This is a genomic window from Pseudomonas sp. URIL14HWK12:I6, assembly GCF_000514195.1.
Lineage (GTDB): Bacteria > Pseudomonadota > Gammaproteobacteria > Pseudomonadales > Pseudomonadaceae > Aquipseudomonas > Aquipseudomonas putida_A.
Window position 1 is genome coordinate 1 of the sequence record NZ_AZVL01000012.1, and the last position, 113175, is coordinate 113175.

106 protein-coding genes and 2 tRNA genes (1 of these 108 only partly in view) are annotated in these 113175 nt (G+C 60.7%); 44 read left to right on the plus strand and 64 right to left on the minus strand.

The genetic code is table 11. From position 1 onward, the window contains the following. Position 1 precedes the first annotated feature (1 nt). The 5 genes from H043_RS0116675 to rluD all read right to left on the minus strand — a co-directional run bounded on the left by H043_RS0116675 (position 2) and on the right by rluD (position 4836). Positions 2–78, minus strand: a tRNA-Pro gene (locus H043_RS0116675). Between the two features lie 9 nt (positions 79–87). Continuing rightward, positions 88–163: transfer RNA gene (locus tag H043_RS0116680), tRNA-Asn, on the minus strand. 296 nt (positions 164–459) lie between these two features. Then, positions 460–3024 (minus strand): ATP-dependent chaperone ClpB, encoded by a 2565-nt coding sequence (gene clpB, locus H043_RS0116685; protein ID WP_027612807.1) that lies wholly within the window; start codon positions 3022–3024, stop codon positions 460–462. Positions 3025–3154: 130 nt separating this feature from the next. Continuing rightward, positions 3155–3877 (minus strand): peptidoglycan editing factor PgeF, encoded by a 723-nt coding sequence (pgeF, locus tag H043_RS0116690; RefSeq protein WP_027612808.1) that lies wholly within the window; start codon positions 3875–3877, stop codon positions 3155–3157. Then, on the minus strand, positions 3874–4836 hold the full coding sequence (rluD, locus tag H043_RS0116695; RefSeq protein ID WP_007963852.1) for a 23S rRNA pseudouridine(1911/1915/1917) synthase RluD: 963 nt from the start codon (positions 4834–4836) through the stop codon (positions 3874–3876). The genes pgeF and rluD overlap by 4 nt, the downstream gene beginning before the upstream one ends. Before the next feature lie 150 nt (positions 4837–4986). Between rluD and H043_RS0116700 the strand changes: the two genes are divergently transcribed. The 4 genes from H043_RS0116700 to H043_RS0116715 all read left to right on the plus strand — a co-directional run bounded on the left by H043_RS0116700 (position 4987) and on the right by H043_RS0116715 (position 9292). Beyond that, on the plus strand, positions 4987–6009 hold the full coding sequence (locus tag H043_RS0116700) for an outer membrane protein assembly factor BamD (protein ID WP_027612809.1): 1023 nt from the start codon (positions 4987–4989) through the stop codon (positions 6007–6009). A gap of 127 nt (positions 6010–6136) precedes the next feature. Then, complete coding sequence (locus H043_RS0116705; protein WP_027612810.1) at positions 6137–6370, plus strand: PP0621 family protein; 234 nt, start codon at positions 6137–6139, stop codon at positions 6368–6370. Then, complete coding sequence (locus tag H043_RS0116710) at positions 6360–7949, plus strand: PAS domain-containing sensor histidine kinase (protein WP_027612811.1); 1590 nt, start codon at positions 6360–6362, stop codon at positions 7947–7949. Before H043_RS0116705 ends, H043_RS0116710 begins: the two co-directional genes overlap by 11 nt. Then, the gene (locus tag H043_RS0116715; protein WP_027612812.1) at positions 7946–9292 is read left to right on the plus strand and encodes a sigma-54 dependent transcriptional regulator; all 1347 of its coding nucleotides are present in this window, start codon (positions 7946–7948) and stop codon (positions 9290–9292) included. The genes H043_RS0116710 and H043_RS0116715 overlap by 4 nt, the downstream gene beginning before the upstream one ends. Before the next feature lie 114 nt (positions 9293–9406). Here the strand turns inward: H043_RS0116715 and thiO are convergent, their stop codons facing one another. From thiO to H043_RS0116750, 7 genes are read right to left on the minus strand one after another with little or no spacing between them, the layout of a single operon-like run. Beyond that, positions 9407–10507, minus strand: a complete 1101-nt coding sequence (thiO, locus tag H043_RS0116720; protein WP_027612813.1) for a glycine oxidase ThiO — start codon at positions 10505–10507, stop codon at positions 9407–9409. 58 nt (positions 10508–10565) lie between these two features. Beyond that, positions 10566–10967 carry a type IV pilin protein gene (locus tag H043_RS0116725; RefSeq protein WP_027612814.1) on the minus strand — a complete coding sequence of 134 codons (402 nt, stop codon included), beginning with the start codon at positions 10965–10967 and terminating at the stop codon, positions 10566–10568. A 15-nt stretch (positions 10968–10982) separates the two neighbouring features. After that, positions 10983–14066: a pilus assembly protein gene (locus tag H043_RS0116730; protein ID WP_027612815.1), complete on the minus strand. Its 3084-nt coding sequence runs from the start codon at positions 14064–14066 to the stop codon at positions 10983–10985. Beyond that, a complete protein-coding gene (locus tag H043_RS0116735; protein WP_027612816.1) occupies positions 14053–14532 on the minus strand; it encodes a PilX N-terminal domain-containing pilus assembly protein in 480 nt (159 codons plus the stop codon). The genes H043_RS0116730 and H043_RS0116735 overlap by 14 nt, the downstream gene beginning before the upstream one ends. A gap of 11 nt (positions 14533–14543) precedes the next feature. Continuing rightward, the gene (locus tag H043_RS0116740) at positions 14544–15257 is read right to left on the minus strand and encodes a PilW family protein (RefSeq protein WP_027612817.1); all 714 of its coding nucleotides are present in this window, start codon (positions 15255–15257) and stop codon (positions 14544–14546) included. Then, entirely contained in the window at positions 15254–15703 is a 450-nt protein-coding gene (gene pilV, locus H043_RS0116745) for a type IV pilus modification protein PilV (protein ID WP_027612818.1), read from the minus strand. Before pilV ends, H043_RS0116740 begins: the two co-directional genes overlap by 4 nt. Further along, positions 15700–16173 carry a GspH/FimT family pseudopilin gene (locus H043_RS0116750; protein ID WP_027612819.1) on the minus strand — a complete coding sequence of 158 codons (474 nt, stop codon included), beginning with the start codon at positions 16171–16173 and terminating at the stop codon, positions 15700–15702. Before H043_RS0116750 ends, pilV begins: the two co-directional genes overlap by 4 nt. A 131-nt stretch (positions 16174–16304) precedes the next feature. On the opposite strand from H043_RS0116750, the gene H043_RS0116755 reads away from it, so the two are divergent. Then, positions 16305–16874, plus strand: a complete 570-nt coding sequence (locus H043_RS0116755; RefSeq protein ID WP_027612820.1) for a GspH/FimT family pseudopilin — start codon at positions 16305–16307, stop codon at positions 16872–16874. Here H043_RS0116755 and ispH read toward each other — a convergent pair. The 6 genes from ispH to murJ form a co-directional block, all read right to left on the minus strand. Next, positions 16831–17775: a 4-hydroxy-3-methylbut-2-enyl diphosphate reductase gene (gene ispH / locus H043_RS0116760; RefSeq protein WP_027612821.1), complete on the minus strand. Its 945-nt coding sequence runs from the start codon at positions 17773–17775 to the stop codon at positions 16831–16833. The genes H043_RS0116755 and ispH overlap by 44 nt on opposite strands. A gap of 234 nt (positions 17776–18009) precedes the next feature. Next, positions 18010–18447 carry an FKBP-type peptidyl-prolyl cis-trans isomerase gene (gene fkpB / locus H043_RS0116765; protein WP_177325639.1) on the minus strand — a complete coding sequence of 146 codons (438 nt, stop codon included), beginning with the start codon at positions 18445–18447 and terminating at the stop codon, positions 18010–18012. Between the two features lie 7 nt (positions 18448–18454). Beyond that, positions 18455–18967: a signal peptidase II gene (gene lspA, locus H043_RS0116770; protein ID WP_007963824.1), complete on the minus strand. Its 513-nt coding sequence runs from the start codon at positions 18965–18967 to the stop codon at positions 18455–18457. After that, positions 18960–21791 carry an isoleucine--tRNA ligase gene (ileS, locus tag H043_RS0116775; RefSeq protein ID WP_027612823.1) on the minus strand — a complete coding sequence of 944 codons (2832 nt, stop codon included), beginning with the start codon at positions 21789–21791 and terminating at the stop codon, positions 18960–18962. The genes lspA and ileS overlap by 8 nt, the downstream gene beginning before the upstream one ends. Before the next feature lie 13 nt (positions 21792–21804). After that, positions 21805–22743: a bifunctional riboflavin kinase/FAD synthetase gene (gene ribF, locus H043_RS0116780; protein WP_027612824.1), complete on the minus strand. Its 939-nt coding sequence runs from the start codon at positions 22741–22743 to the stop codon at positions 21805–21807. Between the two features lie 129 nt (positions 22744–22872). Then, on the minus strand, positions 22873–24411 hold the full coding sequence (gene murJ, locus H043_RS0116785) for a murein biosynthesis integral membrane protein MurJ (RefSeq protein WP_027612825.1): 1539 nt from the start codon (positions 24409–24411) through the stop codon (positions 22873–22875). A 252-nt stretch (positions 24412–24663) separates the two neighbouring features. Here murJ and rpsT point away from each other — a divergent pair, with 252 nt between their 5' ends. Beyond that, positions 24664–24936, plus strand: a complete 273-nt coding sequence (rpsT, locus tag H043_RS0116790) for a 30S ribosomal protein S20 (protein WP_003228351.1) — start codon at positions 24664–24666, stop codon at positions 24934–24936. A 183-nt stretch (positions 24937–25119) separates the two neighbouring features. Here rpsT and H043_RS0116795 read toward each other — a convergent pair whose 3' ends face one another. The 5 genes from H043_RS0116795 to rplU all read right to left on the minus strand — a co-directional run bounded on the left by H043_RS0116795 (position 25120) and on the right by rplU (position 28864). Continuing rightward, a complete protein-coding gene (locus H043_RS0116795; RefSeq protein ID WP_003228353.1) occupies positions 25120–25587 on the minus strand; it encodes a CreA family protein in 468 nt (155 codons plus the stop codon). Between the two features lie 12 nt (positions 25588–25599). Beyond that, a complete protein-coding gene (gene proB / locus H043_RS0116800) occupies positions 25600–26718 on the minus strand; it encodes a glutamate 5-kinase (RefSeq protein WP_027612826.1) in 1119 nt (372 codons plus the stop codon). 123 nt (positions 26719–26841) lie between these two features. Further along, on the minus strand, positions 26842–28065 hold the full coding sequence (cgtA, locus tag H043_RS0116805; protein WP_003228358.1) for an Obg family GTPase CgtA: 1224 nt from the start codon (positions 28063–28065) through the stop codon (positions 26842–26844). Positions 28066–28259: 194 nt separating this feature from the next. Then, on the minus strand, positions 28260–28517 hold the full coding sequence (gene rpmA, locus H043_RS0116810; RefSeq protein ID WP_003228360.1) for a 50S ribosomal protein L27: 258 nt from the start codon (positions 28515–28517) through the stop codon (positions 28260–28262). A 35-nt stretch (positions 28518–28552) separates the two neighbouring features. Beyond that, the gene (gene rplU, locus H043_RS0116815; RefSeq protein ID WP_003228361.1) at positions 28553–28864 is read right to left on the minus strand and encodes a 50S ribosomal protein L21; all 312 of its coding nucleotides are present in this window, start codon (positions 28862–28864) and stop codon (positions 28553–28555) included. Between the two features lie 241 nt (positions 28865–29105). Between rplU and H043_RS0116820 the strand changes: the two genes are divergently transcribed. From H043_RS0116820 to H043_RS0116830, 3 genes are all read left to right on the plus strand, one after another. Continuing rightward, the gene (locus tag H043_RS0116820) at positions 29106–30074 is read left to right on the plus strand and encodes a polyprenyl synthetase family protein (RefSeq protein ID WP_003228362.1); all 969 of its coding nucleotides are present in this window, start codon (positions 29106–29108) and stop codon (positions 30072–30074) included. 180 nt (positions 30075–30254) lie between these two features. Beyond that, positions 30255–30596: a zinc ribbon domain-containing protein YjdM gene (locus tag H043_RS0116825; protein WP_025108781.1), complete on the plus strand. Its 342-nt coding sequence runs from the start codon at positions 30255–30257 to the stop codon at positions 30594–30596. Between the two features lie 204 nt (positions 30597–30800). Beyond that, positions 30801–31058, plus strand: a complete 258-nt coding sequence (locus H043_RS0116830) for a hypothetical protein (protein WP_003228365.1) — start codon at positions 30801–30803, stop codon at positions 31056–31058. A 136-nt stretch (positions 31059–31194) separates the two neighbouring features. Here H043_RS0116830 and H043_RS0116835 read toward each other — a convergent pair whose 3' ends face one another. The 3 genes from H043_RS0116835 to H043_RS0116845 all read right to left on the minus strand — a co-directional run bounded on the left by H043_RS0116835 (position 31195) and on the right by H043_RS0116845 (position 32863). Then, positions 31195–31812, minus strand: coding sequence for an FKBP-type peptidyl-prolyl cis-trans isomerase (locus H043_RS0116835; RefSeq protein ID WP_003228367.1), 618 nt, complete (start codon positions 31810–31812; stop codon positions 31195–31197). 121 nt (positions 31813–31933) lie between these two features. Then, positions 31934–32239: a DUF6482 family protein gene (locus H043_RS0116840; RefSeq protein WP_027612827.1), complete on the minus strand. Its 306-nt coding sequence runs from the start codon at positions 32237–32239 to the stop codon at positions 31934–31936. Positions 32240–32374: 135 nt separating this feature from the next. Next, positions 32375–32863 carry a TIGR00645 family protein gene (locus H043_RS0116845; RefSeq protein WP_007963798.1) on the minus strand — a complete coding sequence of 163 codons (489 nt, stop codon included), beginning with the start codon at positions 32861–32863 and terminating at the stop codon, positions 32375–32377. 174 nt (positions 32864–33037) lie between these two features. On the opposite strand from H043_RS0116845, the gene H043_RS0116850 reads away from it, so the two are divergent. Next, positions 33038–34870 (plus strand): hypothetical protein, encoded by a 1833-nt coding sequence (locus H043_RS0116850; protein WP_027612828.1) that lies wholly within the window; start codon positions 33038–33040, stop codon positions 34868–34870. A gap of 6 nt (positions 34871–34876) precedes the next feature. Here H043_RS0116850 and H043_RS0116855 read toward each other — a convergent pair whose 3' ends face one another. Next, complete coding sequence (locus H043_RS0116855; protein WP_007963794.1) at positions 34877–35206, minus strand: hypothetical protein; 330 nt, start codon at positions 35204–35206, stop codon at positions 34877–34879. 264 nt (positions 35207–35470) lie between these two features. Next, positions 35471–37909 carry a Lon protease family protein gene (locus H043_RS0116860; protein ID WP_027612829.1) on the minus strand — a complete coding sequence of 813 codons (2439 nt, stop codon included), beginning with the start codon at positions 37907–37909 and terminating at the stop codon, positions 35471–35473. A gap of 277 nt (positions 37910–38186) precedes the next feature. Here H043_RS0116860 and H043_RS0116865 point away from each other — a divergent pair, with 277 nt between their 5' ends. The 4 genes from H043_RS0116865 (at position 38187) to H043_RS0116880 (ending at position 41766) form a co-directional block, all read left to right on the plus strand. Then, positions 38187–38675, plus strand: coding sequence for a DUF3015 domain-containing protein (locus H043_RS0116865; RefSeq protein WP_007909797.1), 489 nt, complete (start codon positions 38187–38189; stop codon positions 38673–38675). Positions 38676–38771: 96 nt separating this feature from the next. Further along, positions 38772–40625, plus strand: a complete 1854-nt coding sequence (locus tag H043_RS0116870) for a DUF4105 domain-containing protein (RefSeq protein WP_027612830.1) — start codon at positions 38772–38774, stop codon at positions 40623–40625. A 218-nt stretch (positions 40626–40843) separates the two neighbouring features. Continuing rightward, on the plus strand, positions 40844–41200 hold the full coding sequence (locus tag H043_RS0116875) for a hypothetical protein (protein WP_007963787.1): 357 nt from the start codon (positions 40844–40846) through the stop codon (positions 41198–41200). A gap of 71 nt (positions 41201–41271) precedes the next feature. After that, positions 41272–41766: a GreA/GreB family elongation factor gene (locus H043_RS0116880; protein ID WP_027612831.1), complete on the plus strand. Its 495-nt coding sequence runs from the start codon at positions 41272–41274 to the stop codon at positions 41764–41766. Here the strand turns inward: H043_RS0116880 and gdhA are convergent. Next, entirely contained in the window at positions 41763–43100 is a 1338-nt protein-coding gene (gdhA, locus tag H043_RS0116885) for an NADP-specific glutamate dehydrogenase (protein ID WP_027612832.1), read from the minus strand. The genes H043_RS0116880 and gdhA overlap by 4 nt on opposite strands. Before the next feature lie 348 nt (positions 43101–43448). After that, positions 43449–45113 carry an energy-dependent translational throttle protein EttA gene (gene ettA / locus H043_RS0116890; protein ID WP_003228391.1) on the minus strand — a complete coding sequence of 555 codons (1665 nt, stop codon included), beginning with the start codon at positions 45111–45113 and terminating at the stop codon, positions 43449–43451. Between the two features lie 287 nt (positions 45114–45400). Between ettA and morA the strand changes: the two genes are divergently transcribed. The 5 genes from morA (at position 45401) to H043_RS0116915 (ending at position 53858) form a co-directional block, all read left to right on the plus strand. After that, positions 45401–49249 (plus strand): cyclic di-GMP receptor MorA, encoded by a 3849-nt coding sequence (morA, locus tag H043_RS0116895; protein WP_027612833.1) that lies wholly within the window; start codon positions 45401–45403, stop codon positions 49247–49249. Between the two features lie 239 nt (positions 49250–49488). Then, positions 49489–50742 (plus strand): serine hydroxymethyltransferase, encoded by a 1254-nt coding sequence (gene glyA, locus H043_RS0116900; RefSeq protein WP_003228394.1) that lies wholly within the window; start codon positions 49489–49491, stop codon positions 50740–50742. Between the two features lie 279 nt (positions 50743–51021). Further along, on the plus strand, positions 51022–52335 hold the full coding sequence (locus H043_RS0116905; RefSeq protein ID WP_007963773.1) for a C4-dicarboxylate transporter DctA: 1314 nt from the start codon (positions 51022–51024) through the stop codon (positions 52333–52335). Between the two features lie 84 nt (positions 52336–52419). Next, a complete protein-coding gene (locus H043_RS0116910; protein WP_027612834.1) occupies positions 52420–53124 on the plus strand; it encodes a FadR/GntR family transcriptional regulator in 705 nt (234 codons plus the stop codon). Between the two features lie 23 nt (positions 53125–53147). After that, positions 53148–53858, plus strand: a complete 711-nt coding sequence (locus H043_RS0116915) for a GntR family transcriptional regulator (protein ID WP_027612835.1) — start codon at positions 53148–53150, stop codon at positions 53856–53858. 116 nt (positions 53859–53974) lie between these two features. On the opposite strand, the gene yjiA is transcribed toward H043_RS0116915, so the two are convergent. The 3 genes from yjiA to H043_RS0116930 all read right to left on the minus strand — a co-directional run bounded on the left by yjiA (position 53975) and on the right by H043_RS0116930 (position 57378). Continuing rightward, the gene (gene yjiA, locus H043_RS0116920) at positions 53975–54946 is read right to left on the minus strand and encodes a GTPase (RefSeq protein WP_027612836.1); all 972 of its coding nucleotides are present in this window, start codon (positions 54944–54946) and stop codon (positions 53975–53977) included. Between the two features lie 152 nt (positions 54947–55098). Next, positions 55099–55296 (minus strand): YbdD/YjiX family protein, encoded by a 198-nt coding sequence (locus H043_RS0116925; protein ID WP_003228401.1) that lies wholly within the window; start codon positions 55294–55296, stop codon positions 55099–55101. A 15-nt stretch (positions 55297–55311) separates the two neighbouring features. After that, the gene (locus H043_RS0116930) at positions 55312–57378 is read right to left on the minus strand and encodes a carbon starvation CstA family protein (protein ID WP_007963766.1); all 2067 of its coding nucleotides are present in this window, start codon (positions 57376–57378) and stop codon (positions 55312–55314) included. 159 nt (positions 57379–57537) lie between these two features. On the opposite strand from H043_RS0116930, the gene H043_RS0116935 reads away from it, so the two are divergent. Further along, positions 57538–57906: a PilZ domain-containing protein gene (locus H043_RS0116935; protein ID WP_027612837.1), complete on the plus strand. Its 369-nt coding sequence runs from the start codon at positions 57538–57540 to the stop codon at positions 57904–57906. 118 nt (positions 57907–58024) lie between these two features. On the opposite strand, the gene radA is transcribed toward H043_RS0116935, so the two are convergent. From radA to katB, 3 genes are read right to left on the minus strand one after another with little or no spacing between them, the layout of a single operon-like run. Continuing rightward, complete coding sequence (gene radA, locus H043_RS0116940; protein WP_027612838.1) at positions 58025–59392, minus strand: DNA repair protein RadA; 1368 nt, start codon at positions 59390–59392, stop codon at positions 58025–58027. A gap of 43 nt (positions 59393–59435) precedes the next feature. Continuing rightward, on the minus strand, positions 59436–59972 hold the full coding sequence (locus H043_RS0116945) for an ankyrin repeat domain-containing protein (RefSeq protein ID WP_027612839.1): 537 nt from the start codon (positions 59970–59972) through the stop codon (positions 59436–59438). Between the two features lie 60 nt (positions 59973–60032). Then, complete coding sequence (gene katB / locus H043_RS0116950) at positions 60033–61574, minus strand: catalase KatB (RefSeq protein WP_027612840.1); 1542 nt, start codon at positions 61572–61574, stop codon at positions 60033–60035. A gap of 285 nt (positions 61575–61859) precedes the next feature. Between katB and mscL the strand changes: the two genes are divergently transcribed. Continuing rightward, the gene (gene mscL / locus H043_RS0116955; RefSeq protein ID WP_027612841.1) at positions 61860–62273 is read left to right on the plus strand and encodes a large-conductance mechanosensitive channel protein MscL; all 414 of its coding nucleotides are present in this window, start codon (positions 61860–61862) and stop codon (positions 62271–62273) included. Between the two features lie 42 nt (positions 62274–62315). Here the strand turns inward: mscL and H043_RS0116960 are convergent, their stop codons facing one another. Then, complete coding sequence (locus tag H043_RS0116960; RefSeq protein WP_027612842.1) at positions 62316–63092, minus strand: ferredoxin--NADP reductase; 777 nt, start codon at positions 63090–63092, stop codon at positions 62316–62318. A 330-nt stretch (positions 63093–63422) separates the two neighbouring features. On the opposite strand from H043_RS0116960, the gene H043_RS0116965 reads away from it, so the two are divergent. Together H043_RS0116965 and H043_RS0116970 are read left to right on the plus strand one after the other, a co-directional pair. Beyond that, positions 63423–64151, plus strand: a complete 729-nt coding sequence (locus tag H043_RS0116965) for an autoinducer binding domain-containing protein (RefSeq protein WP_027612843.1) — start codon at positions 63423–63425, stop codon at positions 64149–64151. Positions 64152–64301: 150 nt separating this feature from the next. Continuing rightward, positions 64302–65426, plus strand: coding sequence for a class I SAM-dependent methyltransferase (locus H043_RS0116970; RefSeq protein ID WP_027612844.1), 1125 nt, complete (start codon positions 64302–64304; stop codon positions 65424–65426). 74 nt (positions 65427–65500) lie between these two features. Here the strand turns inward: H043_RS0116970 and H043_RS29825 are convergent, their stop codons facing one another. From H043_RS29825 to H043_RS0116985, 3 genes are all read right to left on the minus strand, one after another. Next, complete coding sequence (locus H043_RS29825) at positions 65501–65668, minus strand: DUF2474 domain-containing protein (RefSeq protein WP_007963754.1); 168 nt, start codon at positions 65666–65668, stop codon at positions 65501–65503. A gap of 83 nt (positions 65669–65751) precedes the next feature. After that, the gene (gene cydB, locus H043_RS0116980) at positions 65752–66759 is read right to left on the minus strand and encodes a cytochrome d ubiquinol oxidase subunit II (RefSeq protein WP_007963753.1); all 1008 of its coding nucleotides are present in this window, start codon (positions 66757–66759) and stop codon (positions 65752–65754) included. A 3-nt stretch (positions 66760–66762) separates the two neighbouring features. Then, positions 66763–68205 (minus strand): cytochrome ubiquinol oxidase subunit I, encoded by a 1443-nt coding sequence (locus tag H043_RS0116985; RefSeq protein ID WP_027612845.1) that lies wholly within the window; start codon positions 68203–68205, stop codon positions 66763–66765. A gap of 543 nt (positions 68206–68748) precedes the next feature. Here H043_RS0116985 and H043_RS0116990 point away from each other — a divergent pair. The 3 genes from H043_RS0116990 (at position 68749) to H043_RS0117000 (ending at position 70668) form a co-directional block, all read left to right on the plus strand. Continuing rightward, positions 68749–69987 (plus strand): MFS transporter, encoded by a 1239-nt coding sequence (locus tag H043_RS0116990; RefSeq protein ID WP_027612846.1) that lies wholly within the window; start codon positions 68749–68751, stop codon positions 69985–69987. 100 nt (positions 69988–70087) lie between these two features. Then, positions 70088–70366 (plus strand): type II toxin-antitoxin system RelE/ParE family toxin, encoded by a 279-nt coding sequence (locus H043_RS0116995; RefSeq protein WP_027612847.1) that lies wholly within the window; start codon positions 70088–70090, stop codon positions 70364–70366. A 14-nt stretch (positions 70367–70380) separates the two neighbouring features. After that, a complete protein-coding gene (locus H043_RS0117000) occupies positions 70381–70668 on the plus strand; it encodes a HigA family addiction module antitoxin (RefSeq protein WP_027612848.1) in 288 nt (95 codons plus the stop codon). 5 nt (positions 70669–70673) lie between these two features. Here the strand turns inward: H043_RS0117000 and H043_RS0117005 are convergent, their stop codons facing one another. After that, complete coding sequence (locus H043_RS0117005; protein WP_027612849.1) at positions 70674–71225, minus strand: DJ-1 family glyoxalase III; 552 nt, start codon at positions 71223–71225, stop codon at positions 70674–70676. Positions 71226–71291: 66 nt separating this feature from the next. Beyond that, complete coding sequence (locus tag H043_RS0117010; RefSeq protein ID WP_027612850.1) at positions 71292–71741, minus strand: DUF4879 domain-containing protein; 450 nt, start codon at positions 71739–71741, stop codon at positions 71292–71294. A gap of 224 nt (positions 71742–71965) precedes the next feature. On the opposite strand from H043_RS0117010, the gene H043_RS0117015 reads away from it, so the two are divergent. Both H043_RS0117015 and trmA read left to right on the plus strand, forming a co-directional pair. Further along, positions 71966–73261 (plus strand): NCS2 family permease, encoded by a 1296-nt coding sequence (locus H043_RS0117015; RefSeq protein ID WP_007963748.1) that lies wholly within the window; start codon positions 71966–71968, stop codon positions 73259–73261. Continuing rightward, positions 73258–74337 carry a tRNA (uridine(54)-C5)-methyltransferase TrmA gene (trmA, locus tag H043_RS0117020; protein ID WP_027612851.1) on the plus strand — a complete coding sequence of 360 codons (1080 nt, stop codon included), beginning with the start codon at positions 73258–73260 and terminating at the stop codon, positions 74335–74337. Before H043_RS0117015 ends, trmA begins: the two co-directional genes overlap by 4 nt. A 55-nt stretch (positions 74338–74392) precedes the next feature. Here trmA and H043_RS0117025 read toward each other — a convergent pair whose 3' ends face one another. Together H043_RS0117025 and H043_RS29830 are read right to left on the minus strand one after the other, a co-directional pair. After that, the gene (locus H043_RS0117025; protein WP_027612852.1) at positions 74393–74839 is read right to left on the minus strand and encodes a DUF2442 domain-containing protein; all 447 of its coding nucleotides are present in this window, start codon (positions 74837–74839) and stop codon (positions 74393–74395) included. Beyond that, positions 74836–75264, minus strand: coding sequence for a DUF4160 domain-containing protein (locus tag H043_RS29830; protein ID WP_081730247.1), 429 nt, complete (start codon positions 75262–75264; stop codon positions 74836–74838). The genes H043_RS0117025 and H043_RS29830 overlap by 4 nt, the downstream gene beginning before the upstream one ends. Positions 75265–75583: 319 nt before the next feature. On the opposite strand from H043_RS29830, the gene aroQ reads away from it, so the two are divergent. Next, complete coding sequence (gene aroQ / locus H043_RS0117030) at positions 75584–76033, plus strand: type II 3-dehydroquinate dehydratase (protein ID WP_025108744.1); 450 nt, start codon at positions 75584–75586, stop codon at positions 76031–76033. Then, positions 76030–76884, plus strand: coding sequence for a shikimate dehydrogenase (locus H043_RS0117035; protein WP_027612853.1), 855 nt, complete (start codon positions 76030–76032; stop codon positions 76882–76884). Before aroQ ends, H043_RS0117035 begins: the two co-directional genes overlap by 4 nt. Positions 76885–77000: 116 nt before the next feature. Here H043_RS0117035 and H043_RS0117040 read toward each other — a convergent pair whose 3' ends face one another. Both H043_RS0117040 and quiC read right to left on the minus strand, forming a co-directional pair. Continuing rightward, positions 77001–77678 (minus strand): TetR family transcriptional regulator, encoded by a 678-nt coding sequence (locus tag H043_RS0117040; protein WP_027612854.1) that lies wholly within the window; start codon positions 77676–77678, stop codon positions 77001–77003. A gap of 102 nt (positions 77679–77780) precedes the next feature. Then, on the minus strand, positions 77781–79682 hold the full coding sequence (gene quiC / locus H043_RS0117045; protein WP_027612855.1) for a 3-dehydroshikimate dehydratase QuiC: 1902 nt from the start codon (positions 79680–79682) through the stop codon (positions 77781–77783). Between the two features lie 267 nt (positions 79683–79949). Here quiC and H043_RS0117050 point away from each other — a divergent pair, with 267 nt between their 5' ends. After that, positions 79950–81287 (plus strand): MFS transporter, encoded by a 1338-nt coding sequence (locus H043_RS0117050; RefSeq protein ID WP_027612856.1) that lies wholly within the window; start codon positions 79950–79952, stop codon positions 81285–81287. 128 nt (positions 81288–81415) lie between these two features. Here H043_RS0117050 and H043_RS0117055 read toward each other — a convergent pair whose 3' ends face one another. The 4 genes from H043_RS0117055 to H043_RS0117070 all read right to left on the minus strand — a co-directional run bounded on the left by H043_RS0117055 (position 81416) and on the right by H043_RS0117070 (position 85239). Further along, the gene (locus tag H043_RS0117055; RefSeq protein ID WP_027612857.1) at positions 81416–82294 is read right to left on the minus strand and encodes a DMT family transporter; all 879 of its coding nucleotides are present in this window, start codon (positions 82292–82294) and stop codon (positions 81416–81418) included. 64 nt (positions 82295–82358) lie between these two features. Continuing rightward, positions 82359–83174: a sugar phosphate isomerase/epimerase gene (locus H043_RS0117060; RefSeq protein ID WP_027612858.1), complete on the minus strand. Its 816-nt coding sequence runs from the start codon at positions 83172–83174 to the stop codon at positions 82359–82361. 2 nt (positions 83175–83176) lie between these two features. Continuing rightward, positions 83177–84238 (minus strand): Gfo/Idh/MocA family protein, encoded by a 1062-nt coding sequence (locus H043_RS0117065; protein ID WP_027612859.1) that lies wholly within the window; start codon positions 84236–84238, stop codon positions 83177–83179. A gap of 224 nt (positions 84239–84462) precedes the next feature. Then, positions 84463–85239, minus strand: coding sequence for an IclR family transcriptional regulator (locus H043_RS0117070; RefSeq protein ID WP_027612860.1), 777 nt, complete (start codon positions 85237–85239; stop codon positions 84463–84465). Positions 85240–85414: 175 nt separating this feature from the next. Between H043_RS0117070 and H043_RS0117075 the strand changes: the two genes are divergently transcribed. The 4 genes from H043_RS0117075 (at position 85415) to H043_RS0117090 (ending at position 90006) form a co-directional block, all read left to right on the plus strand. Next, positions 85415–87154: an FAD-dependent oxidoreductase gene (locus H043_RS0117075; protein ID WP_027612861.1), complete on the plus strand. Its 1740-nt coding sequence runs from the start codon at positions 85415–85417 to the stop codon at positions 87152–87154. Continuing rightward, positions 87138–87971 carry an aldo/keto reductase gene (locus H043_RS0117080; RefSeq protein WP_027612862.1) on the plus strand — a complete coding sequence of 278 codons (834 nt, stop codon included), beginning with the start codon at positions 87138–87140 and terminating at the stop codon, positions 87969–87971. Before H043_RS0117075 ends, H043_RS0117080 begins: the two co-directional genes overlap by 17 nt. A 190-nt stretch (positions 87972–88161) precedes the next feature. Then, positions 88162–89052: a neutral zinc metallopeptidase gene (locus H043_RS0117085; protein ID WP_027612863.1), complete on the plus strand. Its 891-nt coding sequence runs from the start codon at positions 88162–88164 to the stop codon at positions 89050–89052. Continuing rightward, positions 89053–90006, plus strand: a complete 954-nt coding sequence (locus H043_RS0117090) for an alpha/beta fold hydrolase (RefSeq protein ID WP_027612864.1) — start codon at positions 89053–89055, stop codon at positions 90004–90006. Positions 90007–90149: 143 nt separating this feature from the next. Here H043_RS0117090 and H043_RS0117095 read toward each other — a convergent pair whose 3' ends face one another. From H043_RS0117095 to H043_RS0117105, 3 genes are all read right to left on the minus strand, one after another. Further along, entirely contained in the window at positions 90150–90743 is a 594-nt protein-coding gene (locus H043_RS0117095) for an HAD family hydrolase (protein WP_027612865.1), read from the minus strand. After that, positions 90740–91609: an acyl-CoA thioesterase II gene (gene tesB, locus H043_RS0117100; RefSeq protein WP_003228466.1), complete on the minus strand. Its 870-nt coding sequence runs from the start codon at positions 91607–91609 to the stop codon at positions 90740–90742. The genes H043_RS0117095 and tesB overlap by 4 nt, the downstream gene beginning before the upstream one ends. A 105-nt stretch (positions 91610–91714) precedes the next feature. Continuing rightward, positions 91715–92284 (minus strand): GNAT family N-acetyltransferase, encoded by a 570-nt coding sequence (locus tag H043_RS0117105; protein ID WP_027612866.1) that lies wholly within the window; start codon positions 92282–92284, stop codon positions 91715–91717. A gap of 82 nt (positions 92285–92366) precedes the next feature. Here H043_RS0117105 and H043_RS0117110 point away from each other — a divergent pair, with 82 nt between their 5' ends. Both H043_RS0117110 and H043_RS0117115 read left to right on the plus strand, forming a co-directional pair. Continuing rightward, positions 92367–93287, plus strand: coding sequence for a histone deacetylase (locus H043_RS0117110; protein ID WP_027612867.1), 921 nt, complete (start codon positions 92367–92369; stop codon positions 93285–93287). Positions 93288–93580: 293 nt separating this feature from the next. Further along, on the plus strand, positions 93581–94822 hold the full coding sequence (locus H043_RS0117115) for a TIGR03862 family flavoprotein (protein ID WP_027612868.1): 1242 nt from the start codon (positions 93581–93583) through the stop codon (positions 94820–94822). Between the two features lie 117 nt (positions 94823–94939). Here H043_RS0117115 and H043_RS0117120 read toward each other — a convergent pair whose 3' ends face one another. Beyond that, a complete protein-coding gene (locus H043_RS0117120) occupies positions 94940–96280 on the minus strand; it encodes a DEAD/DEAH box helicase (protein ID WP_027612869.1) in 1341 nt (446 codons plus the stop codon). A 65-nt stretch (positions 96281–96345) separates the two neighbouring features. Next, entirely contained in the window at positions 96346–97287 is a 942-nt protein-coding gene (gene yedA, locus H043_RS0117125; protein ID WP_027612870.1) for a drug/metabolite exporter YedA, read from the minus strand. A gap of 163 nt (positions 97288–97450) precedes the next feature. Here yedA and H043_RS0117130 point away from each other — a divergent pair, with 163 nt between their 5' ends. Continuing rightward, positions 97451–97903, plus strand: a complete 453-nt coding sequence (locus H043_RS0117130) for an Lrp/AsnC family transcriptional regulator (RefSeq protein ID WP_027612871.1) — start codon at positions 97451–97453, stop codon at positions 97901–97903. A gap of 134 nt (positions 97904–98037) precedes the next feature. On the opposite strand, the gene H043_RS0117135 is transcribed toward H043_RS0117130, so the two are convergent. The 3 genes from H043_RS0117135 to H043_RS0117145 form a co-directional block, all read right to left on the minus strand. After that, complete coding sequence (locus tag H043_RS0117135) at positions 98038–98643, minus strand: PolC-type DNA polymerase III (protein WP_027612872.1); 606 nt, start codon at positions 98641–98643, stop codon at positions 98038–98040. Positions 98644–98683: 40 nt separating this feature from the next. Further along, positions 98684–99163, minus strand: a complete 480-nt coding sequence (locus H043_RS0117140) for an NYN domain-containing protein (protein WP_007963710.1) — start codon at positions 99161–99163, stop codon at positions 98684–98686. 244 nt (positions 99164–99407) lie between these two features. Then, on the minus strand, positions 99408–100166 hold the full coding sequence (locus tag H043_RS0117145; protein ID WP_027612873.1) for a DUF2076 domain-containing protein: 759 nt from the start codon (positions 100164–100166) through the stop codon (positions 99408–99410). Positions 100167–100344: 178 nt separating this feature from the next. Here H043_RS0117145 and H043_RS0117150 point away from each other — a divergent pair, with 178 nt between their 5' ends. Beyond that, positions 100345–101019 carry a YciC family protein gene (locus H043_RS0117150; RefSeq protein WP_027612874.1) on the plus strand — a complete coding sequence of 225 codons (675 nt, stop codon included), beginning with the start codon at positions 100345–100347 and terminating at the stop codon, positions 101017–101019. A 74-nt stretch (positions 101020–101093) separates the two neighbouring features. Then, positions 101094–102173, plus strand: coding sequence for an endonuclease/exonuclease/phosphatase family protein (locus H043_RS0117155; protein WP_027612875.1), 1080 nt, complete (start codon positions 101094–101096; stop codon positions 102171–102173). Positions 102174–102334: 161 nt separating this feature from the next. Here the strand turns inward: H043_RS0117155 and hrpB are convergent, their stop codons facing one another. Further along, a complete protein-coding gene (gene hrpB, locus H043_RS0117160) occupies positions 102335–104854 on the minus strand; it encodes an ATP-dependent helicase HrpB (RefSeq protein WP_027612876.1) in 2520 nt (839 codons plus the stop codon). A 363-nt stretch (positions 104855–105217) separates the two neighbouring features. Between hrpB and H043_RS0117165 the strand changes: the two genes are divergently transcribed. Both H043_RS0117165 and H043_RS0117170 read left to right on the plus strand, forming a co-directional pair. Continuing rightward, on the plus strand, positions 105218–105637 hold the full coding sequence (locus H043_RS0117165) for a hypothetical protein (protein WP_025108718.1): 420 nt from the start codon (positions 105218–105220) through the stop codon (positions 105635–105637). Between the two features lie 9 nt (positions 105638–105646). After that, entirely contained in the window at positions 105647–106555 is a 909-nt protein-coding gene (locus tag H043_RS0117170; protein ID WP_027612877.1) for a cation diffusion facilitator family transporter, read from the plus strand. Here H043_RS0117170 and H043_RS0117175 read toward each other — a convergent pair. Then, positions 106549–107589: a DUF6515 family protein gene (locus H043_RS0117175; protein ID WP_027612878.1), complete on the minus strand. Its 1041-nt coding sequence runs from the start codon at positions 107587–107589 to the stop codon at positions 106549–106551. The two genes, H043_RS0117170 and H043_RS0117175, sit on opposite strands and share 7 nt — an antisense overlap. A gap of 455 nt (positions 107590–108044) precedes the next feature. Here H043_RS0117175 and H043_RS0117180 point away from each other — a divergent pair, with 455 nt between their 5' ends. Continuing rightward, complete coding sequence (locus tag H043_RS0117180; RefSeq protein ID WP_008081091.1) at positions 108045–108524, plus strand: Lrp/AsnC family transcriptional regulator; 480 nt, start codon at positions 108045–108047, stop codon at positions 108522–108524. 188 nt (positions 108525–108712) lie between these two features. Further along, positions 108713–108922, plus strand: coding sequence for a DUF2788 domain-containing protein (locus tag H043_RS0117185; protein WP_003228500.1), 210 nt, complete (start codon positions 108713–108715; stop codon positions 108920–108922). Here H043_RS0117185 and H043_RS0117190 read toward each other — a convergent pair. The 4 genes from H043_RS0117190 to H043_RS0117205 all read right to left on the minus strand — a co-directional run. Beyond that, on the minus strand, positions 108917–109552 hold the full coding sequence (locus H043_RS0117190) for a pseudouridine synthase (protein ID WP_027612879.1): 636 nt from the start codon (positions 109550–109552) through the stop codon (positions 108917–108919). The two genes, H043_RS0117185 and H043_RS0117190, sit on opposite strands and share 6 nt — an antisense overlap. 70 nt (positions 109553–109622) lie before the next feature. Beyond that, positions 109623–111122 carry an AMP nucleosidase gene (gene amn / locus H043_RS0117195; RefSeq protein WP_177325638.1) on the minus strand — a complete coding sequence of 500 codons (1500 nt, stop codon included), beginning with the start codon at positions 111120–111122 and terminating at the stop codon, positions 109623–109625. Positions 111123–111304: 182 nt separating this feature from the next. Continuing rightward, positions 111305–112954: an acyl-CoA dehydrogenase family protein gene (locus tag H043_RS0117200; protein WP_027612881.1), complete on the minus strand. Its 1650-nt coding sequence runs from the start codon at positions 112952–112954 to the stop codon at positions 111305–111307. A 97-nt stretch (positions 112955–113051) separates the two neighbouring features. Then, on the minus strand, positions 113052–113175 hold the 3' end of the coding sequence (locus tag H043_RS0117205) for a hybrid sensor histidine kinase/response regulator (RefSeq protein ID WP_027612882.1). The gene runs 2231 nt beyond the window's last position; 124 of the gene's 2355 nt are visible here — the last part of the coding sequence; its start codon lies beyond the right edge, outside the window; the stop codon is at positions 113052–113054.

Sequence of the window (113175 nt, forward strand, 5' to 3'; positions counted from 1 at the left end):
ATGGTCGGGGTAAGGGGATTCGAACTCCTGACATCCTGCTCCCAAAGCAGGCGCGCTACCGGACTGCGCTATACCCCGGTTTGAAATTGGCTCCGTGACCAGGACTCGAACCTGGGACCCAATGATTAACAGTCATTTGCTCTACCGACTGAGCTATCACGGAACTACATATTTCAATTTACAACGGTGAAACTTACAGCTCTTAGACTTCCGTTCGCATCGCTGCGTTCGTGTGTCTGAGGCGCGCTATTCTACAACCTAGAACACCTCTGTCAACCCCCTAAATCGCTTTCAAGTTAATGATTTGCAACTTATTTCAGATTTCAGCTCAGTGAGCTGAGATGCTGCGGGTGACTGACTGCGGGGCGCACTTTACAAGCCTTTTCCTTAGACTTCAACAGCCTAACGAAAAAAAGGCCTCGCAAAGCGAGGCCTTCCTTATTTCATTGGCGTTGCCGCTCAGTCGAAAACGATTTCGTCGTTCACGACCTTGCCGGTTGCTGTATCGCCCGGCAGGAAATGCCCCGACAGGATCAACTGCGCCAACGGGTTTTCGATCCAGCGCTGGATCGCACGTTTGAGTGGACGTGCGCCATAAACCGGGTCGTACCCGACGGCAATCAGCTTGTCCATCGCTTCCGGACTCAGTTCCAGCTTCAGCTCGCGCTCGGCCAGACGACTGCGCAGACGGCCCAACTGGATCTCGGTAATGCCCGCGATCTGATCCCGCGCCAGTGGCTCGAAGATCACCACTTCGTCGACCCGGTTGATGAACTCGGGACGGAAGTGCGACGTCAGCGCGTCCATCACCGCTGCACGCTGGGCCTCACGGTCACCGACCAGTTCCTGGATCTGCGACGAACCGAGGTTCGAGGTCATGACGATCACGGTATTGCGGAAATCCACCGTGCGCCCGTGACTGTCGGTCAGACGCCCATCCTCCAGCACCTGTAGCAGGATGTTGAACACATCCGGATGCGCTTTCTCGACCTCGTCCAGCAGGATCACCGAGTAAGGCTTGCGGCGCACCGCTTCGGTCAGGTAACCGCCCTCCTCGTAGCCAACATAGCCTGGTGGCGCCCCGATCAGCCGCGCCACGGAATGTTTCTCCATGAACTCGGACATGTCGATCCGCACCATCGCCTCTTCGGTATCAAAGAGGAATTCGGCCAGCGCCTTGCACAGCTCGGTTTTACCGACACCGGTCGGGCCGAGGAACATGAACGAGCCGCTCGGACGATTCGGATCCGCCAGTCCGGCACGCGAGCGCCGTACCGCGTTGGCGACCGCGACCACCGCCTCGTCCTGACCAATCACACGCTGATGCAACAGGCTTTCCATCTTCATCAGCTTGTCGCGCTCGCCTTCGAGCATTTTCGACACCGGAATACCGGTCCACTTCGAAACGACTTCGGCGATTTCCTCTTCGGTCACCTTGCTGCGCAGCAGCTGGTTTTCGCTCTTGCCGTGCTGATCGACCATTTGCAGGCTGCGTTCCAGATCCGGGATCACCCCGTACTGCAATTCGGCCATGCGGTTGAGGTCGCCTTTACGGCGCGCCGCTTCCAGCTCCTGACGCGACTGCTCGATCTTCTGCTGAATCTGCGCCGAACCCTGAACCTCGGCTTTTTCCGAGTTCCAGATTTCTTCCAGATCCGAGTACTCACGCTCGAGGCGGACAATTTCTTCCTGGAGTTTTTCCAGGCGTTTCATCGCCGCTTCATCGCTTTCTTTCTTCAGCGCCTGGGATTCCACCTTGAGCTGAATCAAACGACGTTCCAGACGATCCAGCACTTCCGGCTTGGAGTCGATCTCCATGCGGATACGGCTGGCGGCCTCGTCGATCAGGTCGATGGCCTTGTCCGGCAACTGCCGGTCAGTGATGTAGCGATGGCTGAGCTTGGCCGCGGCGATAATCGCGCCGTCGGTGATCGCCACTTTATGGTGAACCTCGTAACGCTCCTTGAGGCCACGCAGGATGGCGATGGTGTCTTCTTCGCTCGGCTCGTCCACCAGGACTTTCTGGAAACGCCGTTCGAGGGCCGCATCCTTCTCTATATATTGGCGATACTCGTTAAGCGTGGTAGCGCCGACGCAGTGCAGCTCACCGCGCGCCAGTGCCGGTTTAAGCATGTTGCCGGCATCCATCGAGCCTTCGCCCTTACCAGCGCCGACCATGGTGTGCAGCTCGTCGATGAACAGAATGATCTGCCCTTCCTGCTTCGACAGTTCGTTGAGCAGCGCTTTCAGGCGTTCCTCGAACTCACCGCGATACTTGGCACCGGCAATCAGCGCGCCCATGTCCAGCGACAGCAGACGTTTGCCCTTGAGGCCGTCCGGCACTTCGCCGTTGATGATGCGCTGGGCCAGACCTTCGGCAATCGCGGTTTTACCCACGCCAGGTTCACCGATCAGCACCGGGTTGTTCTTGGTGCGACGCTGCAGAACCTGAATGGTGCGGCGAATTTCGTCGTCACGGCCGATCACCGGATCGAGCTTGCCTTCTTCGGCACGCTTGGTCAGGTCGACGGTGTATTTATCCAGCGCCTGACGCGACTCTTCGTGGTTGGCGTCATTCACCGCCTCACCGCCGCGCAAGTTGTTGATCGCGTTTTCCAGGGCTTTCTTGCTCACGCCCTGGCCGAGCAGCAATTTGCCGAGCTTGCTGTTCTCGTCCATCGCGGCGAGCAGCACCAGTTCGCTGGAAATGAACTGGTCGCCCTTCTGCTGGGCCAGACGATCCGCCTGATTGAGCAGACGCGCCAGATCCTGCGACATGTTGACGTCGCCGGTCGGGTTCTGGATTTTCGGTAATTGATCGAGCTCTTTGGTCAGCTCTTTGCGCAGGCTGTTGACGTCGAAGCCGACTTGCATCAACAGGGGTTTGATCGAACCACCCTGCTGTTCAAGCATCGCCTGCATCAAGTGCGCCGGCTCGATGGCCGGATGATCGTGGCCAACGGCCAGAGATTGGGCGTCGGACAACGCCAACTGTAATTTGCTGGTTAAACGGTCTATACGCATGGGTCACCTTCCTTTTGAGCAGGCCGGACCTAAAAACCATCCTGAATAAAGAAACCTGCCAGATACCACTGTAGATGCGGTCGATTCTGGGAGATTCAAGCGTCAGCGAGTTGATTCAGGTCAGGCAAGTCTAGCGGGTGAGCCAGACAAGGGAGGCGAAACGGCCAGTGCGCGACGCACGGCGGTAAGAAAAGAAGCGCGGGTCGGTCACGGTGCAGAAACCGCCACCATAAACCGCAGTGACACCGCGTTCAGCCAGACGCAGGCGCGCCAGTAGATAGATATCAGCCATGAACTTGCCAGCATTGTGACTGGGCACGAAGGCTGCTGCCGCTGCCGGCAGTTGCTTGACGAAGACTTCGCGGACTTCCGGGCCGACTTCAAAGGCCTTCGGGCCAATGGCCGGACCGAGCCAGACCAGTACGTCCGCCGCAGCGGTGTCAAGATGATCGAGAGTGGCTTCCAGTACGCCCGCCGCCAAACCGCGCCAACCAGCGTGAGCCGCCGCGACGCGAGTACCGGCACGGTTGCAGAACAACGCCGGCAGGCAATCTGCGGTCATCGCCGTGCAGGCAATCCCGGGAGTCGCCGTCCAACTGGCATCGGCGGTGGCAACCACGCCCGGATCAGCATGAGCCACGGCAGTCCCGTGTACTTGCTGCAACCAGGCAGGCTTTATCGAGAAGTGTTCGGTCAGACGCCGACGATTCTCGGCGACTGCTTCCGGGCGATCATCGACATGATCGCCCAGATTGAGGCTGTCGAACGGCGCCTCGCTGACACCCCCCTCGCGGGTGGTGACACAGGCGCTGACGCTGGCCGGCGCAGGCCAGTCCGGCGTCAGCCAGTTCATCCGACGAATGCCTCGCGATCCTGCTTGAGCAGGGTCAGCAGCCAGACGAAGTCTTCCGGCAGCGGCGATTCCCAGCTCATGCGCTCACCGGTGGTCGGATGATCCAGCTCAAGGAAGCGCGCGTGCAGGGCCTGACGCGGGAAGTGCTTGAGCGACTCGACCATGGTCGGGTTCGCGGCAGGCGGAATGCGGAAACGACCGCCGTACGCCGGGTCGCCGACCAACGGGAAGTTGATGTGCGACATGTGCACACGAATCTGGTGGGTCCGGCCGGTTTCCAGTTTGACCCGCACATGCGTGTGGGACCGGAAACGCTCCAGCACGCGGTAATGACTGACGGCCGGCTTGCCGCCTTCCATCACTGCCATGCGCTGGCGCTGCTGACCATGACGGCCGATCGGGGCGTTGATCTTGCCCCCGGCGGTCACGACACCGATCACGATGCACTCGTAGATCCGGCTGACACTGCGGCTTTGCAACTGGGCAACGAGCTTGGTCTGCGCCTGAATGGTCTTGGCCACCACCATCAGACCGGTGGTGTCCTTGTCCAGGCGGTGCACGATACCGGCGCGCGGGACATTGATGATGTCCGGCACGTGGTGCAGCAAGGCATTGAGCAAGGTGCCATCAGCGTGGCCGGCAGCCGGGTGCACCACCAGGCCCGCAGGCTTGTTGATCACCAGGATGTCGTCGTCTTCATAAACGATGTCGAGCTCGATGTCCTGGGCGATCCACTCGCCCTGGGCTTCCTGCTCGGCAGTCAGCTCAAGAATGGCACCGCCATGCACGATGTCGCGCGGGCGGATGACCGCCCCGTCCACAGTCAGGCGACCTTCTTTGATCCAGGCGGAAAGGCGCGAGCGTGAGTGCTCAGCGAAGAGTTGGGCGGCGACTTGATCGAGGCGTTGGCCGCCCAAATCGGACGGCACCTCTGCGCGAAGTTCAATTTTATCGGACATGCTCTGACTGGCGTCGGCACAGCCTTTGGTTTCGGCTGCGCGCTTGTGGTTAAATACGGCGTCTTTTGCCCCGAGGCTTTTCAACGGGGCGCTCATCATAACAGGACGGCCCCGCCCAAGACAGCGGCCGTCATAGGGACGCAAGCCGCCATGCAAGTGAAACACCTGCTGCTGATCGCCATCCTCGCATTGACCGCTGCTTGCTCATCGAAGGAAGTCGTAGACGAAAACCTCAGCGAAGCCGAGCTGTATCAGCAGGCTCAGACTGACCTGGACAACAACAGCTACACCAGCGCCACAGCCAAGCTGAAGGCCCTGGAGTCGCGTTATCCGTTCGGTCGCTACGCCGATCAGGCACAGCTGGAGTTGATCTACGCCAACTACAAGAACGCCGAGCCGGAAGCTGCAAAGTCCGCCGCCGAGCGTTTCATTCGTTTGCATCCGCAGCATCCGAACGTGGATTACGCGTACTACTTGAAAGGTCTGACCTCTTTCGACCAGGACGTCGGCCTGCTGGCGCGCTTCCTGCCGCTGGACATGACCAAGCGTGACCCCGGCGCTGCCCGCGACTCGTACAACGAGTTCGCGCAGCTGACCAGCCGCTACCCGAACAGCCGCTACGCGCCGGACGCCAAGCAGCGCATGATCTACCTGCGCAACCTGCTGGCGGCCTACGAAATCCACGTAGCCGACTACTACCTGACTCGTCAGGCCTACGTCGCCGCCGCCAACCGTGGCCGTTATGTAGTGGAAAACTTCCAGGAAACCCCATCGGTCGGCGACGGCCTGGCGGTGATGACCGAGGCTTACCAGCGTCTGCACCTGGACGATCTGGCCGCCACCAGCCTGGAAACCCTGAAGCTCAACTACCCGAACCACCCAAGCCTGCAGGACGGTCAGTTCGTGCCATCGGTCGCCGAAGCCGACAACCGTTCGTTCCTGAGCAAGGCGACGCTGGGCCTGATCGAATCGCGTCCACCGCTGCCGCCGGGAGAAACCCGCGCCAACCAGGACGTGCAGAAGCAGTTCCAGGACGCGAAAGACGCAATCCCGAACGAGCTCAAGCCTAAAGACGAAAACGGTGACGTGATCGAGGAAGAACATCACGAGGCTGAAGGCAACAACGATGACCGTTCGTGGTTCAGCTACATGACCTTCGGCGTGTTCGACTGATCACACCGGGCGTTACAAAAAAGGGAGATCTGCGGATCTCCCTTTTTCATGGCTGCGCATTAATAGTCTGTGCGCTTGCCGGCGCCTTGGCTAAACTGCCGAATCATTAGCCGAAAAGCCGCCCATCATGCTTCGTTTACTGTTCTGGATTGTCCTGATTTTCGCTGCGGTATGGCTGTGGCGCAAATTCAAGGCACCCGCCTCGTCTGCCCAATCGCCCCGCGAGCAAGACGCCGCGCCGATGGTGCGCTGCGCTCACTGCGGCGTGCACCTGCCCCGCGACCGCGCGCTGAACCTTCAGCAACAATGGTATTGCAGCCAGGCTCACCTTGAGCAAGGCCCGGGTGCCAGTGATCGCTGAGGTCGCCAACGCCGACCGTAAACAGGCACAGCGCCTGCTGCGCCTGTATCATCTCTACCGTTTGAGCGTCGGCATCACGCTGGTGCTGCTGATCTCCAGCAACATGGACAACCGCCTGCTGACGTCAGCCGACGACGATCTGCTGCGCAGCGGCAGTTGGTTGTATCTGGTGCTGAACATCCTGCTGGTGGTGTTCCTGGAGAACACCCGCCGCCCGGCGCAGTTGTTCACCCTGGCCTTGGTCGATGTGCTGTTGCTGTGCGGCCTGTTCTACGCGGCGGGCGGCGTGGCCAGCGCCATCGGCAACCTGTTGATTGTCTCGGTGGCGATCGCCAACACCCTGCTGCGCCGGCGCATCGGCCTGCTGATTGCCGCCATCGGCGCACTCGGCATTGTCGGCTCCAGCTTTCTGCTGGGCTTCAGTCACCCCCTGAGCGCCAATGACTATCTGCAAGCCGGGACCCTCGGCGCTTTGTGTTTTGCCGCATCGTTGCTGGTCCAGGGCCTGATCCGGCGTCTGGAAGTCAGCGAAAATCTCGCCGAACAGCGTGCCAGCGAAGTCACCAGTCTTGAAGCCCTCAACGCCCTGATTCTGCAACGCATGCGCACCGGCATCCTGGTGCTCGACGAACAGCGCCGGGTACAGCTGGCCAATCACAGCGCGAAAAATCTGTTGGCCCAGTCGCATCTTGAAGGGCATTTGATCAGCGACTACTCGCCGGCATTGGTCGAGCGTCTGCAGCTGTGGCTGAGCAACCCGACCCTGCGCCCGCAGAGCCTGAAGATCCCCGGCAACGGCCTGGAACTGCAACCCAGCTTCATCGCCCTCGACCAGAGTCCCAACCAGCAAACCCTGGTGTTCCTCGAAGATCTGGCGCAAATCGCTCAGCAAGCCCAGCAGCTCAAACTCGCCGCACTGGGGCGTCTGACTGCCGGCATCTCCCATGAAATCCGCAATCCACTGGGCGCCATCAGTCATGCCGCGCAGCTATTGGCGGAGTCCGAGGAACTCGATAGCGCCGATCGGCGTCTGACGCAGATCATTCAAGACCACTCCCAGCGCATGAACCGAGTCATCGAAAACGTCCTACAACTGTCGCGCCGCCAGCAAAGCGCTCCGCAACGGCTGGATCTCAAACCGTGGCTGGAACACTTTGTTGCCGAGAGCCGCGAGCAGGCGAGCGAGCGCCAGTCGATTCATTTGCGGATCAATTCCGGGGACTTCATCACGTTGATGGATCCCGACCAGCTCACGCAGATTCTCGACAATCTGTTACGCAACGGCTGGCGGCACAGCGCCCTGCTGCACCAGCAGGCCGAAGTCTGGCTGGCGCTGTTCGTCGACCCCGACAGCCAGCTGGCGGTGCTCGAAGTGCAGGACAACGGCCCCGGTGTCCCGTCCGATCAGCAGGCGCATCTGTTCGAGCCGTTCTTCACCACCAGCAGCCAGGGCACCGGCCTTGGGCTTTATCTGTCCCGTGAGCTGTGCGAAAGCAACCAGGCGCGCCTAGACTTCAAACCACGCCAAGGCGGCGGCTGCTTTCGCATCACCTTTGCTCACGGACGGAAACAAAGTTGAACACGAGCCCACGGCAAAAAATCCTCATCGTCGACGACGAACCGGATATCCGCGAACTCCTGGAAATCACCCTGGGACGGATGAAACTCGACACCTTCAGTGCTCGCAACCTCGGCGAAGCCCAGGCACTGTTGCAGCGCAATGCGTTCGACCTGTGCCTGACCGACATGCGCCTGCCCGACGGCACGGGGCTGGACCTGGTGCAGCACATCCAGCAACGTCATCCACAACTGCCGGTGGCGATGATCACCGCCTATGGCAGCCTGGAAACCGCGATCAATGCACTGAAGGCCGGAGCCTTCGACTTCCTCACCAAACCGGTTGATCTCACGCGCCTGCGCGAACTGGTCAGCACCGCGTTGCGCATGCCAGCGGCGGGTGGCGTCGCATCGTCGATAGATCGGCGCCTGCTCGGCGACTCGCAGCCCATGCGCGACCTTCGCAAACAGATCGACAAATTGGCGCGCAGTCAGGCCCCGGTCTACATCAGCGGCGAATCGGGCAGCGGCAAAGAGCTGGTCGCGCGGCTGATCCACGAACAAGGGCCGCGCGCGCAACAGCCGTTTATACCGGTCAACTGCGGGGCGATCCCTTCAGAGCTGATGGAGAGCGAGTTTTTTGGCCATCGCAAAGGCAGCTTCACCGGCGCGGTGGACGACAAACCGGGGCTGTTTCAGGCCGCGCACGGCGGCACCCTGCTTCTCGATGAAGTGGCGGATCTGCCGCTGTCGATGCAGGTCAAGCTGCTGCGGGCGATTCAGGAAAAAGCCGTGCGCAGCGTCGGCGGCCAGCAGGAAACCGTGGTCGATGTGCGCATTCTGTGCGCCACGCACAAAGACCTGGAAGCGGAAGTCGCCGCCGGGCGCTTCCGTCAGGATCTGTATTATCGGTTGAACGTGATCGAACTGCGGGTGCCGTCCCTGCGCGAACGGCGCGACGACATCGAAGTGCTGGCCACGCACATGCTCCAGCGTCTGGCCAGCAACAGTGGCCAGCCGGCAGCCCAATTGCACCCGCAAGCGCTTGAAGCACTGAAGCGTTATCGTTTTCCCGGAAATGTGCGAGAACTGGAGAATGTCCTCGAACGCGCGCACACGCTGTGCGAAAACCAGGTGATCGAGGCTGCGGATTTGCGCTTGAGCGAAGGCAATTGCGCAGTCGAGGACGGTATTGCCGACCTGACGCAAATCGACAACCTTGAGGATTATCTGGAGAACATCGAGCGCAAGCTGATCCTGCAGGCGCTGGAGGAAACGCGCTGGAATCGTACAGCGGCGGCGCAGCGTTTGAGTCTTTCGTTTCGGTCGATGCGTTATCGCCTGAAGAAACTCGGTCTGGATTGAGGCCCCTTCGCGAGCAAGCCCGCTCCCACATTGGATTTTGTGATCGACAAAGATCAACTGTGGGAGCGAGCCTGCTCGCGAAAGCGATCTGCCAGGCTACAGAGAAATATCTGACTAAATGCGACCTTCAGGCGCATACGGCGCCGGATCGATAATCGGCGCACGCCCCAACATCATATCGGCAAACAACTGACACGACGCCGGCGCCAGCACCAGGCCATTGCGGTAATGCCCGCAGTTCAGCCACACCCCCTCAAACCCCGGCACGCGGCCGATATACGGGATTCCCTCAGGCGAGCCCGGGCGCAAACCGGCCCAGTGCCCCACCACTTCGGCCTCCGCCAGCGCCGGCAGCAGCTCGACGGCCGAAGCCTTGAGGCTCTGCAACGCGACATCGGTCGGCGTCTTGTCGTAGCCTTCGTGCTCCAGCGTACTGCCGATCAGAATGTGCCCGTCGCGACGCGGAATCGCATAACGCCCCTTGGCCAGCACCATGCTCGACAGGAAATCCGCTGCGCATTTGTAGAGAATCATCTGGCCCTTGACCGGCTCCACCGGCAGCGTCAGGTCCAGCGTCTTGAGCAGATCACCGCTCCATGCCCCGGCCGTCAGCACCACCTGATCGCCACGGATCACGCCTTTGGACGTCTCGACGCCAACCACCCGCTCGCCTTCGCGAACAAACCCGCTGACTTCGCATTGCTCGTGAATCGTCACGTTCGGCAGCGCCAGCAAAGCGGCTTTCAATGATTTGACCAGACGCGGGTTACGCACATTGGCCACATCAGCCATGTAGATCGCCCGGGAGAACCCGCCGCCCAGCACCGGCACCGCATCGTGCGCCGCCGAGATATCCACAGCCCGCAGCGGACGGTTTTCCCGCTTGGCCCAGGCCAGTGCCTCGGCTTCATCCTCCAGATCCAGCCAATACAGGCCGGTGGTGTGCACTTCAGGATCAACCCCGGTATCGGCAAACAGCCGCTCGCCCAGCTGTGGATAAAAATCCTGCGACCAATGCGCCAGCGCGGTGACTGCCGGGCTGTAGCGCCACGGGTACAGCGGCGAAACGATACCGCCGCCGGCCCAGGACGATTCCTGGCCGACGTTCGAGCGATCCAGCAGCACCACGCTGCGCACTTCGGAGGCGAGGTTGTAGGCGGTCAGCAGGCCAATCACCCCGCCACCGACAATCACCACTTGCTGTTGCCTGGTCATGTTTGATCCAACCGTAAAAAAGACAGTGGGCGCAAAAAGGCGCCCTTAAGAAGGTACCTCAGCGGCCCCAGCAATCCTTGGTGGTCAGCCCGGTGGTAGCGTTGTTCATGCTTCTGACGCCGGTGTTGGTCAGGGTGAAATCCCCGCACTTGTCGGTGGCCATGGCAGTGCCAGCCTTGCGGGTGGCGGTCAGCAGGAAGGTCTGGTCAGCGATCGTCGGGGTGATGGTGTAGAAATCATTGCCCGTGCTCAGCCCGGTGATGCCGGTGTAGACGTTGTTTTTGGTGTAGAAGCGTTCGAGGCTCTGCGCCTGCTCCGAGAGCAGCGACACCACTTCGGCACGTCGGCCCTTTTTCAGGTATTCGGTGTAGCTCGGTGCGGCGATGGTGATGATGATCCCGATGATCGCAATCACGATCATGATTTCGATCAGGGTGAAACCTCGGTTGAATCTGCGCATGCCTCAAACTCTCACTTACTGTATTTGTCGCCACATGATACGCCGGCTGCCGCCGCCGGATTTTTCCACCAGTGTGGTGACAGTGCCACTGGAATCGTTGACGATCTTGCGCGTCGCGCCATTGACGATGGCGTTCAGGGTCGGAATCCCGCCGGTGAACACCACGCCGCTGGAAATCGTGTCGTTGCTGTCGACCACGCCATCGGCGTTGGTGTCGAGCACCGCGTAGTTGAGCATCTTACCGCTGAACGCATCGAGTTCGACCAGTTTGCCGGTGCCGAAACTGGCACACGGGTCGGTGGTATCGACACTGGCGGTGGTAAACACGATGCGTCCGAGCACCAGACTGGCCTGATTGATCACCCGCTCGCCGGTCAGCACGTTGTTGTACACCAACGGCAGGTACCAGCCCTTCTCCGCCGGATAGGTCGTGTCGTTCTGGCTGGTGGTGATGAACTGCCCGGTGCTGCCGGAGAACACTCCAGTCACTGCCTGCGCCTGCAGGCTGCTGACCGTCAGTTGCCCGGAACCGCCGTCGGCATCCCACACCGAATAAAATGCCTGCAGATCCTTGTTGGTCTTGTCGGCGGTCTCGTTGAATTTGCCGGTGCCGACGAAGATCTGTTTGCCCCCCAGCGAATTGTCCGCCAGCAGCGGCTGCGCGGTGATCGGTTGAGTCGCCCCGCCCGCCGTGGTGAACAGCGGCTTACCGGAAAACGCCACGCCCCAACTGTCGGTCGATGTCGCGCTCAGATCGAATTTCCACAAGCGCCCTTTCAAATCACCGCCGTAAGCGGCCTGCACCACGTTGGAAGAATTGACCTTGAGCTTCACCGACGACAGGCCATTGGTGGTTTCGGTGCTGTCGATCACGATCTTCTTGATCAACGATCCGTCACGCACATCCAGCACATACAACGCCGCCACCCCGGAGCTGCTGCCATAACCATTGGCAATGAACGCCGCCCAGCGACCATCGGCCAAGCGTGCCACTTCCGGCCGGGCATAGGCGTAACCCAGATCATTGAATGCGTTGGCGGTGTTAGCCGTGGCAGGTGCACTGACTTCCCACAGGGCATTGAGCACATTGCCCGCCGACGCGTCGAACAGTTGCAGCGCATAGAAAGTCTTGCCGCCAGCACCGGTACCGCCGATGGCCAGGGTTTTCCAGGCGCTGTTGATTTGCGCGTCATACACACCGACCTGACCGTCCACCAGAAACTTGTGGCTGACGCCATTGATGTAAGCCGGGTCGGCAATCAGCCGCAGCGACGGCAACACGCTGGACGGCATGTAGGCATAACGCCGGGTGCCGTTAGCCGAGTTGATCACGTTGACGAAACCGTCGTTGGCATTCACCACCAGATTCGAATTCATGTTCGCCGCTTTGGTGGTCAGGTACGTGGTGTAGGTGGTGTCACCCGAAAGGTCGGAGGCGGTTTTGTCGCTGGGCGAGGCCAGCACCAGCGGCGAGTTGATGATGTCGCCGAGCAATACGCTGCGCACTTTCAGCCCGGTCTTGTTGGTGCCCTTGCTCCACTCCACCAGATCGCTGCCGCTGATACCGGTGGGCAGGCTCTGGCTGAGCGTCGTCTGTTGGGCTGCGGAAAAGTTGCCATAGGCCAGGGTGACGGCGGCGTTACTGGAGGTGTTCCACGATTGATAGGTTGGAGCGGTCGCGCCCGGCACGATCGTGGTATCGGTGGTCCACAGGGCTGTCGAAGTATTCACCGCGCCGGCCGAGGTGAAGCCGAAAGACTTGATCGTCCCGCGCCAGTCCTTGGGATCGTAGCTGGTCTGGAAATAACTGGTGCCACTGGCCAGCGTGGTACCGCTGGTGACCCCGCTGCCGCCGGAACCGGCCTTGGAAGTGATGTCGCTCAACGCCGAGGACAGCGCGGTGTTGAGACCGGCGCTGTCGGTGGCTTGGTAATACCTGCCCTGCCCGTAAGCGGCGGCGTCCGACAGCATGTCGTTGTCGGCGGTAAAACCCACGGTGTAGGTGTTCATGTTCTGTTTGGGAAAATCCACGGCATTCCAGCTTTTGCCAGCGGCGTCAGTCCCCGTGGAACGCATGTCGATGTCGAAGGCGAATTTGGCAATGTCATCCAGATACAGCGTGTCACCCTCGTTATCGCCATTGAGGTTGTTGCCGTCATTATTGATACCGTCCCAGTTCGGCAGGCGACTGCCACCCAACGGATCATTGGTGGGAAACGTACGGTCGTAGGTCGGCAGACCGTCAGTGATCACCACGCCGTAGTTCTTCTGGCAGCGGTACTGTATCGGGCTGGTGTAGGTCGCCGGCGTACTGTTGTAGTAAGGCGCCATGCCACGCATGTAGCGGGTGATTTCGTAATAGGTTTCTGCCAGCGGCGTATTGGCCACGGCGCTCAAACCGTTGATCGAAGAAATCAGCGCGTTGTAGTTGGCGTCGGCCTGCGCCTGGGTCACGCTGCCGGAGACCGGGGACAGGTCGCTGATCGATCGCGCGATATATCCGCCATTGCCCGAATTGTTACTGGTGGCCGGATTGAAGGTCGACAGGCCCATGCGCAAGGTACGGTTGCTGGTGACCAGCGCGGTGGACACATTGCGCGCGACGTTGATCCGATAGTCGTTGGGAATGGCCCCGTTGGTGAAGTCGCGGGTGCCGTTGTTGATCGCCAGCCCGACAACGTAGGCGATGTAGTCCCCGGTGTAGCGGGTGTTGCCGCCACCCACCGGATCCGGCAGTTTCAGGCATAGCGGCGCGATACTGTTGTTGTAAAAGGCATAGGCCCCACCGGAACAACCCGAGGTCGGCAGGCTCGAGAGAAACACCGAATCACCAGTGATGGCAGTAGAACTCAGGCACAGTCCGAGCAACGCGTTGCACTGCCGGGCGGGTGTGCGATCAACGCCGGGGTCGAATCCTGCCGCATAAATAATGCTGTTCATACTGCCGGAATCATCGATCAGCAACATCACGTTGGGCGGCACCGCTGCAGCGCTCAACAGTGGCGAGTCGGACGGCGTGAACGCGTAGGCCGGTGCCGCCAGATACAAGCTCAGCAGCATGCCGGTCAATAACGTCCAGCAGCGCTTAATACTTCGCATAGACGCTCTCCACCACACTGCGCGAAGTACCGGCGATGCCGACTGCCGTAACTCGATACAGCGTCGCCGAAGTGTTGCTCGGCACGTTGACCGCCGTCAGGGTGGTGCCAATGTTCTGCACACCATAAAAGCCGTTACCGGCAGCGATCCACGTAACTCCGGAAGTCGAATTGAACCCCGCCGCGCTGACCACAGAAGACTCCGCCGGCGGCGCACATTGCGTGGTACTGGCGCACACCGCCAGCGAATAACTGTCGAGTTGCACCGCACTCTCGCCGATACGCAACGCCGCCTCGGCGGTTTGGAACGACTGATTGCGCAGGCTGACACTGCCGGCCATTTTTTCCTGCAGGTTGGCGCTCTGCATCGACGATAGCCCGATCAAGGTCAGCAGCAACAGAAACACCAGACTGACCAGCAACACCATGCCGCGCTGGTTTTGCCGCTGGTTGAAAGTCATCTTCATCGGCCCGGCCCTCATTGCAAGCGGTTGCGCAACGCGGCAACCACGTTGAAGGTTTGATTGGCCACCCGGTTGTTCGGGTCGGTGAGGGTCAGGCTCAGGCGCACACTGCGGATGCGCGCCGGGTCACTGGGGTTGGCGCTGTAGGAGGACGCCGCGACGTCAGTGGCGGACGTCGCCAGACCGAACATGACGCTGAACGCACTGACATTGTTCACCAGCACCTGTTGGGTCGGGGTACCGCTGCCGGTGCCCATGAGAATCTGGTTGTTGCTGAAGCTGTAGATCAAGCGGCGGATCGGAAAAGCGATCTGCCCGCTCGCCGCCGCACGCAATCCGGTATAGGCCGTGGCACTGTTGCGGCAATCGGAGACCACCGTCCAGGTCGGCGTGCCACCACTGCCGCCGACATCGGCGGTAACCAGAGTCAGCTTGAGGTTGCTGTTGTCCCAACTGATCGGGGTGACCTGCGCCGCGTTGAAATCCCCTGCCGAACTCGCGTCAGTAATCGTGCCCAGGCAGCCGAACATGCCGACCATGCGCAGTTCCTGAATCATCTTGCTCAATACGAAGCGCGCATCTTCCTGCATCGCTGCAGCGGTGTTCTGACTGACGTAAGTGTTTTTAGCGGCGAGAAACGTCTGCACCACCCCCAGCACGATGATCAGCCCAAGGGCCAGGGCGATAAGCATTTCGATCAGGCCGAAACCACGATTGGAGTGCTTCATGGCGTGGCCACCGGATCGACCGTTGCACGGCTGGTCAGGACGAAACTGCGCGTGGTACCGGTGGCATTCGCGGCCCGTGAGTCGTTCCAGTTGATGGTGATGGTGTACACCCGCTGATTGCGGGTGATCGTGCCGGTGGCGGTCGGCCCGCCGAAATTGACGATGTTGGTGGTGAAATCGTAGAGATCCTGATCGCGGGCCACACTGAGGTTGCCCGAGGTCGGCGGTGTCACCGTGTAATCGGCGGCGGAGTTGGCACGGATGCGGTCCATCATGTCGTAGGCGATGAAGCTGGCCTGACTGGTCATTCGCGAACTGTCGGTGTACTTCAGCGCATTCACTTGAACGGCAGCCGCGCCCAATATCCCGACGGTCAGAATCAGCAACGCGACCAGCACTTCGATCAGCGACATGCCCTCCTGTGCCTGTGTGCTCCCTGCCCTCATCCGCAACTTCCACCCAATTGAATTCGTCCATTCAGACACACGTTCAGCGTCCTGCTTTGCGTGCCCAACACGTAACTGATGGCCACCGCCGTCGACGGCGCCGCCAGGCCACCCAAATTATTGAAATCCAGTGCGGTCACTCCTGAGGGTAGCGTCAGAGTCGCGCCGCTGCTCATCGCTGGAACAACCCGCAATACATTGGCCGGTGTGCCAGTACTGTCGTAGACCGACAATTCGCCGGTCCACACGCTGCCGCCGGCGCTCGGGCGCAAGCGCGTGGTCACGCCGCGATCAATCGCCTCCAGCCGCGCATAGTTGATGGCGCGCTGCAGGTCGCCCATTTCGGTGTCGGCCTTGCTGCTCTGGATCGAACGAGTGAAGCCCGGCACCGCGAGGGTGATGAGGATCACCATCACCGCGACCGCAGCCAACAACTCGGGCAGCGTGAAACCTTTTGTATGATGATCCATCGATGCCCTCCGTTGCCGTCGGCTATACCTGCTTCTACAAACTAGAACATTCAACCGGCCTGTGTCGGTTGATTTGCCCTGCCCGGCGAAAAGGATCGCGCCGGGCTTCATGCTCCACGGAGGGAGTCGTCATGCCGCAACAGGGTTTCAGCCTGCTCGAATTGCTTATGGGACTGGCAATTGGCGCAATTGTTCTGGCGCTGGTCAGTCCGGCGTTCGCCGCCTTCACCGAGTCGACTCAGCGCGACCAGGCGGCGCAGTCGCTGCTCGACGGAATTCGCAACGCCCGCACCCTGGCCATCACCCGCAATCAGAGCGTGGTTATCCATGGCATCAACGGCGACTGGAGTCAGGGCTGGCGGATCATTCTGGATATCAGCGGCAAGGGGCCGCTGGACAGCAGCAATCCGCTGCTGGTGGAGCATGCGAGTGACGGGCGGACACCGATTGTCGGTAATTGGGCGGTCAGTCGTTACGTGCGCTTCAGCAGTCTGGGACAACCGCTGATGCCCGGGCGGGCATTTCAGGCAGGGACATTACATATCTGTTCGGCACGCGAGCCGGTCAGCCAGCGCCAGGTGGTGCTGGCGGCAACCGGTCGGGTGCGCCTGACCAGCGCAAAGGCTGAGCAGGCGCTGTGCCTGAAGGCGAAGAGCGTCAGATCGAACGGACGCGCAGCTCTTTCGGCATCGAGAAGGTGATGTTCTCTTCGCGACCGGCCAGTTCATCGGCACCGGTCGCGCCCCAGGCTTGCAATTGCTGGATCACGCCGCGCACCAGCACTTCCGGTGCGGAGGCACCAGCGGTGATGCCAATGCGCTCGACACCCTCGAACCAGCTCTTCTGCAGGTCTTCGGCGCCGTCGATCAGGTAGGCCGGCGTGGCCATGCGTTCGGCCAGCTCACGCAGGCGGTTGGAGTTGGAGCTGTTCGGGCTGCCCACCACCAACACTACGTCGCACTCGTCTGCCAGTTGCTTCACCGCATCCTGACGGTTTTGCGTGGCGTAGCAGATATCGTCCTTGCGCGGGCCACCGATGGCCGGGAAACGTGTGCGCAGGGCATCGATCACCCGACTGGTGTCGTCCATCGACAGGGTGGTCTGGGTCACGAACGCCAGTTTTTCCGGGTCACGCACTTGCAGTTCAGCGACGTCTTTCTCGTCTTCGACGAGGTAGATCGCGCCGCCATTGCTGGCGTCGTACTGGCCCATGGTGCCTTCGACTTCCGGGTGACCGGCGTGGCCGATCAGGATGCACTCACGGCCGTCGCGGCTGTATTTCGCGACTTCGATGTGCACCTTGGTCACCAGCGGGCAAGTGGCGTCGAAAACTTTCAGGCCACGGCCGGCGGCTTCGCTGCGTACGGCTTGAGAAACGCCGTGGGCACTGAAGATCACGATGACATCGTCCGGCACCTGATCCAGTTCCTCGACGAAAATCGCGCCACGGCTGCGCAGGTCTTCGACCACGAACTTGTTGTGCACCACTTCATGACGCACGTAGATCGGCGGCCCGAAGACTTCCAGGGCGCGGTTGACGATTTCGATCGCCCGGTCCACACCGGCGCAGAAGCCACGGGGGTTGGCGAGTTTGATTTGCATGCTGTGCCTCGTGTCTTGCGCGCAAGAAATAGCGAAAACGGTTGAAAACATTGTGGGAGCGAGCCTGTTGTGGCGAGGGGATTTATCCCCGATCGATTGCGAAGCAATCGTCAAAACAGTCAACGCTTTCCGGTTCTGAATCGCGGTGATCAGATTCGGGGGCGCTTCGCACCCCATCGGGGATAAATCCCCTCACCACAAAAGCCCGCTCCCACAGTGGTTTTGCAGTGTTACTCAGATCGCTTTGACGTTGATGATCTCGACGTCAAAGGTCAGCGTCTTGCCGGCCAGCGGGTGGTTGAAGTCGATGGTCACTTGCGCGTCATCGAACTCTTTCACCACACCCGGCAGCTCAGTATTGGCCGCATCATTGAAGATCACCAGCAAACCCGGCGACAACTCCATGTCGACGAACTGCGAACGCGGGATGATCTGTACGTTTTGCGGGTTCGGCTGGCCGAAAGCGTTTTCCGGCTCGACGGTCAGCGTACGCTTGTCGCCGGCCTTGAAGCCGAACAATGCCGCTTCGAAACCCGGCAGCAGGTTGCCGTCGCCGACCTTGAAGGTCGCCGGAGCCTTGTCGAACGTGCTGTCGACCGTGTCGCCGTTCTCCAGGCGCAATGCAAAGTGCAAAGTGACTTCCGTGTTCTGGCCGATGCGTTGCTCAGCCAATACCTGTTCAGTCATGAACGGCTTCTCCGGTTTTCTTACTTTTGAACATGTCCAGTGCCAGCATCACCGCACCGACGGTGATGGCGCTGTCGGCAAAGTTGAACGCCGGGAAGTACCAGCGGTTCTGCCAGTGCACCAGAATGAAGTCGATCACATGGCCCAGGGCAATGCGGTCATACAGATTGCCCAGCGCGCCGCCCAGCACCAGCGCCAAAGCGACAGCCAGCCAGGTATCGTTGCGCCCCAGACGCTTGAGCCAGACCACCAGCACCGCACTGACCACAATCGCGATCAGGGCGAACAGCCAGCGTTGCCAGCCGGAGCTGTCGGCCAGGAAGCTGAACGCCGCACCGGTGTTGTAGGCCAGGGTCCAGCTGAAGTAATCGGGAATGATCACGATCTGCTGGAACATTTCGAGCTTGCCTTCGAAGTAGAACTTGCTGGCCTGGTCGATGACCAGAACCAGCAAACTCAACCAGAGCCAGCTCAGCCGTCCGAAACGGCCAACGGCGTTAGGCATAGTGACGAACCTCGCCGGCGCCGCTGATGTTGTCGACGCAACGGCCGCAGATTTCCGGATGCTCCGGGTTCACGCCGACGTCTTCGCGGCAATGCCAGCAACGCGCGCATTTCGGGAAGGCCGATTTGACGATCTTCAGTTTCAGGCCGCTGACTTCGGTGGCTACCGCGTCCGCAGGTGCCTGAACGAAAGGTGCCACGCTGGCAGTCGAAGTGATCAGGACAAAGCGCAGTTCGTTGCTCAGCTTGGCCAGGTCGGCGCTCAGCGCTTCTTCGGCGAACAGCGTCACTTCGGCTTGCAGGTTGCCACCGACGGCTTTGGCCGCACGCTGGATTTCCATCTCTTTGTTGACCGCTACCTTCACTTCCATGATGCGATCCCAGTACGCGCGACCCAGCTCGAAGCCTTCCGGCAGCTCGGTCAGACCTTCGTACCAGGTGTTGAGCATCACCGATTCGTTGCGCTCGCCCGGCAGGTACTGCCACAGCTCGTCGGCGGTGAACGCGAGGATCGGCGCGATCCAGCGTACCAGCGCTTCGGAGATATGGAACAGCGCGGTCTGGCACGAGCGACGAGCCTTGCTGTCGGCGCCGGTGGTGTACTGGCGATCCTTGATGATGTCGAGGTAGAAACCACCCAGCTCCTGCACGCAGAAGTTGTGGATCTTCGAGTAGACGTTCCAGAAACGGTATTCGCCGTAGTGCTCTTGCAATTCGCGTTGCAGCAGCAGCGTGCGATCCACCGCCCAGCGATCCAGTGCGAGCATGTCTTCAGCCGGCAGCAGGTCGGTGGCCGGGTTGAAACCGGTCAGGTTGGAAAGCAGGAAGCGCGCGGTGTTACGGATGCGACGATAGGCGTCCGCGCTGCGCTGCAGGATCTGCTCGGACACGGCCATTTCGCCGGAGTAGTCGGTCGACGCGACCCACAGACGCATGATGTCGGCGCCCAGGGTGTCGTTGACTTTCTGCGGCGCAATCACGTTGCCCAAGGATTTGGACATCTTGCGGCCGGACTCATCGACGGTGAAACCGTGGGTCAGCAACTCGCGGTACGGCGCGTGGTTGTCGATAGCGCAACCGGTCAACAGCGACGAGTGGAACCAGCCGCGGTGCTGGTCGGAACCTTCCAGGTACAGGTCGGCGCGCGGGCCGGTTTCGTGACCCATCGGGTGCGAACCGCGCAGCACGTGCCAGTGGGTGGTGCCCGAGTCGAACCACACGTCGAGGGTGTCGCTGATCTTGTCGTACAGCGGCGCTTCGTCGCCCAGCAGTTCGGCGGCGTCGAGCTTGAACCAGGCTTCGATGCCTTCGACTTCAACGCGCTTGGCGACTTCTTCCATCAGCTCGACGGTGCGTGGGTGCAGTTCGCCGCTTTCCTTGTTCAGGAAGAACGGGATCGGCACGCCCCAGTTGCGCTGACGGGAGATGCACCAGTCCGGACGGTTGGCGATCATCGAGTGCAGGCGCGCCTGGCCCCAGGCCGGAACGAACTTGGTGTCTTCGATGGCTTTGAGCGAGCGCACGCGCAGGGTGTCGCCGCTGACCGGCTCCTTGTCCATGCCGATGAACCACTGCGCGGTGGCGCGGTAGATCAGCGGGGTTTTGTGGCGCCAGCAATGCATGTAGCTGTGTTCGATGACGGTGGTGTGCAGCAGCGCACCGACTTCGGTGAGTTTTTCGACGATGGCCGGGTTGGCCTTCCAGATGAACTGGCCGCCAAAGAACTCCAGCGACGGCACGTACACGCCGTTGCTTTGTACCGGATTGAGGATGTCATCGTTGACCATGCCGTACTTCTTGCAGGTCACGAAGTCGTCCACACCGTAGGCCGGGGCGGAGTGAACCACACCGGTGCCGGCGCCCAGTTCGACGTAGTCGGCCAGGTACACCGGCGACAGGCGGTCGTAGAACGGGTGACGGAAGTTGATCAGTTCCAGCTCTTTACCGGTGGTGGTCGCGATGACCGAGCCTTCAACGCCGTAACGCGACAGGCAGGATTCAACCAGCTCCTCAGCCAGCACCAGCAGCTTGTCGCCGATATCAACCAGGGCGTAATTGAACTCAGGGTGAACGTTCAATGCCTGGTTGGCCGGGATGGTCCACGGGGTGGTGGTCCAGATCACGATCGAAGCGGGTTTGCTCAGCGATGGCAGACCGAACGCGGCGGCCAGTTTGGCCTCGTCAGCGATCGGGAACGCCACGTCGATGGTCGAGGACTTCTTGTTCTCGTACTCGACTTCGGCTTCGGCCAGCGCCGAACCGCAATCGAAGCACCAGTTCACAGGCTTGAGGCCCTTGAACACGAAACCGCCCTTGACGATTTCGGCGAGGGCGCGGATTTCACCGGCCTCGTTCTTGAAGTCCATGGTCTTGTACGGGTTAGCGAAGTCGCCCAGCACGCCGAGACGGATGAACTCGCTCTTCTGCCCTTCGATCTGCTCGGTGGCATAGGCACGGCACAGCTCGCGGGTCTTGTCCGCGCCCAGGTTCTTGCCGTGGGTCACTTCAACCTTGTGCTCGATCGGCAGGCCGTGGCAGTCCCAGCCCGGAACATACGGCGCGTCGAAGCCCGACAGGGTCTTCGAGCGGATGATCATGTCCTTGAGGATCTTGTTCAGTGCGTGACCGATGTGGATCGTGCCGTTGGCGTACGGAGGGCCGTCGTGCAGGACGAACTTCGGACGATCCTTGCCAATCTCGCGCAACTTTCCGTACAGGCCAATACTGTCCCAGCGCTGCAGGATCTGCGGTTCGCGCTGTGGCAGGCCGGCCTTCATTGGGAAGGCGGTGTCCGGAAGGTTTAGCGTGGCTTTATAGTCGGTCATTTAAGGCTCTTCATTAGCGATGGGCGCTAGGTGCGGCTAGTGCACGGGCGGCGGCGACATCCGCGTTGATCGCCGTTTTCAGTGCCTCCAGGGAGGCGAAACGCTGCTCTTCACGCAGCTTTTGGTGGAAAACCACCGTCAGACGCCGGTCATACAGATCGCCGGCAAAATCCAGTAGATGAACTTCAAGGTGGGCTTTGCCATCACCTTGGACCGTAGGCCGCACGCCAATATTGGCGACGCCGGACCAGGTCTTGCCGTCGATGTCCACATCCACCAGGTAAACCCCGGTGAACGGTACGCGACGGCGCTTGAGTTGAATGTTGGCAGTGGGCGTACCCAGTTGCCGGGCCAGTTTCTGGCCGTGCAGCACGCGACCGGCGATCCGGTACGGGCGGCCGAGCAGGCGTTCGGCCAAGGCAAAATCGGCGGCGGCCAACGCGTTGCGCACCTGAGTGCTGCTGACGCGAATGCCGTCCAGCTCGACGGTTTGCGCGGCTTCCACGGTAAACCCGTGGACCTGGCCGGCCTGCAGCAGAAAATCGAAATCGCCGAGGCGATCGCAGCCAAAGCGGAAATCGTCGCCGACTTCCAGATGCTGCACGCCGAGACCGTCCACCAGGATGGTATCGACGAATTCACTGGCGCTGAGCTTGCTCAGGCGCTGATTGAAAGCCAGGCACAACACCCGGTCGACGCCTTCGGCGGCCAGCAGCTGCAGCTTGTCACGCAAGCGGGCCAGACGCGCCGGAGCGGTCTCCGGGGCAAAGAATTCCCGTGGCTGCGGCTCGAAAATCACCACGCAGCTGGGTACGCCCAACTCGAGCGCACGCTCACGCAGCCGGGCCAGGATAGCCTGGTGACCACGGTGAACACCGTCAAAGTTGCCAATAGTGGCGACGCAGCCCCGATGCTGGGGGCGCAAGTTGTGGAGGCCTCGAACCAGCTGCATAACGCGCTTCTTGCTCATAAAGTGGTCGATTATAACCACACCCGACGGTCGACGACAGGCAACACCGTAACGCAAAGTGATCGAGCCGACAAAACTGCCGGCCCGTGCCCGGTTATAAAGGCTGAAACCTCAGCTCAAAGCCTTGCGATTGAAGTCGCGCAGACGGAAACCGAGCAGCAGCAACATACCGAAATACGCCACCACACCGGCAACTACCAATGCCCCCAGACGCAGGAAGCGCTCCAGCATGTGCCCCTGATCCCAGGCCGGCATGAAATGCATGCCCAGCAGCAATACCGCCGACATCACCGCTACCGCCACTACCAGCTTGAAGCCGAACATGTACCAGCCCGGTTGGGGCTGATACATCTTTTGCTTGCGCAGTTGATAGAACAACAGCCCGGCATTCAGACAGGCACCGGCACTGATCGCCAGCGCCAGCCCGGCGTGAGCCAGCGGGCCGATCAGCATCAGGTTGAACAGCTGTGTGCACACCAGTGTGAAGATTGCGATTTTTACCGGGGTGCGGATGTTCTGTTGCGCGTAAAAGCCCGGCGCCAGCACTTTGATCACGATAATTCCGAGCAGACCGACAGAATAGGCAATCAGCGCACGCTGGGTCATGGACGCATCAAACGCGCTGAATTGACCGTACTGGAACAATGAGACGGTCAGTGGCTCGGCGAGAATTCCCAGAGCCAGTGCACACGGCAACACCAGCACGAAGCACAGGCGCAGCCCCCAGTCGAGGATCCGCGAATATTCGTGGCGATCCTTGCTCGCATAAGTCTTGGCCAGCGTCGGCAGCAAAATGGTGCCCAACGCTACGCCGAGCACACCGGACGGCAATTCCATCAAACGGTCGGCGTAATACATCCACGACACCGAGCCGGCGACCAGAAACGAGGCAAAAATGGTGTTGATGATCAGCGAAATCTGGCTGACCGAGACACCGATGATCGCCGGCAGCATTTGCTTCATCACTCGCCAGACGCCGCTATCGCGCAGATTCAAGCGCGGCAGCACCAGCATGCCGATCTTTTTCAGGTGCGGCAGTTGATAGAGCAACTGCGCCAGACCACCGACCAACACCGCCCAGCCCAGCGCCATGACCGGCGGATCGAAATACGGCGTGAGGAACAGCGAGAACACAATCATGCTGACGTTGAGCAGGGTCGGCACGAACGCCGGCACCGAAAAACGGTTCCAGGTGTTGAGGATCGCCCCGGCCAGCGAGGACAGGGAGATCAGCAATATATAAGGGAATGTCACCCGCAACAGGTCGGAGGTGAGCTGGAATTTTTCCGGCGTATCGGCAAACCCCGGCGCCGTGGCCCAGATCACCCACGGTGCGGCGATCATCCCCAGCGCAGTGACCAGCGCCAGCACCAGTGTCAGCAGGCCCGAGACATAAGCAATAAAGGTACGGGTCGCCTCTTCACCCTGCTGACTTTTGTATTCCGCCAGAATCGGTACGAAGGCCTGCGAGAACGCGCCCTCGGCGAAGATTCGCCGCAGCAGGTTGGGCAATTTGAAGGCAATGAAGAAGGCGTCCGTGGCCATTCCGGCGCCGAACGTGCGAGCGATGAGCGTGTCACGGACGAACCCGAGAACCCGGGAAAGCATGGTGATAGAGCTGACGGCGGCCAACGATTTGAGCAGATTCATTGAGGGAATGTGTGCCTGTCGATAAACAGCAGGCGAACAATGCGCCTACTTGTGCGATACTCTGCGCCGCAACAGCACAGAGCCAAAGCTCGCGAGTTTACAGGTCAAGCGCCGGAAATAAATATCCCGCCTCTTTACACCTACCACTTAGCGGAACGTTTCAAGCGCCCTTGACAAGACTTCTCTTCATCGGCATGATTCGCGGCCTATTTTGTTTGCTATTTCCTAAAAAGTCTTTCGAGGAGCTCGACGGTGGCCAACTCACCTTCCGCCAAAAAACGTGCAAAACAGGCTGAGAAGCGTCGCAGCCACAACGCCAGCCTGCGTTCCATGGTTCGTACCTACATCAAGAATGTAGTTAAGGCCATCGACGCAAAAGACGCTGAAAAAGCTCAAGCTGCATACGTTCTGGCTGTGCCAGTTATCGACCGCATGGCCGATAAAGGCATCATCCACAAGAACAAGGCTGCTCGTCATAAGAGCCGTCTGAATGGCCACGTCAAAGCACTGAAAGAAGCTGCTTAATCGACGTAGTCATTAAAAAACCGACCTTAGGGTCGGTTTTTTATTGCCTGCGATTTGGTGAATCCCGCACACAAAAAAGTGGGAGCGGGCTTGCTCGCGAATGCAATCTGTCAGCCGACATCTCTAGCGACTGACACGACCTCTTCGCGAGCAAGCCCGCTCCCACATTCCGGATTTGCGTTGTTACTGCTGGACCGGCACCCACGGCACGATTGGAATTGCGGTTACCGCATTCTGTGGACTCCCTTCGATCACGCGATCGCTGTAGACCAGGTACACCAGCGTATTGCGCTTCTTGTCGAGAAAACGCACCACCTGCATGGTCTTGAACACCAGCGATGTGCGCTCCTTGAACACCTCATCACCATCCTTCAGTTCGCCCTTGAACTTGATCGGACCGACCTGACGACAGGCGATCGACGCCTCGGCGCGATCCTCGGCCAGACCCAAACCACCCTTCACCCCTCCCGTCTTGGCGCGAGACAGGTAGCAGGTCACACCGTCGACCTTCGGATCATCGAAAGCCTCGACCACGATCCGGTCATTCGGGCCGACGAACTTGAACACCGTCGACACCTGACCGATTTCCTCGGCCGAGGCCAGCAATGGCAGCGCCATCAGCAGACCCAACAATCCTTTAGCCATGCGCATGCGTATTTTCCCTTAGACCAGAATCAGATTGTCACGATGAACCAGTTCCGGCTCAGCCATGTAGCCCAGCACGCCGACAATTGCATCTGACGACTGACCAATGATTTTTTGCGCCTCAAGCGCACTGTAGTTGGCCAGGCCACGGGCAATCTCACGACCGTCCGGCGCCACGCAGACCACCATCTCGCCACGCCGGAAGCTGCCCTGGACCAATTTGACGCCGACCGGCAACAGACTCTTGTTGCCCTGCGACAACGCCGACACCGCGCCTTCGTCCAGCACCAGCGTGCCGCGCGTCTGCAGATGCCCGGCCAACCACTGCTTGCGCGCCGCCAACATGCCGCGCTCCGGCGACAGCAGCGTGCCAATGCGCTCGCCAGCCTTCAGGCGATCAAGCACTCGCTCCAGACGCCCACCAACGATGATCGTGTGCGCCCCGGAGCGCGCCGCCAGCCGCGCCGCACGCAGCTTGGTCTGCATGCCGCCACGCCCCAGCGCGCCACCAGTACCGCCCGCCACCGCATCAAGCGTCGGATCATCGGCGCGCGCTTCGTAAATCAGTTGCGCATCAGGGTTATTGCGCGGATCGGCGTCGAACATGCCGTCGCGATCGGTGAGGATCACCAGCAGATCAGCCTCGACCAGATTGGCCACCAGCGCCGCCAGCGTATCGTTGTCGCCGAAACGGATTTCGTCGGTGACCACGGTGTCGTTTTCGTTGATCACCGGGATGACTTTCAGCTCGACCAGCGCACGCAGGGTGCTGCGGGCGTTGAGGTAGCGCTTGCGGTCGGACAGGTCATCGTGAGTCAGGAGAATCTGCGCGGTGTGCCGGCCATGCTCGGCAAAGCTCGACTCCCAGGCCTGCACCAAGCCCATCTGGCCGATTGCAGCAGCGGCCTGGAGCTCGTGCATCGCACTGGGTCGTGCGGTCCAGCCCAGACGACTCATGCCGGCAGCCACCGCCCCAGAGGACACCAGCACCAACTCGACACCTGCCTCATGCAGGGCGACCATTTGCTCGACCCAGACACTCATTGCCGCACGATCCAGCCCTTTGCCATCAGCTGTCAGCAAAGCGCTGCCGATCTTCACGACCCAACGCTGCGCACCTGTCACTTTGCTCCGCATCATCTTCAACCTTAGCCTGAGGGCAGCGCGACCCAGCGCCGCCCATGTCGTTATTTGTGACTTGCGATTTCCAGATACTAAAACGCCGCTCGATTGAGCGGCGCTTAAGTTTACTGCAACGAATCAGTCGCGCACGTAAATGATTTCCGGACCGTCTTCATCATCCACATCTTCTTCGTCCCAGTCATCGTCGCCGATGTCGTGGACCGACTTCACGCCGCTGCGACGCAGAGCACGCTTGTCATCCAGCGCCTGCAACTGTGCACGGGCTTCGTCTTCGATGCGCTGATCGAGATCGGCCAGCTCTTCCTTGTACGCCGGGTCGTTAGCCAGGCGATCGGCACGATCTTCCAGATAACGCATGATGTCGCGGGTCAGGCGCTCGGTGCCTTCTTTGGCGATGGCCGAGATCACGTAGACAGGACCTTCCCACTGCAGGCGATCAACGATTTCCTTGACGCGCTCTTCGTGCTCTTCCTCGAGAATCTGGTCGCACTTGTTCAGCACCAGCCAGCGATCACGCTCGGCCAGCGACGGACTGAATTTGACCAGCTCGTTGACGATCACTTCAGCCGCGTCCGGTGCGCTGGTGTCATCCAGCGGCGCCATGTCGACGAGGTGCAGCAACAGACGCGTACGCGCCAAATGCTTGAGGAAGCGAATACCCAGGCCGGCACCGTCGGAAGCGCCCTCGATCAGACCCGGAATGTCGGCGATGACGAAGCTTTTCCAGCGGTCAACGCTGACCACACCCAGGTTCGGCACCAGCGTGGTGAACGGGTAGTCGGCGACTTTCGGCTTGGCCGCCGACACCGAACGGATAAAGGTACTTTTACCGGCATTCGGCAAGCCCAGCAGACCAACGTCAGCCAGCACTTTCATTTCCAGTTTCAGGTCACGCTGCTCACCCGGCTTACCCGGAGTGGTCTGGCGCGGCGCACGGTTGGTACTGGATTTGAAACGGGTATTGCCCAGACCGTGCCAACCGCCCTGCACCACCATCAGTTTCTGGCCGGCCTTGGTCAGGTCGCCAATTACTTCCTGAGTGGCCGAGTCGATCACGGTGGTACCGACCGGCACGCGCAGGATCAGGTCTTCACCCTTCTTGCCGGTGCAATCGGTGCTGCCGCCGTTGGAGCCACGCTCGGCATCGAAGTGCCGGGTGTAACGGTAGTCGACCAGGGTGTTGAGGTTTTCGTCGGCCATCATGTAGATGGAACCGCCGTCACCGCCATCACCGCCGTTCGGGCCGCCGTTTTCAATGAATTTTTCCCGACGGAAACTCATGCAGCCATTGCCGCCGTCGCCAGCTTTTACGCGGATCGATACTTCGTCTACAAACTTCATAACTCAACGCCTCTCGCCATACGGACGAGCCGAAAAACAATCAAGACATAAGACTCTTGCAAAAATGAGCGCAGCGACCCCAAAACACGACCTGCATCGCACGCCGACAGCCCATACAAACAGTTTTGCAAGAGACTCACCCCACAAACGAAAAAGCCCCGTCGCAAGACAGGGCTCTTCCAGCGATCTCGCGATTAAGCCGCGACAACGCTCACGTAACGACGACCGAAGGCGCCTTTTACTTCAAACTTGATCACGCCTTCGATTTTCGCGAAGAGGGTGTGATCCTTACCCATGCCAACGCCGTAGCCAGCGTGGAATTGGGTGCCGCGCTGACGCACGATGATGTTGCCGGCCTTGATGACCTGGCCGCCATACATCTTCACGCCAAGGCGTTTGGCTTCTGAGTCGCGACCGTTACGGGTACTACCACCAGCTTTTTTGTGTGCCATGAGTTCAATTCTCCTAGTGAGGAATTAGGCTGTAATTAAGCCTGAATACCGGTGATTTTGATCTCGGTGAACCACTGGCGGTGGCCCATACGCTTCATGTGGTGCTTACGGCGACGGAACTTGATGATGCGGACTTTATCGTGACGACCTTGGGAGATCACTTCAGCCTTGACGGTTGCGCCAGCAACAACAGGTGCGCCGATGTTCACGTCGTCGCCATTGGCGACCAGCAGAACGCGGTCAAAAGTCACGGATTCGCCAGTAGCGACTTCCAGTTTTTCGATCTTCAGGTATTCACCTTCAGCGACCTTGTATTGCTTACCGCCGGTAACGATTACTGCGTACATGGTATTTCTCCGATAATCCTGCTCACCCAGCTCTTTATAAGAAGAGGTATTGGCTGGCATGGCTGCATGGGGCTGGAACGGCCCAAGTGCAATTGCGTAAGGCAGGTGCTGCCCAGGAAGTTCAGGGTGCGCGATTGTACGCAAGCCGCGAGAGTCACGCAAGTGGCCGTCCATCGCGCCTTGACAGGCCCCGGTGTGGGTCCTAGCATGCCGCGCAACCCTTCTGGAGCAACTGTCGCTGATGCAACCCCAAGCTTTCTACCGCGCGGTGGCGGACGATTTTAACGCCGTCGACGGCATCATCAAGAAGCAGCTGACTTCCCGAGTGCCGCTGGTATCGAAAATCGGCGATTACATCACCTCGGCCGGCGGCAAACGCCTGCGTCCTTTATTGGTGCTGCTGTGCGGCAAGGCCCTGGGTCGCGAAGGCGACGACATGCGCCTGCTGGCCGCCACCATCGAATTCCTGCACACCGCGACCCTGCTGCATGACGACGTGGTCGACATGTCCGGCATGCGCCGTGGCCGCTCGACCGCCAACGCCATGTGGGGCAACGCCCCGAGCGTGCTGGTAGGCGACTTCCTGTACTCGCGCTCGTTCGAAATGATGGTCGAGCTGGGCTCGATGCCGGTGATGAAGATCCTGTCCCAGGCCACGCGCATCATCGCCGAAGGCGAAGTGTTGCAACTGTCCAAGGTACGCGACGCCAGCACCACCGAAGAAACCTACATGGAAGTCATCCGCGGCAAGACCGCGATGCTTTTCGAAGCCTCGACCCACAGCGCCGCCGCACTGGCCGGTGCCACCGCCGAGCAGAGCGAAGCCCTGCGCACCTTCGGTGATCACCTCGGCGTGGCGTTCCAGCTGGTCGACGACCTGCTGGACTACAAGGGCGATGCCGAGACTCTGGGCAAGAACGTCGGTGACGATCTGGCCGAAGGCAAGCCGACCCTGCCGCTGATCTACACCATGCGCGAAGGTACGCCGGAGCAAGCTGCTCTGGTACGTCAGGCGATCCAGAAAGGCGGAATCGAAGACCTCGAAAGCATCCGCATCGCCGTGGAAGCCTCGGGTTCGCTGGAGTACACCGCGCAACTGGCCCGCGACTACGTGGCCCGTGCGATCAAGTGCCTCGACGCGCTGCCGGCCAGCGAATACCGCGATGCACTGGTGGAATTGAGCGAATTTGCGGTCGCCCGCACGCACTGATCTGTCTTCTGTGGGAGCGGGCTTGCTCGCGAAAGCAACCTGTCATTCAACATTAATGTTCAATGACACACCGCATTCGCGAGCAAGCCCGCTCCCACAGTTGTTTCTGCGCTATGCCCTCCTGCGCGTAAAACCCTATACAATGTGCGACTTTTAGCGATCCCCTATCAAGGAGCCTTAGTGAGCACGTTGCCACCCTGCCCGAAATGCAATTCCGAATACACCTACGAAGACGGTGCCCAACTGATCTGCCCTGAGTGCGCCCACGAGTGGTCGGCCAGCGGCGAAGCTGAAGTGGCATCCGATGATGCCGTGAAGAAAGATTCGGTCGGCAACGTGCTTCAGGACGGCGACACCATTACCGTGATCAAGGACCTGAAGGTCAAGGGCACCTCGCTGGTGGTCAAGGTCGGCACCAAGGTCAAGAACATCCGCCTGTGCGACGGCGACCACGACATCGACTGCAAGATCGATGGCATCGGCCCGATGAAGCTCAAGTCCGAGTTCGTCAGAAAGGTCTGATCCTTCTGTCAGCCATCCCGCGCCCGCCGCGGGATGGTGCGTCACCCTCCCTGCCAGCCCCCGCATTCTCGCGTAATAGCCAGACGCCAGCCGTTTTGACCTTACGCAATCTTTACCCGGAAAAAATCGCATTCCGCCAATAGGCACTTGCTATTTGACGAATAAGAATTATTCTCATTGAAACCTTTCAAGGAGATGAGACCCATGACTTATTTGATCGACGCCTGGCTGGATCGCCCACACCCGTACCTCAGGATCCTGCATCGGGAAACTGGCGAAGTCTGTGCGGTACTGGAAGAAGAAGCCCTGCATGAGCTGCAGGATCAGGGTGACCTGGACGTCAGCAGCCTGAATTCCAGCGAACCGCTGGTGCTCAAGGAGCTGGTGCGCAATCTGTTCCTGTTTTGCTATGCCCGGGCGTTGCGCCCGACCAATGAGCTGCATCACAAGATCGAAATATGAGTAGCGCGGAAAAAACTGTGGGAGCCAGCCTGCTGGCGAAAGCGGTGTGTCAGGCAACGGATGATTGCCTGAAAGGACGCCTTCGCGAGCAAGCCCGCTCCCACATTATTGACCTGTCACCGGGTCAGGCCAGGCATTACAGAACGTCCAGCAGCTCGACGTCGAATACCAGAACGCTGTGCGGCGGGATGCTGCCAACGCCTTGAGCGCCGTAAGCCAGTTCGCTCGGCACGTACAGGCGCCATTTGCTGCCGGCGTTCATCAGTTGCAGGGCTTCGGTCCAGCCGGCGATCACGCCGCCAACCGGGAATTCTGCTGGCTGGCCACGATCGTAGGAGCTGTCGAACACAGTGCCGTCGATCAGCATGCCGTGGTAGTGAGTACGCACGGTGTCTTCACGGGATGGCTTGGCGCCTTCGCCCTGGGTCAGCACTTCGAATTGCAGACCGGAAGCCAGAGTAGTGATGCCTTCTTTCTTGGCGTTTTCAGCCAGGAAAGCACGGCCTTCACCGGCAGCCGCTTCAGCTTTGGCGGCGGCTTCGGCTTGCATGATCTCGCGGATAACCTTGAAGCTGGCGGACATGGCTTCCTGATCGACACGGCTTGGCTTGCCGGCGAATGCGTCGGTCAGACCGGCCAGGATGGCGTCCAGGCTGACACCCGGTGGCGGGTTGTCGCGCAGCTGGTCACCCAGCTGACGGCCAATACCGTAGCTGACGCGGGTTTCGTCGGTGGACAGATTTACTTCGGACATGACACTGCTCCGCTGTGCGGACGGCCATCAGACTTGCCGTGCGTGCACAGCGCGTCCCGGCGCGCCCGGAACCAAAAGGGCGAGCAGACTAGCACAGATGCCCGGCGATGGGGCGCAAGGCCTATAGGGCCGAACGCCAGGCCAGTGGCACTTTCAGGCTTTCATCGACGCTGCCGCCCAGGCCGCACATTTCGTCGTGCACCGAGGTGTGCACAAGGTTGAACGGCAGCACCGGAAAGTTATGCAAAAGATCCCGTGCATGCTCCACCGAACGCAGCTGCAGCATCTCGCCCTTGAGATCACTCAGCGGATACGCCGCCCCGTGCATCCGCGCTTCGAGCAGATAAATCCCGCCCTCCATGGAGATCAGGTTCAGCTCATCGACCTTTCTGGCGATGGCAAACGCATTCAACTCTTGCAGGTTCATGAACGCACCTCGTGCGATGGCGAGCCAGGACCCTTACAGGGATATGCCCGCGCGCACCAAAGCACAAGCCACAAACGACACCGCCCGTCTGTTTCGCAACAGACGGGCGGTGTTTTTGCAGCGATCAGCCAATGATCAGTGCTTGGTGAGCTTGTCCAGATAACCCATCGCGAACGCCGAAATCACGAAGGTCATGTGGATGATCACGTACCACATCAGGTGCTCGGGATCGACGTTCTTGGCATCCATGAAGATCCGCAGCAGGTGGATCGAGGAAATCGCCACGATCGACGCCGCCACTTTCATCTTCAGCGACGAGGAGTCCATGGTGCCCAGCCAGCTGAGCTTCTCTTTGCCTTCGTCGATGTTCAGCTCGGACACAAAGTTCTCGTAGCCGGAAATCATCACCATCACCAACAAGCCGCCCACCAGCGCCATGTCAATCAGCGACAGCAGCACCAGAATCAGATCCGATTCGGCCATGGAAAACACGTTGGGAATGACATGAAACACTTCCTGGAAGAATTTCAATGCCAGCGCCAGCAGCCCGAGGGACAGCCCGATATAGATCGGCGCCAGCAGCCAGCGCGTGGCGTACATTGCATTTTCGATAAAGCGTTCCATTGACTCTCACACAATAAGGATTGAAATCGGCGGCGAGTATACCAGCCGCCCGTGACCGCCAGAAACCGCCCGGCTCGCACCTCCCATCACCGCAACCTGCGTGTGTGTGTGAGTTTTTTTCTGCTACTGTCCAAACCATTGACCGCCTAGCGAAAGTGGACAGGACGACTGGAAATGCATGTGCGATTACCGTTGACGACTGCCGGAGTTTGCCTCGTTCTGCTGCTGGGTGGCTGCTCACCCGGCGATGAGAAAAAGCCCTCGGTCAGCCTCGACGCGAAGACGGCAACCTTCGAACACTCACTGGACGCCATTACCGACCCGAAACTCAAAGATGCCGTGACCGAACTCGGTGGTTCGCTGCTGCTGCTCGAACGCGCGCAGCTCAAGCTCGACAGCACCCCGCTGAAAACCGTCTACGGCGAAGACACCCTCGGCATCCTCAAGCACTACCCTTCGCCGCAGGCGCTGGTCGATACCTTTATCAACGGCCTGTTCGTGCTGCACAAGGACGCCAGCTCCGATTACCTTACCGACCTGCAACCGGTATTCCCGTTCAACCTGAACATTCCCGGCGGCTTTCTATTCCCGCACGGCGTGGAATGGCAGTCGGTGACCCTGAGCAACAAGCGCGTGATCGCCTATCAGCCGGAGTGGTCGGAAACCGATCCCGGCATTCAGTTGAGCCCGTCCAGCTCCAACGTCAACAACCCCGATGACCTGACCGTGACCTACCCGTTCATCGAAGGGCTGGACGTGGACAAGAAGAGCCAGCCACAACCGGTGAGCCTGCAAGGCAAAGTCGAAGTCATCGCGCCGCGCCGCTTGTTCAGCTTCAACCTGAGCCAGAAGGATGTCGGCCAGACCCGCACCGATGACAACCTCAGCGTCACCCTGCTGAAGCTTGAAAAGAACTACGCCGAAGTCGAATTCAGCAACAGCCTGCCACTGGCCCCTGAGGTCGAGGGTGCGCAGCTCAATCCAGTCATCGTTCAGGCCCGTGACACCAGCGGGCAATACCTGGTGCGCGCCGGCTCAATCAATGAGAGCCCGGCACAAGTCGCCTTCTACGAGAAACAACTGGCGTATCTGCAACAGCAGAAAACCTGGAGCGAGGCGTTGGAAAAACAGCTCGAGGACGAACAGCAGACCTTCGAGCAGCAGCATCCGCGCCGCTACAACAAGGTCTACTTCAACGGCCCTATCGACACTCTGGAAGTCAGCGTGCTGGATTTCTCCTCGGCGACCGTGACCCGCAAGGCGCTGGATCTGCCGGTGCGCACCTTCAGTCAGCACACTACGGAAAAAGCCATTCAGCCGCTGGACCCGGCGGTGGTGGTGTATGACGATCTGGCGCCGAACTGGCTCAAGGGCGCTAGCCTGACCGAGGAAACATTGAAGGCCGGCATCCGCATCCATCAGTCCGTGGAGGATCCGAGCGCTGCACGCATCGAGTTCTCTCACCGGCGAACCTTCAACGATGAATTGCTCGGTGATGATTTCAGCCCCGGCGAGAGTCCCGTGACGTTCTTCACCGAGAAACGCAGCGGCAAACTCGATGAGCCGATCGAACTACCGCCCGAGGCCTATCAGGTCGATCCGCTGCAAGCGACCATCACTTACGATTTGAACCTGTTCCCGGAAACCCCGGCGATTGCCGTGGGGTCGATGCCGCTGTTTCTCGCCAGCGTGGAGAAAAAAGCCTACGACGCCAAATCCCTGCCCAAAGGCCTGGAGATCAAGAACAACACGTTGGTGGTGGACCTGAAACTGTTTCCGGCCAACGCCTGGCGATTCTTCGTCAAGGACGACAGCGGCAACTACCTGAAACAGATTCTCTCGGTCAGTCACGACGCGAGTGCGGATGGCCCGGCGCTGTTCGGCGTGCATTACTTCTATGGTCGTCCAACGCACGTGGAGACCTATCAGCGGACCGAGCTCAATACCGTGCAATACGGCTTTGAGGTCAAACTCGACAAGGCGCAGCAGTCCGACACCGCGCCATGATTGCGCCTAGTGGTCGAACACGCCGACCGTACGCCCACGCCCGCCATTGATCTGGCGCAACTGTGCCTGCAGGTGCAGGCTCCAGATCTGCGGATCGTCGGCCAGCTCGTAGCCGTGCATCGTCAGGCTTTCCACAATAGTGTCGAGAATCGACTCGGCGGCGACCGGCCCGTGAAACGGGCCCTGGGCCTTGATGGCGGAGGGTTGTTCGCCGGCCATGCCGGCAGCGAAGAGCAAGGTCCACATGCCGTTATCGCCGGCCAGCGGTTTGATGGCGCATTCGATGCGGGTCACAAGACCCAGGCATTGACGGGTGAGGCAGAGGTTGCGCGACATGGCGGCGACCCTCGGTAAAGCCTGTATTCAGCCTTCACGCGAAGGCTGTTTCGATCCAGTGATACTGTCGATGTCCTTGAGCAGAGAATAGAAGAAAAGTCCGCCGCGCAAGCCGGATAGAACCAGAAGGCGCCGAATGGTCATTGTGTGAATTCTGACGCCAGAGTAGTGGCACTTTTCCCGAAGATCAGCGCAAAAATCAATCTGGAAAAACAACTGTGGGAGGGGGCTTGCTCCCTCCCACAGTTTTTACCGCGTTTGCGGTCAGGCTGGTTTGGCTTCGGCTAGTGCCTCCTGCGCCAGTTCCTTTTCCGCCTCTTTGAGGTCGTCTTCACTGATCATCTCGGCAATCACCCGCAGACGCTCGACCACGCGCGCGTTGACGCTGCCTTCAGGGAATTGACCGTCAGCATCCGGCTCACCGGCCGGCTCGCCGACCAACAGGCTCAGCGCTTCGTCAGCCTGACGCACCGCGTACACGTGGAACTGCCCGGCGCGCACCGCCGCCAGCACCTTCTCGTCGAGCATCAGCGTGGCGACGTTGGCCTGCGGAATGATCGCGCCCTGCTCGCCGGTCAGCCCGCGGGCTTCGCAGAGGCGGAAGAAACCCTCGATTTTCTCGTTGACCCCGCCGACTGCCTGCACTTCGCCGAACTGGTTGATCGAGCCGGTGATCGCAAAGCACTGCTTGAGCGGCGTCTTCGACAGCGCCGAAATCAGCGTGCAGGCCTCGCCCAGCGACGCACTGTCGCCATCGACGTAACCGTAGGATTGCTCCAGCGCAATGCTCGCGGAAATCGCCAGCGGGAACTCCTGGGCGTAACGGCTGCCCAGATACCCGGTGAGGATCATCACGCCCTTGGAGTGGATCGGCTGACCCAGGTTGACCTCGCGTTCGATGTCGACGATGCCGCTGCCGCCCGGGTACACCGTGGCGGAAATCCGCGCCGGCACACCGAACGCCGAATCACCCACTTCGAGCACAGTCAGCCCGTTGCACTTGCCGACCGCCGCGCCGTCGGTGTCGATCAGGATGATCCCGGCGAGCATGTCGTCGAGAATCCGCGCCGAAACCCGACCGGTACGAGTGGCCTTGGCTTTCAATGCGCGCTCGATATGCCCGGCATCGGTCATTTCATCACCGGCCAGATGACGAATGAAGTCCGCCTCGCTGACCAGTTGGAACAGATCGCCGATCCGCGCCGACAAACGTCCCTGATGCTCGGCCAGCCGCGCGCTGTAGGTCGCCAGACGCGCCACCGCATCGGCGGTCAGCGGTGCCATGCCTTCCTCCGAAGTACGGGTTTTCAGCAACTGGGCAAATTGCTCCAGACTTTCGTCGACCATCGGGATGTCTTCGTCGAAGTCGACCAGCACGCGGAACATCTCCTGGAAGTCCGGATCCAGGTCCTGCAGCGTGTAATACAACTGCCGCGCGCCGATGATGATGACTTTGACCTGCAACGGAATGTGTTGCGGGTTGAGGGTCACCGTGGCGAAACGGCCCATCTCGCCCAGCGGCGATTCCATTTTCAGCTTGCGCGATTGCAGGGCGCGTTTCAGCGCGTCCCACACGAACGGCTCGCTGAGCATTTTTTCCGCTTCAAGGATCAAAAAACCGCCATTGGCCCGATGCAAAGCACCTGGGCGCAACTGCCGGTAAGTGGTGTAAAGCGCGCCCTGATCGGTGGTGTACTCGATGCGGCCGAACAGGTTTTCGTAAGTCGGGTGCGGCTCGAACACCACCGGCGCCCCGCCGCTGGCCGGATGACCGACCACCAGGCTCGGCGCGTATTGCTCTTCCAGCAGCTTACGCGCCACGGCGTCGGTCTTGCTGTCGTCGACCAGTTGCTCGACCACGGTTTTCAGCAAGTACACCTGCATCGCTTGCAGGTAACCGCAGACCGCAGCGTTCTCCGCGTACTTCTCGGACAACGGCGAGAGCAACGGCTGCAAGGCCAGGGTGATGGTTTCCTCGTTGAGCTGACGCAGTTGATTGTTCGACTCACGCTTCCACTGCGGCAGGCTGGCGAGTTCTTCGTTCAGACGCTCTTCGAGGCCGGAGATGTCTTCGTGAAACCGTTCGCGCTCGGCTTCCGGCAATTGGGCGAATTCCGCTTCATCCAGCGCCTTGCCTTCAAGCATCGGCGTGAAGGCGATATTGCTGCTGTCGCGGTACAGGGCGACGTCCTTCTCCAGCGCCAGCCGCTCGATGATATCGAGGGCCTTGTCGTAGCGCTGGTTGAAGGCGCGGTCGATGGCGCTTTTCTTCTGCTGGTAGGACGGGTGTTCGAACACTGCCGGAAAGGTTGCCAGCAGGTTATCGATCAGGCCGTTGATGTCACCGATGAACGAAGCCGCAGTGCCAGAAGGCAATTCCAGCGCGCGGGGCTCGCGCGGCTCATCGAAATTATTGACGTAGACCCAGTCCGCCGGGGTCTGCAGGCGCTTGCCTTCGGCCTTCAGGTAGCGTTTGACGAACGAGAAGCGGCCAGTGCCGGGCTCGCCCATGACAAAGACGTTATAGCCGGGGCGTGGCATCGCCACACCGAACTGCAAGGCTTCGACCGCACGTTCCTGGCCGAGCACACCGCGAAAGGGCTCCAGATCATTGGTGGTAGTGAAGCTGAACTGTTCAGCGGAAAACGGACGAGTCAGCGCTTCGGGCGCTATACGCAGGCTGGCAGCAACAGGATCAGGCATCGGGCTTCCTTAACAATCAGGCGGGGCGGATAGCGGCATTCTGGCGCTGCCCGTGCCCCACTGGCAAGGCGCGCCACACGACAAAGCATAGACAACCGGGTGACCCTGCCCCGCCCCCCGGCAAATCGGGGTTATCGCCAAATCTTTTGTAAAAACTCACGGAACCCCAGGAACGTGCCTAAACTCCAAACTGCGCGGCTGGAACGAATACTGGCCCACTGGCACCGTCAGGTGTCAGAACCCTGTCCATTGGTATGCACACAAAGAGAACAAAGCTATGAAACGGATTCTTCTCGGTACTCTCTTCACCGCTGTTTCCATCAACGCCATGGCGCAAGCCCCGGGTGGCCCGGATTGCGGTTGGGGCAACATGCTGTTCGAAGGTCAGCGTGGCACCCCGGCACACTTCCTGGCATCCACCACTAACGGCACCTCCGGTAACGCTACGTTCGGTATGACTTCCGGCACCAACGGTTGCTCGACCAACGCGTCGCTGACCTACGGCGGTAAATCCTGGTTCGCCATGAATGGCATGATGAACGAGCTGTCCGAAGACATGGCCAAGGGCAACGGCGAAGCGCTGACGACCTACGCCGTGGTACTGGGCGTGGCGCCGGAAGACCGTGCGCACTTCGCTGCTGTCACTCACGAGCACTTCCAGCAGATCTTCAGCAAAGCTGACGTGACCGCAGAAGACGTGCATACCAACACCCTGGCCGTGCTGAAGTCGGACCCACGTCTGGCCAAGTACGCAACTCAGGCTTAAGCTCGACCCCACCCGCTTCTTTCGGGAAGCGGGTTTTGTTTTTTTGGACCTGCCCTCCTTGGGTCTTTTGTTTCTTTTCGACTTAAGTTGCCACCTATGCTCAAACGCCTTGCCTGGCTGGCGCTCTGTGTCTGCGCCCCGCTGTCCGCCGCGCCTCACATCGACCCTCAACGTTTGCAGCAACTGGCCAACGACCGCTTCTGGATTTCCCTCGGTCATTACGAAACCGCCAAGCTTGGCGGCTGGCGCAGCTATGTCAGCGACAGGAAATTCTTTCTTGCGCCCGATGGCAACGAACACCCCGACCATGAGCTGGCCGCCACCGTGCAGGCGCTGTACGCCCCGGCCAGTCTCGGCGAGCAGCATGCGCAATGCGTCTACCCGGCGCGTACGCGCTGGCTGAAAGCGCAGCTCAACCTCAGCGAACTGCCCGCCCCCGATTGCGCCGAATTCAAGAAGTGGTTCAAGGACGTCTCGCCGCACAGCGCGGTGATGATCTTCCCGGCGGCCTACCTCAACAGCCCGTCGTCGATGTTCGGCCACACCCTGCTGCGCATCGACCAGGCTGACGTGCAAAGCGACAAGACTTCGCTGCTGAGTTACGCGATCAATTTCGGCGCCTACATCGAAGGCTCGGACAACAGCATTCTCTACGCCTGGAAGGGCTTGATGGGTGGCTATCCCGGGCTGTTCGCACTGGTGCCGTACCAGGAAAAACTCTCCGAGTACCGCAGCCTGGAAAACCGCGATCTGTGGGAATACCGGCTGAACCTGACGCAAGCAGAAACCGCGCGCATGGTCGAGCATGTGTGGGAGCTGAAGCAGATCCAGTTCGACTATTTCTTCTTCGACGAAAACTGCTCCTATCGCCTACTCGAACTGCTGCAAGTGGCACGTCCGAGCCTGCGCCTTACCGAGCAATTCCCGCTGACCGCCATCCCTACCGATACGGTAAAAGCGGTGAAAGAAGCCGGGCTGGTGGAAAGCATCGAATATCGCCCGTCCCGCGAGCGTGAACTGCTCAGCCGCGCCGAGCCGTTGAATAAGGAAGAACAGCAATGGGTGCTGAAGGTCAGTGCCGATCAACAGGTGTTGCAGGAGCCGACTTTCAAGGCCCTGCCCCGGGATCGTCAGGCGCTGATCATCGATGCGGCATATCGTCTCGAGCGCTACCGCGCCAACGGCCAGGAGCGTGATGTGCAACGCGCTCAGCGCAGCTTCGATCTGCTGCGGGCGATCAACAAGAACCCGGCGCCGGAGCTGCAGATTCCACAACCGGGCCTGCCGGAAGACGGCCATGAATCACGCACCTGGCAGGCCGGCATCGGCACGCGGGGCGATCGTGCATTCGGCGAGTACGGCTTGCGCATGGCCTATCACGATCTCAACGACAACGCCGAAAGCTTCCCCCTCGGCGCGCAAATCGAAATCCTGCAGATGAAGCTGCGCCAGTATGAAGGCAACCAGTGGCAGTTCCAGCAACTGGACCTGGCGACCATCCGCTCGCTGACCCCGCGCAATGAACTGCTGCAGCCTCTGTCGTGGCAAGTCACCGGTGGCCTTGAGCGAGTGCCGGGCAAGCATGATGACGAGACGCTGGTCAGCCACGTCAACGGTGGTGGTGGCGGTACCTGGGCGTTAGGTGATGACGTATTGGGTTTTGCCCTCGGCACCGTGCGCGTTGAACACAACAATGACTTCGCCGAGCTCGTCTCCCCGGCCGGCGGTTTCAATACCGGCGTGTTGTGGAAAAACCCGTTGGGCAATCTCAGCCTGGAAGCCAAGGGCGATTACTTCTTCAATGGTGAAGTACGCCGTAGCTTAAGCCTGAATCAGCAATGGGAGCTGTCGCGCAACCTCGGTTTGCGCCTGACGGCACAGCGTGAGTTCAGCCACCTCGCCACCCCGGAAACCGAGGTCATGCTTGAAGTGAAGTGGTATCACTACTGATCTGAAGCCTAATCAATACCCCCTGTGGGAGCGGGCTTGCTCGCGAAGGCGTCGTGTCAGGCGATTCAAATCTCGACTGATCCACCGCTTTCGCGAGCAAGCCCGCTCCCACAGGGTTCTCCGGTATTCAACGAATTACTTACATGTCTTTCACCAACGCCCGACGAATCCGCTTCTAGACTTTCCCTATCAGCCGAGAATCGGCGCGGGAGAGTGCGATGTGGCGGTGTGCGGGATTGCTGGGTGTTTTGCTGCTGCTCGGGGGTTGCCAGACCACCCATGAAGACTTGATCGCCAAAGGTTATCCACCGGCCTTCGCCGACGGCTTTGATGATGGCTGCGTCAGTGGTCGGCAAGCCGCCGGTTCGATCAGTGGCGAGTTTCGCAAGAACGTGCCGCGCTATCTCAAGGACAAGCAATACGCCGAAGGCTGGACCGACGGCTTTCGCCAGTGCCAGGCGATGCTGGAGAACAAGGATCGCGAAGAGTATCGCAACGAGCACTGGGACGAACGCGAGCGCGCCTGGCAGCAGCAGAAAGATCAGGACGCCGGGCGGGCTTATCGCTCGCAATAGGTCGTTTCCAGACATCCAGTGAAACCAAATGCCGGCGACCATGGCCCAAACTCTTTGCAGAGGAGGACAGCATGAGCCGCGCTTTCGTCAACGAAGATAACGCCGCTGCGCAAGCCGATCAGCCCGTCGAACGGCAGGTCAGTGCGCAGCCCAATTACGTCACCCCCCAAGGATTGGTGCAGTTGCAGGCCAAAGTCGCCGAACTGCAAGCCCTGCACGCCGAGCAATCGGCCAAGGGCGAACAGGCCGACAAGCAGCGCCAGGCCGATCTCGAAAGAGATTTGCGCTACTTCAACCAACGCCTCGCCAGCGCACAGGTCGCGGCCCCGGCGATCTCGACCGATAAAGTGCAGATCGGCAGCTGGGTGACCTACGCCGACGAACACGACACCGAAAGTCGGGTGCAACTGGTCGGCGAAGATCAGGCCGACGCCAGCCAAGGCCTGATCAACTGGGCTTCGCCGCTGGGCCGGGCGCTGCTCGGCGCCCGGCTCAATGACGAAGTGCTGTGGCAGCGCCCCGCTGGCGATCAGGTGATTGAAGTGATTCGCATCGAACCGGCTTAAACCACACCCTGCGCGAGCATCGCATCGGCGACTTTGACGAAGCCGGCGATGTTCGCGCCTTTGACGTAGTTGATCCGTCCGTTCTCTTCGCCGTAATGCACGCAGGCGTGGTGGATCGACTGCATGATCGCGTGCAGCTTGCTGTCCACCTCACCCGCCGTCCACAGCAGGCGCATGGCGTTCTGCGACATCTCCAGCCCACTGACCGCGACCCCGCCGGCGTTCGACGCCTTGCCCGGGGCGAACAGAATGCCGGCCTCGATGAAGATATCCACAGCCTCAAGCGTGGTCGGCATGTTCGCGCCCTCGGCCACGCACACGCAGCCGTTGCGCAGCAGAGTGCGTGCGGCGTCGGCGTCGAGTTCGTTCTGCGTGGCGCAGGGCAGCGCGATATCGCACGGCAGCGACCAAGGCAACTGACCGGCACGGAATTCCAGACCGAACGCGGTGGCCAGTTCGCTGATGCGTCCGCGTTTGACGTTTTTCAGTTCCAGCAACGCCTGCCACTGTTCTTCGCTCAGGCCCGATTCGCAGTACAACGTGCCTTCGGAGTCGGACAGCGAAATCACCTTGCCGCCCAGGTCCATGACCTTGCGCGCCGCGTACTGCGCGACGTTGCCGGAACCAGAGATCGCCACGCGCTTGCCTTCGACGGTCTGCCCGCGGCGCTTGAGCATCTCCTCGGCGAAGTACACGCAACCGAAACCGGTGGCTTCCGGGCGAATCAGGCTGCCGCCGTAGGTCATGCCTTTACCGGTCAACACGCTGGTGAACTGGTTGCTCAGGCGTTTGTACTGGCCAAACAGGAAACCGATCTCCCGCGCCCCGACACCGATATCGCCGGCCGGCACGTCAACGTCCGCGCCGATGTGGCGGTACAGCTCGCTCATGAACGCCTGGCAGAAACGCATGACTTCGGCGTCGCTCTTGCCCTTCGGATCGAAGTCCGAACCGCCCTTGCCGCCGCCCATGGGCAATGAGGTCAGGGAGTTCTTGAAAGTCTGTTCGAAGGCGAGAAACTTCAGCACGCCCATGTTCACCGAAGGATGGAAGCGCAAGCCGCCCTTGTACGGGCCGATCGCGCTGTTCATCTGAATGCGGAACCCGCGATTGACCTGGACCTTGCCCTGATCGTCGACCCACGACACGCGAAACACCACCGCGCGCTCCGGCTCGCAGATGCGCTCCAGAATGCCTGAGGTCAGGTAACGCGGATTGGCTTCGAGAAACGGCCACAGACTGCGCAGGACCTCTTCGACGGCCTGGTGGAATTCGGGTTGATCCGGGTCGCGTTTTTTCAGGCGGGCGAGGAAGGATTCGACGGATTCGATCATGGGAAAAGTCTCGGCAAATTTATTGTCGTTGGAAGCGATTGAGCCGGACTGTAGCAAACGATTTGCGCACAGGAACAGCGCAAAATGTCGCAGTTATGAAATTAAATGGTGCACAGGATATAAATAAGAGGGCTTTTTGGACTGATATTGCACCTGAATGGTGAGAACCAATCTGAAAGTTGCACCAGCAATTACACCGCTTTCGCGAGCAGGCTCGCTCCCACAGGGGGACTGCATTTCAAATGTGGGAGCGAGCCTGCTCGCGAAGGGCGCGACTCGCTGGTCCTGAAAACCCAGGCAAAAAAAACGGAGCCCGAAGGCTCCGCTTTTTCATGCAACCAACCCGAATCAGGCCAGTTTCTTGTGGCGTACCCGATGTGGCTGGGCCGCCGCTTCGCCGAGGCGCTTTTTGCGGTCGGCTTCGTACTCGGTGTAGTTACCTTCGAAGAACACCGCTTGCGAGTCGTCTTCGTACGCCAGGATGTGGGTCGCGACGCGGTCCAGGAACCAGCGATCGTGAGAGATCACAATGGCGGCGCCCGGGAAGTCCAGCAGGGCTTCTTCCAGCGAACGCAGGGTTTCAACGTCGAGGTCGTTGGACGGTTCGTCGAGCAGCAGGACGTTGCCGCCCTCCTTCAGGGTCAGCGCCAGGTGCAGACGACCGCGCTCACCACCGGACAGGTCCTTGACGAACTTCTGCTGGTCGCCGCCCTTGAAGTTGAAGCGACCGACATAAGTGCGCGATGGGATCTCGTAGTTGCCGATGCGGATCTGATCGGAACCGTCGGAGATCTGCTGGAACACGGTCTTGCTGCCGTCGAGGTCTTCGCGGCTCTGGTCAACGCAGGCCAGTTGCACGGTTTCGCCGACTTCGATGGTGCCGGAATCCGGAGTTTCCTTGCCCATCAGCATGCGGAACAGGGTCGACTTACCGGCACCGTTACCACCGATCACGCCGACAATGGCGCCCTTCGGCATGGAGAACGACAGGTTGTCGATCAGCACGCGATCGCCGTAGCCCTTGGTGACGTTCTTGAATTCGATGACCTTGTCGCCCAGACGCGGACCGGCCGGGATGTAGATCTCGTTGGTTTCCGAACGCTTCTGGAATTCCTGCGACTGCATTTCTTCGAAGCGTTGCAGACGAGCCTTGGATTTCGACTGACGGGCTTTCGCGCCTTTGCGCACCCACTCCAGTTCTTCCTTCATGGCTTTTTCGTGAGCCGACTGCTGCTTGGATTCGGCCGCCAGACGATCGGACTTGGCTTCGAGCCAACCCGAGTAGTTGCCTTCGTAAGGAATGCCCGCGCCGCGGTCGAGTTCGAGAATCCAGCCAGCAACGTTATCCAGGAAGTAACGGTCGTGCGTGATCGCGACCACGGTGCCCGGGAAGTCGTGCAGGAAGTGCTCCAGCCACGCCACGGAGTCAGCGTCCAGGTGGTTGGTCGGTTCGTCGAGCAGCAGCATGTCCGGAGCGGACAGCAGCAGACGGCACAGGGCCACACGACGTTTTTCACCACCAGACAGGTGTTCGACCTTGGCGTCCCAGGCCGGCAGACGCAGGGCGTCAGCGGCGACTTCCAGTTGACGCTCCAGGTTGTGACCATCGCTGGCCTGCAGGATCGCTTCGAGCTTGGCCTGTTCGGCAGCCAGCTTGTCGAAGTCGGCATCCGGGTCAGCGTAAGCGGCGTAGACCTCGTCCAGACGCGCTTGCGCATCCTTGATCACGCTGACGGCTTCCTCGACCACTTCACGCACGGTCTTGGTCGGATCAAGTTGTGGCTCTTGCGGCAGATAACCGATGTTCAGATCCGGCATCGGACGGGCTTCGCCCTCGAACTCGGTGTCGACGCCGGCCATGATTTTCAGCAACGTGGATTTACCCGAACCGTTGAGGCCGAGTACGCCGATCTTGGCGCCGGGGAAGAACGACAGCGAAATGTTTTTCAGGATTTCCCGCTTCGGCGGAACAACTTTGCCCAGCCGATGCATGGTGAAGACGTATTGAGCCATGGAGAACCTTGGGTCAGTGACAGATGAATGATTGGAGCGCAGGCGATGCCCGGCCAGACCGATGCGCGTCGTTCACTTGATGGTCATCAATGCGTGCGCGCGGAAAAAAGTCTGATTCTAGGAGCTGGAACGCTCCCGCGTAACCGGCAAAGCTACCTTAATGACGGAAGGCAGTCCAGCCGAGTGGGGCTGGCACTTCGCCACAACTCAAGGCATGCTAGCCGCCCTTCGGGCGTCCGGCTTATAGTGCACGTCGCGCCAGTCCAGCCAAACCGCAGGATTTCAGCTTGTCCAACGTTACCCCGCCAGCTTCTGTGAGCGCGTCCAATCCGGGGACCGGCTCGCCCCTGCGCGGAACACTGAAGGGTGCATTGGCGACGCTGGTACTTTTGCTGCTGGCCCTGCTGTTCTGGCAACTGCTCGATCAATTGCGCGAGACCCAGAAAAACCAGCGTCAGTACACCATCGACTACACCGCCGACCTCGCCTCGCAGGTCAGCCTGAACATGTCGCTGAATGCGCAAATCGCCCTCAACCTGCTACCGATCGTCGAACAGCCGCAGTCGTCCGACGAACAGCAGGCGCTGCTGCGCAAGCTCCAGCAATCGCTCCCGGACCTGCGCAGTCTGGCCCTGCTCAGCCCGTCCGGGAAAATCCTCAACGACAGCGCCAGCGACAGCCACGACGCCGATTACCTCGCTGAACTGGTGCGCCGCAGCCGCGCTCAGGCGCATTACTTCAGCAACGCCGACGACGGTTCGGTGGTACACCTGTTATTGCATCAGGCCAGCGGCAGCACGCGCGGTTATTGGGCGTTGCGCCTGACCCCGACGTTTTTCGATTCGCTGACCCAGCAGGGCGAAACCGGCATCCGTCCGTTGTGGCTGGTGGAAAACCGTCTCAACCATCAGATCATCAGCCGCGACGAGGCACGGCCTTCGGCCAGGCCTGGCGTCTTGAGCCCGGACGACATGGCCAACACCGTGCTGACCGTGCCGTTGAGCAGCAGCGACTGGCAATTGCGCGGGCTGTTCGACCGCCAGCGCGTGCTCGAAGAACTGCTGCCGGCGTTTATAGGCAAATGCCTGTTGGGGCTGGCGTTCTCGATGCTGCCAGTGATCGCTCTGCTCAACATGCGCCGGCGCCAGCGCCAGTTACATGAAGGCCGCCGGCGCTATCAGGACATCTTCGAAGGCACCGGCGTCGCCCTGTGCGTACTCGACCTCTCGGGCCTCAAGCAGTTGTTCGACAAGGCGCAGATCCAAACCAGCGACCAGCTCAAGGCCTGGCTCGACCAACCGGTCCAGCGCCAGCAATTGCTGCAGGAACTGCGCGTCACCGAGGTCAATCAGGTGGCACTGCAACTGCTCAACGTCAATTCCTGCGAGCACGCCTGGCAGTTGCTGATCGACGGTCAGCCGCACAACCAGTGCGCCATCGGCCACCAGGTGCTCGACGCAGTTTTGCAGCAACAGAATCAACTGGAGCTGGAAATCAGACTGCCGGACATCAATGGCCGCGATCAGCACCTGTGGATGGTTCTGCGCCTGCCACAGGAACAGCACGACTACAAAGCGGTGATTCTGAGCATCAACGACATCACCAGCCGCAAGCTGATCGAACTGTCGCTGCTGGAGCGCGAAGGCTTCTGGTCGGACGTGGTGCGCACTGTGCCGGATCATCTGTACGTGCAGGACGTCATCAGCCAGCGGATGATTTTCAGCAACCACCACCTCGGCCAGACCCTCGGTTACAACCGCTCCGAGTTGCACCAGATGGGCGAGTATTTTTGGGAAATCCTCCTGCACCCGGAGGACGCCGACTATTACCACCGCTCGCGGCAGATGCAGCGGCACGCCGGGTACAGCCAGCTGTTGCAATGCCAATTGCGCTTCCGTCATCGCGACGGCAAGTGGCGGCGCTTCGATATTCGTGAGCAGGCGCTGGCTCGTGACAAACATGATCAGGTCACGCGGATCATCGGCGTGGCCAAAGACATCACCGAGCAGATCGAGGCCAGCGAATCGCTGCGCGACAGCGAGCAGCGCTACCGCATGCTCGCCGAAAGCATCAGCGATGTGATTTTCTCCACCGACAGCAAGCTGTCGTTGAACTACGTCAGCCCGTCGGTGCAGGCGGTGCTGGGTTATGACGCCGAGTGGATCTTCCAGAATGGCTGGCAATCGACGATCGCCAACCCGCAGCAGCTATCCGGCATCTACACCTTGATGGATCGGGTCAGCAAAGCGCTCGACAAGCCTGAGCAACTCGCGCAACTGCGAAGCCAGGTACAGACGCAGATGTTCCTGTTCGACTGCCTGCGCGCCGACGGCCGCAAGATCCCGATCGAGCTGCGGCTGGTGCTGGTGTGGGACGAACACGGCGCGTTCGAAGGCGTGCTCGGCGTCGGTCGCGACATCAGCCAGCAGCGCCGCGCCGAGAAAGACTTGCGCATGGCCGCCACCGTATTCGAGCACTCGACCTCGGCGATCCTGATCACCGACCCGGCCGGTTACATCGTGCAGGCCAACGAAGCCTTCAGCCGGGTCAGCGGTTACGCGGTGTCGGAGGTGCTCGATCAGTTGCCGAACATGCTCACCGTCGACGAGCAACAGGACGCGCACCTGCGCTACGTGCTCAAGCAATTGCATCAGCACAGCACCTGGGAAGGCGAAGTCTGGCTCAAGCGCCGTAACGGCGAGCATTACCCGGCGTGGGTCGGCATCACGGCGGTACTCGACGATGAAGGCGATCTGGCCAGTTACGTGTGCTTCTTCAGCGACATCAGCGAGCGCAAGGCCAGCGAACAACGCATCCATCGTCTCGCTTACTACGACGCCCTGACCCACCTGCCGAACCGCACGCTGTTCCAGGATCGTCTGCACACCGCGCTGCAATCGGCCGAACGGCAGAAGTCATGGGTGGTGCTGATGTTCCTCGACCTCGACCGCTTCAAACCGATCAACGACTCCCTCGGCCACGCGGCTGGCGACCGCATGTTGAAAGACATGGCCACGCGGTTGCTGGCCTGCGTCGACGATGACGACACCGTGGCGCGCATGGGCGGTGACGAGTTCACCTTGCTCCTGCAACACCGCTCCAGCCGCGAAATGGCGCTGAACCGAGCGATTCATGTGGCCGAGCAGATTCTCGCCAGCCTGGTGCGTCCATTTGTGCTGGAAGGTCGCGAGTTCTTCGTCACCGCCAGTATCGGCATCGCCCTGAGCCCGCAGGACGGCAACGAACTCAGCCAGTTGATGAAGAACGCCGACACCGCGATGTACCACGCCAAGGAGCGCGGCAAGAACAACTTCCAGTTCTATCAGGCCGACATGAACGCCAGTGCGCTGGAGCGTCTGGAGCTGGAAAGCGACCTGCGTCATGCGCTGGAGCAGAACGAATTCGTCCTGTACTACCAGCCGCAATTCAGTGGCGATGGCAAACGCCTGACCGGCGCCGAAGCGCTGCTGCGCTGGCGTCATCCGCGTCGCGGGCTGGTGCCGCCGGGGGATTTCATTCCGGTGCTGGAAGAGCTGGGTCTGGTAGTGGATGTCGGCGACTGGGTGATCAGCGAAGCCTGCCGCCAGCTCAAGACCTGGCACCAGAATCGGGTGCGCGTGCCGAAAGTCTCGGTGAACATTTCGGCGCGGCAGTTCTCCGATGGCCAGCTCGGTACGCGCATCGCCACGATCCTGCGCGAAACCGGGTTGCCGCCGGCGTGTCTGGAGCTGGAACTGACCGAAAGTATCCTGATGCGCGAAGTCAGCGAGGCGATGCAGATTCTGGCCGGGCTGAAAAACCTGGGCCTGAGCATCGCGGTCGACGACTTCGGCACCGGTTACTCGTCGCTGAACTACCTCAAGCAATTCCCGATCGACGTGCTGAAGATCGACCGCACCTTCGTCGACGGCCTGCCGTCCGGCGAGCAGGACGCGCAGATCGCCCGCGCAATCATCGCCATGGCCCACAGCCTCAATCTGGCGGTAATCGCCGAAGGCGTGGAAACCCATGAGCAACTGGACTTCCTGCGCGAGCACGGCTGCGATGAGGTTCAGGGCTATCTGTTCGGACGGCCAATGCCGGCGAGCCGGTTTGAAGCGCAGTTCAGTAACGACGCCCTCTTCATGTTCGACTGAACATCGGCGGCGCGCCCTTCGCGAGCAGGCTCGCTCCCACTGGGATTGATGTCGATCACAAAATCGCAGGCCTGCCTCGATTACTGTGGGAGCGAGCCTGCTCGCGAAGAGGCCTTCAAAGGCACCGCACATCTGGCATGAACGCCACTTGTCTGCGACATGATGTCGTTTCATATGCCATCCAAAACCCATTGGGTTAGAATGCCCCCCTTTTCTGCCCCCGATCCTTGAGGACCGCCATGTTCAGCCGTGATTTGACTATTGCCAAGTACGACGCCGATCTCTTTGCCGCCATGGAGCAAGAAGCTCAGCGCCAGGAAGAGCACATTGAGCTGATCGCTTCGGAAAACTACACCAGCCCTGCGGTGATGGAAGCTCAAGGCTCGGTACTGACCAACAAGTACGCCGAAGGCTACCCGGGCAAGCGCTACTACGGTGGTTGCGAGTACGTCGACGTTGTTGAACAACTGGCCATCGACCGCGCCAAAGAGCTGTTCGGCGCCGATTACGCCAACGTTCAGCCGCACGCCGGTTCCCAAGCCAACGCCGCTGTTTACCTGGCCCTGCTGCAAGGTGGCGACACCATCCTGGGCATGAGCCTGGCCCACGGTGGTCACCTGACCCACGGCGCCAGCGTTTCGTCCTCCGGCAAGCTGTACAACGCCGTGCAGTACGGCATCGACGCCAACGGCCTGATCGACTACGACGAAGTCGAGCGTCTGGCGGTTGAGCACAAGCCGAAAATGATCGTGGCCGGTTTCTCTGCCTACTCGCAGATCCTCGACTTCCCACGCTTCCGCGCCATCGCTGACAAAGTCGGTGCCTACCTGTTCGTCGACATGGCTCACGTAGCCGGTCTGGTCGCCGCTGGCGTCTACCCGAACCCGGTGCCATTCGCTGACGTGGTCACCACCACCACGCACAAGACCCTGCGCGGTCCTCGTGGCGGTCTGATCCTGGCGCGCGCCAACGCCGAGATCGAGAAGAAGCTGAACTCCGCGGTATTCCCGGGCGCCCAAGGTGGCCCGCTGGAGCACGTGATCGCCGCTAAAGCGATCTGCTTCAAGGAAGCGCTGCAGCCTGAGTTCAAGGCTTACCAGGAACAAGTGGTGAAGAACGCCCAAGCCATGGCCGAAGTGTTCATCGAGCGCGGTTTCGACGTAGTGTCCGGCGGTACCAAGAACCACCTGTTCCTGCTGTCGCTGATCAAGCAGGACATCTCCGGTAAAGACGCCGACGCCGCGCTGGGCAAAGCGTTCATTACTGTGAACAAGAACTCCGTGCCAAACGATCCTCGCTCGCCGTTCGTGACCTCCGGTCTGCGTTTCGGTACCCCGGCTGTGACCACTCGCGGCTTCAAAGAGGCTGAGTGCAAAGAGCTGGCCGGCTGGATCTGCGACATCCTGGCTGACCTGAACAACGAAGCGGTGATCGACGCCGTTCGTGAGAAAGTCAAAGCCATCTGCAAGAAACTGCCGGTGTACGGCGCGTAATCGCGACGTTAAATCTGCAGCATGAAAAACCGGCCAAGTGATTGGCCGGTTTTTTTGTGCCCACATTTTTTCAAACGCCTGAACCGCTCAAGAATGGGACTCACCGCACAACTGGTCAGACCGGTCATGCCAATTCATCAATTTTCACTTGCGATCCGCAAAAATCCGCGCCTAGACTGCACCCGCACTGGACATACCGGTAAGACCACAATAATTAAGTTCTGAATCTGATGCGCCTAAAGGCGCACGGCAGCCAGGACACCGACCAGGATTCCTCCCATGCTCAGATGGTGCTCACGTTCAATCTTCCTCCAAGTGGTTCTCGGACTGGTGCTCGGCATCGTCTGCGGGCTGACCCTTCCCGAATATTCCGCTCAGCTCAAACCACTGGGTGACGGCTTCATCAAACTGATCAAGATGCTTATCGGCCTGATCGTGTTCTGCGTGGTGGTCAGCGGCATCAGCGGCGCGGGCGATCTGAAGAAAGTCGGGCGCATCGGCCTCAAGTCGGTGATCTACTTTGAAGTGCTGACCACCATCGCCCTGGTGATCGGTCTGGTATTCGCCTTCAGCACCGGCATCGGCAGTGGCGCGAATATCCATCTGGAGCAGTTGTCCGCCGCCGACATGGGCGACATCGCCGAACGCGGCCAGCACATGCACACCACCACTCAGTTCCTGATGGATCTGATCCCGACTTCGGTGCTCGGCGCTTTCGCCGATAACAACATCCTGCAAGTGCTGCTGTTTTCGGTGCTGTTCGGCAGCGCGCTGAATCTGGTGGGCGAAGCGGCTTCCGGGATCTCACGGCTGATCAACGAGCTGAGCCATGTGATCTTCCGGATCATGGGCATGATCGTACGCCTGGCGCCGATCGGCGTGTTCGGCGCCATCGCCTTCACCACCAGCAAGTACGGCCTCGATTCGCTGCAACACCTGGGCAGTCTGGTGGGCTTGTTTTACCTGACCTGCATGGCGTTCGTCAGCGTGATCCTCGGCGTGGTAATGCGCGCCTCGGGCCTGCGTCTGTGGCCCCTGCTCAAGTACCTGCGCGAAGAATTGCTGATCGTCATGGGCACCGCTTCTTCCGACGCCGTGCTGCCACAGATCATGCGCAAACTTGAACACCTGGGGATTGGCAGCTCGACGGTCGGGCTGGTGATTCCCACAGGCTATTCGTTCAACCTCGACGGTTTCTCGATCTACCTGACCCTGGCCATCGTGTTCATCGCCAACGCCACCGGCACGCCACTGGCGATGACCGATCTGCTGACGATTCTGCTGGTGTCGCTGATCACTTCCAAGGGCGCCCACGGCATTCCCGGCTCGGCGCTGGTGATTCTGGCGGCGACGCTGACGGCGATCCCGGCGATTCCGGTCGTGGGTCTGGTGCTGGTACTGGCGGTGGACTGGTTCATGGGCATCGGCCGGGCACTGACCAACCTGATCGGCAACTGCGTCGCCACCGTGGCCATCGCCCGTTGGGAAAAGGACATCGATGTGCAACGCGCCAACAAAGTACTCAGCGGTCAGCAGGGCTACACCTTTCAACCGCGTAAAACCGGAACTCCGGCGCACCAGCAAGAGTTCTGATTTTCAACCCCGCAGGAGCTGCCGCAGGCTGCGATCTTTTGATCCTGTTTGCGGCAGCCCCAACGGGCTCACGGAGCAAGACAAGTGATCACCACATCAACCGTCGTCAACTCAGTCGTAGAAAAACTGCGCGCCGCCCTCGCCCGCGGTCAGTGGCGCTCCGGCGACATGCTGCCGGGTCAGCGCGAACTGGCCGAACAACTGGGCATCAGCCGCCCAAGCCTGCGCGAAGCGGTGATCGTCCTGGAAACCCTTGGCCTGGTGCGTTCGATGCCGGGCAAAGGCGTGGTGGTGCTCGACGCCCAGCTCAGTGACAGCCAGAGCCACGACAGCGCGGTGGCCGGCGCCAGCCTCGAAGACGTGCTGCAACTGCGCTACACCCTTGAGCCTTTCATCGTCGGTCTGGTCGCGCAGTCGATCAGCAGCAAGGAGGTCGGCCAGTTGCGCTTGACCCTGATGGACATGCGCGAAGCCCTTGAAGCCGGTGACAGTGAAGCCGGGGTCAGCGCCTACATCGCCTTCCACGAGGAGCTGTTCACCCTGACCTCGAACCCGATCTTCCAGAGCGTGGTGCAGCAAACCAGCAATGCCCTCAAGCAAAGCGCCGAAGTGCTGCGCAATTCGCCTGAGCATCTGGCCGAACGCCTGGAAGAAAACGAAGCGGTGGTGCGCGCAATCCGCAGCAAGAACAGCGCTCAGGCCAGCGCCGAAATGCGTCGGCACATTCTGCGTGAAGGCCAGCGCATGGGCGTTGAATTGAACATTCCGGATGACAACCTCAGCCACTGATTGATTCACACTGGAGACCGGCCATGAACAGCCTTGCCACGTCGCCGCACACTCGTCAGATGTCGGCCCCCCTGCCCTTCTCCCGCCTGCAGGCGTCGGCAGACGATCTGTACCCGCGGCTGTTCGACGCGATTCTGGACCGGCGAATCGACCCGGCCAGCCGCTTCACCGAAGACAGTCTCAAGCAGATGTTTGGCGTCAGCCGCGCCGATGTGCGCCGGGTGCTGACGCAGTTGTCCCATGAGCAGGTGATTGTGCTGCGCGCCAACCACCGGCCACGGGTCGCCACACCGGATGCCGAGCAGACCCGGCAAACCCTGCACGCCCGGCGCCTGACCGAAGCGACGCTGGTGCGTCTGGCTTGTCAGAATGCCTCAGCGGAGAGTTTGAAACGCTTGCGCACGCTGGTCGAGCGTGAACGTCTGGCCGTGACACAGGAACGCCGTGCGGCGGCGATTCGTTTGTCCGGCGAGTTTCATCTGCAGCTGGCACAAATGGCGGGGAATGCACCGTTGGCACATTTTCTTGGCAGTCTGGTGCCGTTGACGTCGCTGGCGATTGCGCGGTGTGATGGATCGACGCTGGGTTGCTGCGCGTGGCAGGAGCATCTGGCGATTGTCGAGGCGGTCGCGTCTGAGGATATGTCCATGGCTGAGCGACTGATGAATCAACACCTGGATCATCTTGAGCAGACCTTGCTGGGTACAGCCCTTGAGCATCGTGTCGCCGGTTAGATCGCCTTCGCGAGCAAGCCCGCTCCCACAGTGAATTGCATTCCCCCTGACAGAATGCGACCTACTGTGGGAGCGAGCCTGCTCGCGAAGAGGCCATCGCTGACAACCAGGATCCATCAGGCAGAAGTCACTCTGGCAAACCCCGCCCGAATCTTCTCTTCCGGCAGATCATCGGCAATAAACACGATCACGCTTTCCCGCGCCTCACCCTCGGCCCACTCGGTGTCCCAGTCGAAACCGTAAAGCTTCAGTACGCCCTGAAACACCAGCCGCCGATCCTCGCCAGCGATGTTCAACACGCCCTTGTAGCGCAACAACTGCTTGCCATGTTCTTCCAGCAGCTCATTCATGAACTCGCTGAGTTGATCGATATCCAGCGGCTGGTCTGTGCGCAGCACCAGGCTGGAGATACGGTCGATGGACGGCGCCTTGCTCACCGGGCGCAGGCTGACCCCGCCGCCCAGGTCAGCATTGAGGTTGAAGCCGCGCACGTCGAGCAGTTCGGCCAGATCGATGTTGCCGTGCTCGACCACGCGGATCGGCGCACGACGATTGATTCGCGTCAGGCGTTCGCTCAGTGCGTTGAACGTCGCCTCATCCACCAGATCGGTCTTGCTCACCAGCAAGCGGTCGGCGAAACCGATCTGCGCCTGGGCGATGGTCTGGGTCAGGTGCAGGTCGGCGTGAGCGGCATCTACCAGGGTGATGATGCCGTCGAGCAGATAGCGTTCGCGCAGTTCTTCATCGATGAAAAAGGTCTGCGCCACAGGCGCTGGGTCGGCCAGACCGGTGCACTCGATCACCAGACGGTCGAAGGCGATTTCACCGCTGTCCAGGCGTTCGAGCAGCAGGTACAGGGCCTTGGTCAGATCGGTGTGGATGGTGCAGCAGACGCAGCCGTTGGCCAGGGTCATGACTTGCACCGGTTCGACGCCGAGCAACTGGGTGTCGATGCCGGCGTCGCTGAATTCGTTCTCGATCACGGCGATCTTCAGGCCATGCTCGGCTTTGAGCAGATGGCGCAACAAGGTGGTCTTGCCGGCACCGAGGAAACCGCTGAGTACCGTTACAGGTATGGGAGAAGACAAAACACGATCTCCTGAAACAAACACAAAACAAATGTGGGAGCGAGCCTGCTCGCGAAAGCGGTGTGTCAGTCAAATCATTCATCAACTGACACTCCGTATTCGCGAGCAGGCTCGCTCCCACAGGGGGATGACCTCAACCGCAGGCTGTCAGCTCAACAGCACTTCGGCCCACCCTTGCCACCGTAACGCGCTTCCTGACGTTCGCGGAAGAACATCTCGTAGCTCATCACCGGTTTGTCCGGGTGTTTGGTTTGCATATGCTCGACGTAGGTGTCGTAGTCGGGCATGCCGACCATCAGGCGTGCGGCCTGACCGAGGTATTTACCGAGGCGACTCAGGTCATTGAACATGGTGCAATCCTCTGGTTACGCGTCCGGCAGGGCCTGGAATGGCGATTCTTTATCCGTTCGCTCTTTTTTGCCCCAGGCAGCGATGCCGACCTTGAGCGCATAGAACAGGATGCTGAAGACCACGAACAGGAACAGCGCAGTGAGCGTTGCGTTGGTGTAGGCGTTGAAGATCACGTGCTGCATCTGCTCGATACTCTTGGCCGGGGCAATGACTTGCCCGGCGGCCAGGGCATCGCTGTACTTCTTGGCCAGCGACAGGAAGCCGATCGCCGGGTTGGCGTCGAACAGCTTGATGAAGCCTGCAGTGGTGGTGCAGATCAGCAGCCAGGCGGCTGGCAGCAGGGTGACCCAGATGTAGCGCTGGCGCTTCATCTTGATCAGGACCACGGTGCCGAGCATCAGCGCGATACCGGCCAGCATCTGGTTGGAGATACCGAACAGTGGCCACAGGGTGTTGATGCCGCCCAGCGGATCGATCACGCCCTGATACAGCAACCAGCCCCACATCGCCACACAACCGGCGGTGGCGATCAGGTTGGCAGTCCACGATTCGGTGCGCTTGAGCGCCGGAACGAAGGAGCCGAGCAGGTCCTGCAGCATGAAGCGCCCGGCACGGGTGCCGGCGTCCACAGCGGTCAGGATGAACAACGCTTCGAACAGGATCGCGAAGTGGTACCAGAACGCCATGGTGTTTTCACCCGGCAGGACACTGTGCAGGATCTGCGCGATACCGACCGCCAGGGTCGGCGCGCCGCCGGCACGGGCGAGGATGGTGGTTTCGCCGATGTCGTGAGCCACGGCTTGCAGCGCCTCCGGCGTGATCGCGAAGCCCCAGCTGCTGACCATCTGCGCCACCGATGCGACGTCACCGCCGACCACGGCGGCCGGGCTGTTCATGGCGAAGTACACGCCCGGCTCGATCACCGAAGCGGCAACCATGGCCATGATCGCCACAAACGATTCCATCAGCATGCCGCCGTAACCGATGTAACGCGCGTTGGTTTCGTTATCCAGCAACTTCGGCGTGGTGCCCGAAGAGATCAGTGCGTGGAACCCGGACACCGCACCGCAAGCGATGGTGATGAACAGGAACGGGAACAGACCGCCCTTCCACACCGGCCCGGTGCCGTCGACGAACTGCGTCAGCGCCGGCATTTTCAGCTCGGGCATGGTCACCAGAATGCCGATCGCCAGGGCGATGATGGTGCCGATCTTGAGGAACGTCGACAGGTAGTCGCGTGGCGCGAGGATCAGCCACACCGGCAACACGGCGGCGACGAAGCCATAACCGATCAGCATCCAGGTGATTTGCACGCCGGTGAAGCTGAAGGCCTTGGCCCACACCGGATCAGCGGCAATCTGCCCACCGAGCCAGATCGAACCGAGTAGCAGCAACACGCCAATGACCGAGATCTCGCCGATGCGGCCCGGGCGGATGTAGCGCATGTAAATGCCCATGAACATCGCGATCGGGATGGTCGCCATCACGGTGAAGATGCCCCATGGGCTCTCCGCCAGTGCCTTGACCACGATCAGCGCCAGCACCGCGAGGATGATGATCATGATCAGGAAGCAGCCGAACAGGGCGATGGTGCCGGGGATGCGGCCCATTTCTTCACGGACCATGTCGCCCAGGGAACGGCCGTTGCGCCGGGTCGACATGAACAGAACCATGAAGTCCTGCACCGCGCCCGCCAGCACCACCCCGGCAATCAGCCACAGCGTGCCGGGCAGATAACCCATCTGCGCCGCCAATACCGGGCCGACCAGAGGTCCGGCGCCCGCGATCGCGGCGAAGTGGTGACCGAAAAGAATGTGTTTGTTGGTCGGCACATAGTCCAGACCGTCGTTGTTGAGCACAGCGGGGGTGGCCCGACGCGGATCCAGTTGCATCACATTGTTGGCGATGAACAGGCTGTAGTAACGGTACGCGACCAGATAAATGGCCACGGCCGCGACCACGATCCACAAGGCGTTGATCGCCTCTCCTCGGCGCAATGCCACTACGCCCAGGGCGCACGCTCCTACGATTGCCAGCACTAGCCAGGGTAAGTGGCGTAGCAGGCTATTATTATTTTTCATTTTATTATTCCAGCCAGGGTGGACAAGAAAGACAGCCACCCCGAGTTTAGCGCTTACGGCGCCAAAGGCCATACCCCGACGTTGGTCTAGACGGCTCGTTGATTGGCAGCCACCCAACGGTCGGGTCTATAGTCAGCGAACTCTTCCGAGGATTGCGCCATGAGCGAACACCCAGCCAATCGCCGTCGCTTCAAACGTATTGCGTTCGATGCCAGAACCGAGCTGAGTCAGGGCCAATTCATCTGGCCGGTGAAGTTGATCGATCTGTCGCTCAAAGGGCTGCTGATCGAACGGCCGGAGCCGTGGCTTGGGGATAGGGAGCAGGATTTCTTCGTCAACATTCATCTGAGCGATGATGTCGATATCGAGATGGATGTACACCTGGCTCACGAAGATCACGGACAACTAGGCTTCGTCTGCCGGCATATCAGTCTGGAGTCGATCCAGCGCTTGCGACGGTTGATCGAGCTCAACCTGGCTGACGAAGCCGAGCTTGAGCGCGAACTCGGCGCCCTGATCGAAATCTAGCCATCAATACAAATCCCCTGTGGGAGCGAGCCTGCTCGCGAAGACGGTGTGTCATTGAGCAATGATGCCGACTGACACGGCCCCTTCGCGAGCAGGCTCGCTCCCACAGGTTACGCGTTCACTCAAACAATGCGTCGAGCGCCTGTTCCAGCCGGGTCACGGCAATGATCTGTAACCCCGGCGGCGCCTCCTTCGGTGCATTGCCCTTGGGCACGATCGCCCGTTTGAAGCCATGCTTGGCCGCTTCCTTCAAGCGCTCCTGCCCGCTCGGCACCGGACGCACCTCGCCAGACAAACCGACTTCGCCAAACACCAGCAAATCATGCGGCAATGGCCGGTTGCGCAGGCTCGACATCACCGCCGCCATCAACGCCAGGTCGGACGCGGTCTCCAGCACCTTCACCCCGCCGACCACGTTGAGGAACACGTCCTGATCATGGGTCGGAATGCCGCCATGGCGATGCAAAACCGCCAGCAACATCGCCAATCGGTTCTGATCAAGGCCCAACGTCACGCGCCGTGGATTGGCCAGATGGCTGTCATCGACCAGCGCCTGCACTTCCACCAGCATCGGCCGGGTGCCTTCCCAGGTGGCCATGACCACACTGCCCGGGACTTCTTCCTGGGCACGGGTGAGAAAAATCGCCGAAGGGTTGGAGACTTCTTTCAGGCCCTTGTCGGTCATGCCGAACACACCGAGTTCGTTGACCGCACCGAAACGGTTTTTCACCGCCCGCAACAGACGCAAACGGCCATCGGATTCGCCTTCGAAATACAGCACGGTATCGACCATGTGCTCCAGCACCCGCGGGCCGGCGAGCGCGCCTTCCTTGGTGACGTGACCGACGAGGAAGATCGCCGTGCCGCTCTGCTTGGCATAACGCACCAGCAGCGCCGCGCTCTCACGTACCTGCGAGACGCCACCCGGAGCTGATTGCAGTTGTTCGGTGAAAATGGTCTGGATCGAGTCGATCACCATCACCTTGGGTTTTTCCTGACGGGCGGTGGCAATGATGGTTTCGATGCAGGTCTCGGTCATCACCCGCAGTTGATCCTGGGGCAACCCCAGACGCCGGGCGCGCATCGCCACTTGCTGCTGGGACTCTTCACCGGTGACGTACAGCGCCGGCATGCTCTTGGCGAGGTTGCACAGGGTCTGCAACAGAATCGTCGACTTGCCGATGCCCGGATCACCACCGATCAGCACCACCGAGCCGTCGACCAGACCGCCACCCAAAACCCGATCCAGCTCACCGGAGGCGGTGGAGAAGCGCGGAATCTCCTCGATACTGACTTCGGCCAGGGTCTTGATCTGCGCCTGTTGCCCGGACCAGCCGGTACGCCCGGTGGGCGCCGTGGCCCCGCCGCTTTCGATCATGGTTTCGGTCAGGGTGTTCCAGGCGCCGCACTCGCCGCACTGGCCCGCCCACTTGGGAAAGGTTGCGCCGCACTCGGTGCAGCCGTACATGCGCTTGGCCTTGGCCATCTGGATCCCCCGGCAAAAACCGCGATGATAACGCAGCCACCGCTCAGCGCGGCGCGGCGGTACGGATTTCGCCGTTGGCCAGACGCGCGGCGCTGTTGCCCAGCGGGTCTTCGGCATTAAGATCGGCGCCCTTGGCCTTGAGCGCGTCGAGCAGTTCGATGCGCTTGAACAACCCGGCGTACATCGCCGCAGTCTGGCCTGCGCCGTTGCGCTGATCGGGGCTGCAATCGGTGGCCATCAGCCTTCGAGCAATCTGTATCTCGCCTTTGAAAATCGCGCCCATCAGCGCTGTATTGCCACGTTGGTCCTGCGCGCAGGCATCAGCGCCCGCCGCCAGTAACCGGTCAACTGCCGCACCCTGGCCGTGATACGCCGCCAGAATCAAAGCGGTGTAGCCCTTGCTGTCGCGGGTATCGAGGGAATAACCGGACTCGATAAAGGTCTCGAGCATCGGCACATCACCACGCCGGGCGGCATCGAAATAGTAATCCTGCAACTGCGCCTTGATCGCCTCGGGGTTCTGTTCGGCCAGCGCTGCAAATGACAGGCAACCGAGCAACAGTAAAAGAAAGGCACGCATAAACGCTCTCCTTGGGCAGAGCGGGGCCTGAGTCAGGCCCCGCGTTGCATGGCGTCGAGATCAGTCGACCAGTTTCGCTGCCAGCGCCTTGACCCGGCTCAGATCACCCTTGGCCACTTTGGTCACACCGGTGCCGTATTCCGGATCTGCCTTATAAAGAAAGGACAGGATGATGTGCTTGCTCTCGTCATCGGTGGTCGCCAACGAACCGCCGAAGCTGGCGATCAGGTCCTGACGCTCCTGCTGGCTGAGCGAGCGATACAGATCCCCGGCCTGTTTGAAGTTCTGCTCACGCTGAATCTTCGCCTGCTGGGTGCTGCCCGACAGTGCCAGCTGGCTGTAACGCGCGCTTTGCGGCTCTTCACGCGGTTGCAGGCGGCTTGGCTGATAGTTCACGCCAGACGCCGTGGCACCGAAGTTCATCGCACCGTCCTGATTGCCATTGTTGACCGCAACTTTTGGCGCATTGATCGGAAGTTGCAGGCCGTTTGCACCCAGGCGATACATCTGCGTATCGGCATAAGAAAACACTCGACCTTGCAACAGACGATCTTCTGAAGGTTCGATACCCGGCACAACATTGGCCGGGGCCATGGCAACTTGTTCGGTTTCCTGGAACACATTGGCCGGATTACGGTTCAACACCATTTGTCCAACTTTTCGCTCAGGAACATTCGGCCAGATTTTGGTAGCGTCCAATGGATCGAAATCAAACTTGGACAAATCTTGTGGATTCAGCACTTGGATGTACAAGTCCCATTTCGGGAAATCACCCTTATTGATATGACTGACCAGATCATTAGTCATATGACTGTAATCTTTGCCCTGAACTTTCTCGACTTGTTCAGGTGTCAGGTTTTTGATGCCCTGCAAACTTTTCCAGTGGAACTTCACATAGTGCACTTCGCCTTTGGCGTTAACCAACTTGTAGGCATGCACGCCATTACCGTCCATTTCCCGATAACTGGCTGGAGTACCCGAATTGGAATACAGCTCGGTCAGCGTGCGAGTGGCTTCCGGCACGTGGGAGAAGAAGTCGAAACGACGCGAGTCATCGTCAAGGTTGGTGCGTGGATCGGGTTTGAACGCATGAACCATGTCCGGAAACTTGATCGCGTCGCGAATGAAGAAGGTCGGGAAGTTGTTGCCGACCAGGTCCCAGTTGCCATCAGCGGTGTAGAACTTGGTGGCAAAGCCCCGTGGATCGCGCAGGGTTTCCGGGGAATGGTTACCGTGAACCACTGCGGAGAAGCGCACGAACACTGGCGTCACCTGCCCGGCAGCGAATACCTTGGCCTTGCTCAGGTCGCTGAGGTCGTTGGTCACGGTGAACGTGCCATGGGCACCGGTACCGCGGGCATGCACCACACGCTCGGGAATGCGCTCACGGTCGAAACGCTGGAGTTTCTGGATCAGTTGCACGTCTTGCAGCAGCACCGGGCCGTTGGCGCCGGCGGTTTGCGAGTTCTGATTGTCGCCCACCGCTGCACCATTATCCCGGGTCAGGGGCGCGGCGTGCACGGAGAAGGTCAACAGGCTGGCGGTGAGTACGCCGAGCGTACGGCGATGGGGAAAAGCCCCCAGTCCAAGGGTGGAATTCATATCAGGTTCCTCTGGTTCTTTTGGGCGCATCCAGGTGCGCCAACCAGAGGCTAGAGGGCTAAGTCCGCGAACATAAATAGAAAGTTCGTAACCCGACGATTGAAAATTTTGGCTTCCCGATCAGCGTGTTACGGCGTATTTCGCGCGCGATTAGTGGCACTTTGCAAACTAATTGCAGATTTATCGGTCGATAAAAACGGGCATTGTAAGAAGGTGTTTCGCGCAGGACGCGTTTGCTGATTTACACTGCGTACACCAACCTCATCTGTAACAAGGAAATAACCTATGGGCGTGCTTAGTGAGTTCAAGGCCTTCGCGGTCAAAGGCAATGTGGTCGACATGGCCGTCGGTATCATCATCGGTGCCGCCTTTGGCAAAATTGTTTCGTCGTTTGTCGGCGACGTGATCATGCCGCCAATCGGCCTGTTGATCGGAGGGGTGGACTTCAGTGATCTGGCCATCACGCTTAAAGCCGCCGAGGGCAACGCCCCTGCCGTGGTCATGGCTTACGGTAAATTCATCCAGAGCATTCTGGACTTCGTGATTGTCGCCTTCGCGATCTTCATGGGTGTCAAAGCCATCAACCGCCTTAAACGCGAAGAAGCCGTAGCCCCTTCCCTGCCACCGGTTCCGACCAAGGAAGAAGAGTTGCTCGGTGAGATCCGCGATCTGCTCAAGGCCCAGAACAACCGGCCTTGACTGCTTGATGAATAAAGAACGGCGCCTGATGGCGCCGTTTTTTTACCAGTAGTTTTCCACCGCCACCTGTCCCGGCCGCCGCGTCAGGCTCAGGCTCATGTGGCGTTTCTTCAGCAGTGCCCGGGTGTCGTCGATCATCTGCGGATTGCCGCACAGCATGACGCGCGAGTGCTCGGGGGCCAGTTCAACACCGGCTTCACGCTCCAGCTCGCCGCTTTCAATCAGGCTGGTAATACGGCCATGCAAGGCACCAGGAACCTTTTCTCGGGTAACGGTGGGAATGAACTGCAGTTTATGGGCGTGTTCTGCCAGGTAATCACGCTCGGACAGTTCTGCAATCAACGACTGATAGGCCAGTTCCCGCGCTTCGCGCACGCTGTACACCAGAATGATCCGCTCGAATCGCTCCCACACTTCGAAGTCCTGCAGAATCGACAGAAACGGCGCAACCCCGGTCCCGGTGGATAACAGCCACAAATCCCGACCGTCGACAAACCGATCCAGCGTCAGGTAACCAAAGGCCTGGCGTTCCACCAGCAGGGTATCGCCGACCTGCAAGCGACTAAGTTCACTGGTGAATTCGCCACCTGGCACCACGATGGAGAAGAACTCGAGAAACTCGTCGAAGGGTGAAGAGACCATCGAGTAAGCACGCCAGACCGTGCTGCCATCAGCCTTTGTCACCCCCAGGCGAGCGAATTGTCCCGCGCGAAACCTGAAGCCCGTATCGCGCGTGGTGCGCAGGGTAAACAGACTGGGGGTCAAAGGCTGCACGTCGAGCAAGGTCTGGGCAGTAAATTTATCTGCGCTGACAGTCATGGGGGCACTCCACGGAAAAGACCCTGACAGTCTCGCGCAAACTCAGAGCATAAACACCACTGCTTTTGTAGTGGTTTACCGTTCAGACCGCCCGAAAAAATGAGAATTAAACCCAAATGCCGTTAATACAGCTTTATTCAAAGTCCGATTGAATGACAGGTTAAATCCAACGCATTATTGATGACTAATAACCTTTCCAGCAACTAACCGCCCCCTCCAAGAGCAAAAAAATTCAACGCCATTTGTAAGACCTGTCCTACACTCGGTTGCGTGCAGGATCCGATTGGATCCATAAAAAGCACCCGACGAACGACTCATGGAGAGTGAGTGATGGAAATGTGGAAGGAGTCGCAATTAAAGCAACTGACTTTCGCAAGAGAAATAGAGACCGCTTATCCGATCTTGCTGCGATTCGCTCAAAATATTGGCTTCAATTTTTGTGCCATCTCATTGACATCAAACAATCGGAACGCTGACTTAAAGACCTTGCAAATCAATAACTATCCGAAAGAGTGGAACCAACTTTATGAAAGACAAAACTACAGAAAAATCGACCCGGTAGTAGCACACTGCAGTCATTCAATGCTGCCGATTGTCTGGACCGAGGACGTGTTTTCGCAAACCTTGTCGCTGTGGGACGCGCAACAGAGGCATGGGTTGCGACACGGTTGGTCCCAGTCGTTCCACCACGAAGACAGCGGGCTGTGCAGCACCCTGAGCCTTGCCAGGAAAAACGGTCCATTAAGTCCGCTCGAGTTATACGAGCATTTTGGCTATATGTTTTACGCAACCAGCCACCTGAGTGACCTGTTCGCCAAAACCTTGCCCAAACCGGCCAAAAAGCCCGTCCCCCCACGTCTTTCACCGCGAGAACTGGAAGTGCTCAAGCTCTCGGCGCTCGGCAAGACGGCCTATGAGATTGCCAGGATCCTCTGCCTGAGCGAGCGGACGGTGAATTACCACGTGCAAAACGTGATTCTCAAACTGAACGTCTGCAACAAGATTTCTGCGGTCATTGCCGCCAAGAGTTGCGGCCTTCTCGACATGCCCGCCCACTAAAAGCTGCGAGTATTTCAACGGAAAAAAACGTACCATTTGCAACCTTCCTGAGTGATGACGTGCGCCGCACGCCGCAGTCCACTCGGATGGTTCCGCCGCGCGACGCCCTGGGCTGCGGGCCACCCGTTGAATAACCAGAGTTCTCGCCCGATGCCCTTGCTCGAAACACCCTTTGCCCAACTCGACCTGATCCGCCAGCCCGAGCAGCAGAATGAACCTCTGCAAGCGTTCGATGCGGCTGACGAATACCTGCTCAATCATCTGGCCGCGCAACAACCGACGGCAGACACCCGGGTGTTGGTACTCAATGACAGCTTCGGAGCGCTGGCGGCGAGTCTGGCGGGCAAGGTTCAGGTCAGCAGCAGTGGCGACTCGTTTCTCGCATTCCAGGGCCTGGAAAAGAACCTGGTACGCAACGGCCTGGCATTTGATGCCGTGCGCGGGATTGCGGCCAGTGAGCCGTTGATCGGGCCGTTCGACCGGGTGCTGATCCGCGTGCCCAAGACGCTGGCATTGCTGGAAGAGCAACTGATCCGCCTGCAAGGGCTACTGGCACCCGGCGCCGAAGTGGTGGCAGCGGCCATGGTCAAGCATTTGCCGCGCGCAGCCGGTGATCTGCTGGAGCGTTACATTGGCCCGGTACAGGCTTCACTGGCGGTGAAGAAAGCTCGCCTGTTGATCGCAACGCCTGAAGCCAAAGCCCCGGCGACCTCGCCCTACCCTTCGCGTTATCAACTGGACGAGCCGGCCATCGAATTGCTCAACCACGCCAACGTGTTTTGCCGTGAAGGCCTGGATATCGGCACCCGAGCTTTTCTCCCGCACCTGCCCAAGAACCTCGGCAGCGCCCGCGTCGCCGACCTCGGCTGCGGTAACGGCGTCCTGGCCATCGCCAGCGCCCTGCACAACCCCGACGCGCACTACACGCTGGTCGACGAATCGTTCATGGCGGTGCAATCGGCCGCCGAGAACTGGCGCGCCGCGCTGGGCGAGCGCGAAGTGCTCGTGCGCGCTGGCGATGGTCTGGCCGGACAGGCGCCGCAATCGCTGGACGTGGTGTTGTGCAATCCGCCGTTCCATCAACAACAGGTGGTGGGTGACTTCCTCGCCTGGCGCATGTTCCAGCAAGCCCGCGAGGCGCTGGTGGTGGGCGGTGCGTTGTACATCGTCGGCAACCGGCACCTGGGTTATCACAGCAAACTGGCGCGGCTGTTCCGTGGCGTCGAGCAAGTGGCAGCCACACCGAAATTCGTGATTCTCAAAGCCCGCAAGTAAAACCTCAGACAAAAAAAACCCTCCGCGGTACAGAGGGTTGTAAACCGTGCCCAAGGGCCACGGGACGGGATGTTTCAGTGTGTGGTCAGGCCGGCCGCGTTCATGAACAGGCGCATCAGGCTGGCGGCAATGAACAGCGCGCCGACGCTACCGATCCAGATCAGGGCCAACCAGCCGAGCCGCTGCCACAGCGGCTTTTTTTCGGCTTCTTCAATCTCGTGCAGGGAATGTTTGCCGTTCATTGCATCGTTCCTCTTGGGCGATGGCGTCGCTGAGGACGCCACCGCGAGAAGGCTTGCTCTCACAGGGTGAGCAGAGCGAGAGATCAGTGGTAACCGTCTTCATGGGTGACCTTGCCGCGGAACACGTAATAGCTCCAGAAGGTGTAACCCAGGATGAACGGGATGATGAACAGCGTACCGACCAGCATGAAGCCCTGACTTTGCGGCGGTGCGGCGGCGTCCCAGATCGAGATCGACGGCGGCACGATGTTCGGCCACAGGCTGATGCCCAGACCGCTGTAGCCGAGGAATATCAGCACCAGGGTCAGCAGGAACGGCATGTAGTTGGCATTGCGCGCCACCGCGCGGATCAGCCCGTACAGCGTCACCAGCACCAGAATCGGCACCGGCATGAACCAGAACAGGTTCGGCATGCTGAACCAGCGTGTCGCGATCTCGGGGTGAGCCAGCGGCGTCCACAGACTGACGATGCCGATCACCGCCAACAGCACGAACGCCAAGGGCCGCGCGAGGTTGTGCATCTGCTCCTGCAACTTGCCTTCGGTCTTCATGATCAGCCAGGTGCAACCGAGCAAGGCATAGGCCACCACCAGCGCGGCGCCGCAGAACAGGGTGAACGGTGTCAGCCAGTCCAGTGAACCGCCGGCGTATTGCCGATTGACCACCGGCAAACCGTCGATGAAGGCCCCGAGTGCCACGCCCTGGAAGAACGTCGCCGCCACCGAGCCGCCGATGAACGCCTTGTCCCACAGGTGACGCTTGTCGTCCTTGGCCTTGAAGCGGAACTCGAACGCCACGCCGCGGAAAATCAGGCCGATCAGCATGAAGATCAACGGCAGGTACAGCGCCGACAGCACCACCGAATAGGCCAGCGGGAACGCGCCAAACAACGCCGCACCGCCCAGTACCAGCCAGGTTTCATTGCCGTCCCATACCGGGGCGACGGTGTTCATCATCACATCACGGTCGGTCTTGCCCGGGATGAACGGGAAGAGAATCCCGATCCCCAGGTCGAAGCCGTCCATGACCACGTACATCATGATGCCGAAGATGATGATCACGGCCCAGATCAGCGGAAGATCAATACCCATGAGTCAAATCTCCTTTTCCAGGCTGCGCTGCGAGTCGGCGTCGGTACCTTCATCATCGGCTGCGGACAACGGCCGAGCCGGAGTGCGTTTCTGGCCAGGACCACCTTCGTTGGTTTCCTTGCCTTCGTCGGTTTTCGGCCCTTTGCGCACCAGGCGCATCATGTAGCCAAGCCCCGCACCGAACAGCGCGAAATACACCACGACGAACATGATCAGGGTGATGCTCATCTGCATGAAACTGTGATTGGACGAAGCATCCGCCGTGCGCATCAGCCCGTAGACCACCCACGGCTGCCGACCGATTTCAGTGGTGAACCAGCCAGCGAGGATAGCGATCAGGCCGGACGGCCCCATCCACAGCGCCAGATACAGGAACGGCCGCGAGGTGTAGAGCGAATCGCGCTTGCGCAGCCACAGGCTCCACAGACCGGTGAAGATCATCAGGAAGCCGAGACCGACCATGACCCGGAACGACCAGAACACAATGGTCGAGTTCGGCCGGTCTTCAGGCGGGAACTCCTTGAGTGCCGGCACTTGCTTGTCCAGCGAGTGGGTCAGGATCAGGCTGCCGAGGTACGGGATCTCTACGGCGAATTTGGTTTTCTCTTCTTTCATGTCCGGCCAGCCGAACAGGATCAACGGGGTCGCTTCGTTGCCTTTGTTTTCCCAGTGGCCTTCGATCGCGGCGATTTTCGCCGGCTGATGCTCAAGGGTGTTCAGCCCGTGGAAGTCACCGATAACCGCCTGGATTGGCGCGACGATCAGCGCCATCCACATTGCCATCGACAGCATGGTGCGGATCGCCGGGTTGTCCTTGCCGCGAAGCAGGTGCCAGGCCGCCGACGAGCCAACGAAGAACGCCGTGGCCACGAACGCGGCGGTCGCCATGTGCATCAGGCGATACGGGAACGATGGGTTGAACACGATGGCCAGCCAGTCGGTCGGGATCACCTGGCCGTTGACGATCTCGAAGCCTTGCGGCGTCTGCATCCAGCTGTTGGAAGCGAGAATCCAGAATGTCGAGATCAGCGTGCCGATCGCCACCATCACCGTGGAGAAGAAGTGCAGTTTGCGTCCGACCTTGTTCCAGCCGAACAGCATCACCCCGAGGAAACCGGCCTCAAGGAAGAATGCCGTGAGCACCTCGTAGGTCAGCAACGGTCCGGTGACGGAACCGGCAAAGTCCGAGAAACGGCTCCAGTTGGTGCCGAACTGGTAAGCCATGACCAGACCGGAGACCACACCCATGCCGAAGTTGACGGCAAAGATTTTCGACCAGAAGTGGTAGAGATCCCGGTAAGTGTCGTTATGGGTTTTCAACCACAACCCTTCAAGCACCGCCAGGTAGCTCGCCAGACCAATGGTGATGGCCGGGAACAGGATGTGGAACGAGATGGTGAACGCGAACTGAATTCGGGCGAGATCGAGTGCCTCTAAACCGAACATAAGTCTTCCTCTGTCAGGTAATACCGGCATTGGGGCTTGTGGCCCCTGCCTACTGCCCCCACGGATATGGAGTGCGGCGAATTCTGATTCGTTCTTTTTTAACAGCCATCGCAACGCAGGGAGTCTGGCCAACGGGCCACCAGAGCATGGCCCGGGAGGGTCTTGATCTGGATCAAGCAACGTTAAAAGAGTAGTCCCATTTCCGACGAAGAACGGCGTGGTCGTTTGCCGCGTGACAAGTTGCCTCATTGCCTGGGCAACGTTCTGAAAGACACTCCTCAGAGCTGCACGACCTGTAGTGAGGGGATTCATCCCCGATGGGCGGCGAAGCAGCCCCCCTCCGATACACATTGCCTTTTGGTCGTGTCGGCAGTTTTTACGACTGCTACGCAGTCGATCGGGGATGAATCCCCTCGCCACAGGGGGATCGGCATCCAGAACGCGAGATAGATGTCTGGCTAACTAAATTTTCTGTCATAGCAACTTCCTGTTACAGACTGGTGATAACCTCGACGTTCTCCTTCGAGCCAGACCTGCCTTCAGATGCCCAGCCAAGAGCCCCTGCTGTTACGTCACCATCGTCCTTTTCTTGCGTTCTGGTTCGCCCGGATCTTTACCGCCAGTGGCTTTCAGATGCTTACCGTGGCGATCGGCTGGAATCTGTATCAACTCACCGGCAACGTGCTCGACCTGGGGCTGGTCGGGCTGGTCGAGTTCGCGCCACGGGTGCTGTTCATGCTGCACACCGGGCATGTCGCCGACCGCTATGACCGGCGTCGGGTCGCGGCGATCTGTCAGTCGTTGCAGGCGTTGATTGCCCTGGCACTGGCCATCGGCAGTGCGACCGACCACGTCACCCGGGAAATGATCTTTATCCTCGCCTTCCTGCTCGGTGCGGCGCGCTCCTTCGAAATGCCGACGACCCAGGCGCTGCTGCCGAGCATCGTGCCCAGCGCCCTGTTTCCACGGGCGGTCGCCGCAGCGCAGTCGGCTCAACAGTCAGCCACCATTGTCGCTCCGGCCCTCGGTGGCTTGCTTTACGCGTTTGGCAGTGTCTGGGTCTACGGCCCGACGGTGATGCTCTATGTCATCGCCTGCACCTTGATGCTCAACCTGCCCGCCCGGCAAACGCCGCTGAACAAAGGCAAAGCCACGCTGGATTCGTTGCTGGCGGGTATCCGCTTCATTCGCAGCCGCCCGGACATTCTCGGGGCGATCTCGCTGGATCTGTTCGCGGTGTTGCTCGGTGGCGCTACGGCGTTGCTGCCGGTGTTCGCCAAGGACATCTTGCTCACCGGGCCGTGGGGCTTGGGCCTGCTGCGCTCGGCGCCGGCGGTTGGCGCGTTGGGGATGTCGCTGTTCCTCGCGCGATTTGCCGTCGAGCGCAACGTCGGTCGGGTGATGTTCACCGCCGTCGGCGTATTCGGCGTCGCTACCATCGCCTTCGGCCTGTCGACCTCGTTCTGGTTCTCGCTGGGCGTGCTGGTGGTGCTCGGCGCGGCGGACATGATCAGCATGGTGATCCGCGCCTCCTTCGTGCAACTGGAAACCCCGGACGAAATGCGCGGCCGGGTCAGCGCGGTGAACGGCCTGTTCATCGGTGCCTCGAACCAGTTGGGCGAATTCGAATCCGGCCTCACCGCGCACTGGTTCGGCACCGTTCCGGCGGTGGTGATGGGCGGGATCGGCACGCTGGTGGTCACCGGAACGTGGATCAAACTGTTCCCGACCCTGGCCAACCGCGACCGGATGCATGTGCCGGTGGAAGAGGCGAAGGTCTAGGTCACATCAGTGAAATCAACAGGCCAGGCACAAATTGATTGAAAAGGTGCGGTACATAGTTACCGCACAGAGTGTAACGTATCGCCTTACACTCGCCGCCATGATCAAATCCTTTCAGCACAAAGGCCTTCGTGGCTTCTATGAAACAGGTTCGACCCGCGGAATTCGCGCCGATCACGCAAAACGTCTGGCGCGTATGCTGCAGTTCATGGATCGCGCAGCACTTCCCGCAGATCTTGATCTGCCGGGTTGGCGCCTGCATCCACTGAAGGGTGAACTGTCCGAATATTGGTCGCTCAGTGTTTCAGGCAACTGGCGGGTTATCTTTCGTTTTGTCGGTTCGGACATCGAATTGGTCGATTATCTGGACTACCACTGACAGGAGGCAGGCTCATGACCATGCACAACCCGCCACACCCCGGTGAAACCCTGCTCACGGATGTCTTGCCAGAGTTAGGCATCAGTGTGAGTGAATTGGCCAGACATCTGGGCTTCGCCCGCCCTCACCTTTCCCGCGTATTGCACGGCCATGCACCGATCAGCCCGGATCTGGCTGTACGGCTGGAGCGAGCAGGCATTGGCAAGGCGCGTGTGTGGCTAGGCGTTCAAACCGATTACGATCTGTGGCAAGCAGAGCATCGGGAGCAACCAGCCATTACGCCTATCGCTGCCCACGCCTGAAGCCATCAAACCAACATCTCCCCCGCCACTTTCGCCCGCAACGCCTTGCCACCAAGCTGCTCCACCAGCGTCAGGGCAAACGCCAGTGCGGCGCCGGAGCCTTTGGCGGTGATGCAATTGCCGTCGACCACCACCGGTTGATCAACAAACGTACAGCCCGACAATTGATGGCTGGCACTCGGCAGGCAGGTCATGCGCCGTTGGCGTAATACGCCTGAGGCTTGCAGGGCAATGGCCGGGGCTTCGCCGATGGCGGCGAACAGGCGGCCGGCGCTGGCCTGGTCCTTGAGCAATTGCTGCAGCGGCTGATGCGCCGCCAGATGCTGGGCGCCGACGGCACCACCGGGCAGGACGATCAGGTCGAAGGTCTGCGCCAGTACATCAACCAGCATGCCGTCCGCTGTCAGGCGCGTACCGCGGGCGCAGGTCAGCATGCGCCGGCCTTCGATGCTGGCCGCCACGACTTCGACGCCGGCGCGGCGCAGCACATCGATCAGGGTCACGCTTTGCAGATCATCGATGCCCTCGGCGAGGGTAATCAGGGCTCTAAAGGTCATGGGCGCTATCCGCTGGGTGATCTTTAAAGCGTAGTCAGCTTTGCCCTGCCTGTTCGATGACCGCCGTTACTTGATGTAAAGCTGGGTCGACATCGTGTTGCGTGGCGCGTTGATCGAGGTGTTACTGAAGGTGAAGGTGCCTTCCTGCTTGCCCGCCAGATCAAAGGTATACAGTGAGCCGACGGTGTTGCTGCCGGGCTTGCACTCGGTCAGGTTGCCGTTATCAAAGGCGCACACCGGCGCCCGGGTGCCGTTGACTTCAAAACCGTCCAGCGTGGCATGCGGCTGGTTCTGACCATAGCCGATTTCCAGCACGAACACCTTGATGCTCGGGCCGCTGTGATCGCATTGGGTTTGCGGCTGGTTATCGCCGATGTCTTCCAGACCACAGGCCGGCGATTGAACCTTGATCACCTTAACTTCAGTCAATGGTGGCGCCGAGGCTGCCAGCGCCGCCGTCGACCCGGCCATCAGCCCGGCCATTAACCCGAAAGCCTTTATCCAGCGCTTGCCCATGTGATCGTATTTCCCCAAAAAATTCAGCGCGCAGTATGGCGCAGTTGGCCCTGTGGCAAAACTTCGACGACGTTCGGCACCAACAACCGCCATATTCCTCACGCTGCTGGTATGATGCGCGGCTTTTTCCGGCCCACCACAAATTCCCAGGCGCTTGCGACGGTCTGTGCTTTGCTGTTGAGGTCGATACATTCACGGCGCCGCGCGCGCCACGGGGAGCAGACATGCTGGAAAGGCTGTTTCAACTCAAGGCACACAACACCAACGTGCGTACCGAGATTCTGGCGGGCGTCACGACCTTCCTGGCCATGGCCTACATTCTGTTCGTCAACCCGAGCATCCTCGGCGAGACCGGCATGGACAAGGGCGCAGTGTTCGTTGCCACCTGTCTGGCAGCCGCCATCGGCTCGACCATCATGGGCCTGATCGCCAACTACCCGATCGCCCTCGCCCCGGGCATGGGCCTGAACGCCTTCTTCACTTACACCGTGGTCCTGCACATGGGCCACACCTGGCAAGTGGCGCTGGGCGCGGTGTTCATCTCGGCAGTGTGCTTCTTCCTGCTGTCGATCTTCCGCATCCGCGAATGGATCATCAACAGCATCCCGCTGCCGCTGCGCTCGGCGATTGCCGCCGGTATCGGCCTGTTCCTGGCGCTGATCGCCCTGCACAACGCGGGCATCGTGGTCAGCAACCCGGCGACCATGGTCGGCCTCGGTGACCTGAAAGCCCCGGCGCCGATCCTCGCCACCCTCGGCTTCGCCCTGATCGTCGCCCTCGAAGCGCTGAAAGTGCGCGGTGCAGTACTGATCGGCATTCTGGCGGTGACCATCATTTCCATCGCCATGGGCTTCACCCCGTTCGGCGGCGTGACCTCGATGCCACCTTCGCTGGCGCCGACCTTCATGCAACTGGACATCAAGGGCGCGCTGGACATCGGTCTGGTCAGCGTGATCTTCGCCTTCCTGTTCGTCGACCTGTTCGACAACTCCGGCACCCTGATCGGCGTCGCCAAACGCGCCGGCCTGATGGGCAAGGACGGCCATATGCCGAAAATGGGCCGGGCACTGATCGCCGACAGCACCGCGGCGATGGCCGGCTCGCTGCTGGGTACTTCGACCACCACCAGCTACATCGAATCCGCTGCCGGCGTGAGTGCTGGCGGCCGTACCGGCCTGACGGCGATCGTCGTGGCGATCCTGTTCCTGTTGGCGCTGTTCTTCTCGCCACTGGCGGCCAGCGTTCCGGCATTCGCCACCGCACCGGCGTTGCTGTTCGTCGCCGTGCTGATGACTTCCGGTCTGGCGGAAATAGACTGGGAAGACATCACCGTCGCCGCGCCGGTCGTGGTCACCGCGCTGGCCATGCCGTTCACCTACTCGATCGCCAACGGCATCGCCTTCGGTTTCATCTCCTGGACCGTGATCAAGCTGCTGTCGGGCCGCGCCCGTGAGCTGAACCCGGCGCTGGTGATTCTGTCGATTCTGTTTGTGATCAAGTTGGGTTGGTTCAACGCATGACTTTCGATTCCCAGGCCTACGCCACTCAGCTCGAAGACAAGGTCACGCGTTTGCGTGACCTGCTGGCCCCGTTCGATGCACCAGAGCCGACCGTGTTCGACTCGCCGCTGCAGAACTTCCGCCTGCGCGCGGAATTTCGCCTGTGGCGCGAGGCCGGTGAGCGGCACTACGCGATGTTTTCCCAGGACGACAAACGCACGCCGATCCTGATCGAAGAGTTCCCGATTGCCAGCCTGCGCATCAACCAGTTGATGCCGCAGCTCAAGGCGGCATGGCAGGCCAGTTCGGCGCTGAGCCACAAGCTGTTCCAGGTGGAGTTCCTGACCACCCTGGCCGGCGATGCGATGATTACCCTGTGCTATCACCGTCCGCTGGACGAACACTGGCATGCGGCCGCGTCGAAGTTGGCGGCTGATCTCAACGTCAGCGTCATCGGCCGCTCCAAGGGCAAGCGCGAAGTCATCGGCCACGATTACGTGGTGGAGAAACTCGAAGTCGGTGGTCGCACCTTCAGCTACCGCCAGCCGGAAGGCGCATTCACCCAGCCCAATGGCACGGTAAACCAGAAGATGCTGAACTGGGCCTACGAAGCATTGGGCGATCGTCCCGACGATCTGCTGGAGCTGTACTGCGGCAACGGCAACTTCACCCTGCCGCTCGCCACCCGTGTGCGCAAAGTGCTGGCCACCGAGATCAGCAAGACCTCGGTCAACGCCGCACTGAGCAACCTCAGCGAAAACGCTGTGGATAACGTCACGCTGGTGCGCCTGTCCGCCGAAGAGCTGACCGAAGCGCTTAACGAAGTGCGCCCGTTCCGTCGCCTGCAAGGCATCGACCTGAAGAGCTACGAGTTCGGCAGCGTGTTCGTCGACCCGCCGCGCGCCGGCATGGACCCGGACACCTGCGAGCTGACCCGGCGCTTCGACAATATCCTGTACATTTCCTGCAACCCCGAAACCCTCGCGGCCAACATCGCCCAACTGCACGACACGCACCGCATCACCCGCTGCGCGATGTTCGACCAGTTCCCGTGGACGCATCACATGGAGTCCGGGGTGTTGCTGACCCGGCGTTGATGGCGAATGCCGAATACAAAAAAGCCGTCGTTGATGACGGCTTTTTTGTTCCTGCTTACTGTGCGGTGTCGGTTTTACGTGGACGCCCGCCCTTCTTGCCATTCGCTCGTGCGGCTTCGGATTTTGCCGCACTGCTTTGACGACCGTTGCGCGACGCAACCACCGAAGCCGCCATCCTCATGAGAGACGGGCTCGCCGAAATCATTCCGGAGATGGAAACGTCGAGGTCTTTGCCCTTGTGGCAAAGCGCGGTGCCTGCAAAACCGACTGTCAGGTTCGCATAATCGTCTGAATCAAACCCGTCGAACTCCGAATACTGGCTCACCGGTAGCAACACACCGCTGCCGTCTTCAAAACGAATGACCAGAGACGGGCTTTCAAAGGTCACAGAAACAGCCTGCAAGCTGCTAGCTTGGCGCGCTTCGCCACGGTTTATCGCGGCATCGAGCACTTCTTCCGTCAGCGGACGATGTACGGACGGCTTTGCCTTGATGACTTTCATAAATCGATTTCAACTCCTGCCAGTTTGCCGAGCAATGTCAGAACAGTCTTGTCTGCTTCTGGTTCATAGCACGCCGAACTGATCCTGTAGGTCGTAGCGGTGACCGGTTTCATCACGGGGACTTCGTTTGACTCGCAGTCCCACACCTGATTGTCGAGACAAACTGTCTGCAAGACTGACCACCAGATCCCTCGTGCGCGACGCAGATGAGCAGGTTGCCCCAGTGATTGACACAATCCTTCCAACACCGCCAGCGGCGGTCGGCGAGAAAGCGGCACGACGTCCCACAGATCAATGTCGTTGTGCCAGAAACTGAACTGAAATCGGGCATTCCAGGCGCCTGCATTAACGTGAACATGTGGCGGGCAATGCTCATCTCGCAACATGATGCCTATCGACAATCCCTTGTAGTTGCATACTTTCATGCTAACCCATCCGTTAGGTTAATACGTTTCAGGATTCGATTTTCCTTTCAAATCCGACTGCCGGTGCTGCACAGCTTTCACCACATTCAGACTAGCGTCGGCACGGATGAGGAAGCGCTGCATCTTCGAAAAAAACCGTAAGCAAAACTGTCGATACAATTCGGAAAATCTGAATGCGATGTAGCTTTTGTGCGATCACCGAACACAAAACCATCGGGTTAAATCAGTTCAATTGACCATGGTAACCATCTGGTACATTTTACCTCCACAGGCTGAAACCCTCGGCCAAAGCCAAAAACAATAAGTGGAGTTTGCCCCCATGCCCCCTATCGTTCTGGTGCTCAACGGCCCGAACCTGAACCTGCTCGGCACTCGTGAACCGGCAACCTACGGTCACGAAACCCTGGCTGATATTTCTGCTCTGTGCGGCCGCGCTGCCGAAGAATTCGGCCTGGCCGTGGAGTTTCGCCAGACCAATCACGAAGGCGAATTGCTCGACTGGATTCATGCGGCACGCGGCCGTTGCGCCGGGATCGTGATCAACCCGGCGGCGTGGACGCACACCTCGGTGGCAATCCGCGACGCGCTGGTGGCCAGTGAGTTGCCGGTGATCGAAGTGCACCTGTCCAACGTGCATGCGCGTGAGCCGTTCCGCCACCACTCGTTCGTCTCGGCCATCGCCACGGCGGTGATGTGCGGCTTCGGCAGCCATGGCTATCGCCTGGCCCTGGAGCATTTCAGTCAGCGACTGAAGGGGCGCGCAGCATGACCCGTAAACCGGTAATACTGGCTGGCCTGATCGGTGCGGGTATTCAAGCCTCGCGCACGCCAGCACTGCATGAACATGAGGGCGACGCCCAAGGCTTGCGCTACCTGTATCGGCTGATCGACCTCGATCAGTTGCAACTCGACAGCAACGCCCTGCCCGACTTGCTGCAGGCGGCCGAGCGGATGAACTACACCGGTCTGAACATCACTTTCCCGTGCAAGCAGGCGATCATCCCGCTGCTCGACGAACTGTCCCCGGAAGCCCGGGGCATCGGCGCGGTCAACACCGTGGTGCTCAAGGACGGCAAACGCATCGGCCACAACACCGACTGCTTGGGTTTTGCCGAAGGTTTTCGTCGCGGCTTGCAGGATGTCGCCCGTGAGCGTGTCGTCCAGATGGGTGCCGGCGGTGCGGGAGCAGCAGTGGCCCACGCGTTGTTGAGCGAAGGCGTACAGCAGCTGAGTATTTTCGATGTCGACCGCGAGCGCGCCGAGAGTCTGGCGAACAACCTCAACCAGCATTTCGGCTCAGGCCGCGCGGTGGCCGGGCGTGATCTGCCGGGCACGCTGAATCAGGCCGATGGTCTGGTGAATACCACGCCGATGGGCATGGCCAAACTGCCGGGCATGCCGGTGCCAGTGGAACTGCTGCGCAAGGAATTGTGGGTCGCGGAGATCGTTTACTTCCCGCTGGAAACCGAACTGCTGCGCAACGCCCGCGTGCTGGGTTGCCGCACGCTGGACGGCGGCAACATGGCGGTGTTTCAAGCGGTGAAGGCGTTTGAATTGTTCAGCGGCGTGGTGCCGGACGCACAGCGGATGCTGGCGCATTTTCAAAGCATGAATGGCTGAAGCTCAAAAGGAACCTGTGGGAGCGGGCTTGCTCGCGAAAGCGGTGTGTCAGGCGCCAGATGTATAGGCTGACATGCCGCCTTCGCGAGCAAGCCCGCTCCCACAATGGGTAGGTGTCACGGCTGCAAGTAGCGCAACACCGACTCGCAGATCATCTCGCGATGACGCTGCTTGATGCTTTCGTCCGGCAGGTCGATCTGAAAGATCTCACCGAACGTATGGCGGTTCGAGACGCGATAGAAGCAGAACGAGCTGATCAACAGGTGCACATCCAGCGCGTCCAGCCCGGCGCGGAAGACACCCTCCTCGGCACCGCGACGCAAAATCTCGCCCAGTGAATCGAGGATCGTATTGTTCATCGCCTTGATCGTGTCCGAACGCTTCACGAACTCGGCGTTGTGAATATTTTCGATACAGACGATGCGCACGAAATCGACGTTGCGGTCGTGGTGATCGAAGGTGAATTCCACCAGTCGACGGATCGCCACCACCGGCGGCAACTCGGCCAGGTGCAGGCGGTTTTCGGTGCTGCGGATGTCGCCGTAAAGCTTCTCCAGTACCTCGACGTACAACTGCTCCTTACTGCCGAAGTAGTAATAGATCATGCGTTTGGAGGTGTGGATGCGCTCGGCGATCGCGTCGACGCGGGCGCCGGACAAGCCCTGCTGGACGAACTCGACGATCGCCTCCTGCAGGATGTTCTCGCGGGTTTTTTCCGGGTTGTTCTTGCGACTCTTGCGCGGCTCGATACCGGATTCGACGGGAGCAGCGGGGAGTTCTGAAGTCATTGTCATTGCGGGCTCACGGCCATCACTGCACAGGTTGGCGATTATGGGCCGCGCTGCACAGTGAAGGAAGCCACGCGGCTCGTGTTTAATCCCGCGTTTACGAAATTCCTACAACTTCGCCTGACGCACCGCACCGCTGCGTGACTTGGCCATCGCCGCCAGACGGACCGCAACGTTCGCCGCACCATAACCGGCATAGCCGTTTTTACGCTGGATGATCTCGAAGAAGAAGCGCCCCTCGAACGGCTCGGTGTACACGTGGAACAACTCGCCGCCCTGCGCGTCGCGGTCGTAGAGCACGTTGTAGTACGCCAGCTCGCTGAGGAACTCGTCGTCGAAATCGAAGCGCGCGGCGAGGTCGTCGTAATAGTTGAGCGGGATATCCAGCAACGGCACACCAGCTTCTTTGGCGCGGCTGACTTCGGCGAAGATGTCATCACAATCGAAGGCGATGTGATGCACACCGGAGCCGCGATAACTCGACAGCGCGTGGGAAATCGCGGTATTGCGGTTCTCCGAGATGTTCAGCGGCAAGCGGATCGAACTGTCGCGGCTGCGCAACGCGCGGCTCTTCACCAGCCCGTACGGATCGGGCAATACCACTTCATCGTCGGCCTCGAAATCCAGCAGACTCTTATAGAACAACACCCAACTGTCGAGGCTGTCGGCCGGCAACGCCATGGCCATGTGATCGATGCGCTTGAGGCCGCCACGGGCCTGAGCGTTCGGCAGCAGATTGAAGTCGGTGCCATAGACATCCGCCGCTTCATCCACCAGATAAATCAGGCTGCCGTCCGGCGCACGCACCGCGGCCAGTTCCAGTTCGTTGGGGCCGACCAGGCCGCGATAGGGCTGGCCCTTGTAGGCGACGGCGCGGGCCAGGGCGCTGGCGCTGTCCTTGACCCGCACGGCGGTGGCGCACAGCGACGGGCCGTGGGCCTCGAAGAAACTGTGGCCGAATGAATACGGTTCGGCATTGAGGATCAGGTTGATATCGCCCTGACGCAACAGACTCACGCTCTTGGAGCGATGCTGTCCGGCCTTGACGAAGCCCAGGCGCTCCAGCCAGTTGCTCAGTTTGGCGCCAAGGCTTTCGTCGACGGCGAACTCAAGAAACTCGATGCCGTTGTACTCGCTGGCCGGTGGCGTTTCGAAGAGGATTTCACGGTTGGCCACTGGCGTTGCTTGCTGTTCCAGGCGCTGACGGGTTTTCTCTTCCAGATACAGCAGCGAACGCAGACCATCGGCGGCATTCGCCCGTGGCGGTGCGGCGCGGAAACCATCGTTGAAGATCTCCAGCGACAACGGCCCGGTGTAACCGCTCTGGATAATCGGCGCGAGGAACCCCGGCAGATCGAATTCGCCCTGCCCCGGGAAGCAACGGAAATGCCGGCTCCACTCCAGGACATCCATGGCGAGGATCGGCGCGTCGGCCATTTGCACGAAGAAGATTTTGTCGCCGGGAATATCGGCAATCGCGCGTGGATCACCTTTCAGCGACAAGGTGTGAAAGCTGTCGAGCAGCACGCCGAGCGCCGGGTGATCGGCCTGGCGGACGATGTCCCAGACCTGTTGATAAGTATTGACGTGCCGGCCCCAGGCCAGCGCTTCATAGCCGATACGCAACCCGCGAGCGCCGGCACGTTCGGCCAGCAGCCGCAGATCATCGACGAGAATCTGCCGGTCGCCGACGCTGTCCGCCGAAGCGTTGCTGCACACCAGCACCAGATCGGTGCCCAGCTCCTGCATCAGGTCGAATTTGCGCTCGGCCCGCTCCAGGTTGCGCGCCAGCCGATCACGGCGGCAGCCTTCAAAATCGCGGAACGGCTGGAACAGGGTGATGGCGATCCCCAGGTCAGCGCACATCTGCCTGATTTCCCGCGGGCTGCCGTCGTAATACAGCAGATCGTTTTCAAAGATCTCGACGCCGTCGAACCCGGCGGCGGCAATGGCTTCGAGCTTTTCCGGCAGGGTGCCGCTCAGGGAAACGGTGGCAATGGAACGCTGCATGTTGCTACTCCCGGACTGCGCTGCAGTTTTTTACAGGGGATCATTTTTTATCGTGAGGAAATTATTGGCTGCATCGTCTTCAGCAGCAATTTAAAGTGTACCAGCCGGTTAGTTTTGCGTGCGATTATCGAACACTATGGCGTTTCGGCGAATTGACGATTTTTCGTCCACTGCCCACCATCGACTTCACATTGAGTCCGGAAATGAACCTTCGGTCGCAGTGCGTGCAAACAACACCACATAACAAATTCAAAAACGGGTGGAACAATGATTCCTTCACAGACTTCCCGCATGGCCCCGGCCATGAGCACTGCCACGGGTGGCATCGGCGACAAGATCCGCGGCGCCATGGCTGTCGGCAAGACCCGTTGGGGCATGCTGGCGCTGGTGTTTTTCGCCACGACCCTGAACTACATCGACCGCGCCGCCCTCGGCGTCATGCAGCCGATCCTCGCCAAGGAAATGAGCTGGACGGCGATGGATTACGCCAACATCAACTTCTGGTTTCAGGTCGGCTACGCGATCGGCTTCGTGCTGCAAGGACGGCTGATCGACCGCGTCGGCGTCAAACGCGTGTTCTTCTGCGCGGTGCTGCTCTGGAGCCTGGCCACCGGCGCCCACGGTCTGGCGACGTCGGCCGTCGGCTTCATGGTCTGCCGGTTCATCCTCGGCCTGACCGAAGCAGCCAACTACCCGGCCTGCGTGAAAACCACGCGCCTGTGGTTCCCCGCCGGTGAACGCGCAGTGGCCACCGGCATTTTCAACGCCGGGACCAACGTCGGCGCCATGTTCACGCCGATGCTGCTGCCGCTGATTCTTCACGTGTGGGGCTGGCAGGCGGCGTTCCTTTGCATGTCGGCACTCGGTGGGATCTGGCTGCTGTTCTGGGGCCTGAAATACTTCAACCCGGAAGATCATCCACGGGTGAAAAAATCCGAACTCGACTACATCCAGCAGGAAGTCGAACCGGAACAGGCCCGCGTACCGTTTTCACGCATCCTGCGCATGCGCGGCACCTGGGCGTTCGCCCTCGCCTATTCGCTGACCGCGCCGGTGTTCTGGTTCTACCTGTACTGGCTGCCGCCGTTTCTCAATCAGCAATACAACCTGGGTATCAACGTCACCCAGATGGGCATTCCGCTGATCATCATTTACGTCACCGCTGACTTCGGCAGCGTGGGCGGCGGGATTCTGTCTTCGTTCCTGATCGGTCGCGGCATGAACTCGATCAAGGCGCGGCTGCTGTCGATGTTCCTGTTCGCCTGCTGCATCATCGGCGTGATCATGGCCGCCGGCTCAAGCAATCTGTGGGTCGCCGTCGCGGCAATCTCCCTGGCGATTGGCGCGCATCAGGCCTGGACCGCGAACATCTGGAGCCTGGTGATGGACTACACGCCCAAGCACATGATGAGCACGGTGTTCGGTTTCGGCGGCATGTGCGCAGCGATCGGCGGGATGTTCATGACCCAGATCGTCGGCCACATCCTGACCGTCACCCATAACAACTACACGGTGCTGTTCACCCTGATCCCGGCGATGTACTTCATTGCCCTGACCTGGATGTACTTCATGGCCCCGCGCAAGATTCCAGACGTCACCGAATAACCTGCCTGCACCCCCTCCCCCCTGTGGGAGCGGGCTCGCTCGCGAAAGCGTCCAGTCAGTCACTGAAGCTGTCGACTGAAACACCGCCTTCGCGAGCAAGCCCGCTCCCACAGGGGCGTGTCTCTATTTCACTTACGGCTCTGTTGCCATGCCGCCGCCAAGCCGCTGCAACAGATCACCGCAATGCCGATCACCGTCAACAGACTCGGCGTGTGATTGAACACCACCCACCCCAACAACCCGGCAAACACGATCTGGCAGTAGCCGAACGGCGCCAGCAATGCCGGCGCGGCATGGCGGAACGCCTGGGTCAGAAACAGGTGCGCGGTCATCCCGCAACTGCCCAGCGCCAGCATCAACACGGCGTGCGACAAGGTCGGCACCTGCCAGAAGAACGGCACCAACGCACTCATCACCAGCGTGTTGCACAGACCAGCGAAGAAGTTGCTGGTGGTCGGGCTGTCGACCTCACTGAGCTTGCGCGTCAGCAACTGATAGAAGCAGAAAAACAACGCCGAGCAGAACGGCAGCAGCACCGCCGGGGTGAACAACTCGCCTCCCGGATGGACGATGATCAGCACCCCGATAAAACCGCAGATCACCGCGATCCACTGCCCGCGCGTCACCCGTTCCTTGAGCAACGGCACTGACAGCGCCGTCACCAGCACCGGCGCGAGAAAGTTGACCGCGGTGGCCTCGGCCAGCGGGATGTACAGCAGCGCCGTGGTGAAAAACAGACTGGTGCCGAGCAGGCACAGCGCCCGCGCCAACTGCCATAGCGGTCGTTTGGTGCGCAGTACACGCAACCCCGACTGCGGCAGGAAAATCCCCGCCATCAGCAAGGTGTGCACCAGATACCGCGCCCATACCACCATGATGATCGGGTAGAAACCCGATAGGTATTTCGACAGCGCATCGTGGCTGGAGAACAGGAAAGTCGCCACGACAATCAGCAGGATCCCCTTGAAGGGTTGGTTGACACCGGAGAGCGGGGTGCTGACGGTCATTGGATATCTCTGAAGGAAAAATAAACAGTGGCGAGGACGCTGGCGCCCCGCCACAAAAACTGACTTACAACTGCGCCAACAATTCCCGCGTCCTGTTGAGCGCCATCTGCGCTCGTTGCAATCCGCTGACGCCCTGCTCCAGCAGTTTTACCGTGGGGATCTCCAGGCTCAGTGGAATATTAGCTGGCAGACTGCGCAACAAACCGTGCAGGTCGCAATCGCCCTCGCCGGGAAACCGCCGTTCGTTGCGAGCCTGACGCAAGATCTCGGCCATGTCCGCCGGTCTCGGTCCCGCCACATCACACAATTGCGCATAACGCAGGCGCGCAGGTGCGACGTGGGCCAGATCCTCCAGCCGTGAACCGGAGCGATCGAAATGAAAGGCATCGACCAGCACCGCGGCGTTTTCCCGGTCGGCATTGGCAACGATGCGCAACGCCTGTTCGAGGTTGCGCGCATCGGTCCAGGGCATGAACTCCAGATGCGGATGCAAACCGTAAGGCGCCGCCAGATCACACAGCGCGGCAAAGTTGTCGGTGAGCCGTTGTTCGTCAGGATCATTGCCGGCGACCAGTAATTCACTGGCGCCAAACTCCGCGCCAACGGCCAGCAGCTTGTCGAAATCGGCGACCACGGTTTGCGGTTTCAGACGCAGGATTTCCACATCGAGCACAGCGATGCCAGTGTCGCGCAAACGCGCCAACGTCTGACGCCGTAATCCGCCATCGGCCACCAATGGAAAGTGATATTCCTCCGGCGTCGCCGGCTCCAGGCGCAGGCCAACATGGCTGTAACCGGCACGCGCCGCGACCTCGACCATTTGCGGTGGCGACAATTCGAGCACGGTGAGACTGGCCAGGGACAGGATTCGTTCGTTCATGCTCAAGCCTCGACCGCTGCTGGGCAACAGGCACGACCGCTGGCCGCCGCCTCACGTATCGCCTCGACCAGCGCCAATGTTCGCGCGGCATCGGCGGCACTGACCAAGGGTTCGACTTCACGCCGCGCGACCTGCACAAAATGCTGCAGCTGCAACCGCAACGCGTCCCCTGCCTCACACCGTTCTTGCTGCGCAATCAGCGGTTCGTGCCAGCCGGCATCGACTTGATCGGCAGCGTAATGCCAGCACTTGAGTTGCGGAATGCTCAGCGCCCCGGCGGTTCCCGCCAGCAGATAACACGGCTGATCGTCCTGACGCGGATAGACCGGGTTCTCCCCGGAGTTCAGCTCCCAACTCCACGGCGCGGCGACCGCATCGGAACCGCTCAGCGTGCCCAATGCACCGTCGGTAAATTGCAGTAACACCGCGACGCTGTCTTCGTTGGCAAAACCCCGCACCGCGTTGTCGGTGATGGCCTGCACCGACTGCACTTCACCGCACAGGTGGCGCAGCAGATCGAGGTCATGAATCAGATTGGTCAGCAACAGGCCCGCCCCCGGTTCACGGCGCCACGGAACCTCGAAATATCGGTCGGGTTTGCGTAACTGGAACAGTGCAGTAACCGTGGTCAGCCGCCCGAGCGCGCCGCTGCGCAGCAATTGGTGGGCACGCACGATCAACGGATTGTGCCGCCGATGGTGGCCGACCAGCACCGGCACGCCACTGCGTTTGACTGCCGCCACCAGTTCGCGTGCCTCATCCAGATGCACGCCCACCGGTTTCTCCAGCAACACCGGAACCCCGGCGGCGAGGCAATCCAGCGCCGTGCTGACGTGCTGATTATTCGGATTGGCCACGATTACCGCGTCCGGCCGTACCTGCTCCAGCATCTGCCGGTGATCGGCGAAATACGCCACGCCCCACTGCGCCGCCAGCGCTGGAGCCTGCGGGCCGGGATCGGCCACTGCGCATAACCGGGCTTCTTCGAGGGTTTGCAGGTGCTGGTAATGCTGCTGGCCCATGTTGCCAGCGCCGATCAGGGCGATACGAAGGGGCGGAGTCAAGGCGCGATCCTTTTGTGATTGTTGTTGGAAATGTCACTCCAGCAACAATTTAGAACCGCGTTCCACAATCAAACACCCAGTGATGGGAAAACCGTGCGAACACCGCACAACTTTGTACTTGACGCTCAACCTGTAGGAGCTGCCGCAGGCTGCGATCTTTTGACTTTGATTTTCAAGACCAAAAGATCGCAGCCTGCGGCAGCTCCTACAGGGATCGGTGCGGGTCAGATGAACAATTCGGAAGCCAGGCTCGCCGCCGACAATTCCTCGGTGAACTTCACCAGCAACGGCGCCAATTCGTGCAGTCGCGCGCCGGGCATCCGTGCGCTCGGCCCGGCAATGCTCAGTACGCCGATCACTCGCCCGTCAACCGGATGCTTGACCACCGCGGCAATCGCCGAGGTGCCCACCGCCGAACATTCCTCGACACAGGCATAACCCTGTTCCCGCGCCAGGCGCAGGCGCTCCAGCAGTTCGATATTGGAGCGCGGCGCATTCGGCCCGACGCCCACCGGTACTTCCGCGCCCTGGCGCTCGACCAGCGACAAGGCCTCGGCATCGCTCATGCAGGCCAGCCACGCGTGCCCGGAAGCGGTGTAAAACAGCGGCGCATCGCGACCCATGTCCGGGTCATAACGCAGGCCCGTCCGTGCGCCCTGCGCCTTGGCGATCCAGGTCTGGCGCTCGCCATCGATCACCCCCAGACGCACCAGTTCACCGGTTTCCTGAGCCAGTCGATCCAGCACCGGTTGCACGATGTCGGCACCGCTGCTCGACAGATACTGAAACCCCATCGCCACCAATTTGGTCGACAGGTGATAGCGCAAAGTCTCGGCATTCTGTCGCACGTAGCCCAGCCGAATCAGCTCCGCGAGCATCCGGTGCGTGGCACTTTTCGGGATGTCCAGTTGCTCGGCCAAGGTCTGCATCGGCAGCCCGCGCGGCTCACTGGTGAGGCTTTCCAGCACGCTGAAAACCCGTTCGATCTGACTGCCGGCCATGGGAAGGTCCAAGTGAAATTTTGCCGATTCTAGAAGACATCCGAGACAAAGCGAAATCCGGAACTGGCCGTGCGATAACCGCCCACTTTACTGAAACATGCCTTGTTGCAGCTGAACTTCATTGGTTAATTTCTGGAATCCAATTCCAATAAACCCAGTTGCGGAGCTTTGCCTGATGCCTGCCGAACTTCCCGAAATCGACTGCGACGTTCTGGTCGTCGGCTCCGGTGCCGCCGGTTTATCCACAGCGGTCACTGCCGCATGGCACGGTCTGAAGGTCATCGTGGTTGAAAAAGATCCGGTGTTCGGCGGTGCCACCGCGTGGTCCGGCGGCTGGGCATGGGTGCCGTGCAATCCGCTGGCCCGACGCGCCGGCATCGTCGAAGACGTCGAGCGACCGCGCACTTACCTGCGCCACGAACTCGGTGAGCATTACGACCCGGCAATGGTCGACGCATTCCTCACTGCCGGGCCACACATGGTCGCGTTTTTCGAACAGCACACCGCTCTGCAATTTGCCGACGGTAACGCCATTGCCGACATTCATGGCGATACGCCCGGCGCGGGCACGGGCGGTCGCTCGGTCATCGCGGCGCCTTACGACGGACGAACAGTCGGACGCCTGCTCAGGCGCCTGCGTACAACAATGCGCGAAACGTCCTTCATGGGCATGCCGATCATGGCCGGCGCCGACCTTTCGGCGTTCCTCAATCTCACCCGTTCGCTGAAAGCCGCGTGGCATGTAACCCGTCGTTTTACCCGACACTTGCTCGATCTGGCGGTACACGGCCGGGCCATGCAATTGGTCAACGGGGTGGCATTGGTCGCAAGGCTGGCGAAGTCCGCCGAGGACCTTGGCGTTTTGTTATGGGAGTCGGCACCCGTGACCGAGCTGCTGCGTGATGAAGCAGGGGTTTGCGGCGCAGTGGTCAGCAGCGCCAAAGGCTCGATCCGCATTCATGCACGCAAAGCCGTGGTGCTGGCCGCCGGCGGATTCGCCAACGACGTCGAACGGCGCAAGGCCTTGTTTCCGCGCACGCCCACGGGTCATGAACACTGGGCATTGCCACCGCTGGCGGTGAACGGCGATGGCCTGCGTCTGGGCGAAAGCGTCGGTGCCACGGTCAATACCGAGCTGGCGTCGCCCGTGGCCTGGGCGCCGGTCTCGCAAGTGCCGCATGCCGACGGCAGCATCGGCCATTTCCCACACATCATCGAACGCGGCAAACCGGGAATCATCGGCGTACTGCGCAACGGCCAGCGCTTCGTCAACGAAGCCAACGGTTACTACGACTACGTCAGCGCCATGGTTGCCGCCACGCCTGAAGGCGAAGAAGTCGCCTCGTGGCTGATCTGCAGCCGCGCCTTTCAACGGCGTTATGGCTTGGGCATGTCGCGGCCATTTCCCGTTCCGGTGTCAGGATTTATCCGCAGCGGCTATCTGAAAACCGGCAACACCCTTGAAGAATTGGCCAGCGCCTGCGGCATCGACCCCAGCGGGTTGCGCCAGACAATGGAGGACTACAACCGCCATGCACGCCACGGCGAGGATCCGTCGTTCGGTCGCGGCGCAACGCCCTATAACCGCAAACAGGGCGATCCGGCGAACCTTCCCAACCCTTGCGTTGCCCCAATAGAGACAGGCCCCTTCTATGCCGTGAAAGTCCAACCGGGCTGCTTCGGCACCTTTGCCGGGCTCAAGGTCAACCCGCAGGCGCAAGTGCTCGATGCCCATGCCCAGCCCATCGCCGGGCTCTACGCCGCCGGTGGCGACATGGCCAGCATCATGGGCGGGCACTATCCGGCAGGCGGGATCAACCTCGGCCCGGCGCTGACTTTCGGCTACATCGCCGCTCGGCATATCGCCGGCATCACTGCTTTCGAACAGGAGATCGACCATGCAGCACATCGTTAACGCCCAGGGTTTGAACATGCCGAAACTCGGCCTCGGCACCTGGCCGATGCTCGGCGACGAATGCACCCGTGCCGTCGAGCAGGCCCTGGAACTCGGCTACCGGCACATCGACACGGCAGCGGCCTACAACAACGAAGACGCGGTCGGACAAGCATTGGCGAATACACCGACACCCCGCGAGCAGATTCATGTCACCACCAAGGTCTGGTGGGACCAGTTGCAACCGGACGCCATGCGCCACTCGATGGAACGAAGCCTCAAGGCCTTGCGCAGCGAGTACGTCGATCTGTTCATGATCCACTGGCCGAGTACCGATTGGGATCTGCCGCGCACTCTCGACACCCTGGCCTCGTTCAAGGAACAGGGTCTGGCGCGCAACATCGGCGTGGCGAATTTTCCGCTGCCGCTGCTGCGCACAGTCGTCGAGGAATACGGCATCCCTCTGTCAGCGATCCAGGTCGAGTACCACGTCCTGCTCGGCCAGAACGCCCTGCTCGACTACGCGCGCCAACACGACCTGGCGCTGACCGCGTACACACCGCTGGCGCGCAACAAGGTCTCGGAGATTCCACAGATTCAGCAGATTGCCGAAAAACACGGCGTGCTGCCGACTCAGGTGGCGTTGAAATGGCTGCTGGATCAGAACAACGTGGCAGCGATTCCCAAAGCCAGCAGCCGGGCCAATCAACTGGCGAACCTGGCTTCGCTGCAGGTTGAACTGGACGCTGAAGACCGCGCACTGATCGCCGCGCTGCCGAAGAATCAGCGTCAGGTCAGCCCGGATTTCGCCCCGGTGTGGGATGCCTTCGATCGCTGACGCACAGCGCGCCGAGAGAAATCCGCCGACGGATTGAATTAGTCGCGCACACGCTCGTCAATAACAGGCCCGCCCTCGTCACCCGAGGCCGGGCCTGTTTGCGTGTACGCCAATAGACGGACGACCGGACTGGCGCCACACTCCCACACCAGCAACACTCATCACCACGAACAGAAAAGAGGATTCCCACATGCTATGGAAAAAAGGCCGACGCAGTGACAACGTCGTCGATGCCCGTGGCGATGATAGCGGCGGCGGTGGTGGCATGCGGTTCGGTGGCGGCAAAGGCCTGAGCCTGGGGGCGATCCTGCTGATCGTCGGCATCGGCTGGATCACCGGACAGGATCCGTTGCAGATCCTCGGCCAGCTCACTGGGCAAATGACCGAGCAATCGGCACCGGCCAGTACGCAGACGCGTCAGGCGCCACCGGCCAACGACCAGCAGGCCGAATTCGTGCGTTCGATCCTCGGCGATACCGAAGACACCTGGGGCGCCATCTTCCAGCAAGCTGGTCGCCAATATAAGGACCCGACCCTGGTGCTGTTCAGCAACCGGGTGAATTCCGCCTGCGGTCTGGCGACTTCGGCGACCGGCCCGTTCTATTGCCCGGCAGATCAGAAAGTCTATCTGGACATGGCCTTCTTTCAGGAAATGGCCCAGCGCTTCAAGGCCGCCGGCGACTTCGCCCAGGCCTACGTGATCGCGCACGAAGTCGGCCACCATGTGCAGACGCTGCTCGGCGTCTCGGCAAAAATTCAGACGGCCCGTCAGCAGGGCCGGCAGATGCAGGGCGACGGCGGTTTGCTGGTGCGTCAGGAATTGCAGGCCGACTGCCTGGCCGGCGTCTGGGCCTACCATGCGCAGAAGCGCCTGAACTGGCTGGAACCGGGTGACGTCGAAGAGGCCTTGAATGCGGCCAACGCCATCGGTGATGATCGCCTGCAACAACAGGGTCAGGGCCGTGTGGTACCGGACTCGTTTACCCATGGCACGTCGGCGCAAAGGGTGCGCTGGTTCAAAACCGGTTTCGCCCAGGGCCAGGTCGGCCAGTGCGATACCTTCGCGGCGAAAAACCTGTAAATGCGCAAATGGCTTCTGGCTTTACTGATCATCGGCGGCAACGCGCACGCGGCAGGCGTCGATGCCATCAGCCCCGGGCGCCTGCAATTCGAGGCCGGCGAAATGGCCGTTGGCATCAGCCCGGCACCTGAGAAAATCGAGCGGGTGCTGATCGTCATTCACGGTCGTCTGCGCAATGCCGAGACCTATCGCAAGAGTGCCGAGCACGCCACCGAACTGGCCGGGCAAACGGCGCACACGCTGGTGATCGCGCCGCAGTTTCTCAACGAAAGCGACGTCGCGCTGTACTCCCTGCCCAATACATTGCTGCGCTGGAAAGGCAACGAGTGGATGGGCGGCGGGTTATCCACAGGGCCGAAGCCGCTGAGTTCCTACGCCGCACTCGACGCCATCGTCGCCCGGGTCAGCGACCGCAAGCAGTTTCCGGACGTGAAGCAGATCGTGATTTTCGGCCATTCCGGTGGCGGTCAAGTGGTGCAGCGTTATGCCTTGCTGGCCAAGGATCAACCGGCGCTGAAGGCCAATGGCATTCGCCTGCGCTATGTGGTGGCCAATCCGTCGTCGTACGCGTATTTCAACGAACAGCGGCCGGTAGCGTTCGATCACGCACAGTGCCCGGGTTTCAATCGCTGGAAGTACGGGTTGACCGACATGCCGGTGTACGCCGGTGGGCAAACACCGTTGCAGCTTGAGAGCAGCTACATCAAACGCGAAGTGATTTACCTGCTGGGGCAGCAGGACATAGACCCGCAACATCCGGCGCTGGACAAGAGTTGCGCCGCCGAGGCACAAGGCGCGTATCGGCTGGAACGCGGCAAGCTGTTTTTCGGCTACCTGCTGCGCCGGCATCCGGAAGGGGTCAATCAGCGGCTGGTTGAAGTGCCCGGGGTCGGGCATAACGGCGATGGGATGTTGACGTCGCCGGAGGGGCTGAAAGCGCTGTTTGAGCAGTAAGTTGTGCGGTGGATGATCTGGCCTCTTCGCGAGCAGGCTCGCTCCCACATTGGATTGATGCATTACACAAAATCTCTGTGCACCGAAGATCTAATGTGGGAGCGAGCCTGCTCGCGAAGGCTTCCCTTCTGACAGCATAAATCTCAGGCCAAAAGCATCCGCCGCAACTCGACACAATCCTGCGCATGCCAATCCGTCAGTTCCGGCCACGGGTTGTCCGGCAGATTCACCAGCACCGTCCGTGCCCCGGCCGCCCGACCGCAATCCAGATCAAAGCGGTAATCCCCGACCATCACCATCTCGCGGGCCGGCACCTTCCAGGCCTCGGCCAGTTTCAGCAACCCGCCGGGATGCGGCTTCGGTGGCGCTTCATCGCGGCCCAGCACATCTTCCACGGCGAAGCAGTCGGCCAGGCCGATGGCGTCGAGCGTCACATGCGCCAGCTCCCGTGCGTTGCGCGTCAGGATGCCTAGCCGATAGCCGCGCCCGTGCAGGTCGCGCACCAGCTCCACCGCACCGGCCGCCGGTTTCGAGCCCAGCGCCAGATCGCGCTCATGCTCCAGCAACCACGCGTGTTTCGCTGCGGCCTCCTCGGCCGGCAGCGCTGCAAGGTGGGTGAGAATGTCGTCCTCGGGCGGAATCGCCAGCGCCACGCGGATCGCCGCAAAGTCATGCACGGCGATGGTCAGGGTGCCGTCCATGTCGAACACCCAGTGCTTCACATCGCTCAGGCTCATGCCCAGTCCTTGCGGTGACGAATCAGGCCTTCCTGGGTCACCGATGCCACCAGTTGCCCGGCGCGGTTGTACACGCTGCCACGGGAGAATCCCCGGGAATTGCCGGCCCACGGGCTGTCCATCGCGTAGAGCAACCAGTCATCGGCGCGCAGATCGTTGTGGAACCACAGCGCGTGATCGAGGCTGGCGACCTGCATGTCTTTCTGCCAGACCGACTTGCCGTGCGGCAGCATCGAGGTGGTCAGCAGACCGAAGTCCGAGGCGTAGGCCAGCAGGTACTTGTGCAGCGCCGGAATATCCGCCAGCGCACCGTCGGCACGGAACCACACATACTTCACCGGATCGGCCGGCTGCGGGTTGTACGGATCCTTTTCGGTGACCGGGCGCACTTCGATCGGTTTCGGGCACAGCAGTTTTTCGCGCATGTGTTCGGGGATCAGGTGCGCGCGTTGCTGGGTCAGTTCCAGCTCCGACGGCAGGTTTTCCGGGCCGACCACCACCGGCATCTGGCTCTGATGCTCGAAGCCAGCCTCGTCGTACTGGAACGACGCGCTGCAGGTGAAGATCGGGTGGCCCTTCTGGATCGCAGTGACCCGTCGGGTGCTGAAGCTGCCGCCGTCACGCACGCGATCCACCGAATACACCACCGGCAACTTGGCGTCGCCCGGGCGCAGAAAATAGCCGTGCATCGAATGCACGTGGCGCGCCTCTTCAACCGTCTGACTGGCCGCCGACAGCGACTGACCGAGTACCTGACCACCGAACAACTGACGGAAACCCAAGTCCTGGCTGCGGCCACGGAACAGGTTTTCCTCGATTGGCTCCAGGGTCAGCAGGTCGACCAGATCTTCCAACACTTGGCTCATTCAGACTCTCCTCACACAACGCTATGCCGCGCAGTCTTGGCTGCGGCGGCCCATTCAGGTTCTGGCGCGAGCCACTGTCGCGCCATTGTAAACGTCCGTGTCGGCTTAGCCATGCAGGGTTTGCAGCCATTGCTCCCTGGTAATTCGGTACAACAAATGCCGGCGCAACGGGTGATCGACGGCAAGTTTGGGGTGATCGAAATCATCGGCCGGATCGTGCTGCATGCCAATCGCCTGCATGACTTTCTCCGACGGCAGATTGCTCTGGGCGGTGAAAGACACGATCTCCTTCAGCCCCAGCCGATCAAAACCCGCGCGCAATGCCGTCCACGCCGCCTCACTGGCATAGCCCAGCCCCCAATGCTCGCGGGCCAGACGCCAGCCGATTTCCACCGCCGGGGTGAACGGCGCATCGAAACCGACCACACCCAGGCCAGTGAAACCGATGAACTCACCGCTGTCCTTGCGCTCCAGCGCCCACAGACCGAAACCGTGCTCGGCAAAATGCCCGCGCACCCGGCCAATCATCGACGCACTTTCGAGACGGCTGAGCGGGGCCGGAAAGTAACGCATCACCTGAGGATCGGCGCACATCGCCGCAAATTCCGGCAAATCCTCGTCGCGCCACTGACGCATCAGCAGGCGTGCGCTTTCGAGTTGCTGAATCGGCTCCATCATGCCCCTCCATTTCCATGCCGCAAGTCTACATCGCTGGTAGGATCGTTCACTCTTTCCATCGTTCCTACATGAAGTTGCCATGCCCCTGCCGCTGATCTACCACGAAGACTACAGCCCCGAGTTTCCGGCGGATCACCGCTTTCCGATGGATAAATTCCGCTTGCTGCGCGACCACCTGGTCGACAGCGGCCTGACCCGCGACGCCGACCTGCTGCGTCCCGAGATCTGCCCCAACGACATCCTCGCCCTGGCGCATGACCGTCGCTATATCGAACGTTACATGAGCGGCGAGTTGTCCCGCGAAGACCAGCGACGCCTCGGCCTGCCGTGGAACGAAGCACTGGCGCGGCGCACGGTGCGCGCAGTTGGCGGCTCGATTCTGGCGGCAGAAAAAGCCTTGGAGCATGGTCTGGCCTGTCACCTCGCCGGCGGCACCCATCACGCCCACTACGACTACCCGGCCGGGTTCTGCATCTTCAACGACCTGGCGATCATCAGCCATTACCTGCTGCAAAGCGGTCGGGTGAACCGGGTGCTGATCTTCGATTGCGACGTGCATCAGGGCGATGGCACCGCGCGGATCCTCCACGACACCCCGGAGGCGGTTACCGTTTCCCTGCACTGCGAAAAGAATTTTCCGGCACGCAAGGCCGAAAGCGACTGGGACATCCCACTGCCCAAAGGCATGGGCGATGCCGACTATCTGCAGGTGGTGGATGACACGCTCAACTACCTGCTGCCGCTGTATCAACCGGATCTGGTGCTGTACGACGCAGGGGTCGATGTGCACAAGGACGACGCCCTCGGTTATCTGCAACTGACAGACGAAGGCGTCGCCGCCCGCGATGAAAGCGTGATGCGCCATTGCCTGGGCCGCGACATCCCGGTAGTCGGCGTGATCGGCGGCGGCTACAGCAAGGATCGCCACGCCCTCGCCCGCCGCCACGGCATCCTGCATCACAGCGCGCAACGGGTCTGGACGTCACACGGATGTCACTAAGCTGTGCTGCGTTACCCACAATCGCTGTGGAACGGCCTGTGGATAACCTGAGCGAAAGGGACTACAGACCACAGCGAACATGGTGTACAGCGCGATGGTTGTTTTTTGACCAGTCATCTAATCCACATGATCTCCCTGTAGGAGCGAGCCTGCTCGCGAAGACTTCGGCACATTCGACTTAGAAGGTGACTGACCCACCGCTTTCGCGAGCAGGCTCGCTCCCACAGGGATCTCCCACATTGGTCTGCGCTGTTAGAATGCGCGCCTTATCCCGCCATACCGCAGCGCACGCCATGACCCAGAACTCCGCCCCCCACCCCGCTCACGTCGCCATCATCGGCGGTGGCCCCGCCGGCCTGATGGCCGCCGAGGTCCTGAGCCAGGCCGGCGTGGGCGTCGATCTGTACGACGGCATGCCCTCGGTGGGGCGCAAGTTCCTGCTGGCCGGGGTCGGCGGCATGAACATCACCCACTCCGAGCCTTACCCGGCATTCCTCGCGCGCTACGCCGAACGCGCGCCGCAGATCGCGCCACTGCTGCGCGGCTTCGATGCCGACGCGCTGTGCCGCTGGATTCATGATCTGGGCATCGAGACCTTCATCGGCAGCTCCGGCCGGGTATTTCCCACCGACATGAAAGCCGCTCCCCTGCTGCGCGCCTGGCTCAAGCGCCTGCGCGACAGCGGCGTGGTTATCCACACCCGCCATCGCTGGCTCGGCTGGGATGAACACGATGCGCTGCGCATCGCCAGCCCCGACGGCGAAATCACCGTCAAACCCGACGCCACCCTGCTCGCCCTCGGCGGTGGCAGTTGGTCGCGGCTGGGTTCGGATGGCGCGTGGATGCTGCCTCTGGAACAAAAAGGCGTAGGGCTGGCGCCGTTACAACCAAGCAATTGTGGCTTCGAAGTGCAGGCCTGGAGCGAGTTCCTTGTCAGCAAATTCGCCGGCGCACCGCTGAAAAATGTCGCCATCGGTTTGAACGACGATATCCCGCGCTTGGGCGAATGCGTGATTACCGCAACCGGGGTCGAAGGCAGCCTGATCTATGCGCTGTCGGCACCGATTCGCGAGGCGATCAATACGCAGGGTTCAGCCACCGTGCACATCGATCTGTTGCCCGGCCGACCTGTGGATAAATTGCAGGCAGCGTTGAGCAAGCCACGCGGTTCACGCTCGATGGCCAAGCATCTGCACAGTCAGGTCGGAATTGATGGGGTGAAAGCGGCGTTGTTGCGTGAATTGACTGACGCGGCAACCTTCGCTGATCCGGCGTTGCTGGCGCGGGCGATCAAGACGTTGCCGCTGACCTTGGTGAAAACCCGTCCGCTTGACGAAGCGATCAGCAGTGCCGGTGGCGTGACGTTCGAAGCGCTGGATGAACGTTTGATGCTCAAGGCGTTGCCAGGGGTGTTCTGTGCGGGCGAGATGCTGGATTGGGAAGCGCCGACAGGCGGCTATCTGCTGACCGGGTGCTTTGCCAGTGGGCGGGCGGCGGGACTGGGGATGTTGGAGTGGTTGCAGAGTAAGGGCTGAAGACCGAGGTGCGTCCTTCGCGAGCAGGCTCGCTCCCACACTGATCTCCAGTAACAAGGAGATCCCTTGTGGTAGCGAGCCTGCTCGCGAAGGCGTCCTTACAGACGCCCCATCAGATCAAGGCTTGCGCTTACGCGGCCCGGTATTGAACACCGGCACTTTACGCACAGGCTTGATCGACGGCTCCGGCGCCTGGGTGTCGCCACTGTCGACCCACTTGCCCAGATTGCGCTTGCCGCCACCGCCGCCGGACGTTTTCGGCTTTTTCGGTTTTTTCGGCTTTTTGATCACCTGACCACTGGCATCGGTATCCGGCACGCGGTGCTCGGGTTCGAAGTCCGGTTCGTTCTGGCGCTTCAGGGTCTGGCGGGTGAGCATCTCGATTGCCGAGAGCATGTTTACTTCATCCGCGCACACCAGCGAGATCGCCTCGCCCGTCGCGCCCGCACGGCCAGTACGACCGATGCGGTGGATGTAATCCTCGGCGACGATCGGCAGGTCGAAGTTGACCACCAGCGGCAAATCTTCGATATCCAGACCACGGGCAGCGACGTCGGTCGCCACCAGAATCTGCACTTCGCTGAGTTTGAAACGATCCAGCGCACGCTGACGGGTCGCCTGCGGTTTGTCGCCATGGATGCCGTCGGCGTTGATGCCCAGGCCCTGGAGTTTTTCCACCAGCGCATCCACGCCGTTGCGGGTCTTGGCGAACACCAGCACCTGCTTCCACTTGTTCTTGCGCATCAAGTGCACGAACAGTTCCGGCTTGCGCTTCTTGTCCACCGTCACCACCCACTGTTTGACGGTGTTGGCCGCGACGTTGCGCGGGCTGACTTCGATGCTCAGCGGATCGTTGAGCATCTGCCCGGCGAGCAGGCGAATGTCATCGGAGAAGGTCGCGGAGAACAGCAGCGTCTGGCGCTTCTTCGGCAGCATGCGGTAAATGTTCGCCAGTTCTTCGGAGAAGCCCAGGTCGAGCATGCGGTCGGCTTCGTCGAGCACCAGAGTTTGCAACTGATCGAGTTTCAACGCGTTCTGGCGGAACAGGTCGATCAGGCGACCAGGCGTGGCGACCAGCACATCAACGCCGCCGCGCAGCTTCATCATCTGCGGGTTGATGCTGACGCCGCCGTACACCGCATACGTGCGCAATGGCAGGTTTTCAGCGTATTGGCGCACCGACTCATGAACCTGCTCCGCCAGCTCGCGGGTCGGCACCAGAATCAGTGCACGCGCCGAATTGGCGGCCACTTTCGGCCCTTCCATGGCCAGCAACTGCAGCAGCGGCAAGGCGAAACCGGCGGTCTTGCCGGTGCCGGTCTGGGCCGCAGCCATCAGGTCGCGACCGGCCAGCACGGCCGGAATGGCTTGCGCCTGCACCGGCGTCGGGGTCTGGTAGCCGAGCTTCTCGAGGGAGCGCAGCAAGGGTTCGATCAGGCCAAGGGTGGCGAAAGTCATGGGAGTACCGTAGGAAAATTCAGCGCAATTGTGCGACACGAGTGTGCAATGGCGCGCAGTTTACCCTAATTCACACGCTGTTCTGCTGGAACGGCGGTCTTCGGCGTCTCCACGACGAGCGGCTGCGCCGGCCGCCGCCACTGCGGCAGACCGATCAGCACCACGGCACTGATGATCACCAGCATCGCCAGCGCTTCTTCCATGCCGATGGTCTCGCCGACAAACACGATCCCCAGCAACACCGCCACCGCCGGGTTGACGTAGGCATAACTGGTGGCCGCCGCCGGACGCACGTGTTTGAGCAGGTACATGTAGGAATTGAAGGCGATGATCGACCCGAAGAAGATCAGATAACCCAAGGCCAGCCAGCCTTCCATCGGCGGCAAGGCTTGCAGATGTTCGCCGCTCACTGCGCTGCCGATCAACAGCACCACGCCACCCACCAGCATCTCCACGGCACTGGCCATTGCCCCTTGCGGCAGCGGCAGGTGTTTGCTCCACACCGAGCCGAACGCCCAGGTCGCCGCTGCAAAAACCAGCAACGCCGCGCCCATCGGGCTCGATTGCAGGTTGGAACCCATGTTGAGCATGGCGATGCCGACAATTCCCAACGCCACCCCGGCCCACTCCAGGCGAGTATTGCGCGCGCCCCAGAAATAGCCGAAGAGCAACGTGAACAACGGCACCGTCGCCACCGCCAGTGCCGCCACGCCGGAAGCCACGCCGGTGTGCTCGGCGACACTGACTGCGCCGTTACCGAAGCTGAGCAGCAGAATCCCGATGATCCCCGCCGCTTTCCACTGCGCCCAGGTAGGCGCCGGTGCCCCGCGCCAGCGCAGGAAGGCGTACATCAGGCTGCCGGCAATCACGAAGCGCACCCCGCCGAGCATCAGTGGCGGCCAGTATTCGACGCCGAGGCGGATCACCAGATAGGTTGATCCCCAAATCACGTACAGCGCGAAAAACGCGGCGATCAACGGCAAGGAAAAACGGCGCAAGGCAGGCATGGGCAGCTCGACAGTCAGAGGCAGGGTGTGAATTATTCTAGAAAGGCCCGCGAGCAAAAATAAGCTACAAAACCTGTTTATCGCGCCGGTACACTTTTGAAACAACGGAGATCGACGGGATAAACCGCGATTTCGAAAGTCTGGCAATTTCAGGAGTCCGGCCTTGGACAAATACGACCGCATGCTGCTCAGCGCCCTGTTGGAAAACGGGCGTGCGTCCTACGCCGATCTGGCGCGCAAAGTGAACCTGTCCGCCCCGGCAGTGGCCGAGCGCGTGGCCAAGCTTGAAGCCGCCGGAGTGATCACCGGGTATCAGGCGAACATCGACCTGTCGAAAATCGGTTTGCCGATCCAGTGCATGATCGAATTGCGCCTGCACCAGAACGGCAGCCAGAAGGTCTACGACGAACTGGTGAAAATCCCGCAGCTGACCGAGTGCTTTCGGGTGACGGGCGATCCGTGCGTGATGATGAAGGGTGCAGTGGCGTCGATGACGGAGCTGGAAGAATTGATCAATCGCGTGGCGAAGTTCGGCTTCAGCAAGACCTCGATTGTGCTGTCGAGCGCGATCGAGAAGCGCGTGCCGCTCAGCCACATCGAAGGCAACGGTAAGTAATCAGGAACTCAGAAGATCCAAATGTGGGGGCGGGCTTGCTCGCGAATGCGGTGTGTCAGACAACCTTTTGCCGAATGACACACCGCTTTCGCGAGCAAGCCCGCTCCCACAGGGGATTTTGGGTGACTTCGAGATCAGCGATAGCGCTGCAGGTGTTCGCTGACTTTGGCCGCCGGGACTTTCTGCAGTTTGCACAGCAGGTCATGGTTCAGCTCACGCACCCCATGCTTGTGCCGCAATTCTTCCGCCAGATGCGCCATCAGGTTGGCCGCCATCTCGGCATCCGCCATCGCCCTGTGCGCCTGGCCGGTGTGTGGCAGGCGGGCGAACGTGGTGAGGGTGCCGAGCTTGTGGTTCGGCGCCGCCGGCATCAGGCGTCGGGCAAGCAGCAACGAACAGGCGAAGTTCTGCAATCGAGTGCGTTTGATCCGCCCAAGCTCGAAATCCCAGAACTTCTGGTCGAACGAGGCGTTGTGCGCCACCAGCGGGGTGCAGCCGACGAATTCGTTGACCTCTTCCATGACCCGCTCGGCCGAGGGTGCACTGCGCAACATGGCGTTGCTGATGCCGGTCAGTTGTTCGATGAACGCAGGAACGCGCACGCCGGCGTTCATCAGGCTCTGGTAACGCTCGACGATACGGCCGTTTTCCAGCATGACCACGGCGATTTCCGTGGCGCGGCAGCTGCTGTTCGGCGACAGGCCGGTGGTTTCAAAGTCGATGACTGCAATGCGTTCCAAACCGGGTTCAACTCCGTTCAAATCAATTCTTGAGCAACGCTCAGTTTTTCAACAGCAGTGCGCCTTCAATCGGCACATAACGGCTGGCGGCGCGGATCAGCGAGTTGGCGGTCAGGCCCGGCACGCCATAGGCCACTGCCTGTACGCCGTGCTTGCTGATGATGCGTTCGAGCAGCATGTCGAAGTCGCCGTCACCGGAGGCCAGGACGATTTCGTCGACGTGGTCGGCGGCGTCCATAATGTCGAGGGTGATGCCCACGTCCCAGTCGCCCTTGGCCGAGCCGTCGCTGCGCTGGATATAGGGTTTGAGCTTCACGGTGAAACCGAGGTTGCGCAGGATCTGCTGGAACTGCTGCTGCTTGCTGTCGCCACGGTCGATTGCGTAGGCGTAGGCCTCGACGATCTGCCCTTGTTTGCTAATGTCAGCCCACAGCGCGGCGTAGTTGAAATGGCAACCATAGGCCTGACGCACGGTGTAGTAGAGGTTCTGCACATCGGCGAACACTGCGATTTTTTTCACCGGGATTCCTGTGAGCGCATAGCGCACGAAGCGGGATCAGGCGCCGGGCCCGAAAAAGGCGCTCAGTATGCCAGCCCACAGGAAGGTGGCGCGAATAATCAACCCACCACTCCGGACGGATGGTGGACTGTGGTGAGGGGATTTATCCCCGATAGGCAGCGCAGCGGCCCCGAAAATGGGACTGCTGCGCACTCCATCGGGGATAAATCCCCTCACCACAGATTTGATACTGGCGACTGATCCGTCAGACGAACGAATCGTCGTCATCGAAGAACGACGAGTTGTCATCGCTGTAGTCGGTGTCAGTGAATCCACCCTGGTCATTGCCAGAGAATCCGTTATCGGCCACACGCTGGTCATTGCCCCAGTCATTGCCGCTCTGGTCGGCCACCTGCGCCGGTTCTTCCTTGATCACTTCAACGATTTCTTCGGGCTGCTGGTTGTGATGGAACAGGCTGCTGATGCCCTGCGCCAGCATCACGCCACCGGCCACGCCAGCGGCGGTTTTCAGGGCGCCGCCGAGAAAGCTGCTGCCCGCGGTCGGGGCTGCTTGCTGCGCGTAGTTGGGCGGTGGTGCGGCATAGTTCTGTTGTGGCGCTGGCGCAGCGTAGTTCTGCTGCGGTGCCGGCTCACGCCAGCCGCCGGTAGAAGCCGGAGCGCTCTGGGTCGGCGCTGGACGCGAGCTGCCGCCGCCGAAGATGCTCGACAGGAAACCACCGCCGCCGCTTGGCGCCGGGGCCGCGCTCTGGGACTTGGCCGCTTGCAGTTCAGCCTGCAATTGCTGGACTTGCCGGGTCAGCTGCTTGTTCTGTTCGTCGAGGCTCTTGATGGCCGCCTCTTGCACCAGAATCGCCTGGGTCATGAAATAACCTGCCGCCGGCTGGCGGGTCAGGTGTTCCTTGATCCGCGCCTCGGCCTGGGCGTCGCGCGGGGCTGCCTCCGTTTCGGCCTGTTGCAGCCGGGAAAACAGTCCATCGATCAGGGTTTGCTCTTCGCTGTTCATGGCGACCTCGTAGATTGCCGGGGATAACGTTGCCCGTGTCCACTGTGGACATGGCGCACCTCTGTAATGGAGGCAGTGACAGGATGTTTCAACGACCTTTACCGAATGTTTACGTTTGTGTCCGCCCGCCCATCATCGGTTAAAGTGAGCCACTGTTTTCGACCTGCGATACCGACTGATGAATGCCTTCGATGTACTGCGCGACTCTCTGTATTTTTTCAAACGCCACCTGGTCAGCATCTTGCAGCTGTGCCTGCCGCTGGTGATCTTCGAGGCGGCGCTGCAGCAAGTGGTGGATCACGTCACCGACCCCGACAGTTTCTCCGCCGCCAGCGTGGTCGTCGGTCTGCTGGTGTATCCGCTGTACACCGCCGCGCTGATCCTGTTCCTCGATGCTCGCACCCGTGGCGAAGCTCCGCGCAATCTCGACCTGCTGGCGATGTCCGCGCGCCTGTGGCCGCGTTTCGCCTTGCTCACCGCGCTCAATACCTTGCTGATTCTGCTGGGGTTGTCACTGTATTTCCTGCCGGGCCTGATGCTGATGGTCATGCTCGCATTCGCTGAATACCTGCTGGTGTTGCGCGGTATGGGGCCGTTGCAGGCGATGAAGGAAAGCCTGCGCCTGACCCGTGGGCATTTCTGGCGGATCCTGCTGTGCATTCTGTGTGTGATGGGGCCGTTGTGGCTGCTCAAGGGCGCGACCCTGGCGGCGTACCCCGACCCACAGAATCCGCTGATCGCGGTAATGATCGACAGCACGCACAGTTTCCTGCAGCTGTTCACCAGTGTGGTGCTGTTCCGCCTGTTCATGCTGATCAGCGAATTGCCTGACAAACGTACCGGAGCGGTCTGACTTCGCGACCCTTGGGCCAAGGCTCTGCGGTCAGGTATGCTCGGAGCCACTTTTGTAACGCGATAAGCCGAGCCATGCCCCGTCTGCTGCGCTACACCCTGTTGCTGATTGTGCTCGCCATCGCCCTGATCGGCGGGCTGATCTACAGCCTGACCTGGCGCCCCGATGCGCGAGAAACCTTGCCCGTCACCTGCAGCGGTACGCCGCCGACCCTGGTGCCGGGGCAAGCGCTGAAAGTCATGACCTGGAACGTGCAGTACCTCGCGGGCAAGCGCTACGTGTTCTGGAACGATCTCGCCCAAGGCTCCGATGAAGCGCCGTCCCGGGAAGACATGGCCTTCAGTCTCGACGAAGTGGCGCGGGTGATCCGCGACGAGCAACCCGACGTAGTGCTCCTGCAGGAGCTGGATGACGGCGCCAAGGCCAGCGATTACCAGAATCAGCTCAAGCTGTTGCAGGAGCGGGTCACCGATCTCTACCCGTGCAGCGCTCACGCCTTCGACTGGAAGGCCGATTTTGTCCCCGATCCGCACATCTTCGGCAGCGTTGGCCGGCAACTGGCGACCCTCAGCCGCTACCGCATCGAACACGCCGAACGCCTGCAATTGCCGGTGCCGCCGGCGAATTTCATCTCCCGCCAGTTCCAACCCAAAGACGCCCTGCTCGCCACCAAGCTGCCGCTGAGCGACGGCGGACAACTGACGGTATTCAACACCCATCTGGATCGCGCCCGCCAACCGGACGAGACTTTGCAGGCGCAAGTGACGGCGGTGGCCAAAGTGCTCGACAAGTACGAAAGCCAGGGCCTGCCGTGGCTGATCGGCGGCGACTTCAATCTGTTGCCACTGGGTCAGTATCAACGCCTGCCCGCCGAGCAGCGCACGCCCTACTCGATCGACAGCGCGCTGCATCTGTTGTGGGACAAGTACCCGATGATCCCGACCAACAACGAAGCCAGCGGCATCGACCGCGCCCACTGGCTGACCCACTACCCCAACGACCCCGGCCTGAATGGCCCGGATCGCACGGTCGACTATCTCTTCTACAGCCCGAAGATCAAACGGGTCGAAGCGAGGGTGCGCCAGGACGATACGTTGCGCATTTCCGATCACTTGCCCGTGATTGCGAGGTTCCTGCTGCCCGCAGCCCCGTAGCCAGTTAACACGATATCCCCCTGTGGGAGCGGGCTTGCTCGCGAAAGCGTCGTGTCAGTTGATGCATCCGTGCCTGGCGCACCGCCTTCGCGAGCAAGCCCGCTCCCACAGTAGATTGATGTCGTACCGTGATTGGGTAGCAGGCTGCGATGTTTTGCTCTTCAGGTGCCGCGCGGCTTGGCCCGCGCGGTCGCCTCGGCCACCAATGGATCATCCGGCCAATAATGTTTCGGATAGCGCCCCTTCAGATCCTTCTTCACCTCGGCATAGGTGCTGCGCCAGAAGTTGGCCAGATCCTGCGTCACCTGCACCGGCCGGCGCGCCGGGGACAACAGATGCAGCTTGACCACTTGCCGGCCGCCGGCAATTCGTGGCGTCTCGGCGAGGCCGAACAGCTCCTGCAAACGCACCGCGAGAATCGGTGGCTGTTCGCTGTAATTCAGACGAATCGATGACCCCGACGGCACACTGATGTGATGTGGCGCCAGCTCATCAAGCTTCTGCGGCAGCGGCCACGGCAGCAGATTGCGGACGATGCTCGACAGGTCAAGATTGGCGAAATGGCTGAGCCGCGAGACTTTGCCCAAGTAAGGCATTAACCAATGCTCGAGAGTGTTCAGCAACGTTGCATCGCTGACATCCGGCCATTGGCTTTCGGCCTGAGCGTTCAGATCCAGTTGCCGCAGCAACGCGACCCGCGCCTGCCACTGGCGCAACTCCGGCGTCCATGGCAACAACTCCAGCCCCTTGCGCCGCACCAGATTGACCAGCGCCTGACTGCGCGCCGCTTCGTCGAGACCGGTCAACGGCTCGCGGCTGAGGATCAGTTCGCCAACCTTGCGCTGACGCTCGGCGCGCAGCACGCCTTCGCGCTCATCCCAGTCCAGTTGATCGACAGCGCGCACTTGCTCGGCGAGCACCGAATCGAACAGCGCCGGATCGAAATCCGCCGCCAGATAAATTCGTTCCTCACGCTGGCCCTGACGACTGCCGAGATCGGCGATAACGATCCACGGCTCCTTCATCAGGCTGTCGGCTTCGGCGAACAGTGCTGCGCGACCATTGGCCAGACGATATTCGGCGCCACCGGCACGCCGCTGCTGGGCAACCCGATCCGGATAAGCCAGCGCCAGCAACGCACCGAGCCAGCGCGGGTGATCGGGATCGCTGACCGGCGCGCTGGCCTTGCCGCGCAGGTAACCGCGATATTGCCGCGCCAGTTGCCGCGCACGCTGCACGCCGCCCTGAGCACCGCGTGCCGCGCGTTCTTCGCCGGAGAGCAGCACCAAGCGGCTGTGCAGATCGGCCCCGGCGCCGCGCAAAATATCGCGCTCGCCGAGCAGTGCCGCGACGTCACACGCCATGTTCGCCAGCCCCAGCGCCTGACCGCGCAGCAACAGATGGGCGATGCGCGGATGCGCCGGCAACTCGGCCATGGCCTGACCGTGGGACGTCAGCGCCTCGCCTTCGAGTGCGCCCAGGCGCTGCAACAAATCCTGCGCCTGGGCGTAGGCTGCTGCCGGCGGAATATCGAGCCAGACCAGTTCGCCCGGCGCCACGCCCCAGCGTCCGAGTTGCAGCGCCAGACTCGCCAGATCCGCCGACAGAATTTCGGCACTGCCGTAAGCGGCGAGTTGCTCGTGCTGATCCTGCGACCACAGGCGATAACAAACGCCCGGCTCCAGACGTCCGGCCCGGCCCGCACGCTGGGTGGCGCTGGCCCTGGAAATGCGCTGAGTATCGAGGCGGGTCATGCCGCTGCCGGGGTCGAAACGCGGCACTCGCGCCAGCCCGGCGTCGATTACCACGCGCACGCCGTTGATGGTCAGGCTGGTCTCGGCGATGTTGGTCGCCAGCACCACTTTGCGCTGGCCGGCCGGCGCCGGGTCGATAGCCGCGCGTTGGGCATTCAGGTCCAGTTCGCCGTGCAATGGGCAGAGCAATACCTCTTTACGCTCGCCGATGGCATCGCTCAGTTGCTGATGCACCCGACGGATTTCCGCCTGCCCCGGCAAGAACACCAGCAGGCTGCCGGTTTCATCGTGCAACGCTTCGAGGACGGTCTGGGTCACGCGCTGGTCGATGTATTCGCCGGGCTGGAACGGCCGCCCCCAGCGCATCGTCACCGGGTACATACGCCCTTCGCTGCGCAGGATCGGCGCGTTATCCAGCAACACGGCCAGACGCTCGCCTTCCAGCGTGGCGGACATCAGCAGAATCTTCAGCGGCTGTTCAGCGCGGAACAGCTCACGACCGTTCAAACTCAGGGCCAAGGCCAGGTCGGCATCAAGACTGCGTTCGTGAAATTCGTCGAAGATCAGCAGACCGACGCCTTCCAGCGCCGGATCATCCTGCAGGCGTCGGGTGAGAATGCCTTCGGTGACCACTTCGATACGGGTATTGGGGCCGACCTTGCTATCGAGACGGATGCGGTAACCGACGGTTTCACCGACCTTCTCACCCAGTTCGCTGGCCAACCGTTCGGCAGCGGCTCGCGCGGCGAGACGCCGTGGTTCGAGCATCAGAATGGTCTGCCCGGCCAGCCACGCTTCATCGAGCAAGGCCAAAGGCACGCGGGTGGTTTTGCCGGCGCCGGGCGGTGCTTCGAGCACTGCTTCGTGGCGTGTCGCCAAGGCTTCACGCAGGGCGGGTAAAACTTCATCGATCGGCAAAGAAATCATGCTGGCTCCCCAGGGCGTGCCCACAGTAAATTGCGAGTCGCGTTAAAGCTGTGAGCGTGCCAGGCAAGGCGCGGGACGCAGGTAAGGGTCGTTTCCTTACCAAGTTCCGCAACGCAGCATGGCGCGTTCACAGCTTTAGCCCGGAGGGCCGAACCCCGCCAGGATTCATCAACCTTCACGCGGTGTCGATCTGGAGAAAACAACTTCAATCCTCAACATATTTCGGTAGGGGTGAGACGAGGCCGCAATTTACTGTGGGCGCGCCCTGCCGAGGGCGAGTATAACGGCGAACTGCCGGGCGTTCGTCAGGGTCTTAACTTCACAAGACGAAGCTTCGTTAATAGATGACTCAGGAGATTTTCCATGCGCTTACCTTCTCGCCTGATCGGCGGTGTACTGGTCGCCACCCTGCTCACTCAACTCACGGCCTGCGGTTCGATTTTCTACCCGGATCGTCGCGGTCAGATCGATGGCAAGATCGACCCGGCGATTGCCGTGCTCGACGCCGTGGGCCTGCTGTTCTACGTGATTCCAGGGCTGATCGCGTTCGCGGTCGACTTCACCACCGGCGCGATCTATTTCGAACCCGGCCACACCGCTCAGGTCGATCCGGCCAAGCTCAAACAGGCGATCGGCCCGGACGGTCAGGTCGATAACCTCAAGTTGCAGGCTATTCTCGAAACAGAACTGGGCCGCAACCTGCCTCTGGACGATCCGCGCCTGATCCAGCACAAGGGCAGCACGCAACAACTGGCGATGTTTGGCCTGCAACCCGCCGCATAAGGAAATCACATGACCACCAGCCCCGAACACGCCCGCCTGCTGCGGCTGGCAACCCGCGCTTCGGTGGCGGTGGCCTGCACGCTGATCATCGCCAAAGCCATCGCCTGGTGGCTGAGCGGCTCGGTGAGCATGCTCGCCGGCCTCACCGACTCGGCGCTGGATGGCGTCACTTCGCTGCTCAATCTGCTGGCGGTGCATTACGCGCTGCGTCCGGCCGATGACGATCACCGTTACGGCCACGGCAAGGCCGAATCGCTGGCGGGCATGGCGCAAGCGCTGTTCATCGGCGGCAGTGCGGTGCTGATTGCGTTCCAGGCGTACGAACGCATCAAGCAACCGGAGCCGTTGGGCGCGCCGTGGCTGAGCATCGGCGTGATCGTGTTCTCGCTGCTGCTGACCGCGGCGTTGCTGACGCTGCAACATCGGGTGATCAAGCAGACCGGCTCCAACGCCGTGCGCGCCGACTCGCTGCATTACCGCTCGGACATGCTGCTCAACGGCAGCATTCTGATCGCGCTGATTCTCGCCGGCATGGGCTTTCATCAGTTGGACGCATGGTTCGGTCTGGGGATTGCCGGGTACATTTTGTGGAGCGCGATCCAGATCGCCCGGGAAAGTTTTTCGGTGCTGATGGATGAAGAGCTGCCGGCGGACGTCAGTCAGCACATGCTCGAACTGGCCTGCGCGGTACCTGGCGTGTTGGGCGCGCATGACTTGCGCACACGGATCTCGGGCAACCACTGGTTTGTGCAGTTGCATCTGGAGTTGCCAGGGGAGCTGACCTTGTCAGTGGCTCACGGCATCAGCGATCAGGCGGCGGATGCGATTCACGCCGCCTACCCGCGAGCCGAAGTGCTGGTGCACGCCGACCCGCAGGAAGTGGTCAAGACCGAACGGGCGCAAACCCGGATTCAGTAAGACACCTGATAACCGCGACTGCTCAGGCAATTGCCCTGCGCCTGACGGTAAGCCTCCACCACCTCAGGCGCCGGTTGATAGGTCGCGGTACGCGGGTCGAAACCGCTCTGCTGCACGGCGTATTGGTAGCACTGATAACCGTCCTGCTGCACCTGTTCCGGCGACTGCCCGTTGGCCGGATAGGCCTCGACGTCATAGCCCTGGGATTGCGGCTGCGGTTGCGGCGGTTGCTGCACCGGGGGTTCGACTACGACGTAATCCTGAGTGGCTTCCTGATACGCATAGTAGGAACCGGCAGCGAGGAACAGCAGCGCACCGCCGATCCACACTTCACGGGCATAGTCCGGCAGATACTGGGTGCGAATCCCTCGTGGCGGCTGCACGACGATGTAGCGCGGGCCTTGCGGGCGATACCAGTAGCCGCCGGAATAGAAGTAATCCTGACCGCGATACGGCACTCGGTATTCGCGATCCGGGAAGCGGTCGATCACATGCCCCGGGCGGTATTGCGGGCCTGGCCCCCAACCGTTGCCATGTCCGTCCGGGCGACCCGGCCAGCGATTGTCATTGGGCCGGTTGCCGGTTTGCCATTGCTGGTTGTGGTAACCATTCTGCGGCCGCTCGTCGCGGTAGTAACCCTGGCGCGGTTCCTGAGTCTGGCGCACGGTGTCGGGCCGTGGCTGGATCGGCAGGTTGTTCGACGGGGGCGCCTGATGCACCGGAGCGGGTTGATTGGGCGCGCGGTTCTGGTTCTGCCACTGGCCATTGTTGTGCTGCTGGCCGTTGTGCTCGAACTGACGGCTGTTGTCGCCCCGAATGATTTCATTGTTCTGCGGCCGCGGCTGATTTTGCGGCGGCGGATTGTTCTGCCCGTGGGGCTGATGATCGCCCCCATGGCCCTGGTTATTTCCCTGATGCTCAGGGCCGCGTCCACCATTAGGGCTGCGGCTCTCCGGATCGTCGGCGAGCGCTTGCGCACTGACGCTCACACACAGCAAACCAACACCGGCCAGACGCCAGATGCGCGACTTCATGCTTTTCCTCACTGCGGGTATTAAGAGGGCTTGTAGCTAAGACCGGGAATACGCACACCGGGTTCTGCGACAGGTTATCAGTCACGAGACTTATTTATTGAGGAAGGCTGTGCATCGAGGCACAAAAAATCGCAGGCAAGAAAAAGGGAGACCCGTCGGCCTCCCTTTAGAGAACTTCGTCCTGGCTCGACGCTTTTGACGTCGGCTCACCTCACGCCGTCTTCTGGACAGTGTGCAGCTCGGGGGCCGGCCCATCCCCGGTGGGGGTGGCGGCCGCGGCGGGCCTGATTGGGCGGGCCGCAGTGGACTGTGTTACCGAGCAGTGATTCTGGTGATAAGAATAGGCCGCAAGACGCGACAGAGGATTGCGAAGATTGCTCAAATAAACACTGCTTGCGCAATTTTTAACCCTGGATAGATAATCCGCCGCAATAGTTACAACCAAGGACTGATTCATGAGCAAACTCGACCGTTACGACCTGAGTATTTTGGCGGAATTGCAGCGCGACGCCCGCATCTCCAACCAGGAACTGGCCGAGCGCATCGGTCTGTCGCCCTCGCCCTGCTCGCGCCGGGTCAAACAACTGGAGGACGACGGCTACATCTCGCGCCAGGTCGCCCTGCTCGATCGCAAGATGCTCGGCCTGAGCCTGACCGCCTACGTGCTGATCGGCATGGACCGGCACACCCCGGAGCGCTTCGAGAATTTCGAAGCGGCGATCCGCACCTTGCCGCAGGTGCTGGAATGCAGCCTGGTGACCGGCGTGGATGCCGACTATCAGTTGAAAGTGGTGGTGCCGGATATGGATCACTATCAGAAGCTGCTGCTGGGGCATCTGACCCGGATTGAAGGGGTGACCAGCGTGCGTTCGAGTTTTGTGCTGAATCAGGTGCTCAACAGCACCGAACTGCCGCTGACTCATCTGCGCAACTGACATCGCTTTCGCGAGCAAGCCCGCTCCCACAGGGAAATGCATTCCAAATGTGGGAGCGGGCTTGCTCGCGAAGAGGCCGGTACAGGCACCCCATAACTGCGGCACACCGACACAGGTCAATGCGGCCCTGCCACCCTCGGCGTATAGTCGCCCAGCCCTTTCAGCCCTGTGCGCGCCGGAGATGCCCGATGGATCCTGCAGTATTCGAAGAGTGGATGATGACTGGCCTGGTCAGCATCCTGATCATTTTCATGGGTTTCATCGTCTGGGATCTGGCGAAGAAGTCCAAGGCCGGGCGCTTCGGCTCGTTCATTTTGTTCTTCGTGCTGGGCCTGGGCGTGGCCGCGTTCATCATCAAGAGTGTGGTGATCGGCCTGATCGAATCCGGCGCTCTATAACCGCGCCGGCACTTCCTTCCACTGGCCCTGATCGAGCCCTTCGAGCGTCCAGTCGCCAATCCGTACCCGCACCAGCCGCAACGTCGGCAGCCCCACCGCTGCGGTCATCCGCCGTACCTGACGGTTGCGTCCTTCACGAATCACCAGCTCCAGCCAACTGGTCGGCACGCTTTTGCGAAAGCGTACCGGCGGATTGCGTGGCCACAGTTCAGGTTCTTCCAGTTGCCGCGCCTCGGCAGGCAAAGTCTTGCCGTCATTCAACTCGACACCTTCGCGCAGACGCTGCAACTGCTCGCCTGTCGGCACGCCTTCGACCTGCACCCAGTAAGTCTTCGCCAGTTTATGTTTCGGATCAGCGATGCGCGCCTGCAACTGGCCGTCATTAGTCAGCAACAACAAGCCTTCGCTGTCGCGATCAAGGCGTCCGGCCGGATAGATACCGGGCACGTCAATGTAATCCTTGAGCGTCGCCCGCCCGCCTTCGTCGCTGAACTGCGTCAGCACATCGAATGGCTTGTTGAACAGGATCAGCTTCGGCTCGGCCGGCGGCGCCTTGGCGACACGGCGTGGAGCTGAGGGGGAAGGCTTCGCGCCAGGGCGGCGGGAAGGAGGACGCGGGGGACGGGACATAAGAGAACAAACATCTAACGGTCAGGGCTGCTAATGCTAGTAGCCCGACCGTTAAATGACCATCAACAAATCAGCGGAACGGCGGCTCGTCGAAGCTGCGCAGTTTGCGCGAGTGCAGCGAATTGAGTTCGGTGCGCAGCAGATCCACCGCCGCGATGCCGATCTTCAAGTGTTGGCTGACCGCGCGCTCGTAGAACGCGTTGGCCGAACCCGGCAGCTTGATTTCACTGTGCAGCGGCTTGTCCGAAACGCACAGCAACGTGCCGTAAGGCACTCGCAGGCGATAACCCTGGGCGGCGATGGTGCCGCTTTCCATGTCCACCGCCACGGCCCGGGACAGGTTGATCAGCGGACGCTCCTGCGCCCAGCGCAGTTCCCAGTTACGGTCGTCGTAGGTCAGCACGGTGCCGGTGCGCAGGCGCTTTTTCAGCTCTTCGCCTTTTTCTCCAGTGACGTTAGCCGCGGCTTGCTGCAGCGCCAGTTGCACTTCGGCCAGCGCCGGGATCGGAATGTTCGGCGGCACCACGCGGTCGAGAATCCCGTCGCGGCGCATGTAGGCGTGGGCCAGCACATAGTCGCCGATGGTCTGCGACTGCCGCAGCCCGCCGCAGTGACCGATCATCAGCCAGCAATGCGGGCGCAGCACCGCCAGGTGGTCGGTGATGTTCTTGGCGTTGGACGGGCCGACGCCGATGTTGACCAGGGTCACGCCATGGCCGTCGTTGGCGATCAGGTGATAGGCCGGCATCTGGTAGCGGTGCCAGACCACGCCGGCGGCAATCGCCGACGCTTCGCCGTGATCCATGCCTTTCTCGATGATCACGTTGCCCGGCAAAACCATGCGCACGAAACGCGGGTCGTTGCGCAGTTGTTCCAGGCCATGAACGATGAACTGGTCGACGTAGCGGTGATAGTTGGTCAGCAGAATCCACGGCTGCACATGCCGCCAGTCGCTGCCGGTGTAGTGCACCAGGCGACGCAGGGAGAAGTCGACGCGCGCGGCGTCAAACAGCGCCAGTGGCAGCGGATCGGTGTTTTCCCAGTCGTAGAGACCGTCGGCGATGCCATCGGTGGCGGCGGACAGGTCGGTACTCGGGAACACTCGCGCCAGCACCGCAGCGGTGACGCCGGAGCCGGCCAGCTCATCGCCCTGCTCGACCACGTACGGGTATGGAATATTCTGCTGACTGACGCCGACTTCCACGGTCACGGTGAAGTCGTGCATCAACGGCACCAGTTGTTCCAGCAGGTATTTGCGGAACGCCTTGGGATGGGTGACGGTGACGCTGTAGGTGCCCGGCAGTTGCACCTTGGCGTAGGCGCGGGTGGTCTGCGGGACTTCGCCCTGACACAGGTAGGTCAGACGCAGTTCGGGATAACGAAACAGGGCACGCTGTTCGGCGTCAGGCTCGACGCGATCCTTGAGGTAACGCTTGAGCGCCGAGTTGAGCGCAGTGGTGGCCCGCTCATGCAGCTCGGCCAGACGATCCACGGCTTGTTCGGCGGTTTGAACGACAATAAACGCTTCGGTCACGATCAGCTTCCTGTGTTCTGACTTGCAGAGCTTCATCTTGCCTGCATCGTGGTCTCACGGGAACAGTGGCGTTGTGGGTGTACCCAAATCTTCCCATCTATGGAGATACCCTGTGGGAGCGAGCCTGCTCGCGAATGCGGTGGGTCATTCACAAAGATGTCGACTGATACACCGCTTTCGCGAGCAGGCTCGCTCCCACATGGGGGATGCGTGGTGGGTCAGAAACCTTGCGGGGTTGAGCGAGCGACGATAGCTTCGACGTCCAGCCCACGCGGCAATGCACCGTAGACCCGGCCGCCACCACTCAGGCGGCTGGCAATGAACGCGTCGCTGACCGCCGAGTTGCCGGCCTCCAGCAATAGCTTGGCCTGCAAACCGAGCGCGATGTCTTCGGTGAGTTGCCGCGCCCGATACTGAATATCGCTGGTGTCCTTGAACTGCGCCTGCAACTGCTGGATATGCGCGGCCAGGCGCTTGTCGCCGTGCCCATCGCCCAATTCGCTGAACAACACGTCGAGCACACCCGGTTCTTTCGACAGTGCGCGCAACACGTCGAGGCACTGCACATTGCCCGAGCCTTCCCACGTCGAGTTGACCGGCGCTTCGCGATACAGCCGTGGCAGGATGCTCTCCTCGACATACCCGGCACCGCCCATGCACTCGGCGGCTTCGTTGATCATTCCGGGGGCACGTTTGCAGATCCAGTATTTGCCCACCGCCGTCACCAGGCGGGCGAATTGCGCTTCGTGGCGGTCATCCAGATGATCCAGCGCCTTGCCCATGCGCAGGCTCAGCGCAAGTGCGGCCTCGCTTTCCAGCGCCAGATCGGCCAGCACGTTCTGCATCAACGGCTGTTCGCTGAGCAGTTTGCCGCCGACCTTGCGGTGCGCGCAGTGGTGGCTGGCCTGGGTCAGCGCCTGACGCATCAGCGAGCTGGAGCCGACCATGCAATCGAAACGGGTCATCGCCACCATCTCGATGATGGTCGGCACGCCACGCCCCTCTTCGCCGACCATCCACGCCAAAGCGCCACGGAATTCCACTTCACTGGAGGCATTGGACTGGTTGCCGAGTTTGTTTTTCAGGCGCTGGATGTAGAACTGATTGCGCGTGTCGTCGGGGCGATGGCGCGGCAGCAGGAAGCAGGTCAGGCCCTTGTCGGTCTGCGCCAGCGTCAGGAATGCATCGCACATCGGCGCCGAGCAGAACCACTTGTGCCCGACCAGTTCATAGGCCTGCCCCGGGCCACTGGCACCGACCGGATAGGCCTTGGTGGTATTGGCGCGCACGTCGGTGCCGCCCTGTTTCTCGGTCATCGCCATGCCGATGGTCACGCCGGCCTTGTGCGCCATGCCGACGTTGCGCGGGTCGTATTCGGTGGCGAGGATTTTCGGCAACCACTGTTCGGCCAGATCCGGCTGCAAACGCATGGCCGGGACACTGGCGAAAGTCATGGTCAACGGGCAACCGCTGCCGGCCTCGGCCTGGCTGTGCAGATAGCTCATCGAGGCGCGGGCGACATGCGCGCCGTCCTGCGGATGGGTCCAGGGTGATGAGGTCAGGCCATGTTCGATTGCGGTGCGCATCAGCTCGTGATAAGCGGGATGGAATTCCACCAGATCGATGCGATGACCGTAGCGGTCATGACTGACGAACACCGGTTTGTTCTGATTGGCAAGGAACCCGGCCGCCATCAACGGCCCACCGGCCAGAGCACCGTAGGCATCGATCCGCGACTCGGCCCACCCGGCGCCAAAGCGGCGCGACCACTCCTGCAATGGCAGGTCGATGCGGTACAGGTTGGCACCGTCCAGCGATGGCGGCTGGTTGGTGACTTCGTGGGTTTCGGCGAACTGATGCAGGTTCATGACGGGGCTCCTTTGGTCAGCCAAGGGATTCAGTTAAGCACCGGCCCGCGGTTGATCAAAGTGTCATATGCGCCGAACTGTCGGCGCTTTCACCCTATTACGCGCTGAGCACCCGACGCTCCAGCGCCGTCTGCAGGTCTTCGAATTTCACCGGTTTGTTCAGGTAATCGATGCGCGTACCCGGCGCGCAGTGCTCGCGATCCGTGCCCAGCGCCAGCATG

What these genes read in the sequence shown, in the direction of transcription:
- H043_RS0117035 (WP_027612853.1), top strand. Translation starts at nt 76,030, where the DNA reads ATGACCCGTAAACCGGTAATACTGGCTGGCCTGATCGGTGCGGGTATT.
- H043_RS0116865 (WP_007909797.1), top strand. Translation starts at nt 38,187, where the DNA reads ATGAAACGGATTCTTCTCGGTACTCTCTTCACCGCTGTTTCCATCAAC.
- H043_RS0116835 (WP_003228367.1), bottom strand. Translation starts at nt 31,812, where the DNA reads ATGTCCGAAGTAAATCTGTCCACCGACGAAACCCGCGTCAGCTACGGT.
- H043_RS0117060 (WP_027612858.1), bottom strand. Translation starts at nt 83,174, where the DNA reads ATGAACGAACGAATCCTGTCCCTGGCCAGTCTCACCGTGCTCGAATTG.
- H043_RS0116740 (WP_027612817.1), bottom strand. Translation starts at nt 15,257, where the DNA reads ATGAAGCACTCCAATCGTGGTTTCGGCCTGATCGAAATGCTTATCGCC.
- thiO (WP_027612813.1), bottom strand. Translation starts at nt 10,507, where the DNA reads ATGACCAGGCAACAGCAAGTGGTGATTGTCGGTGGCGGGGTGATTGGC.
- gdhA (WP_027612832.1), bottom strand. Translation starts at nt 43,100, where the DNA reads ATGATCGAATCCGTCGAATCCTTCCTCGCCCGCCTGAAAAAACGCGAC.
- H043_RS0116820 (WP_003228362.1), top strand. Translation starts at nt 29,106, where the DNA reads ATGCAACCCCAAGCTTTCTACCGCGCGGTGGCGGACGATTTTAACGCC.
- ileS (WP_027612823.1), bottom strand. Translation starts at nt 21,791, where the DNA reads ATGACCGACTATAAAGCCACGCTAAACCTTCCGGACACCGCCTTCCCA.
- H043_RS0116945 (WP_027612839.1), bottom strand. Translation starts at nt 59,972, where the DNA reads ATGCGTGCCTTTCTTTTACTGTTGCTCGGTTGCCTGTCATTTGCAGCG.
- H043_RS0116935 (WP_027612837.1), top strand. Translation starts at nt 57,538, where the DNA reads ATGAGCGAACACCCAGCCAATCGCCGTCGCTTCAAACGTATTGCGTTC.
- H043_RS0116960 (WP_027612842.1), bottom strand. Translation starts at nt 63,092, where the DNA reads ATGACTGTCAGCGCAGATAAATTTACTGCCCAGACCTTGCTCGACGTG.
- hrpB (WP_027612876.1), bottom strand. Translation starts at nt 104,854, where the DNA reads ATGATTTCTTTGCCGATCGATGAAGTTTTACCCGCCCTGCGTGAAGCC.
- H043_RS0117095 (WP_027612865.1), bottom strand. Translation starts at nt 90,743, where the DNA reads ATGAGCCTGAGCGATGTGAAGCACTGGGTGTTCGACATGGACGGCACC.
- quiC (WP_027612855.1), bottom strand. Translation starts at nt 79,682, where the DNA reads ATGCAGCGTTCCATTGCCACCGTTTCCCTGAGCGGCACCCTGCCGGAA.
- H043_RS0116845 (WP_007963798.1), bottom strand. Translation starts at nt 32,863, where the DNA reads ATGGAACGCTTTATCGAAAATGCAATGTACGCCACGCGCTGGCTGCTG.
- tesB (WP_003228466.1), bottom strand. Translation starts at nt 91,609, where the DNA reads ATGAGCCAAGTGTTGGAAGATCTGGTCGACCTGCTGACCCTGGAGCCA.
- H043_RS0117155 (WP_027612875.1), top strand. Translation starts at nt 101,094, where the DNA reads ATGCCCCGTCTGCTGCGCTACACCCTGTTGCTGATTGTGCTCGCCATC.
- H043_RS0117080 (WP_027612862.1), top strand. Translation starts at nt 87,138, where the DNA reads ATGCAGCACATCGTTAACGCCCAGGGTTTGAACATGCCGAAACTCGGC.
- H043_RS0117025 (WP_027612852.1), bottom strand. Translation starts at nt 74,839, where the DNA reads ATGAAAGTCATCAAGGCAAAGCCGTCCGTACATCGTCCGCTGACGGAA.
- H043_RS0116880 (WP_027612831.1), top strand. Translation starts at nt 41,272, where the DNA reads ATGAGCCGCGCTTTCGTCAACGAAGATAACGCCGCTGCGCAAGCCGAT.
- H043_RS0116735 (WP_027612816.1), bottom strand. Translation starts at nt 14,532, where the DNA reads ATGAAGATGACTTTCAACCAGCGGCAAAACCAGCGCGGCATGGTGTTG.
- H043_RS0116705 (WP_027612810.1), top strand. Translation starts at nt 6,137, where the DNA reads ATGCTTCGTTTACTGTTCTGGATTGTCCTGATTTTCGCTGCGGTATGG.
- murJ (WP_027612825.1), bottom strand. Translation starts at nt 24,411, where the DNA reads ATGAATCTGCTCAAATCGTTGGCCGCCGTCAGCTCTATCACCATGCTT.
- proB (WP_027612826.1), bottom strand. Translation starts at nt 26,718, where the DNA reads ATGCGGAGCAAAGTGACAGGTGCGCAGCGTTGGGTCGTGAAGATCGGC.
- H043_RS0116750 (WP_027612819.1), bottom strand. Translation starts at nt 16,173, where the DNA reads ATGGATCATCATACAAAAGGTTTCACGCTGCCCGAGTTGTTGGCTGCG.
- H043_RS0116870 (WP_027612830.1), top strand. Translation starts at nt 38,772, where the DNA reads ATGCTCAAACGCCTTGCCTGGCTGGCGCTCTGTGTCTGCGCCCCGCTG.
- lspA (WP_007963824.1), bottom strand. Translation starts at nt 18,967, where the DNA reads ATGCCTAACGCCGTTGGCCGTTTCGGACGGCTGAGCTGGCTCTGGTTG.
- H043_RS0117180 (WP_008081091.1), top strand. Translation starts at nt 108,045, where the DNA reads ATGAGCAAACTCGACCGTTACGACCTGAGTATTTTGGCGGAATTGCAG.
- H043_RS0117085 (WP_027612863.1), top strand. Translation starts at nt 88,162, where the DNA reads ATGCTATGGAAAAAAGGCCGACGCAGTGACAACGTCGTCGATGCCCGT.
- rluD (WP_007963852.1), bottom strand. Translation starts at nt 4,836, where the DNA reads ATGTCCGATAAAATTGAACTTCGCGCAGAGGTGCCGTCCGATTTGGGC.
- H043_RS0116905 (WP_007963773.1), top strand. Translation starts at nt 51,022, where the DNA reads ATGCTCAGATGGTGCTCACGTTCAATCTTCCTCCAAGTGGTTCTCGGA.
- H043_RS0116860 (WP_027612829.1), bottom strand. Translation starts at nt 37,909, where the DNA reads ATGCCTGATCCTGTTGCTGCCAGCCTGCGTATAGCGCCCGAAGCGCTG.
- H043_RS0116925 (WP_003228401.1), bottom strand. Translation starts at nt 55,296, where the DNA reads ATGTTCAATGACCTGAGTCGCCTCGGTAAATACCTCGGTCAGGCCGCA.
- H043_RS0116830 (WP_003228365.1), top strand. Translation starts at nt 30,801, where the DNA reads ATGACTTATTTGATCGACGCCTGGCTGGATCGCCCACACCCGTACCTC.
- yedA (WP_027612870.1), bottom strand. Translation starts at nt 97,287, where the DNA reads ATGCCTGCCTTGCGCCGTTTTTCCTTGCCGTTGATCGCCGCGTTTTTC.
- H043_RS0117110 (WP_027612867.1), top strand. Translation starts at nt 92,367, where the DNA reads ATGCCCCTGCCGCTGATCTACCACGAAGACTACAGCCCCGAGTTTCCG.
- pgeF (WP_027612808.1), bottom strand. Translation starts at nt 3,877, where the DNA reads ATGAACTGGCTGACGCCGGACTGGCCTGCGCCGGCCAGCGTCAGCGCC.
- H043_RS0117010 (WP_027612850.1), bottom strand. Translation starts at nt 71,741, where the DNA reads ATGGGCAAGCGCTGGATAAAGGCTTTCGGGTTAATGGCCGGGCTGATG.
- H043_RS0116930 (WP_007963766.1), bottom strand. Translation starts at nt 57,378, where the DNA reads ATGAAAAATAATAATAGCCTGCTACGCCACTTACCCTGGCTAGTGCTG.
- clpB (WP_027612807.1), bottom strand. Translation starts at nt 3,024, where the DNA reads ATGCGTATAGACCGTTTAACCAGCAAATTACAGTTGGCGTTGTCCGAC.
- H043_RS29825 (WP_007963754.1), bottom strand. Translation starts at nt 65,668, where the DNA reads ATGAACGGCAAACATTCCCTGCACGAGATTGAAGAAGCCGAAAAAAAG.
- H043_RS0116970 (WP_027612844.1), top strand. Translation starts at nt 64,302, where the DNA reads ATGCCCTTGCTCGAAACACCCTTTGCCCAACTCGACCTGATCCGCCAG.
- pilV (WP_027612818.1), bottom strand. Translation starts at nt 15,703, where the DNA reads ATGAGGGCAGGGAGCACACAGGCACAGGAGGGCATGTCGCTGATCGAA.
- H043_RS0117185 (WP_003228500.1), top strand. Translation starts at nt 108,713, where the DNA reads ATGGATCCTGCAGTATTCGAAGAGTGGATGATGACTGGCCTGGTCAGC.
- katB (WP_027612840.1), bottom strand. Translation starts at nt 61,574, where the DNA reads ATGAATTCCACCCTTGGACTGGGGGCTTTTCCCCATCGCCGTACGCTC.
- radA (WP_027612838.1), bottom strand. Translation starts at nt 59,392, where the DNA reads ATGGCCAAGGCCAAGCGCATGTACGGCTGCACCGAGTGCGGCGCAACC.
- H043_RS0116855 (WP_007963794.1), bottom strand. Translation starts at nt 35,206, where the DNA reads ATGTCGCGCAACCTCTGCCTCACCCGTCAATGCCTGGGTCTTGTGACC.
- H043_RS0117165 (WP_025108718.1), top strand. Translation starts at nt 105,218, where the DNA reads ATGCGCTTACCTTCTCGCCTGATCGGCGGTGTACTGGTCGCCACCCTG.
- H043_RS0116700 (WP_027612809.1), top strand. Translation starts at nt 4,987, where the DNA reads ATGCAAGTGAAACACCTGCTGCTGATCGCCATCCTCGCATTGACCGCT.
- H043_RS0116965 (WP_027612843.1), top strand. Translation starts at nt 63,423, where the DNA reads ATGGAAATGTGGAAGGAGTCGCAATTAAAGCAACTGACTTTCGCAAGA.
- H043_RS0116795 (WP_003228353.1), bottom strand. Translation starts at nt 25,587, where the DNA reads ATGCGCATGGCTAAAGGATTGTTGGGTCTGCTGATGGCGCTGCCATTG.
- ribF (WP_027612824.1), bottom strand. Translation starts at nt 22,743, where the DNA reads ATGCAGCTGGTTCGAGGCCTCCACAACTTGCGCCCCCAGCATCGGGGC.
- H043_RS0117005 (WP_027612849.1), bottom strand. Translation starts at nt 71,225, where the DNA reads ATGACCTTTAGAGCCCTGATTACCCTCGCCGAGGGCATCGATGATCTG.
- H043_RS0117070 (WP_027612860.1), bottom strand. Translation starts at nt 85,239, where the DNA reads ATGGCCGGCAGTCAGATCGAACGGGTTTTCAGCGTGCTGGAAAGCCTC.
- glyA (WP_003228394.1), top strand. Translation starts at nt 49,489, where the DNA reads ATGTTCAGCCGTGATTTGACTATTGCCAAGTACGACGCCGATCTCTTT.
- cydB (WP_007963753.1), bottom strand. Translation starts at nt 66,759, where the DNA reads ATGGGTATTGATCTTCCGCTGATCTGGGCCGTGATCATCATCTTCGGC.
- H043_RS0117175 (WP_027612878.1), bottom strand. Translation starts at nt 107,589, where the DNA reads ATGAAGTCGCGCATCTGGCGTCTGGCCGGTGTTGGTTTGCTGTGTGTG.
- H043_RS0116875 (WP_007963787.1), top strand. Translation starts at nt 40,844, where the DNA reads ATGTGGCGGTGTGCGGGATTGCTGGGTGTTTTGCTGCTGCTCGGGGGT.
- H043_RS0116915 (WP_027612835.1), top strand. Translation starts at nt 53,148, where the DNA reads ATGAACAGCCTTGCCACGTCGCCGCACACTCGTCAGATGTCGGCCCCC.
- H043_RS0117075 (WP_027612861.1), top strand. Translation starts at nt 85,415, where the DNA reads ATGCCTGCCGAACTTCCCGAAATCGACTGCGACGTTCTGGTCGTCGGC.
- H043_RS0116990 (WP_027612846.1), top strand. Translation starts at nt 68,749, where the DNA reads ATGCCCAGCCAAGAGCCCCTGCTGTTACGTCACCATCGTCCTTTTCTT.
- H043_RS0116985 (WP_027612845.1), bottom strand. Translation starts at nt 68,205, where the DNA reads ATGTTCGGTTTAGAGGCACTCGATCTCGCCCGAATTCAGTTCGCGTTC.
- cgtA (WP_003228358.1), bottom strand. Translation starts at nt 28,065, where the DNA reads ATGAAGTTTGTAGACGAAGTATCGATCCGCGTAAAAGCTGGCGACGGC.
- H043_RS0117145 (WP_027612873.1), bottom strand. Translation starts at nt 100,166, where the DNA reads ATGAACAGCGAAGAGCAAACCCTGATCGATGGACTGTTTTCCCGGCTG.
- H043_RS0116840 (WP_027612827.1), bottom strand. Translation starts at nt 32,239, where the DNA reads ATGAACCTGCAAGAGTTGAATGCGTTTGCCATCGCCAGAAAGGTCGAT.
- ispH (WP_027612821.1), bottom strand. Translation starts at nt 17,775, where the DNA reads ATGCAAATCAAACTCGCCAACCCCCGTGGCTTCTGCGCCGGTGTGGAC.
- H043_RS0117170 (WP_027612877.1), top strand. Translation starts at nt 105,647, where the DNA reads ATGACCACCAGCCCCGAACACGCCCGCCTGCTGCGGCTGGCAACCCGC.
- H043_RS0117015 (WP_007963748.1), top strand. Translation starts at nt 71,966, where the DNA reads ATGCTGGAAAGGCTGTTTCAACTCAAGGCACACAACACCAACGTGCGT.
- H043_RS0117050 (WP_027612856.1), top strand. Translation starts at nt 79,950, where the DNA reads ATGATTCCTTCACAGACTTCCCGCATGGCCCCGGCCATGAGCACTGCC.
- H043_RS0117150 (WP_027612874.1), top strand. Translation starts at nt 100,345, where the DNA reads ATGAATGCCTTCGATGTACTGCGCGACTCTCTGTATTTTTTCAAACGC.
- trmA (WP_027612851.1), top strand. Translation starts at nt 73,258, where the DNA reads ATGACTTTCGATTCCCAGGCCTACGCCACTCAGCTCGAAGACAAGGTC.
- rplU (WP_003228361.1), bottom strand. Translation starts at nt 28,864, where the DNA reads ATGTACGCAGTAATCGTTACCGGCGGTAAGCAATACAAGGTCGCTGAA.
- H043_RS0117040 (WP_027612854.1), bottom strand. Translation starts at nt 77,678, where the DNA reads ATGACAATGACTTCAGAACTCCCCGCTGCTCCCGTCGAATCCGGTATC.
- H043_RS0116850 (WP_027612828.1), top strand. Translation starts at nt 33,038, where the DNA reads ATGCATGTGCGATTACCGTTGACGACTGCCGGAGTTTGCCTCGTTCTG.
- rpmA (WP_003228360.1), bottom strand. Translation starts at nt 28,517, where the DNA reads ATGGCACACAAAAAAGCTGGTGGTAGTACCCGTAACGGTCGCGACTCA.
- H043_RS0117120 (WP_027612869.1), bottom strand. Translation starts at nt 96,280, where the DNA reads ATGACTTTCGCCACCCTTGGCCTGATCGAACCCTTGCTGCGCTCCCTC.
- mscL (WP_027612841.1), top strand. Translation starts at nt 61,860, where the DNA reads ATGGGCGTGCTTAGTGAGTTCAAGGCCTTCGCGGTCAAAGGCAATGTG.
- amn (WP_177325638.1), bottom strand. Translation starts at nt 111,122, where the DNA reads ATGAAGCTCTGCAAGTCAGAACACAGGAAGCTGATCGTGACCGAAGCG.
- H043_RS0117055 (WP_027612857.1), bottom strand. Translation starts at nt 82,294, where the DNA reads ATGACCGTCAGCACCCCGCTCTCCGGTGTCAACCAACCCTTCAAGGGG.
- H043_RS0116995 (WP_027612847.1), top strand. Translation starts at nt 70,088, where the DNA reads ATGATCAAATCCTTTCAGCACAAAGGCCTTCGTGGCTTCTATGAAACA.
- H043_RS0116730 (WP_027612815.1), bottom strand. Translation starts at nt 14,066, where the DNA reads ATGCGAAGTATTAAGCGCTGCTGGACGTTATTGACCGGCATGCTGCTG.
- H043_RS0117115 (WP_027612868.1), top strand. Translation starts at nt 93,581, where the DNA reads ATGACCCAGAACTCCGCCCCCCACCCCGCTCACGTCGCCATCATCGGC.
- H043_RS29830 (WP_081730247.1), bottom strand. Translation starts at nt 75,264, where the DNA reads ATGAAAGTATGCAACTACAAGGGATTGTCGATAGGCATCATGTTGCGA.
- H043_RS0116725 (WP_027612814.1), bottom strand. Translation starts at nt 10,967, where the DNA reads ATGCGCAGATTCAACCGAGGTTTCACCCTGATCGAAATCATGATCGTG.
- H043_RS0117200 (WP_027612881.1), bottom strand. Translation starts at nt 112,954, where the DNA reads ATGAACCTGCATCAGTTCGCCGAAACCCACGAAGTCACCAACCAGCCG.
- H043_RS0117105 (WP_027612866.1), bottom strand. Translation starts at nt 92,284, where the DNA reads ATGGAGCCGATTCAGCAACTCGAAAGCGCACGCCTGCTGATGCGTCAG.
- H043_RS0117090 (WP_027612864.1), top strand. Translation starts at nt 89,053, where the DNA reads ATGCGCAAATGGCTTCTGGCTTTACTGATCATCGGCGGCAACGCGCAC.
- ettA (WP_003228391.1), bottom strand. Translation starts at nt 45,113, where the DNA reads ATGGCTCAATACGTCTTCACCATGCATCGGCTGGGCAAAGTTGTTCCG.
- H043_RS0116755 (WP_027612820.1), top strand. Translation starts at nt 16,305, where the DNA reads ATGCCGCAACAGGGTTTCAGCCTGCTCGAATTGCTTATGGGACTGGCA.
- aroQ (WP_025108744.1), top strand. Translation starts at nt 75,584, where the DNA reads ATGCCCCCTATCGTTCTGGTGCTCAACGGCCCGAACCTGAACCTGCTC.
- H043_RS0117000 (WP_027612848.1), top strand. Translation starts at nt 70,381, where the DNA reads ATGACCATGCACAACCCGCCACACCCCGGTGAAACCCTGCTCACGGAT.
- H043_RS0117190 (WP_027612879.1), bottom strand. Translation starts at nt 109,552, where the DNA reads ATGTCCCGTCCCCCGCGTCCTCCTTCCCGCCGCCCTGGCGCGAAGCCT.